Annotated in this window: 104 protein-coding genes, 1 tRNA gene and 2 riboswitches (2 of these 107 cut by a window edge); of the genes, 60 read left to right on the top strand and 45 right to left on the bottom strand. The window is 72.8% G+C overall.

The annotated features are described in order from the left end of the window. The 3 genes in view from AB0Q96_RS08620 to AB0Q96_RS08610 are tightly spaced (each overlapping or abutting the next) and all read right to left on the bottom strand, a layout consistent with a single transcriptional unit that may run on beyond the window. A protein-coding gene (locus AB0Q96_RS08620) for a precorrin-2 C(20)-methyltransferase (RefSeq protein ID WP_365323037.1) crosses the window boundary here: on the bottom strand, nucleotides 1-977 show its 5' portion. Its footprint begins 508 nt before the window's first position; only the first 977 of its 1485 coding nucleotides appear in the window; its start codon is at nucleotides 975-977; its stop codon lies off the left edge, out of view. Beyond that, nucleotides 974-1627, bottom strand: coding sequence for a precorrin-8X methylmutase (locus tag AB0Q96_RS08615; protein WP_365323035.1), 654 nt, complete (start codon nucleotides 1625-1627; stop codon nucleotides 974-976). Before AB0Q96_RS08615 ends, AB0Q96_RS08620 begins: the two co-directional genes overlap by 4 nt. After that, a complete protein-coding gene (locus AB0Q96_RS08610) occupies nucleotides 1624-2868 on the bottom strand; it encodes a cobalamin biosynthesis protein CobG (RefSeq protein WP_365323033.1) in 1245 nt (414 codons plus the stop codon). The genes AB0Q96_RS08615 and AB0Q96_RS08610 overlap by 4 nt, the downstream gene beginning before the upstream one ends. A 333-nt stretch (nucleotides 2869-3201) precedes the next feature. Further along, nucleotides 3202-3336: riboswitch (cobalamin riboswitch) on the top strand. A gap of 40 nt (nucleotides 3337-3376) precedes the next feature. On the opposite strand from AB0Q96_RS08610, the gene cobN reads away from it, so the two are divergent. Beyond that, nucleotides 3377-7021 (top strand): cobaltochelatase subunit CobN, encoded by a 3645-nt coding sequence (gene cobN, locus AB0Q96_RS08605; protein WP_365323031.1) that lies wholly within the window; start codon nucleotides 3377-3379, stop codon nucleotides 7019-7021. Nucleotides 7022-7215: 194 nt separating this feature from the next. Further along, on the top strand, nucleotides 7216-7710 hold the full coding sequence (locus AB0Q96_RS08600; RefSeq protein WP_365323029.1) for a hypothetical protein: 495 nt from the start codon (nucleotides 7216-7218) through the stop codon (nucleotides 7708-7710). On the opposite strand, the gene abc-f is transcribed toward AB0Q96_RS08600, so the two are convergent. The 3 genes from abc-f to AB0Q96_RS08585 form a co-directional block, all read right to left on the bottom strand. Then, nucleotides 7688-9286, bottom strand: coding sequence for a ribosomal protection-like ABC-F family protein (gene abc-f, locus AB0Q96_RS08595; protein ID WP_365323027.1), 1599 nt, complete (start codon nucleotides 9284-9286; stop codon nucleotides 7688-7690). The genes AB0Q96_RS08600 and abc-f overlap by 23 nt on opposite strands. A gap of 185 nt (nucleotides 9287-9471) precedes the next feature. Beyond that, nucleotides 9472-10449 (bottom strand): nucleoside hydrolase, encoded by a 978-nt coding sequence (locus AB0Q96_RS08590; protein ID WP_365323025.1) that lies wholly within the window; start codon nucleotides 10447-10449, stop codon nucleotides 9472-9474. A gap of 65 nt (nucleotides 10450-10514) precedes the next feature. Next, nucleotides 10515-11504 carry a S8 family serine peptidase gene (locus AB0Q96_RS08585; RefSeq protein WP_365323023.1) on the bottom strand — a complete coding sequence of 330 codons (990 nt, stop codon included), beginning with the start codon at nucleotides 11502-11504 and terminating at the stop codon, nucleotides 10515-10517. A gap of 177 nt (nucleotides 11505-11681) precedes the next feature. Here AB0Q96_RS08585 and AB0Q96_RS08580 point away from each other — a divergent pair, with 177 nt between their 5' ends. Further along, on the top strand, nucleotides 11682-12686 hold the full coding sequence (locus tag AB0Q96_RS08580; protein WP_365323021.1) for a DUF1648 domain-containing protein: 1005 nt from the start codon (nucleotides 11682-11684) through the stop codon (nucleotides 12684-12686). Nucleotides 12687-12688: 2 nt separating this feature from the next. Beyond that, the gene (locus AB0Q96_RS08575) at nucleotides 12689-13045 is read left to right on the top strand and encodes a GntR family transcriptional regulator (protein WP_365323019.1); all 357 of its coding nucleotides are present in this window, start codon (nucleotides 12689-12691) and stop codon (nucleotides 13043-13045) included. Nucleotides 13046-13208: 163 nt separating this feature from the next. Here the strand turns inward: AB0Q96_RS08575 and AB0Q96_RS08570 are convergent, their stop codons facing one another. After that, complete coding sequence (locus AB0Q96_RS08570) at nucleotides 13209-13763, bottom strand: histidine phosphatase family protein (RefSeq protein ID WP_365323313.1); 555 nt, start codon at nucleotides 13761-13763, stop codon at nucleotides 13209-13211. 122 nt (nucleotides 13764-13885) lie between these two features. After that, nucleotides 13886-13961: riboswitch (cobalamin riboswitch) on the top strand. 58 nt (nucleotides 13962-14019) lie between these two features. On the opposite strand from AB0Q96_RS08570, the gene AB0Q96_RS08565 reads away from it, so the two are divergent. Further along, nucleotides 14020-14250 (top strand): CbtB-domain containing protein, encoded by a 231-nt coding sequence (locus AB0Q96_RS08565; protein WP_329421978.1) that lies wholly within the window; start codon nucleotides 14020-14022, stop codon nucleotides 14248-14250. A gap of 14 nt (nucleotides 14251-14264) precedes the next feature. After that, entirely contained in the window at nucleotides 14265-15131 is an 867-nt protein-coding gene (locus AB0Q96_RS08560; RefSeq protein ID WP_365323017.1) for a CbtA family protein, read from the top strand. Nucleotides 15132-15249: 118 nt separating this feature from the next. Here AB0Q96_RS08560 and AB0Q96_RS08555 read toward each other — a convergent pair whose 3' ends face one another. After that, complete coding sequence (locus tag AB0Q96_RS08555) at nucleotides 15250-16308, bottom strand: D-2-hydroxyacid dehydrogenase family protein (RefSeq protein WP_365323014.1); 1059 nt, start codon at nucleotides 16306-16308, stop codon at nucleotides 15250-15252. 118 nt (nucleotides 16309-16426) lie between these two features. Here AB0Q96_RS08555 and AB0Q96_RS08550 point away from each other — a divergent pair, with 118 nt between their 5' ends. Continuing rightward, nucleotides 16427-17938: a hypothetical protein gene (locus AB0Q96_RS08550; RefSeq protein WP_365323012.1), complete on the top strand. Its 1512-nt coding sequence runs from the start codon at nucleotides 16427-16429 to the stop codon at nucleotides 17936-17938. On the opposite strand, the gene AB0Q96_RS08545 is transcribed toward AB0Q96_RS08550, so the two are convergent. Both AB0Q96_RS08545 and AB0Q96_RS08540 read right to left on the bottom strand, forming a co-directional pair. Further along, nucleotides 17925-19580 (bottom strand): glycosyltransferase, encoded by a 1656-nt coding sequence (locus AB0Q96_RS08545; protein ID WP_365323008.1) that lies wholly within the window; start codon nucleotides 19578-19580, stop codon nucleotides 17925-17927. The genes AB0Q96_RS08550 and AB0Q96_RS08545 overlap by 14 nt on opposite strands. A gap of 229 nt (nucleotides 19581-19809) precedes the next feature. Further along, a complete protein-coding gene (locus tag AB0Q96_RS08540; RefSeq protein ID WP_365323006.1) occupies nucleotides 19810-21750 on the bottom strand; it encodes a TerD family protein in 1941 nt (646 codons plus the stop codon). Nucleotides 21751-22148: 398 nt separating this feature from the next. Between AB0Q96_RS08540 and AB0Q96_RS08535 the strand changes: the two genes are divergently transcribed. The 5 genes from AB0Q96_RS08535 to AB0Q96_RS08515 all read left to right on the top strand — a co-directional run bounded on the left by AB0Q96_RS08535 (nucleotide 22149) and on the right by AB0Q96_RS08515 (nucleotide 25869). After that, entirely contained in the window at nucleotides 22149-22607 is a 459-nt protein-coding gene (locus AB0Q96_RS08535) for a hypothetical protein (RefSeq protein WP_365323004.1), read from the top strand. Nucleotides 22608-22693: 86 nt separating this feature from the next. Next, complete coding sequence (locus AB0Q96_RS08530; protein ID WP_365323311.1) at nucleotides 22694-23242, top strand: toxin; 549 nt, start codon at nucleotides 22694-22696, stop codon at nucleotides 23240-23242. Nucleotides 23243-23276: 34 nt separating this feature from the next. Then, a complete protein-coding gene (locus AB0Q96_RS08525; RefSeq protein ID WP_365323002.1) occupies nucleotides 23277-24530 on the top strand; it encodes an MAB_1171c family putative transporter in 1254 nt (417 codons plus the stop codon). Further along, on the top strand, nucleotides 24527-25138 hold the full coding sequence (locus AB0Q96_RS08520; RefSeq protein ID WP_365323000.1) for a hypothetical protein: 612 nt from the start codon (nucleotides 24527-24529) through the stop codon (nucleotides 25136-25138). The genes AB0Q96_RS08525 and AB0Q96_RS08520 overlap by 4 nt, the downstream gene beginning before the upstream one ends. Nucleotides 25139-25215: 77 nt before the next feature. Beyond that, nucleotides 25216-25869: a DUF998 domain-containing protein gene (locus tag AB0Q96_RS08515; protein ID WP_365322998.1), complete on the top strand. Its 654-nt coding sequence runs from the start codon at nucleotides 25216-25218 to the stop codon at nucleotides 25867-25869. Between the two features lie 121 nt (nucleotides 25870-25990). Here AB0Q96_RS08515 and merB read toward each other — a convergent pair whose 3' ends face one another. The 3 genes from merB to AB0Q96_RS08500 all read right to left on the bottom strand — a co-directional run bounded on the left by merB (nucleotide 25991) and on the right by AB0Q96_RS08500 (nucleotide 28174). Then, nucleotides 25991-26965: an organomercurial lyase gene (gene merB, locus AB0Q96_RS08510; protein WP_365322996.1), complete on the bottom strand. Its 975-nt coding sequence runs from the start codon at nucleotides 26963-26965 to the stop codon at nucleotides 25991-25993. A gap of 128 nt (nucleotides 26966-27093) precedes the next feature. Beyond that, nucleotides 27094-27822 (bottom strand): DUF6585 family protein, encoded by a 729-nt coding sequence (locus tag AB0Q96_RS08505; RefSeq protein WP_365322994.1) that lies wholly within the window; start codon nucleotides 27820-27822, stop codon nucleotides 27094-27096. Nucleotides 27823-27892: 70 nt separating this feature from the next. Beyond that, nucleotides 27893-28174: a hypothetical protein gene (locus tag AB0Q96_RS08500; RefSeq protein WP_365322992.1), complete on the bottom strand. Its 282-nt coding sequence runs from the start codon at nucleotides 28172-28174 to the stop codon at nucleotides 27893-27895. Between AB0Q96_RS08500 and AB0Q96_RS08495 the strand changes: the two genes are divergently transcribed. After that, nucleotides 28173-30014, top strand: a complete 1842-nt coding sequence (locus tag AB0Q96_RS08495; RefSeq protein ID WP_365322990.1) for an alkyl sulfatase dimerization domain-containing protein — start codon at nucleotides 28173-28175, stop codon at nucleotides 30012-30014. The genes AB0Q96_RS08500 and AB0Q96_RS08495 overlap by 2 nt on opposite strands. Nucleotides 30015-30067: 53 nt before the next feature. Here AB0Q96_RS08495 and AB0Q96_RS08490 read toward each other — a convergent pair whose 3' ends face one another. Next, entirely contained in the window at nucleotides 30068-30889 is an 822-nt protein-coding gene (locus tag AB0Q96_RS08490; RefSeq protein ID WP_365322988.1) for an AraC family transcriptional regulator, read from the bottom strand. 129 nt (nucleotides 30890-31018) lie between these two features. On the opposite strand from AB0Q96_RS08490, the gene AB0Q96_RS08485 reads away from it, so the two are divergent. Both AB0Q96_RS08485 and AB0Q96_RS08480 read left to right on the top strand, forming a co-directional pair. Then, the gene (locus tag AB0Q96_RS08485; RefSeq protein WP_365322986.1) at nucleotides 31019-31381 is read left to right on the top strand and encodes a VOC family protein; all 363 of its coding nucleotides are present in this window, start codon (nucleotides 31019-31021) and stop codon (nucleotides 31379-31381) included. 37 nt (nucleotides 31382-31418) lie between these two features. Then, a complete protein-coding gene (locus AB0Q96_RS08480) occupies nucleotides 31419-31838 on the top strand; it encodes an SRPBCC family protein (RefSeq protein WP_365322984.1) in 420 nt (139 codons plus the stop codon). 284 nt (nucleotides 31839-32122) lie between these two features. Here the strand turns inward: AB0Q96_RS08480 and AB0Q96_RS08475 are convergent, their stop codons facing one another. After that, nucleotides 32123-32344, bottom strand: a complete 222-nt coding sequence (locus AB0Q96_RS08475; protein WP_365322981.1) for a hypothetical protein — start codon at nucleotides 32342-32344, stop codon at nucleotides 32123-32125. 183 nt (nucleotides 32345-32527) lie between these two features. Between AB0Q96_RS08475 and AB0Q96_RS08470 the strand changes: the two genes are divergently transcribed. After that, nucleotides 32528-32698, top strand: a complete 171-nt coding sequence (locus tag AB0Q96_RS08470) for a hypothetical protein (protein ID WP_365322979.1) — start codon at nucleotides 32528-32530, stop codon at nucleotides 32696-32698. Between the two features lie 26 nt (nucleotides 32699-32724). On the opposite strand, the gene AB0Q96_RS08465 is transcribed toward AB0Q96_RS08470, so the two are convergent. From AB0Q96_RS08465 to AB0Q96_RS08440, 6 genes are all read right to left on the bottom strand, one after another. Further along, nucleotides 32725-32997: a hypothetical protein gene (locus AB0Q96_RS08465; RefSeq protein WP_141303074.1), complete on the bottom strand. Its 273-nt coding sequence runs from the start codon at nucleotides 32995-32997 to the stop codon at nucleotides 32725-32727. A gap of 41 nt (nucleotides 32998-33038) precedes the next feature. Then, complete coding sequence (locus tag AB0Q96_RS08460; RefSeq protein ID WP_365322977.1) at nucleotides 33039-33305, bottom strand: hypothetical protein; 267 nt, start codon at nucleotides 33303-33305, stop codon at nucleotides 33039-33041. A gap of 104 nt (nucleotides 33306-33409) precedes the next feature. Then, nucleotides 33410-33619 (bottom strand): hypothetical protein, encoded by a 210-nt coding sequence (locus tag AB0Q96_RS08455; protein WP_365322975.1) that lies wholly within the window; start codon nucleotides 33617-33619, stop codon nucleotides 33410-33412. Nucleotides 33620-33624: 5 nt separating this feature from the next. Next, nucleotides 33625-34179, bottom strand: a complete 555-nt coding sequence (locus tag AB0Q96_RS08450; protein WP_365322973.1) for a DUF5994 family protein — start codon at nucleotides 34177-34179, stop codon at nucleotides 33625-33627. 262 nt (nucleotides 34180-34441) lie between these two features. Further along, nucleotides 34442-35641, bottom strand: a complete 1200-nt coding sequence (locus AB0Q96_RS08445; RefSeq protein WP_365322971.1) for a PP2C family protein-serine/threonine phosphatase — start codon at nucleotides 35639-35641, stop codon at nucleotides 34442-34444. A 229-nt stretch (nucleotides 35642-35870) separates the two neighbouring features. Next, nucleotides 35871-35941: transfer RNA gene (locus tag AB0Q96_RS08440), tRNA-Gly, on the bottom strand. 409 nt (nucleotides 35942-36350) lie between these two features. Here AB0Q96_RS08440 and dcd point away from each other — a divergent pair. Both dcd and AB0Q96_RS08430 read left to right on the top strand, forming a co-directional pair. Further along, nucleotides 36351-36926 carry a dCTP deaminase gene (dcd, locus tag AB0Q96_RS08435; protein WP_365322969.1) on the top strand — a complete coding sequence of 192 codons (576 nt, stop codon included), beginning with the start codon at nucleotides 36351-36353 and terminating at the stop codon, nucleotides 36924-36926. 13 nt (nucleotides 36927-36939) lie between these two features. Next, nucleotides 36940-37437, top strand: a complete 498-nt coding sequence (locus AB0Q96_RS08430; protein ID WP_317596877.1) for a phosphoribosyltransferase — start codon at nucleotides 36940-36942, stop codon at nucleotides 37435-37437. A gap of 78 nt (nucleotides 37438-37515) precedes the next feature. On the opposite strand, the gene AB0Q96_RS08425 is transcribed toward AB0Q96_RS08430, so the two are convergent. The 3 genes from AB0Q96_RS08425 to AB0Q96_RS08415 all read right to left on the bottom strand — a co-directional run bounded on the left by AB0Q96_RS08425 (nucleotide 37516) and on the right by AB0Q96_RS08415 (nucleotide 41443). Then, nucleotides 37516-38358 (bottom strand): Yip1 family protein, encoded by an 843-nt coding sequence (locus AB0Q96_RS08425; RefSeq protein ID WP_365322967.1) that lies wholly within the window; start codon nucleotides 38356-38358, stop codon nucleotides 37516-37518. Nucleotides 38359-38576: 218 nt separating this feature from the next. After that, a complete protein-coding gene (locus AB0Q96_RS08420) occupies nucleotides 38577-40838 on the bottom strand; it encodes a (Fe-S)-binding protein (protein WP_365322965.1) in 2262 nt (753 codons plus the stop codon). Between the two features lie 107 nt (nucleotides 40839-40945). Continuing rightward, nucleotides 40946-41443, bottom strand: a complete 498-nt coding sequence (locus AB0Q96_RS08415; protein ID WP_365322963.1) for a sugar transferase — start codon at nucleotides 41441-41443, stop codon at nucleotides 40946-40948. 227 nt (nucleotides 41444-41670) lie between these two features. On the opposite strand from AB0Q96_RS08415, the gene dnaK reads away from it, so the two are divergent. The 4 genes from dnaK to AB0Q96_RS08395 are packed head-to-tail and all read left to right on the top strand — an operon-like array spanning nucleotide 41671 to nucleotide 45849. Continuing rightward, nucleotides 41671-43515, top strand: a complete 1845-nt coding sequence (gene dnaK, locus AB0Q96_RS08410; protein WP_365322961.1) for a molecular chaperone DnaK — start codon at nucleotides 41671-41673, stop codon at nucleotides 43513-43515. After that, nucleotides 43515-44165 (top strand): nucleotide exchange factor GrpE, encoded by a 651-nt coding sequence (grpE, locus tag AB0Q96_RS08405; protein WP_365322959.1) that lies wholly within the window; start codon nucleotides 43515-43517, stop codon nucleotides 44163-44165. The genes dnaK and grpE overlap by 1 nt, the downstream gene beginning before the upstream one ends. A gap of 30 nt (nucleotides 44166-44195) precedes the next feature. Then, nucleotides 44196-45380: a molecular chaperone DnaJ gene (dnaJ, locus tag AB0Q96_RS08400; protein WP_365322956.1), complete on the top strand. Its 1185-nt coding sequence runs from the start codon at nucleotides 44196-44198 to the stop codon at nucleotides 45378-45380. A gap of 4 nt (nucleotides 45381-45384) precedes the next feature. Beyond that, nucleotides 45385-45849: a helix-turn-helix domain-containing protein gene (locus tag AB0Q96_RS08395; protein ID WP_365322954.1), complete on the top strand. Its 465-nt coding sequence runs from the start codon at nucleotides 45385-45387 to the stop codon at nucleotides 45847-45849. A gap of 133 nt (nucleotides 45850-45982) precedes the next feature. Here AB0Q96_RS08395 and AB0Q96_RS08390 read toward each other — a convergent pair whose 3' ends face one another. Next, on the bottom strand, nucleotides 45983-46987 hold the full coding sequence (locus tag AB0Q96_RS08390; protein ID WP_365323309.1) for a helix-turn-helix transcriptional regulator: 1005 nt from the start codon (nucleotides 46985-46987) through the stop codon (nucleotides 45983-45985). 109 nt (nucleotides 46988-47096) lie between these two features. On the opposite strand from AB0Q96_RS08390, the gene AB0Q96_RS08385 reads away from it, so the two are divergent. Both AB0Q96_RS08385 and AB0Q96_RS08380 read left to right on the top strand, forming a co-directional pair. Then, entirely contained in the window at nucleotides 47097-47318 is a 222-nt protein-coding gene (locus AB0Q96_RS08385) for a hypothetical protein (RefSeq protein WP_365322952.1), read from the top strand. Then, nucleotides 47315-47635: a (2Fe-2S)-binding protein gene (locus AB0Q96_RS08380; RefSeq protein WP_365322950.1), complete on the top strand. Its 321-nt coding sequence runs from the start codon at nucleotides 47315-47317 to the stop codon at nucleotides 47633-47635. The genes AB0Q96_RS08385 and AB0Q96_RS08380 overlap by 4 nt, the downstream gene beginning before the upstream one ends. Before the next feature lie 132 nt (nucleotides 47636-47767). Here the strand turns inward: AB0Q96_RS08380 and AB0Q96_RS08375 are convergent, their stop codons facing one another. Next, a complete protein-coding gene (locus AB0Q96_RS08375; protein WP_365322948.1) occupies nucleotides 47768-48172 on the bottom strand; it encodes a pyridoxamine 5'-phosphate oxidase family protein in 405 nt (134 codons plus the stop codon). A gap of 128 nt (nucleotides 48173-48300) precedes the next feature. Between AB0Q96_RS08375 and clpB the strand changes: the two genes are divergently transcribed. Together clpB and AB0Q96_RS08365 are read left to right on the top strand one after the other, a co-directional pair. After that, on the top strand, nucleotides 48301-50889 hold the full coding sequence (gene clpB, locus AB0Q96_RS08370; protein ID WP_365322946.1) for an ATP-dependent chaperone ClpB: 2589 nt from the start codon (nucleotides 48301-48303) through the stop codon (nucleotides 50887-50889). 123 nt (nucleotides 50890-51012) lie between these two features. Next, nucleotides 51013-51549, top strand: a complete 537-nt coding sequence (locus AB0Q96_RS08365; RefSeq protein WP_365322944.1) for a YbjN domain-containing protein — start codon at nucleotides 51013-51015, stop codon at nucleotides 51547-51549. Between the two features lie 17 nt (nucleotides 51550-51566). Here the strand turns inward: AB0Q96_RS08365 and AB0Q96_RS08360 are convergent, their stop codons facing one another. The 3 genes from AB0Q96_RS08360 to AB0Q96_RS08350 all read right to left on the bottom strand — a co-directional run bounded on the left by AB0Q96_RS08360 (nucleotide 51567) and on the right by AB0Q96_RS08350 (nucleotide 55888). Further along, on the bottom strand, nucleotides 51567-52697 hold the full coding sequence (locus tag AB0Q96_RS08360) for a glycosyltransferase family 39 protein (protein ID WP_365323307.1): 1131 nt from the start codon (nucleotides 52695-52697) through the stop codon (nucleotides 51567-51569). Nucleotides 52698-52847: 150 nt separating this feature from the next. Beyond that, nucleotides 52848-54620 carry an NlpC/P60 family protein gene (locus tag AB0Q96_RS08355; protein WP_365322943.1) on the bottom strand — a complete coding sequence of 591 codons (1773 nt, stop codon included), beginning with the start codon at nucleotides 54618-54620 and terminating at the stop codon, nucleotides 52848-52850. Between the two features lie 83 nt (nucleotides 54621-54703). Continuing rightward, nucleotides 54704-55888: a pyridoxal phosphate-dependent aminotransferase gene (locus AB0Q96_RS08350; protein ID WP_365322941.1), complete on the bottom strand. Its 1185-nt coding sequence runs from the start codon at nucleotides 55886-55888 to the stop codon at nucleotides 54704-54706. Between the two features lie 633 nt (nucleotides 55889-56521). On the opposite strand from AB0Q96_RS08350, the gene AB0Q96_RS08345 reads away from it, so the two are divergent. From AB0Q96_RS08345 to AB0Q96_RS08265, 17 genes are all read left to right on the top strand, one after another. Beyond that, a complete protein-coding gene (locus tag AB0Q96_RS08345) occupies nucleotides 56522-57040 on the top strand; it encodes a DUF2617 family protein (RefSeq protein ID WP_365322939.1) in 519 nt (172 codons plus the stop codon). A gap of 75 nt (nucleotides 57041-57115) precedes the next feature. Further along, nucleotides 57116-58747 (top strand): polyamine aminopropyltransferase, encoded by a 1632-nt coding sequence (locus AB0Q96_RS08340; protein WP_365322937.1) that lies wholly within the window; start codon nucleotides 57116-57118, stop codon nucleotides 58745-58747. 77 nt (nucleotides 58748-58824) lie between these two features. Then, entirely contained in the window at nucleotides 58825-59640 is an 816-nt protein-coding gene (locus AB0Q96_RS08335; RefSeq protein ID WP_365322935.1) for an SRPBCC domain-containing protein, read from the top strand. Nucleotides 59641-59671: 31 nt separating this feature from the next. Next, entirely contained in the window at nucleotides 59672-60463 is a 792-nt protein-coding gene (locus tag AB0Q96_RS08330) for an aldose 1-epimerase (RefSeq protein WP_365322933.1), read from the top strand. Nucleotides 60464-60487: 24 nt separating this feature from the next. Next, nucleotides 60488-61027 (top strand): orotate phosphoribosyltransferase, encoded by a 540-nt coding sequence (gene pyrE, locus AB0Q96_RS08325; protein ID WP_365322931.1) that lies wholly within the window; start codon nucleotides 60488-60490, stop codon nucleotides 61025-61027. Between the two features lie 221 nt (nucleotides 61028-61248). Beyond that, nucleotides 61249-62271, top strand: coding sequence for a class II fructose-bisphosphate aldolase (gene fbaA, locus AB0Q96_RS08320; RefSeq protein ID WP_365322929.1), 1023 nt, complete (start codon nucleotides 61249-61251; stop codon nucleotides 62269-62271). Between the two features lie 93 nt (nucleotides 62272-62364). Further along, the gene (locus AB0Q96_RS08315) at nucleotides 62365-63531 is read left to right on the top strand and encodes a MalY/PatB family protein (protein ID WP_365322927.1); all 1167 of its coding nucleotides are present in this window, start codon (nucleotides 62365-62367) and stop codon (nucleotides 63529-63531) included. Nucleotides 63532-63749: 218 nt separating this feature from the next. Then, nucleotides 63750-65738: a WD40 repeat domain-containing protein gene (locus AB0Q96_RS08310; RefSeq protein WP_365322926.1), complete on the top strand. Its 1989-nt coding sequence runs from the start codon at nucleotides 63750-63752 to the stop codon at nucleotides 65736-65738. Between the two features lie 72 nt (nucleotides 65739-65810). After that, nucleotides 65811-67253: an MFS transporter gene (locus AB0Q96_RS08305; RefSeq protein ID WP_365322924.1), complete on the top strand. Its 1443-nt coding sequence runs from the start codon at nucleotides 65811-65813 to the stop codon at nucleotides 67251-67253. Nucleotides 67254-67483: 230 nt separating this feature from the next. After that, nucleotides 67484-67897: a DUF3151 domain-containing protein gene (locus AB0Q96_RS08300; protein ID WP_365322923.1), complete on the top strand. Its 414-nt coding sequence runs from the start codon at nucleotides 67484-67486 to the stop codon at nucleotides 67895-67897. A 160-nt stretch (nucleotides 67898-68057) separates the two neighbouring features. After that, entirely contained in the window at nucleotides 68058-68891 is an 834-nt protein-coding gene (locus AB0Q96_RS08295; RefSeq protein WP_365322921.1) for a DUF3152 domain-containing protein, read from the top strand. A gap of 117 nt (nucleotides 68892-69008) precedes the next feature. After that, a complete protein-coding gene (locus tag AB0Q96_RS08290; protein ID WP_365322919.1) occupies nucleotides 69009-69869 on the top strand; it encodes a tryptophan 2,3-dioxygenase family protein in 861 nt (286 codons plus the stop codon). Then, nucleotides 69862-71076, top strand: coding sequence for a kynureninase (kynU, locus tag AB0Q96_RS08285; RefSeq protein WP_365322917.1), 1215 nt, complete (start codon nucleotides 69862-69864; stop codon nucleotides 71074-71076). Before AB0Q96_RS08290 ends, kynU begins: the two co-directional genes overlap by 8 nt. A gap of 94 nt (nucleotides 71077-71170) precedes the next feature. Continuing rightward, nucleotides 71171-72040, top strand: coding sequence for an alpha/beta hydrolase (locus AB0Q96_RS08280; protein WP_365322915.1), 870 nt, complete (start codon nucleotides 71171-71173; stop codon nucleotides 72038-72040). 94 nt (nucleotides 72041-72134) lie between these two features. Continuing rightward, nucleotides 72135-73445 carry a histidine kinase gene (locus AB0Q96_RS08275; protein WP_365322913.1) on the top strand — a complete coding sequence of 437 codons (1311 nt, stop codon included), beginning with the start codon at nucleotides 72135-72137 and terminating at the stop codon, nucleotides 73443-73445. Then, nucleotides 73442-74104, top strand: coding sequence for a response regulator transcription factor (locus AB0Q96_RS08270; RefSeq protein WP_365322911.1), 663 nt, complete (start codon nucleotides 73442-73444; stop codon nucleotides 74102-74104). The genes AB0Q96_RS08275 and AB0Q96_RS08270 overlap by 4 nt, the downstream gene beginning before the upstream one ends. A gap of 96 nt (nucleotides 74105-74200) precedes the next feature. Further along, on the top strand, nucleotides 74201-75412 hold the full coding sequence (locus AB0Q96_RS08265; RefSeq protein ID WP_365322909.1) for a cytochrome P450: 1212 nt from the start codon (nucleotides 74201-74203) through the stop codon (nucleotides 75410-75412). Between the two features lie 138 nt (nucleotides 75413-75550). On the opposite strand, the gene AB0Q96_RS08260 is transcribed toward AB0Q96_RS08265, so the two are convergent. Together AB0Q96_RS08260 and AB0Q96_RS08255 are read right to left on the bottom strand one after the other, a co-directional pair. Beyond that, the gene (locus AB0Q96_RS08260; protein WP_365322907.1) at nucleotides 75551-77140 is read right to left on the bottom strand and encodes an ABC transporter permease; all 1590 of its coding nucleotides are present in this window, start codon (nucleotides 77138-77140) and stop codon (nucleotides 75551-75553) included. Then, nucleotides 77137-78084: an ABC transporter ATP-binding protein gene (locus AB0Q96_RS08255; RefSeq protein WP_365322905.1), complete on the bottom strand. Its 948-nt coding sequence runs from the start codon at nucleotides 78082-78084 to the stop codon at nucleotides 77137-77139. The genes AB0Q96_RS08260 and AB0Q96_RS08255 overlap by 4 nt, the downstream gene beginning before the upstream one ends. Before the next feature lie 75 nt (nucleotides 78085-78159). Here AB0Q96_RS08255 and AB0Q96_RS08250 point away from each other — a divergent pair, with 75 nt between their 5' ends. Continuing rightward, a complete protein-coding gene (locus tag AB0Q96_RS08250) occupies nucleotides 78160-78654 on the top strand; it encodes a MarR family transcriptional regulator (protein ID WP_365322903.1) in 495 nt (164 codons plus the stop codon). Here the strand turns inward: AB0Q96_RS08250 and AB0Q96_RS08245 are convergent. Both AB0Q96_RS08245 and AB0Q96_RS08240 read right to left on the bottom strand, forming a co-directional pair. Further along, nucleotides 78624-80057: a hypothetical protein gene (locus AB0Q96_RS08245; protein ID WP_365322901.1), complete on the bottom strand. Its 1434-nt coding sequence runs from the start codon at nucleotides 80055-80057 to the stop codon at nucleotides 78624-78626. The two genes, AB0Q96_RS08250 and AB0Q96_RS08245, sit on opposite strands and share 31 nt — an antisense overlap. A 16-nt stretch (nucleotides 80058-80073) precedes the next feature. Further along, nucleotides 80074-80883: a diacylglycerol kinase gene (locus tag AB0Q96_RS08240; RefSeq protein ID WP_365322899.1), complete on the bottom strand. Its 810-nt coding sequence runs from the start codon at nucleotides 80881-80883 to the stop codon at nucleotides 80074-80076. 143 nt (nucleotides 80884-81026) lie between these two features. On the opposite strand from AB0Q96_RS08240, the gene AB0Q96_RS08235 reads away from it, so the two are divergent. After that, entirely contained in the window at nucleotides 81027-82313 is a 1287-nt protein-coding gene (locus AB0Q96_RS08235; protein ID WP_365322897.1) for an adenylosuccinate synthase, read from the top strand. Between the two features lie 145 nt (nucleotides 82314-82458). Here the strand turns inward: AB0Q96_RS08235 and AB0Q96_RS08230 are convergent, their stop codons facing one another. Beyond that, the gene (locus AB0Q96_RS08230; protein WP_365322895.1) at nucleotides 82459-83292 is read right to left on the bottom strand and encodes an oxidoreductase; all 834 of its coding nucleotides are present in this window, start codon (nucleotides 83290-83292) and stop codon (nucleotides 82459-82461) included. Nucleotides 83293-83402: 110 nt separating this feature from the next. Between AB0Q96_RS08230 and AB0Q96_RS08225 the strand changes: the two genes are divergently transcribed. Further along, a complete protein-coding gene (locus AB0Q96_RS08225) occupies nucleotides 83403-84317 on the top strand; it encodes a LysR family transcriptional regulator (RefSeq protein WP_365322893.1) in 915 nt (304 codons plus the stop codon). 211 nt (nucleotides 84318-84528) lie between these two features. Beyond that, a complete protein-coding gene (locus tag AB0Q96_RS08220; RefSeq protein ID WP_365322891.1) occupies nucleotides 84529-87813 on the top strand; it encodes a FlgD immunoglobulin-like domain containing protein in 3285 nt (1094 codons plus the stop codon). 5 nt (nucleotides 87814-87818) lie between these two features. On the opposite strand, the gene AB0Q96_RS08215 is transcribed toward AB0Q96_RS08220, so the two are convergent. Continuing rightward, entirely contained in the window at nucleotides 87819-89678 is a 1860-nt protein-coding gene (locus tag AB0Q96_RS08215; protein ID WP_365322889.1) for a serine/threonine-protein kinase, read from the bottom strand. 42 nt (nucleotides 89679-89720) lie between these two features. After that, complete coding sequence (locus AB0Q96_RS08210; RefSeq protein WP_365322887.1) at nucleotides 89721-91202, bottom strand: substrate-binding domain-containing protein; 1482 nt, start codon at nucleotides 91200-91202, stop codon at nucleotides 89721-89723. Between the two features lie 174 nt (nucleotides 91203-91376). Here AB0Q96_RS08210 and AB0Q96_RS08205 point away from each other — a divergent pair, with 174 nt between their 5' ends. Beyond that, complete coding sequence (locus tag AB0Q96_RS08205; protein ID WP_365322885.1) at nucleotides 91377-92318, top strand: NADP-dependent oxidoreductase; 942 nt, start codon at nucleotides 91377-91379, stop codon at nucleotides 92316-92318. 39 nt (nucleotides 92319-92357) lie between these two features. Here the strand turns inward: AB0Q96_RS08205 and AB0Q96_RS08200 are convergent, their stop codons facing one another. After that, nucleotides 92358-95768 carry a hypothetical protein gene (locus AB0Q96_RS08200; RefSeq protein WP_365322883.1) on the bottom strand — a complete coding sequence of 1137 codons (3411 nt, stop codon included), beginning with the start codon at nucleotides 95766-95768 and terminating at the stop codon, nucleotides 92358-92360. Between the two features lie 233 nt (nucleotides 95769-96001). On the opposite strand from AB0Q96_RS08200, the gene AB0Q96_RS08195 reads away from it, so the two are divergent. Beyond that, complete coding sequence (locus AB0Q96_RS08195; RefSeq protein ID WP_365322881.1) at nucleotides 96002-96895, top strand: glycoside hydrolase family 19 protein; 894 nt, start codon at nucleotides 96002-96004, stop codon at nucleotides 96893-96895. Here the strand turns inward: AB0Q96_RS08195 and AB0Q96_RS08190 are convergent, their stop codons facing one another. Beyond that, nucleotides 96896-97129, bottom strand: a complete 234-nt coding sequence (locus AB0Q96_RS08190; protein ID WP_365322879.1) for a DUF397 domain-containing protein — start codon at nucleotides 97127-97129, stop codon at nucleotides 96896-96898. Next, nucleotides 97126-97962, bottom strand: a complete 837-nt coding sequence (locus tag AB0Q96_RS08185; RefSeq protein ID WP_365322877.1) for a helix-turn-helix transcriptional regulator — start codon at nucleotides 97960-97962, stop codon at nucleotides 97126-97128. Before AB0Q96_RS08185 ends, AB0Q96_RS08190 begins: the two co-directional genes overlap by 4 nt. Before the next feature lie 156 nt (nucleotides 97963-98118). Between AB0Q96_RS08185 and AB0Q96_RS08180 the strand changes: the two genes are divergently transcribed. Beyond that, entirely contained in the window at nucleotides 98119-98568 is a 450-nt protein-coding gene (locus tag AB0Q96_RS08180; RefSeq protein WP_365322875.1) for a hypothetical protein, read from the top strand. Between the two features lie 24 nt (nucleotides 98569-98592). Then, entirely contained in the window at nucleotides 98593-99384 is a 792-nt protein-coding gene (locus AB0Q96_RS08175; RefSeq protein WP_365322873.1) for a DUF2785 domain-containing protein, read from the top strand. Here AB0Q96_RS08175 and AB0Q96_RS08170 read toward each other — a convergent pair whose 3' ends face one another. Further along, nucleotides 99385-99846 carry a MarR family transcriptional regulator gene (locus AB0Q96_RS08170; RefSeq protein ID WP_365322871.1) on the bottom strand — a complete coding sequence of 154 codons (462 nt, stop codon included), beginning with the start codon at nucleotides 99844-99846 and terminating at the stop codon, nucleotides 99385-99387. Further along, complete coding sequence (locus AB0Q96_RS08165) at nucleotides 99843-100451, bottom strand: DJ-1/PfpI family protein (protein WP_365322870.1); 609 nt, start codon at nucleotides 100449-100451, stop codon at nucleotides 99843-99845. Before AB0Q96_RS08165 ends, AB0Q96_RS08170 begins: the two co-directional genes overlap by 4 nt. A 150-nt stretch (nucleotides 100452-100601) precedes the next feature. Between AB0Q96_RS08165 and AB0Q96_RS08160 the strand changes: the two genes are divergently transcribed. From AB0Q96_RS08160 to AB0Q96_RS08150, 3 genes are all read left to right on the top strand, one after another. Then, nucleotides 100602-101963, top strand: a complete 1362-nt coding sequence (locus AB0Q96_RS08160) for an aspartate aminotransferase family protein (RefSeq protein ID WP_365322868.1) — start codon at nucleotides 100602-100604, stop codon at nucleotides 101961-101963. Nucleotides 101964-102029: 66 nt separating this feature from the next. Then, a complete protein-coding gene (locus tag AB0Q96_RS08155) occupies nucleotides 102030-102743 on the top strand; it encodes a GntR family transcriptional regulator (RefSeq protein WP_365322865.1) in 714 nt (237 codons plus the stop codon). 316 nt (nucleotides 102744-103059) lie between these two features. Beyond that, nucleotides 103060-103713 (top strand): hypothetical protein, encoded by a 654-nt coding sequence (locus AB0Q96_RS08150; protein WP_365322863.1) that lies wholly within the window; start codon nucleotides 103060-103062, stop codon nucleotides 103711-103713. 109 nt (nucleotides 103714-103822) lie between these two features. On the opposite strand, the gene AB0Q96_RS08145 is transcribed toward AB0Q96_RS08150, so the two are convergent. Next, the gene (locus AB0Q96_RS08145; RefSeq protein WP_365323305.1) at nucleotides 103823-104548 is read right to left on the bottom strand and encodes an SLATT domain-containing protein; all 726 of its coding nucleotides are present in this window, start codon (nucleotides 104546-104548) and stop codon (nucleotides 103823-103825) included. A gap of 330 nt (nucleotides 104549-104878) precedes the next feature. Here AB0Q96_RS08145 and AB0Q96_RS08140 point away from each other — a divergent pair, with 330 nt between their 5' ends. The 3 genes from AB0Q96_RS08140 (at nucleotide 104879) to AB0Q96_RS08130 (ending at nucleotide 106629) form a co-directional block, all read left to right on the top strand. Continuing rightward, nucleotides 104879-105214: a YbaB/EbfC family nucleoid-associated protein gene (locus tag AB0Q96_RS08140; RefSeq protein WP_329428382.1), complete on the top strand. Its 336-nt coding sequence runs from the start codon at nucleotides 104879-104881 to the stop codon at nucleotides 105212-105214. Between the two features lie 105 nt (nucleotides 105215-105319). Beyond that, nucleotides 105320-105919 (top strand): recombination mediator RecR, encoded by a 600-nt coding sequence (gene recR / locus AB0Q96_RS08135; RefSeq protein WP_046911841.1) that lies wholly within the window; start codon nucleotides 105320-105322, stop codon nucleotides 105917-105919. A gap of 47 nt (nucleotides 105920-105966) precedes the next feature. After that, nucleotides 105967-106629: a DUF5063 domain-containing protein gene (locus AB0Q96_RS08130; RefSeq protein ID WP_365322860.1), complete on the top strand. Its 663-nt coding sequence runs from the start codon at nucleotides 105967-105969 to the stop codon at nucleotides 106627-106629. A gap of 156 nt (nucleotides 106630-106785) precedes the next feature. Here AB0Q96_RS08130 and AB0Q96_RS08125 read toward each other — a convergent pair whose 3' ends face one another. Genes AB0Q96_RS08125 through AB0Q96_RS08115 form a run of 3 tightly spaced genes read right to left on the bottom strand, consistent with a single transcriptional unit; the run spans nucleotide 106786 to nucleotide 109354 of the window. Next, nucleotides 106786-107583 (bottom strand): amino acid ABC transporter ATP-binding protein, encoded by a 798-nt coding sequence (locus AB0Q96_RS08125; protein ID WP_365322858.1) that lies wholly within the window; start codon nucleotides 107581-107583, stop codon nucleotides 106786-106788. Then, nucleotides 107580-108425, bottom strand: a complete 846-nt coding sequence (locus AB0Q96_RS08120) for an amino acid ABC transporter permease (protein ID WP_365323303.1) — start codon at nucleotides 108423-108425, stop codon at nucleotides 107580-107582. Before AB0Q96_RS08120 ends, AB0Q96_RS08125 begins: the two co-directional genes overlap by 4 nt. A 38-nt stretch (nucleotides 108426-108463) precedes the next feature. Beyond that, nucleotides 108464-109354: an ABC transporter substrate-binding protein gene (locus AB0Q96_RS08115; RefSeq protein WP_365322855.1), complete on the bottom strand. Its 891-nt coding sequence runs from the start codon at nucleotides 109352-109354 to the stop codon at nucleotides 108464-108466. 350 nt (nucleotides 109355-109704) lie between these two features. Here AB0Q96_RS08115 and AB0Q96_RS08110 point away from each other — a divergent pair, with 350 nt between their 5' ends. The 3 genes from AB0Q96_RS08110 to AB0Q96_RS08100 all read left to right on the top strand — a co-directional run. Further along, on the top strand, nucleotides 109705-110985 hold the full coding sequence (locus tag AB0Q96_RS08110; RefSeq protein WP_365322853.1) for an aspartate kinase: 1281 nt from the start codon (nucleotides 109705-109707) through the stop codon (nucleotides 110983-110985). 1 nt (nucleotide 110986) lies between these two features. After that, nucleotides 110987-112081: an aspartate-semialdehyde dehydrogenase gene (locus AB0Q96_RS08105; protein ID WP_365322851.1), complete on the top strand. Its 1095-nt coding sequence runs from the start codon at nucleotides 110987-110989 to the stop codon at nucleotides 112079-112081. A gap of 422 nt (nucleotides 112082-112503) precedes the next feature. After that, nucleotides 112504-112795, top strand: the 5' portion of a protein-coding gene (locus tag AB0Q96_RS08100) for a SigE family RNA polymerase sigma factor (RefSeq protein WP_365323301.1). 293 nt of this gene lie beyond the right edge of the window; the window shows 292 of its 585 coding nt (coding positions 1-292); the start codon lies at nucleotides 112504-112506; its stop codon lies beyond the right edge, outside the window.

The raw sequence follows: 112795 nt of genomic DNA, 5'->3' as shown, positions 1-112795 counted from the left end.
CCGGAGACGACGGCGACGCGCCGCCCGCGCCGGGCCAGGTCGAGGGCGAACTCGGCCCGCTCCGACTCGACCTTGTTGTCCGAGCCGTGCCGGATCTGCCCGGCGCGCAGGACGGGGACGCGGTCGAGGTAGGTGGTGTAGCCGACGAGGACGTCGGCGTTGACGAGCGCGCCCCGCGACTCGGGCGTCAGCCAGGGCGCCCCGGCCGGGCCGGTGCCGACGACGACGACCTCGCCCTTCTCCCGTACCGGCGGCTCCGCGTCGATACGGGAGGGCAGCACGGCCACCGAGAAGTAAGGGACCGAGTCCGGGTCCACCGCGTCGAGGCGTCCGGTGCGCTCGCCCGCCATGAACGCGCGCTCCACGTACCGGGCGTCCTCCAGGCGCCCGGCCCGCTCCAGGGCCCGCCTGACGGTGGGGAAGGTGCGGCCCAGCTTCATCACGACCGCCGAGTCCGTGCCCGCGAGGCGGGCCGTCAGCTCGTCCTCCGGCAGCGTGCCGGGGACGATCGTCAGCACCTCCTCCGCCTCGCACAGCGGCTCCCCGAGGCGGGCCGCGGCGGCGCTGACGGAGGTGACGCCGGGGATGACGGTCGTGTCGTAGCGGTGCGCCAGCCGCTTGTGCATGTGCTGGTACGAGCCGTAGAACAGCGGGTCGCCCTCGGCGAGGACGGCGACCGTGCGGCCCGCGTCGAGGTGGGCGGCGAGCCGGGCCGCGGCCTCCTCGTAGAAGTCGTCGAGCGCGCCCCGGTAGCCGCCCGGGTGGTCGGTGGTCTCGACCGTGAGCGGGTACATCAGCCGCTCCTCGATCTGGTCCTCGCGGAGGTGCTCGGCCGCGATGGAGCGGGCGATGGACCGCCCGTGCCGGGCCGAGTGGTACGCGACGACGTCGGCCCCGGCGATGGCCTTCACCGCGGCCACCGTCATCAGGTCCGGGTCCCCGGGGCCGAGCCCGACCCCGTACAGCTTTCCGGTCACTGCTGGATCTCCGCTTCGTGCGCGAGGGCGTTGAGCGCCGCCGCGGTCATGGCGCTGCCGCCCCGCCTGCCCCGTACGACCAGGTACTCCAGGCCGAGTTCGTTGGCGGCCAGCGCGTCCTTGGACTCGGCGGCGCCGATGAAGCCGACCGGGATGCCGAGCACGGCGGCGGGCCGGCCCGCGCCCTTCGCGATCATCTCCAGGAGGTGGAAGAGAGCGGTCGGCGCGTTGCCGATCGCGACGACCGAGCCCTCCAGGCGGTCCCGCCACAGCTCCATCGCGGCGGCCGACCTGGTGGTGCCCAGCTCGGCGGCGAGCGCGGGCACCGACGGGTCGGACAGGGTGCAGACCACGTCGTTGCCGGCCGGCAGCCGCTTGCGGGTGACGCCGCTGGCGACCATCTGGGCGTCGCACAGGATCGGGGCGCCCGCGCGCAGGGCGGCGCGTGCCGAGGCCACGACGCCGGGGGAGTGGGCGATGTCCCGCACGAGGTCGGTCATGCCGCACGCGTGGATCATGCGTACGGCGACCGTGGCGACGTCGGCGGGCAGGCCCGCGAGGTCCGCCTCGGTGCGGATCGTGGCAAAGGAGCGGCGGTAGATCTCCGCGCCGTCCTTCTCGTACTCGAACATCCTGTTGCTCTCGCTCATCTCGTGGGGGTCGCCGGGCCGCGGGCCGCCGCGACCGCTTCGGACAGGGAGGTACGGGGGGTGGGGACGCCGTCGACCAGATAGCCGCCGTCCTCGGTGGCGAGGACGTCGACCCAGGCGCCGTGCGGGTGCCCGCAGCGGCGGGCGCACCCCGAGAGGTGGACGGGCAGCCGTCCGTGCGGGGCGAGGGCCGCGTCCCGCCGCACGTCGGCGAGGGACTTGGCGCAGCCGGGCCGCCCGGTGCAGGCGCTCACGCCGGTGCCGGGGGCGTCGGGCCGGGTGATCAGGCCGTACGCGGCCGGCTCGGCGAGCCCGCCGGGCGGCCCGACGACCACCGCGCCGCGCCAGGGCGTGAACCGCACCTCGCGGGCCGGCAGCAGCGCCCGCAACTGCGCGGCGGTCAGCCGGCCCAGCGGCGCGAGCACGTACCGGGCGTCGTCGCCCAGCGGCCCCGGGGCGGGCGGGTCCCCTTGGGGCAGCGGCGGTACGGGATGGGGGACGGGCTCCGCGGCGAGCCCGGCGCGCGCCAGGGCCGCCGCCAGGTCCGGCGCGCACCCCTCGGGCAGCTCCCGCACCCGCCAGGCGCCGGTCCCGGCGGCCTCGGCGGCCCGCAGGAACGCGTCGGCGGCGGCGAGCGCGGCGCGCGGGGCGTCGGCCGCGGCGACCCGGACGGCCTGCGGGCCGAGGCGCACCTGGGCGCGGACCTCCCCGCCGCCGGGGGGCCCTTCTGCGAGCAAGGTCACATCGCCGCCGAGCCCCGCGACGTCGCCCCGCCCGTCGTCCAGGACGAACAGGAACCGTCCCGAGAGCGCCGCCGTCCACGCCTCCGCGCACAGCAGCGCGTCCAGCTCACGCGCCCACAACTGCGGCTCGGCGCCGCCGAGTCCGTCCAGGCCGGCGGCCGGCGAGACGACGATGTTGCGGATCCGTTCGTGGCGCGGCGAGGGCAGCAGCCCGGCCCGGTCGAGCAGCGCGGCCAGCTCGGCGCCGCAGCCCTCGCCGAGCCCGCGCAGCTCCGCGTTGCCGCGCGAGGTGATGCTGACGCCACCGTCCCCGAGGGACTCGGCCGCCTCGGCCAACGCGAGGACCTGAGACTCCGTCAAACGCCCGCCGGGCAGCCGGAGTCGGGCGAGCCGCCCGTCGTCCGCCGCGTGCAGTCGCAGCGCACCCGGACAGGCGTCGCCGCGGTCCCGTATGAGAGGTTCGCCCGGTTCGGGCGAGGTACGTGGGGTGGCCGACATGGCGGCGAGCATACCCACGGCACGATCCCCTCCCACCTGCCGCGAACCGGCCACGGGAGGGGCCGGGGGCCGCCTCGGGCGGGGCCTGGGCGGGCAACGGGCGGGGCCTGGGCGGCCACGGGCGGGGCCTGGTCCGGCCACGACTCGGGCCCGAACCCGCCACGACCCGGCCCCGAACCCGCCACGACTCGGGCCCGAACCCGCCACGACCCGGCCCCGAACCCGCCATGACCCGGGCCACGACCCGCTCCTGACCGCCGCCCCCGCCGCCCCCCGCCCCAGGTGTGATCCGCCCGACCCCCCGGCTCTCCCCCGCCGCGCCCGCTCACGATCTAGGATGCAAGCGGCATGGGGTCCCAGGACCCCGGGGAGGAAGCCCGGTGAGAATCCGGCGCGGTCCCGCCACTGTGAGCCGGTCCGGAGGTTTCGGGGCGGTGAGTCAGGAACTCCCGCCGTCCATACGACCACCCGGGGCGCGGACAACCCCGAGGAAGGGCCTGAGCTCGCCATGCTCCTGCTGCTGTCGCACTCCGACACCGACCTGCTCAGTGCCCGAGCGGCGAACGCCGCCGCCGGGGAAGGCCCGGTGGAGTACCGGTACGCCAACCCGGCCCGGCTGCCGCTGGCCGACCTCCCCGCGCTCCTCGACGGCGTCGAGCTCGTCGTCGTCCGTCTCCTCGGCGGTCTGCGGTCCTGGGACGAGGGCCTGGACACGGTCCTGGCCGCCGGGAAGCCCGTGGTGGTGCTGAGCGGCGAACAGGCCCCCGACGCGCAGCTGATGGAGACCTCGACCGTCCCGGTCGGCGTGGCCACCGAGGCGCACGCGTACCTGGCGCACGGCGGCCCGGGCAACCTCGGGCAGCTGGCCCGCTTCCTCTCCGACACGGTGCTGCTGACAGGCCACGGCTTCGAGCCGCCGGCCCCCGCGCCGACCTGGGGCCCCCTGGAGCGGATCCCGGGCGCCACGCCCGAGGGCGCCCTCACGGTCGCCGTGCTCTACTACCGCGCCCACCACATGAGCGGCAACACCGCCTTCGTGGGCACCCTCTGCGACGCGATCGAGCAGAAGGGCGCCCGGGCGAAGGCCCTGTACGTGGCCTCCCTGCGGGCCCCGGAGCCGGAGCTCCTCGACGAGCTGCGCGGCGCCGACGCGATCGTCACGACGGTCCTCGCGGCGGGCGGCACCAAGCCGGCCGAGGCGCAGGCCGGCGGCGACGAGGAGGCCTGGGACGCGGGCGCGCTCGCCGCCCTGGACGTGCCGATCCTCCAGGCGCTGTGCCTGACGGGCTCGCGCGCCGCGTGGGAGGAGAACGACGAGGGCCTGTCGCCGCTGGACGCGGCCAGCCAGGTCGCCGTCCCGGAGTTCGACGGCCGGCTCATCACCGTCCCGTTCTCCTTCAAGGAGATCGACGAGGACGGGCTGCCCGCGTACGTGGCGGACGCCGAGCGCTCCGCCCGCGTCGCCGGCATCGCCGTCCGGCACGCCCGCCTGCGGCACATCGCGAACGGCGAGAAGAGGCTGGCGCTCGTCCTCTCCGCGTACCCGACGAAGCACTCCCGCATCGGCAACGCGGTCGGCCTGGACACCCCGGCCTCCGCCGTGGCGCTGCTGCGCCGGCTGATCGCCGAGGGCTACGACTTCGGCCCGGTCGAGGACATCCCCGGTCTGGTCTCCGGCGACGGCGACGAGCTGATCTACGCCCTGATCGAGGCCGGCGGCCACGACCAGGACTGGCTCACCGAGGAGCAGCTGGCCCGCAACCCGGTCCGCATCCCGGCCGCCGACTACCGGCGCTGGTACGCCGAGCTCCCGGCGGAGCTGCGCGAGCGGGTCGAGGAGCACTGGGGTCCGGCGCCGGGCGAGATGTTCCTGGACCGCTCCCGCAACCCCGAGGGCGACATCGTGCTCGCCGCGCTGCGCCGCGGGAACCTGCTGGTCCTCATCCAGCCGCCGCGCGGCTTCGGAGAGAACCCGATCGCGATCTACCACGACCCGGACCTGCCGCCCTCACACCACTACCTGGCGGCCTACCGCTGGATCGCCGCCCGCGCCGAGGACGGGGGTTTCGGCGCGGACGCGATGGTGCACCTGGGCAAGCACGGCAATCTGGAGTGGCTGCCCGGCAAGAACGCCGGCCTGTCCGCCGCCTGCGGCCCGGACGCCGCGCTCGGCGACCTGCCGCTCGTCTACCCGTTCCTGGTGAACGACCCGGGCGAGGGCACCCAGGCCAAGCGGCGCGTGCACGCCACGCTCGTCGACCACCTGGTGCCGCCGATGGCCCGCGCCGACTCGTACGGCGACATCGCGCGCCTGGAGCAGCTGCTCGACGAGTACGCGCAGATCAGCAGCATGGACCCGGCGAAGCTGCCGGCGATCCGCGCGCAGATCTGGACGCTGATCCAGGCGGCGAAGCTGGACCACGACCTGGGCATGGCGGACCGCCCGGAGGACGACGGCTTCGACGACTTCCTGCTGCACGTCGACGGCTGGCTGTGCGAGGTCAAGGACGCGCAGATCCGGGACGGTCTGCACGTCCTGGGCGGCGCCCCGGCCGGTGAGGCCCGGGTGAACCTGGTCCTGTCGATCCTGCGCGCCCGGCAGATCTGGGGTGGCACGCAGGCGCTGCCGGGCCTGCGCGAGGCGCTCGGTCTGGACGAGTCGGCGGCGACCCGCACCACCGCCGACGAGGCGGAGGCGAAGGCCCGCGAGCTGGTCGAGGGCATGGAGGCGGCGGACTGGTCCGTGGACGCGATCGGCTCGGTGGCCGCCGCGTACGGCGCCGAGGTGCACGCGGTGCTGCGCTTCGCCTGTGAGCAGGTCGTCCCGCGGCTGGCCGCCACCACCGACGAACTCACGCACGCCGTCCACGCGTTGAACGGCGGCTTCGTCCCGGCCGGGCCCTCGGGCTCGCCGCTGCGCGGCCTGGTCAACGTGCTGCCGACCGGCCGCAACTTCTACTCGGTCGACCCGAAGGCCGTGCCGTCCCGCCTCGCGTGGGAGACCGGCCAGGCGCTCGCCGACTCGCTCCTGGAGCGCTACCGCACGGACAACGGCGGGTGGCCGACCTCGGTGGGCCTCTCCCTGTGGGGCACGAGCGCGATGCGCACCGCGGGCGACGACGTCGCCGAGGCGCTCGCCCTGCTGGGCGTCCGCCCGACCTGGGACGACGCCTCCCGGCGCGTGAACGGCCTGGAGCCGATCCCGCTCGCCGAGCTGGGCCGTCCCCGCATCGATGTGACGCTGCGCATCTCCGGCTTCTTCCGGGACGCGTTCCCGCACGTCATCGGGCTGCTCGACGACGCCGTACGGCTGGTCGCGGGCCTCGACGAGGGCGCCGAGGACAACTACGTACGGGCGCACGCCCAGGCGGACCTCGCGGAGCACGGCGACGAGCGGCGCGCCACCACCCGTATCTTCGGCTCCCGGCCGGGCACGTACGGGGCGGGTCTGCTCCAGCTGATCGACTCGCGCGACTGGCGCACCGACGCCGACCTGGCCGAGGTGTACACGGTGTGGGGCGGTTACGCGTACGGCCGCGGTCTCGAAGGGCGCCCGGCGCGGGCCGAGATGGAGACGGCGTACAAGCGGATCGCGGTCGCGGCGAAGAACACGGACACGCGCGAGCACGACATCGCGGACTCCGACGACTACTTCCAGTACCACGGCGGCATGGTGGCGACCGTCCGCGCGCTGAAGGGCACGGCGCCCGAGGCGTACATCGGCGACTCCACCCGCCCGGAGACGGTCCGCACCCGCACGCTGGTCGAGGAGACCTCCCGGGTGTTCCGCGCCCGGGTGGTCAACCCGCGCTGGATCGAGGCGATGCGCCGGCACGGCTACAAGGGCGCGTTCGAGCTGGCGGCGACGGTCGACTACCTCTTCGGCTACGACGCCACGACGGGCGTGGTCGCCGACTGGATGTACGACAAGCTGACCGAGGCGTACGTCCTCGACCCGGAGAACCAGGCCTTTCTGAAGGAGGCCAACCCCTGGGCGCTGCACGGCATCGCCGAGCGTCTCCTGGAGGCCGAGTCCCGCGGCATGTGGGAGAAGCCGGACCCGGAGACGCTGGCCGCGCTGCGGCAGGTCTTCCTGGAGACCGAGGGCGACCTGGAGGGCGCGGCGGACCCGGCGGACACCGACGGGCACTGATGGGCACTGATGGGCACTGATGGGCACCGGGACGGGCCCTGACGGACACCGACGGCCGCCGGGACGGGCCCTGACGGCCGCCGGGACGGGTACCGGCGGGCGGTGACGTCCGGCGGGGAGTGCTGGGTTACGCTCCCGGTCCGCGCGCGTCGTGCGTGCGGATCGGGACGGTGACCTGGGGTGGGGTGGTGGGCGTGCGTGCCCGCGGAGCGGTGACGACGGCGCTGGTGCTGGGTCTGGGCCTGGCCTTGGGCGCGTGCTCGGGCGGGGGTGACGGGGACGGCGGGGGTACGTCTCCGAAGCCGAAGGCCCCGAGGTCGGCGCACCCCACCACGACGGCGCCCCCGGCGCCTTCGGCGACCCCGTCCGGGGACCCGGACGCGGAGCCGGGCGGGGACCCGACGTCGGATCCGGCGGCGAGCGCGACCCCGTCGAAGGTCCGGATCACCCCGGGGACCGGCGGGCGGTCGGCGAAGCCGTACCGGCCCGGGACCTCCGGCGGGGTGAAGAAGAAGACGGCGGCGGAGCCGCAGCACCCGTACGCGGGCCCGAACCCGCCCCCGGCGCCGGACCGTCCGGCGCCGCCGCCCTACACGCCGCCGCCGGGGTACCGGCCGGGCGATCCCGTCACCGTGGTCCCGGTCCCCACCTTCGAGCAGACCCCGTTCACACCGGACACGGTGCGCTGACCCACGGTTCCAGCTCCACCCGCCGTCCCCGGAAGCCGTGCCGCAGCCGCCGGTCGTGGCTGACGACCACCAGCGTGCCCGGGTAGTGGGCGAGGGCGGCTTCCAGCTCCTCGACCAGGCCGGGGGAGAGGTGGTTGGTCGGCTCGTCGAGGAGGAGCAGGTCGGCCGGGGTGGTGACCAGGCGGGCGAGTTCCAGGCGGCGCCGCTGCCCGGCGGACAGGTCCCGGACCGGGGTGCCGAGGTCGGCCGGGGCGAACAGGCCGAGCCCGAGCAGTTCCGCCTCCCGGCCCTCGCCGAACGCGGCGGCCAGGGTGCGCGGGTCGTGCGCGGCCGTGGGGTCGCCGGCGGTGTCCTGGCGGAGCAGGCCGGCCCGGGCCGGGGCGCTCACCGTGCCCGCGTCGGGGGCGAGTTCGCCCGCGAGGACCCGCAGCAGGGTGCTCTTCCCGGCGCCGTTCGGGCCGGTGACCAGGAGCCGTTCGCCCGGTTCGAGGCGTAGGGCGTCCAGTCGCAGCCGGCCGTCGACCCGGATGCCCGTCAGGTCGACCGCCGCCGCCGTGCCCTCGATCCGGGCGGCGAACCGCAGCGGGTCGGGGGGTCGGGGCACCGGGTTCTCGGCGAGCCTGCGCTGCGCCTCGCGGGCGGCCCGGATCCTGCTCATCGCGCCGTGCGCCCGTGACCGGGCCCGGAACGCGCCCGCGCCGCTGAAGGCGGCGGGTGCCTTGCGGGGGATCGCGGAGAAGCGGTCGATGGTGCTGTCGGCGCGCGCGGAGTGCCGGGCCCATTCGGCCCGCCATTCCTCGTACTCCCGTTCCCTGCGGGCCCGTTCGGCGGCCCGGCCGGTCAGGTAGCCGCCGTAGCCGTTGCCGTGGCGCCGTACCGTGCGGGTCTCGTGGTCCACCTCCAGGACGGCGGTGGTGACCCGGTCGAGGAAGGCCCGGTCGTGGGTGACGGCGACGACCGGGCCGCGGTGGGTGCGCAGCCGTTCCTCCAGCCAGTCGACGGCCTCGTCGTCGAGGTCGTTGGTCGGCTCGTCGAGCAGCAGGAGTTCGGGGTCGGAGGCGAGGGTCGCGGCGAGCGCGAGCCGGGAGCGGCGTCCGCCGGAGAGGGTGCCGAGCCGCCGTTCGCGGTCGAGCGGCTCGCGCTCGCCGAGCCGCCGCAGCACGCTCTCCACCCGCCGGTCGGCGTCGGCTCCGCCGCGGGCCTCGTAGGCGGCGAGCAGGGCGGCGTATCCGGCGAGGTCGCCGGTGCGGCCGAGGGCGGACTCGGCGGTACGGATGGCCCGTTCCAGGGCCCGTACGTCGGCGAGGGCGAGGTCGATCGCCGCGCCGACGCTCGCGGTGCCGGGCAGGTCCAGGGTCTGGGCGAGGTGGCCGAGGCCGCCGGGCGCCTCGACGGTGACGGTGCCGTTGTCGGCGCTCTCCCGGCCGGCGAGCAGCCGCAGGAGCGTGGACTTGCCGGAGCCGTTGTCGCCGACGACGCCGATCCGTTCGCCGGAGCGGACGGAGAGGGAGACCCGGTCGAGGACGAGCCGGGTGTCGTAGCGCTTGGTGACGTCGGTGAGATGGACACGGAACAAGGGCGGCCTCCCGGGGCTGGACGACAGGGACGGATCTCGCGGGACGAGCCGGACGAGCCGGGGATCGGCGCGGCCCACTCAGGATCTCATCGAGACGAGACGGTTCGTCTCGTGATCTCGACGTGCCTACCGTACGTCTTGATGCCCGTTCAGGCAAGACGTTGCGTCTCGTCAGGTGGTGGGTGTCAGTGCGGGGGCGTCGCCCCGGCCCGCTCCCCCAGCACCCGCACCGCGTCCACGATCAGGTCCCAGAAGCGGTCCGGGTCCGCCTCGATGCCGACCTCGGCGTTGGCCGGCAGGCCGGTCACCCCGTCCAGGTCGACCACCGTCGCCCCGCGCGTGTACGTGCCGGCGAGCTCGACCGCCACCGGCGCCCGCACCAGGCTGACCAGCGCGGGGTCGATCAGATGGGCCACGGTCAGCGGGTCGTGCAGCGGCGGCGCGTCGAAGCCGTACACCTCGCGGTAGGTCCCCGCGAAGTACGTCAGGAGCTCGACGCACAGCAGCCCGAGCGGGGTCCCGAGCCCGGCGAGCCGCGAGAGCACCTCGGGGGTGGCCCGGACCTGATGGGTGACGTTCAGGCCGAACATGGTCAGCGGGATCCCGCTGCGGAAGACGAGGTCCGCCGCCTCCGGGTCGCAGTGGATGTTGAACTCGGCCGCCGGCGTGGTGTTGCCCCGCCCCGTCGACCCGCCCATCAGCACGATCCGCTCGATCCGGGCGGCCAGTTCGGGGTGGGCGAGCAGCAGCGCGGCCACGTTGGTCAGCGGCCCGGTCGGCACGAGGGTCACGGGCGCCGGGTGGGCGAGCAGGATGTCCCGGGTCAGCGCGAGGGCGTCGCGCGGGTCCTGCGGCACGGGCGGCTCGCCCTCGCCGAAGCCGGGCCCGTCGAGCCCCGAGTCGCCGTGGATGTGCTCGGCGACGCGCGGCGCGCCGTACGGCCCGGCGTGCAGCGGGCGGTCCCGGCCGGCCGCGATCGGGACGCCGTGGATCCCGGCCACGGAGCACACCCGGCGCGCGTTGAGCGTGGTCTTCTCCACCGTCTGATTGCCCGCCACGGTGGTGATGGCGAGCAGGTCGACAGCCGGATGGGCGGCGGCGAGCAGGATGTTGAAGGCGTCGTCGTGTCCGGGATCGCAGTCGAGGATCACGGGTACCGGCATGCGCCCACCGTCCCACATCGCCGCCCGTACGTCACGGTCCCGGGCCCCTCGTCCGTTCCCGTGCCCTAGGGGTTCTTCGCGTCGTGCGCCGCCTTGACCGCCGCCGCCGCGTCCACGTTGCCGAGTCCCAGTTTCACCAGGTTCCGCGGGTTGCCGGCGGTCTGCTGGATGGTCCGGCGGACGGCGGCCGGGTCCAGGCCCTGCCGGTGCAGCAGGGCGGCCACGGCGGAGACGTACGGGGAGGCCATCGAGGTGCCGGAGAGCTCGCCGTACCCGGAGGGGTTCTTGAGGCTCTCCTTCGTCGGGTACGTCGGCAGTGTGGACAGGATGTCGACGCCGGGCGCGGAGACGGCGTTCTGGGCGCCGAAGTTGGTGAAGGAGGCGGGGGCGCCGTCCTCGTCGGCGGCGTTGACCACGAGCACCGGGGTGTCGAGGGCGTACGGCTGGAGGACCGTGGAGTCGTTGCCGGCGGCGGCGACCACGACGGCGCCCTTGGCGTCGGCGACGGAGATGGCCTGGTTGAGGACGCCGCCCTTGAGCAGCCGGGCCATCAGGCCGGACTCGCCGAGGGAGAGGTTGATGACGTCGGCGCCGTGCTGGGCGGCCCAGACGATGCCCTTGGTGATGTTCTCGTCGCTGCCGCTGCCGTCCGCGCCGAGGACCCGCACCGGCATGATCTTCGCGCCGGGCGCGCCGCCCGAGACGCCGACCCCGTTGTCGGTGTGGGCGGCGGCGATGCCGGCGACGTGGGTGCCGTGGCCGTTGAGGTCCTTGGGCTCGGTGTCGTTGTCGACGAAGTCGTAGCCGTCGACCAGTCGCCCCTTCAGGTCCGGGTGGTCGAGGTCGACGCCGGTGTCGACGACCGCGATGACGGTGTCGTCGCCCCGGTCGGTGGACCAGGCGTCGGGCATCTTCAGGGCGTCGAGGGCCCACTGGTCGCCGCGCAGGGGGTCGGGTGCGGCGTCGTCGCTGCCGCACCCGGTGGTCACGGCGGCGGTGAGGACGGTCAGGGCCGTGAGGGCGACGAGGGTGGCGCGGGCGGGCCGACGACGCATGCAGTTCTCCCCATTCACACGTATTCGTACGGGTTTAGGCCAGTCAGCGGTCAGTCAACAGGGAGCGGGGGAGTTCCGCATCCGGAGCACGGCGGCCACCCCGACCCCTACTTGTTCTAGTAGAGTGCGAACAAGTAGAACCGCCCATGGGAGCCATGGGAGCCAGGGGAGGATCCTGTGAACCGTGCCACCACCCGGCTGCGGCTGCTCGCCGCACTGCCGTTCCTGCTCGCCCTCGCCGTCGGCCCGCTGCTGTTCGCGCTCTGGCGCGACCGGCTGCCCGACCGCCTCGCCACCCACTTCGACCTCGACGGACGCGCCGACGGCTTCACCGCCGCCGCCGGGTACCTCGTCATCGGCTCGGCCCTGCTGCTCGCCCTCGGCGTCGGCTGGACCCTCTTCGTCCGGCGCCGGGCTCTGTGGGGCGCCTGGGCCACCGCCGGGTTCACCGGCGGACTGCTCGCCCTGCAACTCCGCGCCAACCTGGACGTGACCGACCCGGCCGAGGCCCGCCTGCGGATCGCCGTACTGACCGTGGCCCTGGCGATCGGCGCCCTGGCCGGCGCCGTCGGATGGGCCCTCGCCCGGCTCGTCCCCGCGGAACCCGCCCGGGAGGTGTCCGTGCCCGCCGACGCGCCCCGCCTCGACCTCGCCGCCGGTGAACGCGCGGGCTGGGCGCGGACCGCGGGCTCGCTCCCGATGACCCTGCTCGGCGCCGCCTTCCTGCTCGCCGTGCCCGTCGTCCCCTTCTTCGCCCCCTGGCCGTACGCGCTGATCCCGCTGGCCGTCGGCCTGCCCGGCACCGCGCTGAGCCGGGTCCGGGTCACCGCCGACCGGCGCGGCCTGACCGTCCGCCCCGCCCTGGTGGCCCGGCCCCGGCTGCGGGTGCCGCTCGACGACCTCACCGGCGCGACGACCCGGGACGTCGACCCGATCGCCGAGTTCGGCGGCTGGGGCTACCGGGTCCGGCCCGGTTCGTCCGGCGTGATCCTGCGCTCGGGCCGCGCGCTCGCCGTACGGCGCCGTGACGGGCGGGAGTTCGTCGTGACCGTCGACGACGCCACGACGGCCGCGGGCCTGCTCAACGCGCTCGTGGAGCGCGCGGGACCCGGACCCGGCACGAGCACCCCCGGCACCTCCGCCCCCGGCGCCCCCGGCGCCCCGGCCCCCCGGAAGGACTGACCGTGCTCTTTCGGGTGGATCCCGCCTCCTCCGTCCCCCTCGGCGACCAGATCGCCGGCTGCGTCCGGGGCGCCCTCGCCGACGGCAGCGCCCTGCCCGGCGAGCGACTGCCCGCCGCGCGGGAGCTCGCCGACTCCCTCGGGGTCAACGTGCACACCGTGCTGCGCGGCTACCAACGGCTCCGCGAGGAGGGCCTGATCGAGCTCCGCCGCGGCCGCGGGGCCGTCATCGTCCCGGGTGCGGCGGCACCGGGACGCGCCCAACTCATCGACCGGCTACGGGAACTGGCCGCTGAGGCGCGGCAACTGGGGCTTACGGATGATGAGTTCCTGGAGCTGGCGCGCGCGTCTCTTGGGTGAGGGGTGAGGGGGGCGGATTCCAGCGGGCAGCGGGCAGCGGGCAGCGGTCGGCGGTCGGCTGGTGCGGCGGCCGGTTGGCGGCGGGGCCTCAGCCGGCTGCCGGGCCGCCGGGCCGCCGGGCCGCCGGGGCGGCGGGGCGGCGGGGCGCCGGGCCGGCGGGTCCTCAGCCGACCGCCGCCCCCAGCCGCACGTTCCACCGCCCCGACCGCCCCGACAGCTCCACCGCGTGCAGCGGGCGCACGTCGAGGCGCCAGAAGGTGGAGTCGGGCGCGCCGAGCGCGTGGCTGACGGCCGCGCGGACGACGTCCGGTTCGGCGAAGGCGTGGACGGGGCCCGGCTCCAGGGCGTCCAGCCAGCCGGCGACCCGGGCGCGCAGCTCCCGCAGGGACTCGCCGCCGTGCGGGGCGGCGGCGGGGTCGGCGAGCCAGGCGGCCACCGACTCCGGTTCCTCGCCGGTCAGTTCGTCCAGGCGGCGCCCCCGCCACCGGCCCATCGCGCAGCCCGCGAGGGCGGGCTCGTCCCGTACCGAGGCCGGGTCGAGGCCCAGGGCCTCGGCGGTCGCCCGGCACCGCCCGGACGGCGAGGAGACCACCCGTACCCCCGCCGGAAGCGCCAAGGGGCCCGAGGTGACGGCCTCGACCGGCCCGCCGTCGTCGAACCGGGCCTCGCGCAGGGCGGCCGTCATCGCCGGGGAGACCAGCGTGAGCCGTACGGACAAGGGGCGCACGGGCATGGGTGATTCATCCCTCAATTCATCGGCCGTCTCCCGGGCGCCCTTGGCGCGGAGTGACGGGCGCGGTACGGTCAGGCGTCAATTCCACAGAACGACGACGGCGAGACGGAAGTCCGGTGCAAGTCCGGCACGGTCGCGCCACTGTGAGCCCGCCCCGGTGTTCCCGGGAGGGGTGAGTCAGACCCGACGACCGTCGTCGCGCACCACCGTATGGGACGCGAGTTCCCGAGGAGGTTCCACCATGGCCGAGGCCATCGCGTCGCCCGCCGTCACGTCCACCCCGTCCATCGCCGTTCCGGTTTCCCTGCCGGTCCGCGCGGTGCTCCCGTGGGCGGCGTTCGCCGGGATCCTGATGCTCGTAGCGCTCTACTTCGTCGGTGCCGAGCAGGGCGCCACGTCCCTGTTCGCGGGCAGCGACGTGCACGAGTGGGTGCACGACGGGCGTCACCTGCTCGGCTTCCCCTGCCACTGAGGGGCACCGCGCACATGTCACCCACCGCTCCATCCACCGCTCCGTCCCCGGCTCAGTCCCCCGCCGCCCCCACGGGTTCGCTCGTGGGGCGGCTCCTGGTCCGCGGCATGCTCGCGGGCCTGATCGCCGGACTCTTCGCCTTCGGCGTCGCCTACGTCGCGGGTGAACCGTCCGTCAACGCCTCGATCGCCGTCGAGGAGGCCGCCGCCAAGGCGGAGCACGCGGCAGCCCACAGCCATGGCGCGGGCCATGGGCAGGCCGCGGCTCCCGCCGAGGAGGAGGAAGAGATCGTCAGCCGGGACCTCCAGTCCACGGCGGGTCTCGCCACCGGCGTCCTCGTCTACGGCGTCGCCCTCGGCGGCATCGCGTCGCTGGCGTTCTGCTTCGTCCTGGGCCGGGTGGGCCGTTTCAGCCCGAAGGCGACCGCGGCGCTCGTCGCGGCGGCCGCCTTCACCACGGTCTATCTGGTGCCGTTCCTGAAGTACCCGGCGACCCCGCCGGCCGTCGGCAACCCGGACACCATCGGGCAGCGCACCACCCTGTTCTTCCTGATGATCCTGCTGAGCGTGCTGCTCGGCGTCGCGGCGATCGTCGCGGGCCGCCGGCTCGCCCCGCGCCTCGGCAACTGGAACGCGACCGTCGTGGCGGGCGCGGGCTTCGTCGCGGCGATCACGGTCGCGTGCCTGTTCCTCCCCGGGAACGGGGACTCGGTACAGGCGTCCTTCCCGGCCGCCGTGCTGTGGGAGTTCCGCCTCGCGACCCTGGGCATCCAGGCCGGTCTGTGGGTGGTCTTCGGACTCGCCTTCGGCCTGCTCGCGGAGCGGCTCCTCGCCCCGCGTCCGGCCCCGGCACAGGTGGCACAGCCGGCCCCGGCCGCCTGAGCCACGCCCGTACGCCTCGTACGGCGCGTACGGCGCGTACACCTCGTACGCGGTCATCGGCCCCGTACCCCTTCCGTGGGGGTACGGGGCCGACGCGTGTCGTACCTTTCCTGTGAGGTCAGTCCAGCTCGCGGACCGGCGCCCCCGCCAGGAACGCCTCGATGTCCTCGACGGCCTGCCCGAAGTAGCGCGCGTAGTTGGCCTCGGTGACGTACCCGAGGTGCGGCAGCGCGAGGACGTTCGGCAGGGTCCGCAGCGGGTCGTCGGCGGGCAGCGGCTCCGTCTCGTACACGTCGAGCCCGGCCCCCGCGATCCGGCCCTCGCGCAGCGCGCCGAGCAGCGCCGCCCCGTCGACCAGGCCCGCGCGGGAGGTGTTGACCAGGTACGCGCCGGGCCGCATCGCCCGCAGTTCCGCCTCCCCGAGCAGGCCGCGGGTGCGGTCGGAGAGCACCATGTGCAGGGAGACGACGTCGCTGCCGGCCAGCAGATCGGGCAGGCTCTCCGCCCGCCGCACCCCGTGCTCGGCGGCCCGCTCCTCGGTCAGGTGCGGGCTCCAGGCGACCACGTCCATGCCGAACGCGAGGCCGATCCGCGCCACCCGGCCGCCGATCTTGCCGAGGCCCACGAGCCCCAGGGTGCGCCCGGACAGGTCGAGGCCGAGCGTCGACTGCCACGGCCCGCCCTCGCGCATCGCCCGGCTCTCCGTGTGCACCTGCCGGGCCAGTCCCAGGATCAGCGCCCAGGTCAGCTCGGTCGGCGGTTCGGAGCCGCTGGCGGTGCCGCAGACCGTGACGCCGCGGGCGCGGGCGGCGGCGACGTCGATCGAGACGTTGCGCAGGCCCGAGGTGACGATCAGCCGCAGCCGGGGCAGCCGGTCCAGGAGGGCGGCGTCGAGCGGGGTCCGCTCGCGCATCACCACGAGGATCTCGCAGTCCTCGACGGCGGCGACCAGCGCGTCGCGGTCGGCGAGGTGTTCCCGCAGGACGCGGACCTCGACCCGGTCGTCGAGCGGGCTCCAGTCGGCACAGGACAGGGCGACGCCCTGGAAGTCGTCGAGGACCGCGCAGCGCAGCTTCGCGGCGGGCGCGGCGGACGCGGCGGGCCCGGAGGAGGCGGCGGACGCGGTCGAGAGATTCGGCGTACTCGGCATGGACGGCGTACTCGGCGTGGACGGCATGGAGCGCATGATCCCAAATGGCCCCGCTCGAAGCGACAGACGTTCGCTCACCGCACACAATCGGGGTGATCGGGCCCGGCGTCCCGCCGTGCGACGCCGGACGGACTCCGGAGGCGGTATGACGACCGGTGGTGACGACGAACTCTCCGTGCTGCGGGCCCGGGTGGCCGCTCTGGAGGCGGAGGCGGTGGCCCGCCCACCGGCCCCGGCCCACCACCGGGTACGCGCGTTCTTCTCGGCGCTCCTCATCGTCATCGGCTGCGTCCTGGCCCCGCTGAGCCTGGTCGCCGCCTGGACGGCGGACCTGCTCGGCAACACCGACCGGTACGTGTCCACGGTGGCCCCGCTCGCGAAGGACGCCGACGTCCAGGCGGCCGTCGCGACCCGCGTCACCAACGTGGTGATGGAGCACATCGACCTCACCGACCTCCTCGAAGGCGTGGCGCCCGCGCAGCGCCCGGTCCTGGAGAAGGCCCTGGGCAAGCTGGGCAACTCGCTGGAGGGCGCGGTCGGCAGCTTCGTCCACGAGAAGACGCAGGACGTCGTGGCCTCCGGCACCTTCCAGAACATCTGGAACGAGGCCAACCGGGCCGTCCACACCTCCCTCGACCGGGCCCTCACGGGCAGCGACGAGGGTGCCGTGAAGATCGAGCAGAACACGGTGACGCTGGACCTCGCGCCCGTCGTCGACCAGGTCAAACAGCGGCTGGTGGACTCCGGGCTGACCGTGGCGGGCAAGATCCCCGAGGTCCACACCGACTTCACCCTCGTGCAGTCCGACGACATCGGGAAGGTGAAGACCGGCTTCGCGCTCCTGCAGAAGATGGGCTTCTGGCTGCCGGTGATCGCCGTCGTGCTCATCGCGGGAGGCGTCCTGCTCGCCGCCCACCGGCGCCGCAGCCTGGTCGCCGGGGCCCTCGGCGTCGTGGCCGGGGCGCTGGTGCTCGGCGTCGGCCTGACCGTCTTCCGCACGGTCTATCTCAACGCCCTGCCCAACGGCGTCTCCCCGGCCGCCGCCGGCTCCGTCTACGACATCCTGATCCGCTACCTGCGCACCTCGGTGCGGATGGTCGCGGTGCTCGGCGTGGTCGTCGCGCTCGCCGCCTGGCTCTCCGGCTCGGGGAAGTACGCCACGCTGGTACGGGGCGTGTGGCACTCGGGCATCGGCGCGGCCCGCACGACCGCCGACCACGCGGGCTTCCGCACCGGCCCGGTGGGCCCGTTCGTCGGCCGCTACCGCCGGTGGATCGTCTGGGTGCTGGTGGCGGCGGCCGTGCTGACGTACGTGCTGTGGTCGTACCCCACAGGCTGGGTGGTCGTCGGCCTGGCGCTGGCCCTGCTCTTCGCCTTCGCGGTGACGGAGTTCCTGGCGGAGGAGCCGGCGGCCCCGAAGAACGGACGGGACCCGGCGGGCGGACCGGGCCCGACGGGCGGACCGGGCGGCGGCGCGACCGGCGGCCCGGACGACAAGGGCACGGGATCGGGATCGGGACCGGCCACGGGACCGGGCGGCGGCGCGACCGGCGGCCCGGACGACAAGGGCACGGGATCGGGATCGGGACCGGCCACGGGACCGGGAACGGGCACCGGCACCGGCACCGGCACGGGACCCTCCCTCACCTCCAATTGATCCGCGTCCGTACGGCCCGCGCCGCCTTCCACCCGAAGCTGACGGCGTACGCGGAGACGGCGGAGTGCGCGGGCCGCAGGCGCAGCAGCAGTTCGCCGTCGCTGGGCCCGACCCGTACGGTGTGCAGCCGCTTGGCCGTGCCGGGCAGCGCGACGGCGTGCTCGTCGGCCCGCTTGCTGACCTTGCCGCCCAGGGCGTTGCCGAGGGCGCCGCGGGCGGTCAGGCCGTGGGCGGTGCAGCGCAGCGAGAGCTGCCAGTCGCCCTTGGGGAGCGGGCCGCCGCCGTCGGCGCGGGTCAGGTCGAGGGAGGCGCGGAAGCAGGCCCGCCCGTAGTCGTACGTCTCCTTGCCGCGGCTCACCGTGAGGTGCGGCGAGGGGGTCTGTTCGGCGGTGACGGCGAGCTCGCGCCCGCTGGCGGTGTGCCGCAGGACGAGTTCGGTGACGAGGTCGTCGGTGTCGACCTGGTCGAGGTAGGCGTACCCGGAGAGTTCGAGCACGGTGCCGTGCCAGGCGAGCCGGTCGACCCGGCGGCGCGGGCTGGCGCCGAGCGTCTGGCCGGTGATGTCGCACAGTTCCCCGTACGCGGGGGAGCCGGCCGGCGGGTAGGGCGGGGCGGCGTACATCCGCCCGTCCCGGACGAGCGCCTTGCCGGGCCGGCCGGCGAGCTGCCAGCGGACGACGGCGGCGAGCTCGTCGACGAGTCCTTCGCGCAGGCAGTGCGCGATCAGCTTCTCGTGGACGGGCATCCGGGCGAGGACGCCGGGCCCGATCCACTCCCGGGCGTGGGGCCGGGCGAGTTCGACGAGCAGTTTGCGCTCGTCGGCGTCGGCGTCGAGGAAGCCCTGGTCGAAGCGGCGGATCATCTCGACGTTGACGTGCCGGCCGACGAGGTGGTCGCGCAGCGGCCCGGGCCCGGTCATCCCCTTCACGAGCTCGACCATCTCGGCGGCCTGCCGGAGGGCGGTGCCGAACTCGATGCCGTCGGCGGTGATGTTGCCGTCGTCGCCGCGTTTGACGACGTAGTAGCAGTCGTAGTCGCCGACGATGGAGATGACCTTGCTGTGCAGGTAGGCGCGGGCGACGAAGTGCTGGTCCTCGCTGATCCGCATGTGCTCGGGGAAGCGGAGGCCGTGCTTCTCGATGACCTCGCGGCGGAACAGCTTGAACGGCATGAGGGTGTAGTAGACGTCGCCCTTGGACAGGTCGGCCCGGTCGACGTTCTTCGCGAACACCTGCTTGGGCACCCGGCGTCCGACCCCGACGAGTCTGGCGAGGACGGTGTCGGAGCCGTTCCGCTCGGCCATGGCGACGAGCCGCTCCAGCGCCTCGGGGCCGAGGCAGTCGTCGCCGTCCACGAAGAACACGTAGCGGCCGGTGGCATGGTCGAGCCCGACGTTCCGCGGCCGGCTCGGACCGCCGGAGGCGGCCTGGTGCACGACCTTCACCCGCCCCGGATGCCGCGCGGCCCACTCGTCGAGCACCTCGCCGCTCCCGTCGGTGCTGCCGTCGTTCACGGCGACGACCTCCAGGGCGTCGAGCCCGACGGTCTGCTGCTCGATCGAATGGAGCGTCAGCCGCAGGTAGGGCATCGCGTTGTAGACGGGCAGCACAACGGAGACCGTTGGCTGAGCCGGGACCTTCATCGTTCGCCCCCAGGTGTGCGGATCCTGTGAACCATCCGGCCGTTAAACGAGCGAGGTCCGCCTTGTGTCACTCTGACGGCGGACGTCGGACTTCTTCCCCGTGGGGGAGACGGGGGAAGGGGCGGCCGGGTTCCATGGGGTTCCGCCCTTTTGTGCGGGACATCCGGAATGATCATGCTGGGCGGGGGTGCCGACAGGGGCTGGCGTCGGTGCCGGGCCGGCCCGGGGATCAGGGGACGTCGACGCCGTATCCGCGGACGAGTGTCTCCAGGTCGTGGTCGTAACCCTGCCCGACGGCGCGGAAGCGCCAGATGGGGCCGCGGCGGTAGATCTCGCCGAGGAGCAGGGTGCGTTCGCTGGTGGCGGCGTCAAGGGCGGCCTGTGCGGTGACCGGGGCGTCGACACCCGGTGCGAGGGTGACCTGGACGGCGCCGATGTCGCCGAAGGTGGCCGTGCCGTCGATGGCGGCGGCGATCGCGATTCGGCGGACGGCGGGGGGCAGTGCGGTGAGGTCGACGGCCACGGACTGCTCGGTGGGTCCGTCGCACAGCAGCCTGGTGGCACCGTCTGGGCTCTCCGGCGCACCGTAGAAGACGAAGTCGCCGTCGCTGGAGACCTGTTCGTCCTCGTCGAGGACGAAGGCGACGACGTCGATCTCGCCCCGGGTCTGACGGGCCCAGGACGCGCTCACGTGCCAGCCGCCGGCGGAGGGCAGGTCGATGACTCCGCCGCGCGGCAGCACTCGCCCCGCCGTCCCGGGACGGCCCGGGCCGTCCCCGGGCTCGATGGCGGGCGCACCGAGCCACTCCGGGCCATGGACCGGCAGTCCCATCGACGTGACGCGGGGCATGCGGCGGTCCCGTTCCCCGTCGGCGAGGACCACGACGTCGGTGACGCTCGCCGAGAGGTAGATCGCGGCGGCTCCGCCCAGCTCGACGACCCGGCCCCGCGCGGCGGACGCCTCCTCGTGCGAACCACCCAGGACCAGGACCCGGCGCCGCCCGAAGGGCTTGGCGGCAGGGGCGGGTTCGGGCTGCCGGGGTGCGGGGACTGCGACGGGAGCGGCGGCTACCGGCGGGAGCGGTACGGGCGGCGTGGCCGGCGCGGACGATACGGGAGCCACGGCCGGCGCGGACACCACGGGAGCCACGGGCGGTACGGGAGGAGTCGTCGCCGTGGCAGCCGCCTGCGCGGTGGCGGGCATCGCCGGCGCGGCCGGCTGCTCGTTCCGTCCGTGCTTCTCGTGGGGCGTTCCCGGGCGTACGTCCGCCAGCAGCGCAAGGAACGTGTCCTCGTCGACGACCGGGACGCCCTCGGCGATCGCGCGCCGGGCCTTCGCCGAGTCCGAGGCGGCGTCGTTGGTGACCAGCAGGCTGGTGTGGCGGCTGACGGAGGACATGACGTTGAGACCGGCGGCCACGGACCGGACCGTCAACTCGGCCCGGGAGAGCGCCGTCTCCCCCGTGACGGCGACCTTCATGCCCTGGACGAGAGGTCCGCCCGGACCGAGCCGCCCGGGGTTCCGGAAGGCGCACGCGGTCTTCGGCGGCTTCGGCGCGAACCGGGGGTCCTGCCGGGGCGGGCAGGGCACCAGGGGCAGCGGGAGGTCCAGCCGTACGGCCTCGGCCAGGGAGGCGCGGAAGATGCCCGCGAGGACGCGGGTGTCGTCCACCGCGTCGTGGGCCCTGGTCTGCGCCACTCCGTAGTGCGCGGCCAGCGACGCCAGAGTGAGGTCGTCGGTGGGCGGTTCCACGCGCCGGTTCAGGGCCAGGGTGCACAGACGCCGTGCGACGGGCAGGGCGAGCCCTGCGCGGGCGAACTCGTGGGCCAGGAAGTCGTAGTCGAACTGCGCGTTGTGGGCCACCATGACGCGGTCCCGCAGCAGTGCGCCGATTCGTTCCGCGACCTCCGCGAAGGCCGGTGCGCCGCGCAGCCGTTCGACGGTGAGACCGTGGATGTGGACCGGGCCCGGATCGCAGCCGGGGCCGGGGTCGACCAGGGTGCTGAACTCCTCGGTCGGCGTGCCGTCCGGGCCGAGGGTCACCACCGCGACCGAGAGGATCCGGTCCCGGCGTGCGACCAGCCCGGAGGTCTCGACGTCGACGAGTGCCCAGTCGTGCGCGTAGTCGGGGAGGTGGGACACGTCGAGAGCGGTGGCTGCGGAAGGCATGTCGGCAGGATGATCCCGGCCCGCGTACGACTTCAACCTGAATGTCGATTTCTCCCGGAATGTCGCCACCGAGAGAAGCGTCACGGTTCTATGGTTTTCGGCAGCGGCGCCCTGTGGAGCGCCCCCCGAGCGGCTGGCATACTGCACGCGTAGCCCTTCGCGCATCCCCCGTCGCGAAGGGCTACACCCTTTGGGCGGGCCGGGTGGGCCGGACGTGGTGGGTTCGGGCAGGCGGCGTGGGTGGGGGTGTGCGGGTGGGGGCGCGCGTGGGTGTGGTGCACGGCCAGGGCACTCCCCTGTGGTGCCCCGGCCGTGTTTTTTGCAGTTAACAGTGACGTAGAGTGTTTACGCAAGCCCGGTACTTGCGCCGGTGCAGGATGCGAACGTAGGTAACCGGGATGGACATCGGCGACGAACACGTGCCTGAGCTGCAGTCGTTGCGGCAGAAGGTCGAGTACATGCTGGAGAAGACCTTCCCCGGCCAGAAGGTGTCCGGACGGACCTTCGCCGAGCTGGTCAAGGAGCGCGGCGGCTCCCTCTCCCACAGCTACTTCTCCAACATCCTGGCCGGGAAGGTCACCCAGCCCTCCGAGGAGATCCTCAAGGCGCTCGGACTGGGCTTCGGCGTGGACTGGCGCTTCTTCAAGGAGGAGTCCGAGGTCGTCGGCGACGTCGTCGCCGGGCTCCGGTTCCTCGCCAAGCGGCGTACCGGCGAGATCAGCGGCGTCGCGGGCCGCGGCGTCGACGACGACGGACTCCCCGCCGAGCTCCTGGAGTTCGCCCTCTCCCTGCTCGCGGACACCAAGGCCGAACAGCCCCCGGACCCCGCCGCCGAGGACGGGATCCGAGGGAGTTAGCGCACGCGCCTCCTGGCCGGCACCCCGCGTTGGCTAAACTCGCCGACCGCATGTCACACACGCGTGACGACGACCAAGAGGCCCCCATGTCCCTGCGTGAACTGCGCAAAGAGTGCGAAGCCGGGCTGGCTGACCTTCCCATCCCCGCCCCCTTCACCATCGAGGGCCTGGTGGCGAACATGGAGGCGGCCCGCGGCCGGACCATCGTCCTCCAGGAGCTGCCCGAACGACTGGCACGCGTCAACGCGGCCTGCGGCCTGCGCCTGAAGTCCGGCACCACCAGCTACGTGCTCTACCGCCGCCGCCCCACCGCGTACCAGACCCAGCACGTGATCCTGCACGAGCTGTGCCACGAGTGGTTCGACCACGGCACGAGCCTGGACGCCGACCGGCTGCGCCAACTGCTGCCGGTCTTCGACACCTCCCTCATCAAACGGGTCCTCGACTCCGACACGGTCCAGGCCCGCGCGCAGTACGACACCCACGACGAGCGGATCGCCGAGTTCGGCGCCTCCCTCATCCCCCGCATGGCCCGCGACGTGACCAGCGACGACATGGTCGGCCGCCTCGCCAACTCCCTCTCCCGACCGGTCGCCCACCGCCGGCGCGGCTTCTTCCGCCGCTCCTCCCCGTGACGCGCCCCCACCCCCCACCACCCGAGGAACCCACGTGACCGCGCTCGACCTCGCCGGCTACCTCATCGCCGGTCTGATGACTGCCGTCGCCCTGTGGCGCATGCCGGCCGCCCTCTGGGGCGACGAGGAGGACAAGCGCCGCCGCGCCCTGTGGGGCTGCTACGCGGGCTTCGCCGCCGCGCTGTGGACCAAGACCCAGGTCGTCCGAATAGGGCTCAACAACAGCCCCGTCGTGGACCTCGCGGTGCTCATCAAGCACTACACGTCCACCATCGCCATCCTCGCCATCCTCAGCTACATCGTCGCCATCTACGGGCACTTCCCCGAGGGCGGCCCGGTCCCCCGCCACGTGCGCTTCGCCCGCCTCATCCAGCAGGTGGCCACCAAGGCGTCCGTGGTCACCCTCGTCCTCCTCACCGTGCTCTTCTTCACGGTGGTGGACCGCTCGGTCCCCGCGGACCGCTTCGTCGCCGAACACGCCGGACAGTGGGGCGCCACGCTCTACATGAGCGTCTTCTACCTGTACTTGGGCGCCGCGTCCGCCGTCTGCGCCTACCAGTGGGCCCTCGCCACCGCCGACGCCAAGCTGCTCCACCTCCGGGTCGGCCTCGGCATGATGACCTTCGCGATGTTCATCGGCGTCGGCTACACCCTCAGCCGCACCCTCTTCCTCTGGATCAGCGTCGTCGACCGGCCCAGCGAGAGCTTCGCGCTCGCCTTCGACGAGGCCACCGAGGCCGCCCAGCTGGTCCTCTTCACCTTCTTCGCGCTGGGCGCCTCCCTCCCCGCCTTCAGCAAGGGCTGGCGCCGCGCCCGGCTCTGGCGGGCCCAGGTCAACCTGCACCCCCTGTGGCGCGAGCTCATGACCGCCTTCCCCGACCAGCCCTTCGCCCCGCCGGCCTCGCTCGGCCGCGAGCTGACCCGCTTCGACACCCCCGCGGACCTCCGCGTCGACCGCTGGGCCGCCGACATCGCCGACGCGGTCGAGAAGCTGCGCCACTACGTCCCCGACAGCCTGCTGACCGCCGCCAAGGACGCCGCGGCGGGGGAGGTCACGGCCCCCGCGAAGGCCGACGCGCTCGCCGACGCCTACTGGATCAAGGCGGCCCTCGTCGCCAAGGCCGAGGGCACGCCCGCCGGGAAGGCCGCCGCGTTCGAGACGAAGCACGCCACCGACCAGGACGGCGAGGTCGCCTGGCTGGTACGGGTGGCCGCCGCGTACAAGTCCATCCCGGACCAGCGCAGCCGCGGGGTCCTCGAGGCCGCCGGTCAGGAGGCCCACGCGTGACCCGCACCGACCACCCCCGGGCCGACTCCACGGGTACGTCCCTGACCGCCACGGCCCGCGTCGTCACCGACGTCCTCCAGCCCCGCAACGTCCTCCTCGCGGGCATGCTCGGCCTCGGCCTCGCCGCCGCCGGCCAGTGGACCGGCCTGCTGTGGGGCCTCCTCGGCGCCCTGTGCGCCGGACTGATCCCGGCCGGCTACATCGAGTGGGAGCGCAAACGCGGCACCTGGGGCGACCGCCACGTCGTCGACCGCACCCAGCGCGCGCCGATCTTCTTCGTCATCCTCGGCTCCATCGGCACCGGTTCGCTGGTCATGCTCCTCGGCGGGGCGCCGACGCCCATCCTGGTCGCGATGCTCGCCCTGTGGGTGATGACGATCGGCCTCCTCGCGGTGAACACCGTCTGGAAGATCTCGGTGGACTCCGCCGTGGCCTCGGCGGTGGTGGCCCTGCTGGCCGCCGTCCACTCCCCGTGGTGGCTGCTCGCCTCCACGCTGACGATCGGCGTCTGCTGGTCCCGCGTGGCCCTGGCGTACCACACGGTCGCCCAGACGATCGCGGGCGCGACCCTGGGCGCGATCACCGCAACGGCCTTCCTCTTCACCTGACTTCGCCCCGCCCCCACCGATGACTTCCCGCCCCGGGCCCGGTCCTACCTGCGACGGATCCGAACGAGGAGGCCACCATGTCCGAAACCCTCACCACCCACCCCGACACCGCCCGCGACACCGCCCCCGTCCCCGCCCGCGTCCCCGCCCTCGCCCTCGGCGCGGTCGTCGCGGGCCCCCTCTTCCTCGCGCTGGGCGTCGTACAGGGCCTCACCCGGGACGGCTTCGACTTCACGCGCAACGCGATCAGCCAGCTCGCGCTCGGCGACGGGGGCTGGGTCCAGACGCTGAACTTCCTGCTGACCGGAGCCCTGTTGCTCGCCGGGGCGGCCGGCCTGCGCCGGGCGACGGGCGGTACGTGGGGACCGGCCCTGGTCGGCGCCTTCGCCCTCTCCTTCTGGGCCGCCGCGGCCTTCCCGGCCGACGCGGGGGCGGGCTTCCCGGCCGGCGCCCCGGACGCGACGCCGATGAGCGGCCACGGCGCCGCCCACATGGCCGCGGGGACGCTCGGCTACCTCGCCCTGTGCGCCGCGTTCCTCGTCCTGGCCCGCCCGCTCGCCGCCCGCGGCCACCGCACCTGGGCCCTCGCCTCCCGCCTCGCCCCGGCCGCCGTGCTCGCCGGCTTCCTGGCCTCCGCCGCCTCCGTCCTGGCCTTCACCCTCGCGGCGGGCCTCGGCCTGTGCTTCCTGGCAGCGACGACGGCCAGACTGACCACGCCGTCGGCGCCGTGACCCATGCGTCGGCCCCGTGACGCACACGACGGCCCTGGGACTCACACTCTGGCTACGGGGCTCACACCCTGGCTACGGGACTCACCCCCCGCCCGGGCACCATCCTTCCCGTAGCTCGCCCTCAGCGGCAGCAGGAGGGGTCGGTGCCCGCCGGGCCCAGCAGCGGGCCGAACGTCCCGCGTCCCAGTTCCTCGGCGCGCGCCTGCCCGACGATGTCCCCGGGCACCTCAGGATGGGCCTTCGACCAGGCGGTGGCCGAGGCGTGGCCGGTGAAGAAGTTCAGCGCGTCGCAGCACACCGCCTCGGCGGGACCGGCGAAGGGCCGGCGGCCGACGAAGACCACGGCCGTCTCCGGCTCCCAGACCGTCGTCCCGTCCGTCGAGGTGACGGTGACAGGCGCGCCGGTGACCGGGTCGACGGAGGAGACCACCGTGTCCCGGCCGAGCATCGCCGCGATGCCGAGGGCGTCGACGGCGCACATCGAGAACACGTCCGTACCGCCGCCGATCCGCACCCGGTGCGGGGTCGGTACGGCGGAGAAGGGGTACGCCGCCCGGATCCGCCCGCCGTCGTCCAGGGTCAGGAAGTCCTCCCGGGCCAGCTCTTCCAGTACGTCCCGTACGGTCCGCCCGGAACCGGCCGCCGCGGTCTCCAGCTCCTCCGCGCCGGGCCCCCGGCCGGTCTCCGCGAAGTGCCGCAGTACGGCTTGCTGGACGGCCCGCAGCCCGCGCTCGGCCGGTGCCAGCCGCCCGCGACCCCCGCGACCGATCGGGTCGGTGTCGCGGGGCTCCTCGGGAAGGCCGGCGGCGGCCAGGGCCGTACGCAGGGCGGCCACGCCGGGCGCCCCGTCGACGCCCGCGTCGTCACGGTAGATGCGGCACGACACGCTGGGTGCCGTGCCCGCCACCGCGAAGGGGTCCACGCCGTCGACGAGGACGGTGGGCGAGCCCGTCATCCCCCACCGGGCCGCGTCCTCCTCCCCGTACACCTCGACGCGCTCGACCTCGACGGCCCTCCCGCTCAGGGCGGCGGCGATCCGCTCCTCCACGACCGGGCCGTTCGGGCAGCCGGGAACCGTCAGAACAGTGATCCGCATGAGTCGTCCTTCCCGTTCCTTCCCGTCCTCCCCGTCCTCCCCGTCGTCCCCGTCCTCCCCGTCCTCCCCGTCCGTCACGTCCACACCCGACGGTAGCCCTTCCGCGACGCGGGGGTGCCGAAGGCTCCTCAGGACTCGTGCTGCCGCCGCAGCGCGTCGGTGAGGGTCAGGAAGACGGTCAGGTTGGGGAAGCCGGGAGCCGGGAGCGTCAGCCACGGCTTGCGGTCGCCGCGACGGCGGATCTCCACGCGGCCCTGCTTCACGTCGATCCGTTCCACCTCCGGCCAGCCGATGCGGCGGTCGCCCTGTCCGATGCCGGAGATGTCGATGTCGACCACGCCGAAGCCGATCCGTTCGCCGGCTTCCAGCCGGGCGGCGTCCCGCGGCACCCGTGCGCGGCTGAACGCGTCGCCGAGGCCCTCGGCGAACGGGACCATCCCGCTGTACTCGTCCCCCAGCACGATCTCGGGGCCTTGCTCGGGCCGGATGGTCAGCCGGTGCGTGGTGGCGCTGGTGACCCCGTTGGTCACCTGGATGTCCTGCCGGGTGACCGAGGCGATCTCGTCCCAGGTGTACGCCTGCGTGTCCCCGCGGTCGATGTGCCGGAGGGCGCCGTGCTCGTGCCAGGCCACCCAGGTCTGGGGCGGCCGGGGACGGAACAGCCAGGTGAAGAGGAAGTACCCGACGAACCCCAGCGGGATCGCCGCGAGAACGAGCAGCGGAAGCGAGTAGTACCAGGCGCCTTCCTCCCGCTGGTCCTCGATCGCGTACGACAGGGCCAGCCACCCCAGGAACACGCCGAGCGCGCCGATGGACAGCACGCCACCCCACGGGAAGCGCTTCGGCTCGTTCTGCACCAACCCCTTGCGGGCCCCCAGCCCGTGCTCCTGCGCCGCGGCACGTAACGCGTGCGGGACCCGTGCGGTACTACGCTCCGGCGACACCCAAGCCTCCCCCACCCGGAAACCAGGGCCCCAGTATGAAGGTCCGGCGTTCGCGTGCGGTAGATCCGCCGTCGGTCTTCCAACGCGCGGCCGGAGGCGCACAGTTGGTCGGTTGCGCGACGACCGGGGCGATGACCGGGGCGGCGGCGAGGGCATCGGCGGGCACCTCGGCGGCCGTCAGAGGTCCGATATGCGATGGTTCGCGGCTGGTGTTCAGATGGACCGACAGGTGGAACGCGCGTGCGGAACGGAGCTTCAGGTACATGACCGAGACCCTGCCCTCCTTCGAGGACACGACCGACTTCGACAACGCCGACCGGGGCTTCCTCGGCGCCCTCGTCCCGGGTGTCGTGAAGGCCGACGACGGCCGGGTGATCTGGGACAACGACGCCTACGCCTTCCTGAGGGCCGACTGCCCGGACACGGCCCACCCCAGTCTGTGGCGGCAGGGCCGGCTCTCCTCCCGTCAGGGCCTGTACGAGGTCACGGAGGGCGTCTACCAGGTGCGCGGTCTGGATCTCTCCAACATGACGCTCGTCGAGGGCGAGCGCGGAGTGATCGTCATCGACCCGCTGATCTCCGTCGAGACCGCGGCGGCCGCCCTCGCCCTCTACAAGGTGCACCGCGGCGACCGCCCGGTCACCGGGGTGATCTACACCCACTCGCACGGCGACCACTTCGGCGGCGTCCGCGGCGTCCTCCCGCACGGCACCGAGGACGGCGTCCCGGTCCTGGCCCCCGCCGGCTTCCTGGAGCACGCGGTCAGCGAGAACGTGTACGCGGGCAACGCGATGGGCCGCCGCGCCAGTTACATGTACGGCGTCGGCCTCCCCGTGGCCCCCGACGGGCAGATCGGCGTGGGGCTCGGCCAGGGCACCTCCACCGGCACCATCAGCCTGATCCCGCCGACCGTGGACATCACGGAGACCGGCCAGGAGGAGACGGTCGACGGGGTGCGGATCGTCTTCCAGCTCACCCCGGGCACCGAGGCGCCCGCCGAGATGAACTTCCTCTTCCCCGACCACCGCGCGCTCTGTCTGGCCGAGAACGCCACCCACAACATGCACAACGTGCTCACCCTGCGCGGTGCCGTCGTCCGCGACAGCCGCATCTGGGCGCACTACCTCGACGAGGCCATCGAGTACTTCCACGGGAAGTACGACGTCGGCTTCGCCTCCCACCACTGGCCCACCTGGGGCCACGACAACGTGGTGGCGTTCCTCGCCGAGCAGCGCGACCTCTACGCCTACCTGCACGACCAGACCCTCCGGCTCCTCAACGAGGGGTACACCGGCGTCGAGATCGCCGAGCGGATCGAGCTGCCGCCCGCCCTGCGCAAGGCGTGGCACGCCCGTGGCTACTACGGCTCGCTCAGCCACAACACCAAGGCCGTCTACCAGCGCTACCTCGGCTGGTACGACGGCAACCCCGCCCACCTGTGGGAGCACCCGCCCACCGAACTGGCCCGCCGCTACGTGGAGGCGGTCGGCGGCCGGGCCGACGCCCTCGCGAAGGCCCGCGCCTACGCCGAGGACGGCGACCTCCGCTTCGCCGCCACCCTGCTCAACCACCTCGTCTTCACCGACCCGGACGACCGGGAGGCGAAGGACACGCTCGCCGGGGTGTACCAGCGGCTCGGGTACGGCGCCGAGAACGCCACCTGGCGCAACTTCTACCTGCGCGGCGCCCAGGAGCTCCGCCAGGGCGTCACCGGAGAGGTCGTCGACCTGGCCAACCCCGAGATGGTGATGGCCCTCACCGTCCCCATGCTGATCGACTCGATCGCCATCGCGATCGACGGCCCGCGCGCCTGGGACGACGAGCTCGTCGTCGACCTGGTCCTCACGGACGGCCCCACGGGCGCCGGCACCCGGTACCGGCTCACCCTCCACAACGGCGCCCTCACCCACCGCGAGGCCACGGCCCCGCCCCGTACCCCCGCCGGCCTCACCCTCACCCTCGGCAAGGCCCAGCTCCTCGGCCTGCTCGCCGGGAAGGGCGTCGACGAGCTCGGCATCGGGACCGAGGGCGACCCGGCCCTCGTCACCCGGCTCCTCGCCTATCGCTCGAAGCCCGACCGGAACTTCCCGATCGTCACCCCCTGACGGTCCCCGAGCACCTCACCCGCCGGGTCGGCGACACCTGCCGCTCCTGGGCCTCAGGGTGCCCCAGGGGCGAGGAGCCGCCGCAGTGCCGTCGGTGTGTGGCCGAGGTACTGGCGCATGGTCCGGGTGAGGTGGGCCTGGTCGGAGAAGCCCAGGTCGGCGGCGAGGGCGGCGAGCTTGTCCTCGCCCGCGTCCAGCCGGTCGAGGGCCCGGCCGACACGGACCCGGTTGCGGTAGCGGGTCAGCGAGACTCCCAGCTCGCTGGTGAAGGCGCGGCTCAGACGGTAGGGCGAGACGCCGAGGAGCTGCGCGAGCGGCAGAAGCCCCTCGGCGGCGGGATGGGCCTCGCCGATCGCGAGCCGGGCCGCGGCGACGAGCCTCGCGTCGTCCCGGCCGGGACGGACGCCGGCGGGCAGGGCTCCGTCGACGGCCTGGCCGAGGGTGGCGGAGAGCAGCCCGAGGAGTTCCTCCGTCACCGCGTGGTCCACGTCGCCGGTGCGGGCGGACGCGAGGACGCGGCGGTGGGCCAGGTCGAGGCGGGCGTCCACGTACACGCTCTGCCGGGCCGGGCGGGCGTCCTCACCGGCCACGGCCCGCCACAGCGGGGGCGTCAGGCTGATCGAGGTGCACTCGTCGCCCCCGGCGGCCGGGTGCGCGAAACGCTCCTCCTCGCCCGGCACGCCGAGATAGGCCGTCGTCGGGTCGACCTCGGCCGGGGCGCCGGCCACCTGCCTGCGGAACCGGCCGCGCCGCACGAGCACCACCCGGTAGTCCTCGCGCACCTCCGTCCGCGACCAGCGGGTGTGGTCGTCCCGGCAGCTCACCGCGGTGATGCGGAAGTCGGGCCGGGCGGCGAGGACGGTGGCGGTGAGCACGCTTCGACGCTACGCCGGGGGTCTGACATCGGCCCCGCCGCAAGGATGTTCAAGACGGGGACGTGGTGGGGCGAGCAACCTGGGCGGAGTTCGTCCTCCATCCCGTACCGCGCTCGAGGAGTTCCCGTCATGTCCGTTCTCGCACAGATCAGCACCGTAGTCATCGACTGTGGCGACCCGGTTCGGCTCGCCGACTTCTACAGCGGGGTCACCGGCTGGGAGATCATCCACAGCGGCGAGGACTACGCCTCCCTGGCAGGCGGGGAGCAGCCCGGCCTGGCGTTCGTACGCGTCGAGGGGTACGAGGCCCCGGGCTGGCCCGGCGATGCCCAGCACGCCCACCTCGACTTCACGGTCGCCGACCTGGAGGAGGCGGCCGGCCGGATCCTCGCCCTCGGAGCGTCGAGGCCCGCGTTCCAGCCCGGCAAGGAGCAGTGGGTCGTCCTCACCGATCCCGAGGGGCACCCGTTCTGCCTCACCACCGGCGCCTGACACGTCACTGACACGTCACCCGACAGGAGAAGGGCACATGGCTCACATCAACAAGGAATTCCTGATCGACAACTCCCCGGAGAAGGTCTGGGAGGCCCTGCGCGAGGTCGGAGCCGTGCACCAGCGCCTGGTGCCGGGCTTCGTCACGGACACCCGCATGGAGGCGGACACCAGGATCGTGACCTTCGCGAACGGTGTGGTCGTCCACGAGCTGATCGTCGACGTCGACGACGCGGCCCGCCGGGTGGCCTACGCGGTGGTCGGCGGCTCGATGAAGCCGAGGCACCATCACGCCTCGATGCAGGTCCTCGCCGACACCGCGGGGCGCAGCCGTTTCGTCTGGACGATCGACGTCACGCCGGACGAACTCGCCGCCCCCATCGACGAGATGGCCGAGCAGGGCGTGCGCGTCATGCGGGAGACGCTGAAGGCCGCCCCGGGCCCGGCGGGCAGGTAGGAACCTCGGGGCGAGTGGTCCAGAGGTTCACTGCCTGAAGGGCACGGCCGGGGCACGCCGCCGGAGCCGGACGCCTACGCGTCCTCGTCGAGCGGGAAGGTTTCGACCTCTCCGAAGTCGGGCGCCTGGAAGGGGTCCGTGGTGGGATGCGGCGATGCTGCCGCGGCGGTGCCGGGGGGCGCCCCTTCCGGGGCGGAGAACGGCGAGGTCAGGTCGATGAGAGGGGTCCTCTTCGGTGCGGGGCCAGGAACGGGTCCGGTGTGCCGTGACCGGGCACGGCGGTCCTACAGCTTGGTCATCTTGGCGTACGGACTCAGGATCCGTTCCTGCACCGAGCCGAAATCCACGACCGCCGCGATCCCGTCCTCGATGCCGACGACCCGGCCGAGGCCGTGCACGTCGTGGGTGACCTGGTCGCCGACGGCGAACTGCTTCGGAGGCGGCGCGACCGGGGCTTTGAAGGGGCTGGTGGGCAAAAAGCGCTTCGGTGCACTGGGCTTTGTCATTGCTGCCAGTATGCGCCCACGCGTCTCCGCCACGCCCGTTCCGTCCGCGGTACGCGGCAGCCGAGAAGCGTTCGCCGAGGACCGCCCCGCCGAAAAGCAACAGCCCCAGGCCGCTGACCTGGGGCTGCTCAGAAGAGCGGATGACGGGAATCGATCCTGGGGTACCTGCGGCACGCCCGGGACGTGCTCGCAGATGATCTCGGCGTCCCCGCCGTCCTGGACATGCTGGCCACCGTGGTGACGCGCGCCGACGTACCGGCCGGTGCCAAGTTCGAGACGTTCGCCCTGCTCGACCGTGTCCTCGGACTGGACCTCGCGCGCGAGGTGGGTCACCGGCACCGGGCGGCGCCATGACGTCGGGAGCCCGTGGGCGGTCCGGCTCAGCCGCGTTCTTCCTCTTCGGCCTCCATGCGGCGGATTCCCTGGTGGGTCAGGGAGACCATCGCGGGGGTGTTGCCCGGTTCCCAGTCGACGGTGATCAGGTCCTCGCCGGCGAGGTACGTACAGGCGGCGGCCAGGTCCTCCTCCGGGATGCGCAGGTCGTTCCGCAGCTTCCGCCCCGGGACTCCGAGGAGACGGTTGCCTTCGGTGGCTTCGTAGAGCGCGGTGAGGACCCGTTCGCGGTAGACCTGTCGCTCGCGGAGTGTCGCCATGACCGAGTCCTTTCCTGAGGGTGGGGAACGGCCGACACTCCTCACACCTCGTCGATGTGGGTGTCGGTGCGACAGGACGGTCTGCTGGTGGTGAGCCAGGAGAGGGCGGGTTCCGCGGCGGATGCGGTGTCGACGGTGAGGTGGAGCCGTGTGCCGCCTTCGGGCGCGGGATAGCTGCGCTGTTCCGCCCCGGCGAAGGAGCATCGGATGACCTGGGCGACCGCGCGGGCGGCTTCGGGGGTGGCGGCGACGATGCGGATCTCGGCGTGTCCGGCCGAGGGCAGGGCCGCGGTGTCGGTGGGGTACAAGGTGCGTGGTCCCTTCGGAGGGCGAGCGAGAGGCCGGCGGGTGGGTTGTCCCGGGTGTCGGGTGCCCCACCCGCGGCCTTCGGCCGGAGGAATGGTCCGGGCGGTCAGGGCCAGGTGCCCGTCACCTCGCGGCGGGCGGCCTGCTCCGTCGGGGTGGGGTGGTTGTGGCCGGGTGGCCGACGGATGGCCGGGAAGGGTTCGCCGAAGTGATGGTCGGCGATGCGTTCGTCGTGCTGGGCGTTGAGCCGGTGGATCAGGCGCGTGCCGAGCGCGATCAGCAGGGCGATGACGGCGATCGTGATCAGGGTCTCCATGGGGGTCACCTCCGCAGGTGCCTCGGCATGGGGATCATCCGCGCGCCGATGAGTGGGTGTCGCAGGGGCGCCGGGGCGGCCCCGCCGTCGGTCTCCCAGGCGTCCTCGCTGCTGCGGGCGTCCCGCATACGGAGGCCGGTCGCGGCTTCGTCGGACATCAGGGCACCGGCGGCCAGGACGCTGCCGGGGAGGGCGGCGGCCGTCATGAGCCGGGCGGCGGCGGATGGTTCGGTCTCGGGTGGGATCACCAGGAGATCGCAGCGGCCGACGGTGTAGGAGAGCAGGATCATCTTGTCGGGATCCTGTTCGGTGAACCAGCCGACGTGCACGGTGTGCCCGGTGACGGCGACCTTGTGCGGGACGACGGGCCAACGGGTGGGGTTCACCGCGACGCGCGTGATGCGTCCGAAGTGCTCCTCCAGCGCGTCGACCAGAGGCGGAAGTTCGACGGCCAGATCATGTGAACGAGGCCACCAGGCGCCGTCCAAGAGGCCGGCGAGTGTGGTCTTCGGTGTCAGCGAAAGGCGCGCCGAAAGCGTGGGTGCCAGAGTGGTGGTCATGACCGCGGACCCGTCTCCGGGCCGCCCTGCAGGGCGGCCCAGTGCCTTGATCGCCGGAAACGACGTCCGCGTGGGAGCGGGTGTTCGAGTTACTCCCGGTACCTTCAGCGTACTCCGCGCCGGGGCCTGACGAGCGGTGTCCGCCCGGCCGATCTCCGACCGGGAACGCCCGCCGGCCGGTGGTCGCGGGAGTCACCGCGGGCACGCGGGTTCCGCAAGAACCACGGCGGTGAGGCACAGCCCTTCGATCGGCATCGTGCCGTCATCCGCGCCACTCGAACAGGACGAGCGTCGCGTCGTCCGAGGTGGTTTCGTCGCGTGCCCGCTTCAGGGTGTGTGACAGGTCCCGGGCCACCGTGCGGACCCCATGGTCAGCCTGCTCCAGCTGGTTCACCCAGTCGATCAGCTGCTCCTCTCCGAACTGTTCCTGTCCGCTTTCGTGTTCTTCGATCAGCCCGTCGGTGAAGCAGAGGATGCGATCGCCCGGCTCCAGCGCCGCCGTGCTGATCTGCGGCTGGGCACCTCCGAAGCCGACCGGGAGGGTCGTGGGGCTGTCCAGGCGGCGTACGACTCGGTGCGCGCGGATCAGCATCGGCGCGGGATGCCCCGCGTTGACCCACTGGAGGCGCCCCGTTCCCGTGTCCAGGCGCATCATCTGGGCGGTCACGAAGTGGTCCAGGTCGAACTGTTCGGCGATGGCCCGGTCCATGAAGAGGTAGATCTCGGACAGTTCGATGCTGATCCGGCGGGCGTGGCGGTACGCGCCGATGGCCACCGTGGCCATCGTGGCCGCGTCCAGGCCGTGCCCCATGGCGTCGATCATGGCGAGGTGCAGGACGTCGCCGTTCAAGGCGTAGTCGAAGCTGTCCCCCGCCACGGCGTAGGCGGGCTCCAGGACTCCGGCGACCGCGACGCGCGGCATCACCATCGACAGCGGGGGCAGCAGGGACCACTGGATCTCCGCGGCGACGCTCATCGGTTCGCTGCGACGGGTGCGGAAGAAGAGATCGGTGTGGCCGTTCTTGGTCTGCATCATGTCGGCGATCAGCCCGGCGATCCTGCGCAGCAGGCGGCGGTCGTCGTCGTCGACGGCGTCCAGCGTGACGGCCAGAACGCCCGCCTGGTCGCCCCCGTCCAGCAAGGGCAGCAAGACCCGTACGCCGTCGGGCTGTACGAGTTCGACCAGGCGCGAGGTGAGGAAGCACCGGCCGGCGTCGGAGCCGTCGATGACCTGCGGTTCGCCGCCCGCCAGCCCTTCGCCCGGCAGGGGGACCAGCCTCTGTTGCCCGTAGTCCTGGAGCAGGATCTGCGGATCCCGTCCCCCCAGCCGTGCCACGGTGTCGGCGAGGACCGCCCCGACCAGATGCGGCGGCAGCTCGTGGGCCCGGTCCAGGAGCCCGCCCAGCAGCCCCTCCCCGAAGCTCTCCGAGCGATCGGGATCCCGGGGCGATCCGACTGTCATCCCGCTCCCTTCCGCAGGGCGGCGGACGGGCCGCGCAGCGCCCGCGCCACGGCCCGGCGGGCAGGGGAGCCGGGCCCGTACCGGAGATCTCGCCACCAGGATGCGCCTCGACGGCAGGGCACGCCACACGGATGCCACGGCACGACCCCGGCTTCGGGGGTGAGGCACCGGACGTCCCCTCCGGGCAACGACGAAGCCCCAGGTCGCTGACCTGGGGCTTCGTAAGAAGAGCGGATGACGGGAATCGAACCCGCGCTATAAGCTTGGGAAGCTCATGTTCTACCATTAAACTACATCCGCGAAAGTCGCCCCGAAGATCGGTGCGCCATCGTCGCACACTGTACCCCATGCGCCACTTGAGGCGAAGTTCATGCCTTTCCGGTGTGCGGAGTGCCGTCTGGAGCGGCGTCCTGTTGATCCCCTAATGTGGCTGTCTCGTCCACCACTTGCCTGCCGGGGAAGGGACTTGATCGGGTTGATCGAGCGCACCGTCGTCCGTTGTGCCGAGGGGCACGTCTTCAGCACCTCCACGTTCCCGTTGCAGCATCTCGACGCGGGGCGGCTCGGGCCCGGGCGGCTTGTCCGGTGTCCTCGGTGTGCGCGGCTGCGGCATGCGGTGCCCGTGGAGATCGGGCACCGCTGATCTGTCCGGAGGGTGCGGGTGCTTCCCGATTGGGGGAGCTCCGCACCCTCTGCGTATCGTGGGAGCGTGCTTCTCTCAGACAAGGACATCCGGGCCGAGATCGATGCCGGACGGGTGCGTATCGACCCGTACGACGAATCCATGGTGCAGCCCTCGAGCATCGACGTGAGGCTTGACCGCTTCTTCCGGGTGTTCGAGAACCACCGCCACCCCCACATCGACCCCGCCATCGAGCAGCTGGACCTGACGCGCGAGGTCGAGCCGGAGGGGGACGAGGCGTTCATCCTGCACCCCGGCGAGTTCGTGCTCGCCTCGACCTACGAGGTCATCACCCTGCCGGACGACATCGCGTCCCGCCTGGAGGGGAAGAGTTCCCTGGGGCGGCTCGGGCTCGTCACGCACTCGACCGCCGGGTTCATCGACCCCGGTTTCTCGGGGCACGTGACCCTGGAGCTGTCGAACCTGGCGACCCTGCCGATCAAGCTCTGGCCGGGGATGAAGATCGGGCAGCTCTGCATGTTCCGGCTGAGCTCGCCCGCCGAGTTCCCGTACGGCAGCGAGCGCTACGGCTCCCGGTACCAGGGGCAGCGGGGGCCGACGGCCTCCCGTTCCTACTTGAACTTCCATCGGACCCAGGTGTGAGGCGGTCGCAGGCATGAGTGAAGTACGCGAGAACCTGACGTACGAGGGCTTCGGCACCGCCGTCCGCGAGCTGGCGCAGACCATCGCCGACGACGGCTACGAGCCCGACATCGTGCTCTCCATCGCCCGCGGCGGCGTCTTCGTCGCCGGCGGTCTGGCCTACGCGCTGGACTGCAAGAACATCCACCTGGTGAACGTCGAGTTCTACACCGGGGTCGGCACCACCTTGGAGATGCCGGTCATGCTGGCGCCCGTGCCGGACGCGATCGACTTCAGCGACAAGAAGGTGCTCATCACCGACGACGTCGCCGACACCGGCAAGACGCTCAAGCTGGTCCACGACTTCTGTGTCGACCACGTCGCCGAGGTCCGTTCGGCCGTCATCTACGAGAAGTCGCACTCCCTCGTGAAGTGCGAGTACGTGTGGAAGAAGACCGACGAGTGGATCAACTTCCCGTGGAGCGTCGAGCCGCCCGTCGTGCGGCGTGAGGGCCAGGTCCTCGACGCCTGAGGTTTCGATGGTGTGCAAGGGAAGGCCCCCACCGGCTGTTCGCGCGGTGGGGGCCTTCTCGTGTCCGTGCGGGTGCCGCTACAGCGTGCCCAGCTTGATCAGGCTCAGCAGCGCCACCAGCTGGATCGCCGACGCGCCCAGCGCCTTGGGCCACGGGAGGTCGTGCGAGCGGCTCACCATCACCGTGAACAGCGCGCCGGCCGCCAGCCAGGTTGCCCAGCCGAGGACCTGCACCAGGCCGTTGTCGCCGCCGAGGAAGGCCGCGAAGAGCAGGCGGGGCGTGTCCGTGATCGACATGATCAGCATCGACAGGCCGACCGTCGGTTGCCAGGCCCCGTCGCCGCCCAGCTGGCGCGCGAGCGTGTGGGTCACCGTGCCCAGGATCAGGCCGCCGACCACGAAGGCGAGGGCCGTGATCAGGGCGGCCGAGACCGTCGGGTCGACCGTCTCGTTGCCGGTCTTCTCGAAGCCGAAGATCGCGAGGAGTCCGTAGAGGAACGTGACGATCAGCGCCGGGCCCCACACGGCGTGGTCCCGCATCTGCAGGAACGTGTCCGCGGGGCGGAGCACGATGCCGCTCAGGAGCTGCTTCCAGTGGAGCCGGGGGCCCGTCGGTACGGGGGCGGGCGCCGGCCCGCCCTGCGCGTACGGGTCGTCGATGCTGAACATCTGGGTGTGGCCCGGGTTGTTCGCCGCCGCGTACTGCTGCTGGTGCTGCTGCGGGTGCGGGTCGCCGAAGTACTCGGGCTCGCCGTACGCCTGCTGCTGGTGCTGCTGCGGGTACTGCTGCTGCGGGTACGACGGAGGTGCCGCGTCGTACCCGTACGGCGCCGGCTGCTGCGGGCGTTGCGGGCGATGCGGTTGTTGCGGTTGCTGCGGGGGGCCACCGGCCCGGCCGCGTCCGTTCCTGAATCCAGCCACGTCCATGAACGTACCCGGTCCCGCGGCGGGTTCGCTCATCGGAGCCGGAGTGCGGCAAAGCTGTGACATCCCCTAGGGGTCGGGCGGGGAGGCCGGGGGAGGCCGGTGGGAGGCCCGGGGGAGGCCGCTGGGAGGGGCGGAACGGCGGAGGGCCGCCTCCCGCTGCTGGAGCGGGGGGCGGCCCTCGTGCGTGGCGCGTGCGCGCGTACGGTCCGGTGTTACGCGGCCGGTTCGGGCTCCGGCTCCGGCTCGGGGGCCGGTTCCGGGTCCGCCGGGGTCTTCACCGAGTCGAGGAGCAGCTGGGCCACGTCCACGACCTGGAGGCTCTCCTTGGCCTTGCCGTCGTTCTTCTTGCCGTTGACGGAGTCCGTCAGCATGACCAGGCAGAACGGGCAGGCGGTGGAGACGATGTCCGGGTTGAGGGACAGCGCCTCGTCGACGCGCTCGGTGTTGATGCGCTTGCCGATGCGCTCCTCCATCCACATCCGGGCACCGCCGGCGCCGCAGCAGAAGCCGCGCTCCTTGTGGCGGTGCATCTCCTGCTGGCGCAGGCCGGGGACGGCGGACATGATCTCGCGCGGCGGCGTGTAGACCTTGTTGTGACGGCCCAGGTAGCACGGGTCGTGGTAGGTGATCAGGCCGTCGACCGGGGTCACCGGGACCAGCTTGCCCTCGTCGATGAGGTGCTGGAGCAGCTGGGTGTGGTGGATGACCTCGTACTCGCCGCCGAGCTGCGGGTACTCGTTGGCGAGGGTGTTGAAGCAGTGCGGGCAGGTCGAGACGATCTTCTTCGCCGACTTCGGCTTCTTCGTCTCCGGGTCGTCGTCGTCCTCGCCGAACGCCATGTTCAGCATGGCGACGTTCTCCTGGGCGAGCTGCTGGAACAGCGGCTCGTTGCCCAGGCGGCGGGGGGAGTCACCGGTGCACTTCTCGTCGCCGCCCATGATCGCGAACTTGACGCCCGCGATGTTCAGCAGCTCCGCGAAGGCCTTCGTGGTCTTCTTGGCCCGGTCCTCCAGGGCGCCGGCGCAGCCGACCCAGTAGAGGTAGTCGAACTCGGAGAGGTCCTCCGCGTCCTTCCCGACGATCGGGACCTCGAAGTCGACCTCCTTGGTCCACTCGACGCGCGCCTTCTTGGCGAGACCCCAGGGGTTGCCCTTCTTCTCCAGGTTCTTGAGCATCGTGCCCGCCTCGGACGGGAACGCGGACTCGATCATCACCTGGTAGCGGCGCATGTCGACGATGTGGTCGATGTGCTCGATGTCGACCGGGCACTGCTCGACGCAGGCGCCGCAGGTGGTGCAGGACCACAGGACGTCGGGGTCGATGACGCCGTTCTCCTCGGCGGTGCCGATGAGGGGGCGCTCGGCCTCGGCCAGGGCGGCGGCGGGGACGTCCTTGAGCTGCTCCGCCGTGGCCTTCTCGTTGCCCTCCATGTCCTTGCCGCCGCCCGCGAGCAGGTACGGCGCCTTGGCGTGCGCGTGGTCGCGCAGCGACATGATGAGGAGCTTGGGGGAGAGCGGCTTGCCGGTGTTCCAGGCGGGGCACTGCGACTGGCAGCGGCCGCACTCGGTGCAGGTGGAGAAGTCGAGGAGGCCCTTCCAGGAGAACTGCTCGACCTGGGAGACGCCGAAGACGGCGTCCTCGGCCGGGTCCTCCCAGTCGATCTCCTTGCCGGCGGTGGTCATCGGCTGGAGCGCGCCGAGGGCGGTGGAGCCGTCGGCGTTGCGCTTGAACCAGATGTTCGGGAAGCCGAGGAAGCGGTGCCAGGCGACACCCATGTTGGTGTTGAGCGAGACCGTGATCATCCAGGTGAAGGACGTCACGATCTTGAGGCAGGCGAAGAAGTACGTGAGGTACTGGATCGTGCCGAGGTCCAGGCCGTCGAGGAGCGCGATCAGCGGGTACGAGGCGAAGAAGCCGGGCTCCCAGCTCGTCACGTGGTGCTGGACGCCCTCGAGGGCGCGGAGCGTCATGATGCAGACGCCGACGATCAGGATGACGGCCTCGACGAAGTACGCCTGGCCGGTCTTTGAGCCGGCGAAGCGGGACTTGCGGCCCGCCTTGGTCGGCTTGCTCAGCTGGCGGATGACGATCAGGGTCACGATGCCGAGGACCGTCATCAGGCCGAGGAACTCGGTGAAGATCTCGTACGGCAGCCAGTCGCCGATGATCGGGATGAGCCAGTCGGCCTGGAAGAGCTGGCCGAAGGCGTTCACGATCGTGAGGAGCAGCGAGAAGAAGCCCACCGCGACGAACCAGTGCGCGAAGCCGACGATGCCCCAGCGGTTCATGCGCGTGTGGCCGAGGAACTCCTTGACCAGCGTGATGGTGCGCTGTGTGGGGTCGCCGGTGCGCGTGCCGGCGGGGACCGGCTGACCGAGCCGCACGAAGCGGTAGATCTGCACGGTGGCGCGGCCGAACAGCGCGACGGCCACCACCGTGATGGCGATCGACACGATGATCGCGGCGAGTTGCATGACGGGCTCCTCGGGCGGGCCTACTAAGCGGTAACTTATTCAGTCCGAGCAGACGTTACCCGTTCGCGGCGCCGCACTGTAGCGGAGCTCACGGTGATCTGTGTCGCTCAGGCAACCCTTGCCGCCGGTTCCGCGTGGCGGCGGCGTCGGACTGCAGGAAGCGTACGCGCAAGGATCACCAGGTCCATGCCCAGCCAGTGGTGGTCCACGTAGTGGAGATCGAGCAGCTCGCGCTCCTCCCAGGGCAGCTCCGAGCGCCCGCTGATCTGCCAGAGGCCCGTCATCCCCGGACGTACGGAGAGCCGGCGCCGCCCGTCACCGGTGGACTCCCGGTGCCCGGGCGCCAGCGGACACGGCCCCACCAGCGACATCTCGCCCCGTACGACGTGCAGCAGCAGCGGCAGGGTGGCCAGCGGGCTCTTCGTGCGGAAGGTCAGCATCGTGAAGGTCTGCCCGCCCCGGCCCGCGACCGGGCGGCGCCGCAGCACCCCGTGCGGGCTGCTGGTCCCGACCGCGACGGAGAGGGCGACGAGGGCGATCAGCGGGGAGAGAACGGCCAGCAGGGCCAGCCCGCCGGCCACGTCGACCGCGCGTTTCGCCGTCATGTACTCACACCTTCCGGCGAGAATCATGGGATATGTCCGGACCCTCTCACGCCGCACCGGTCCTTATCGGGGAATGACGCGCCCTCTGCGACGCTTTGAGGAAGAGCTTTGAGCGCGGGGGAGGGTGAAGAGTTGAGTCCGACCCGCTCAAGTCTGTTGACTTGGGTCGGACCCTCATGCATCCTTGAGTCAGATCCACTCAAGTCAGTCAGTTGGAGGAATCGAAAATGGCACGTGCGGTCGGCATCGACCTGGGTACGACCAACTCCGTCGTCAGCGTTCTGGAAGGCGGCGAGCCCACCGTCATCACCAACGCCGAAGGCGCCAGGACCACGCCGTCCGTCGTCGCCTTCGCGAAGAACGGTGAGGTGCTGGTCGGCGAGGTCGCCAAGCGTCAGGCGGTCACCAACGTCGACCGGACCATCCGGTCCGTGAAGCGCCACATGGGCACCGACTGGAAGATCGAGCTGGACGGGAAGAACTTCAACCCGCAGCAGATGTCCGCCTTCATCCTCCAGAAGCTGAAGCGCGACGCCGAGGCGTACCTGGGCGAGAAGGTGACCGACGCGGTCATCACCGTCCCGGCGTACTTCAACGACTCGGAGCGCCAGGCCACCAAGGAGGCCGGTGAGATCGCGGGCCTCAACGTCCTGCGCATCGTCAACGAGCCGACCGCGGCCGCCCTGGCCTACGGCCTCGACAAGGACGACCAGACGATCCTCGTCTTCGACCTCGGTGGCGGCACCTTCGACGTGTCCCTCCTGGAGATCGGCGACGGCGTCGTCGAGGTGAAGGCCACCAACGGTGACAACCACCTCGGTGGCGACGACTGGGACCAGCGCGTCGTCGACTACCTGGTGAAGCAGTTCGCCAACGGGCACGGCGTGGACCTGTCCAAGGACAAGATGGCCCTCCAGCGTCTGCGCGAGGCCGCCGAGAAGGCCAAGATCGAGCTGTCCTCCTCCACGGAGACCACGATCAACCTGCCCTACATCACGGCCTCCGCCGAGGGCCCGCTGCACCTGGACGAGAAGCTCACGCGCGCCCAGTTCCAGCAGCTGACCGCGGACCTCCTGGACCGCTGCAAGACCCCGTTCCACAACGTCATCAAGGACGCCGGCATCGCGCTGTCCGAGATCGACCACGTGGTCCTCGTCGGCGGCTCGACCCGCATGCCGGCCGTCGCGGAGCTCGTCAAGGAGCTGACCGGCGGCAACGAGGCCAACAAGGGCGTGAACCCGGACGAGGTCGTCGCCATCGGCGCCGTCCTGCAGGCCGGTGTCCTCAAGGGCGAGGTCAAGGACGTCCTGCTCCTCGACGTGACCCCGCTGTCCCTCGGCATCGAGACCAAGGGCGGCATCATGACGAAGCTCATCGAGCGCAACACCACGATCCCGACCAAGCGGTCCGAGATCTTCACGACGGCCGAGGACAACCAGCCGTCCGTGCAGATCCAGGTCTACCAGGGCGAGCGCGAGATCGCGGCGTACAACAAGAAGCTCGGCATGTTCGAGCTGACCGGCCTCCCGCCGGCCCCGCGCGGCGTCCCGCAGATCGAGGTCGCCTTCGACATCGACGCCAACGGCATCATGCACGTGACCGCGAAGGACCTGGGCACGGGCAAGGAGCAGAAGATGACCGTCACCGGCGGCTCCTCGCTGCCGAAGGACGAGGTCAACCGGATGCGTGAGGAGGCCGAGCAGTACGCGGAGGAGGACCACCGCCGCCGCGAGGCCGCCGAGACCCGCAACCAGGGCGAGCAGCTCGTCTACCAGACGGAGAAGTTCCTCAAGGACAACGAGGACAAGGTCCCCGCCGAGGTGAAGACCGAGGTCGAGGCCGCCGTCGCCGAGCTGAAGGAGAAGCTCAAGGGCGAGGACACCGCCGAGATCCGCACCGCCACCGAGAAGGTCGCGGCCGTCTCCCAGAAGCTGGGCCAGGCGATGTACGCCGACGCGCAGGCCGCCCAGGGTGCCGCCGGCGCCGAGGGTGCCCAGCAGGCCAAGGCCGACGACGACGTCGTCGACGCCGAGATCGTCGACGACGAGAAGCCGAAGGGCGGCGCTGCCTGATGTCGGAGGAGACCCCGGGCTTCGACGAGAAGCCCGAAGTCCCCGCCGAGGGCACGCCCGAGGAGCCCGAGACCGACGCCGCCGCCGCTTCCGCCGACAAGGCGGAGGGGGCGGCCCCGGCCGGGGACGCGAGTGACGTGGCGCTGCTGGCGCAGCTGGACCAGGCCCGTACGGCGCTCAGCGAGCGCACGGCGGACCTCCAGCGGCTGCAGGCCGAGTACCAGAACTACCGCCGCCGGGTCGAGCGGGACCGGGTGACGGTCAAGGAGATCGCCGTGGCGAGCCTCCTGACCGAGCTGCTGCCCGTGCTCGACGACATCGGCCGGGCCCGGGAGCACGGCGAGCTCGTGGGCGGCTTCAAGTCGGTCGCCGAGTCGCTGGAGACCGTCGCCGCCAAGATGGGCCTCCAGCAGTTCGGCAAGGAGGGCGAGCCCTTCGACCCGACGATCCACGAGGCCCTGATGCACTCGTACGCGCCGGACGTCACCGAGACGACGTGCGTGGCGATCCTGCAGCCGGGGTACCGGATCGGCGAGCGGACCATCCGGCCCGCCCGCGTGGCCGTCGCCGAGCCCCAGCCGGGCGCGGCCCCGGCCGGCAAGGAAGAGTCGAAGGCCGACGAGGAGAGCGGTGCCCCCGAAGAGGGGTGACGCAGTGACCGTCCGGAAGGAGGGACGTCGATGAGTACGAAGGACTTCGTCGAGAAGGACTACTACAAGGTTCTCGGCGTCCCCAAGGACGCCACCGACGCCGAGATCAAGAAGGCGTACCGGAAGCTGGCCCGCGAGAACCACCCGGACGCCAACAAGGGCGACACCGGCGCGGAGGAGCGCTTCAAGGAGATCTCCGAGGCGAACGACATCCTCGGCGACCCCAAGAAGCGCAAGGAGTACGACGACGCGCGTGCCCTGTTCGGCAACGGCGGCTTCCGCGCCGGACCCGGCGGGGCGGGCGGTTCGTTCAACTTCGACCTGGGCGACCTCTTCGGCGGCGCCCAGGGCCCCGGCGGAGCCGGTGGCTTCGGGGGCGGCGGCGGCCTCGGGGACGTCTTCGGCGGCCTGTTCAACCGGGGCGCCGGCGGTGCGGGCACCCGTACGCAGCCGCGCCGCGGCCAGGACATCGAGTCCGAGGTGACGCTCAGCTTCACCGAGGCGATCGAGGGCGCGACCGTGCCCCTGCGGATGTCCAGCCAGCAGCCCTGCAAGGCGTGTTCGGGCACCGGCGACAAGAACGGCACCCCCCGGGTGTGCCCGACCTGCGTCGGCACCGGGCAGGTCTCGCGCGGCAGCGGCGGCGGCTTCTCGCTGACCGACCCGTGCGTGGACTGCAAGGGCCGCGGCCTGATCGCCGAGAACCCGTGCGAGGTCTGCAAGGGCAGCGGCCGGGCCAAGTCCTCGCGCACCATGCAGGTCCGCATCCCGGCGGGCGTCAGCGACAACCAGAAGATCCGGCTGCGCGGCAAGGGCGCCCCGGGCGAGCGCGGCGGGCAGAACGGCGACTTGTACGTCGTCGTGCACGTCGACGCGCACCCGGTGTTCGGCCGCAGGGAGGACAACCTCACCGTCACCGTGCCCGTCACCTTCGACGAGGCGGCGCTCGGCGGCGAGGTCAGGGTGCCGACGCTGGGCGGCCCCCCGGTCACCCTGAAGCTGCCCGCGGGCACGCCCAACGGACGCACGATGCGCGCCCGTGGCAAGGGCGCGGTCCGCAAGGACGGCACGCGCGGCGACCTCCTGGTGACCGTGGAGATCGCGGTGCCGAAGGACCTGGGCGACAAGGCCCGCGAGGCCCTGGAGACCTACCGCGAGGCCACCGCGGACGAGGACCCCAGAGCAGAGCTGTTCCAGGCCGCGAAGGGAGCTTGAGGACATGGACCGCCGCCGACAGCCCGGATTCGGGAACAGGGCGTACGAACTGACCGACGAGACGCCGGTATACGTCATCTCGGTGGCGGCCCAGCTCTCCGGCCTGCACCCGCAGACCCTGCGCCAGTACGACCGCCTGGGCCTGGTCTCCCCGGACCGCACCGCGGGCCGGGGGCGCCGCTACTCGGCCCGCGACATCGAGCTGCTCCGTCAGGTGCAGCAGCTGTCGCAGGACGAGGGCATCAACCTGGCCGGCATCAAGCGCATCATCGAGCTGGAGAACCAGGTCGCCGCGCTGCAGAGCCGGATCGCCGAGCTGTCGACCGCGGTCGAGGGCGCGGCGGCGGCGATGCGCCAGCGCGAGGCCCAGGTGCACGCCTCGTACCGGCGTGACCTGGTGCCGTACACGGACGTCCAGCAGGCGAGCGCCCTGGTGGTCTGGCGTCCGGGCCACAAGCGCGGCGAGTAGGTCCCCTCAGGTTCCCCCTCAGGGTTCCCCCCAGGGTTCCCCTCCAGGTCCCCCGGGTCCCCCTCAGGACGCCCCAGAGGCCCCCTCCGTTCCGGCGGAGGGGGCCTCTGGCGTTCCCGCGTGGGCGAGCGCGTCAGTCGTTCTGCTCCGGGCCCGGTTCGGGGTCGTCGAGGATGCCGGACTGGGCGATGAGGAAGCCCAGTTGGGCGCGGCTGCCGCTGCCGAGGGTGGCGGCGAGTTTGGCGATGTGGGCGCGGCAGGTGCGTACGTTCATGCCGAGGCGGCGGGCGATGGCCTCGTCGACGTGCCCCTCGACGAGGAGTTTGGCGATGGAGTGCTGGACGCCGCTGATGCCGTCCCTGCGCTGCGCGTTGGGGACCTGTTCGCCGAAGGGGGTGGCGCGGGCCCAGGACTGCTCGAAGACGGTCGCCAGGTACTCCACGAGGCCGGGGTGGCGCAGTTCCAGGGCGACCTGGCGGTCCTGGCGGGCGGGGATGAGGGCGATGGAGCGGTCGATGATGATGAGCCGCTCGATGCTCTCCTCCAGGGTGCGGACCTGGAGCCGGTTCATGCCGGCCTGTTCCAGGTAGACCTGCATGCCGGGGCTGTGGCGGACGGTGTGCTGGTAGAGGGTGCGGACCCGGACGCCGCGGTCCAGGAGCGGCTGGACGCGGTTGAGGGCGGTGTTGAGGGTGTGTTCGCTGCGTCCGCCGCCGGGCTGGACCGTGAGGAGTTCCTGGGAGCACTCGGCGGTGGCGCGGCCGAGGACGGCGTCGATGCGGTGGATGCCTTCGAGCACGGTGATGGCGTGGGTGGTCGAGGGGTCCTGGGCGCTGATCGCCATGAACGGCTCGAAGGTGCTGGAGAGGCCCATGGCCAGGGCGCGCCGGTCCTGGATCTCGCGCTCCAGCGGCTGGACGAGCCGGGCGAGCGCGGCGGACGGCGGGACGGGCCGGAGCCAGGACGGATCGTCCGGATCCGGATGCAACAGGTCGAGGTCCATGAGGCAGGGTGCGGCTTCTGCCTCACTCCTGGTTATTCGCCCGATCCGCAACGCACTTGCGTACAAGTCCGTTCCGGCTGCACAGAGGTCGACATGCCCGTGAGGATGTGTCGGTTCTGTGAGTTTCTGCGGCATATGCACACCCCCCAGGATCCTGTATTTCAGGAACATGATGCATTGCCCAGGTGGTGCCAGCGCAAAGACTGAGCCATCGTCTTGTACGCGGGGGAGAGGAAACCATCAAGTGAGGTCGAAGCCGCTCATGTCCACGAAACTGCTTCGCTCGATACTTGCTTCCGTCTTCATTGGGGCGGCGGCAGTAGGAGCGCTGGCCGTCAGCGACCCGGTGTGGGACAGCACGCCCGCCACGGTCGTCGCGGCACCGATTGACCCCGTCTGGGACTTCGCCCCGGCCGGTCAGCTCGACCCGGTATGGGACTCCAGCCCGGCGGACGCGGACGCATGACCGTGCCCCCGGACGACCGGACCTTCCGGCGGGAGATGGCTTCGGCCTACCGGTCCGGGTGGCACTTCGTCGATCTCGTCACGGCCATCCCCCACCGTGGCGACTCGCTGATGGTCACCCTCTTCGGAGAACCGATCGTGGTCGCCAGGGAGCAGGACGAGGACGTCCGTGCCTACCGGTGTCTGCGCCGGCCCCGTGGCGCTCCGAAGCCCGTCCGCTGTGCCATCCGGTACGGCATGATCTTCGTCAATCTCGACCAGCGGGACCACCAGCTGGTCGAACCCGAGACCATCACCGCCACCCCCCGCAGTGCCTGAGCGGTTCCCCCGTCGTTGTAGATCGCTCAGGTACTTCCCCCACACAGCGGCGCCATCGCGGACCTGAAACGCGATGGCGCCGTTGTGCATCCCCGGCCGGGCGGAACGCCGCCCGGCCGTGCCGGGCCCGTTCTAGGCCCGGCCCATCGCGCGGGTCAGCGTGATCTCGATGACCACCCGGTCCGGGTTCGGGGCCGGGGTCCGGCCGTAGCGCTCCGCGTAGCGGTCCACCGCGTCCGCGACGACCTCCGCCTCGGTGCGGATCCTGGCGATGCCCTCCAGGGTGGCCCAGCGCCCCTTGTCGACCTGGCAGACGGCCACCCGCGCGCCCTCCGCGCCCGCCGCCAGGACGTTCGCGACCTTGCGGCTGTGCTTGTTGGTGATCACCCGCGCCAGCCCGTTCTCGGGGTCGTACGTGACGCCGACCGCCACGACGTGCGGGGTGCCGTTCGGCCGGGGGGTGGTCAGGGTGCTCATGTGGTACTCGCGCCAGAAGCTGAGATACGAGTCGCCGGGGTTCCTCGGGTCAGTCGCCATGCCCGGAAACTACCGCCGCGCGACCCCCCGCCGATACCTTGAGCGGAATAGACTCAACTTTATGTACGCTGTATGAGTCATACGGGTACGAGGAGTACGAGTCGAGCTCAACGGAGGAGACCCCGCACGTGGACGCCGAACTGACCAACAGGAGCCGGGACGCGCTGAACGCGGCGAGCAGCCGCGCCGTGTCCCAGGGGCACGCCGATCTGACCCCCGCGCATCTGCTGCTCGCACTGCTCGCGGGTCAGGACAACGAGAACATCACCGACCTGCTCGCCGCCGTCGAGGCCGACCAGGCCGCCGTGCGCTCCGGTACGGAGCGGCTGCTCGCCGCCCTGCCCAGCGTCACCGGGTCCACGGTCGCGCCCCCGCAGCCCAACCGTGAGCTCCTCACGGTGATCGCCGACGCCGCCGAGCGCGCGAGGAAGCTGGGCGACGACTTCGTCTCCACCGAGCACCTGCTCGTCGCGACCGCCGCCAAGGGCGGGCAGACCGGCCAGGTCCTCGACCGGCAGGGCGCCACCGCCGCGCGGCTCCAGGACGCCTTCGAGAAGAGCCGGGGCACCCGCCGGGTGACCACCGCCGACCCCGAGGGCTCGTACAAGGCCCTGGAGAAGTTCGGCACCGACTTCACCGCCGCCGCCCGCGAGGGCAAGCTGGACCCGGTCATCGGCCGCGACCACGAGATCCGGCGCGTCGTGCAGGTCCTCTCCCGCCGCACCAAGAACAACCCGGTCCTCATCGGCGAGCCCGGCGTCGGCAAGACCGCCGTCGTCGAGGGCCTCGCCCAGCGGATCGTGAAGGGCGACGTGCCCGAGTCGCTGCGCGGCAAGCGGCTGGTCTCGCTCGACCTCGGCGCCATGGTCGCGGGCGCGAAGTACCGCGGCGAGTTCGAGGAGCGGCTGAAGACCGTCCTCTCCGAGATCAAGGAGAGCGACGGCCAGATCATCACCTTCATCGACGAGCTGCACACCGTCGTCGGCGCGGGCGCCGGCGGCGACTCCGCCATGGACGCCGGCAACATGCTGAAGCCGATGCTGGCCCGCGGCGAGCTGCGCATGGTCGGCGCCACCACCCTCGACGAGTACCGCGAGCGGATCGAGAAGGACCCCGCCCTGGAGCGCCGCTTCCAGCAGGTCCTGGTCGCCGAGCCCAGCGTCGAGGACACCGTCGCCATCCTGCGCGGGCTCAAGGGGCGCTACGAGGCCCACCACAAGGTGCAGATCAACGACTCCGCGCTGGTGGCCGCCGCGACCCTCTCCGACCGGTACATCACCTCCCGCTTCCTGCCCGACAAGGCCATCGACCTCGTCGACGAGGCCGCCAGCCGGCTCCGCATGGAGATCGACTCCTCGCCCGTCGAGATCGACGAGCTCCAGCGCTCCGTCGACCGGCTGCGGATGGAGGAGCTCGCCCTCTCCAAGGAGACCGACGCCGCCAGCCTCCAGCGCCTGGAGAAGCTGCGCCGCGACCTCGCCGACCGCGAGGAGGAGCTGCGCGGCCTGACCGCCCGCTGGGAGAAGGAGAAGCAGTCCCTCAACCGCGTCGGCGAGCTGAAGGAGCGCCTCGACGAGCTCCGCGGCCTGGCCGAGCGCGCCCAGCGCGACGGCGACTTCGACTCCGCCTCCAAGCTGCTGTACGGGGAGATCCCCACCCTGGAGCGCGAGCTGGCCGAGGCCACCGAGGCCGAGCGGGAGGCCGCCAAGGACACCATGGTCAAGGAGGAGGTCGGCCCCGACGACATCGCCGACGTCGTCGGCGCCTGGACCGGGATCCCCGCCGGACGCCTCCTGGAGGGCGAGACGCAGAAGCTGCTGCGCATGGAGGACGAGCTCGGCCGGCGCCTGATCGGCCAGGGCGAGGCCGTCCGGGCCGTCTCCGACGCCGTGCGCCGCACCCGAGCCGGCATCGCCGACCCCGACCGGCCCACCGGCTCCTTCCTCTTCCTCGGCCCGACCGGCGTCGGCAAGACCGAGCTGGCGAAGGCCCTCGCCGACTTCCTCTTCGACGACGAGCGGGCCATGGTCCGCATCGACATGTCGGAGTACGGCGAGAAGCACTCCGTCGCCCGCCTCGTCGGCGCGCCCCCCGGCTACGTCGGCTACGAGGAGGGCGGCCAGCTCACCGAGGCCGTGCGCCGCCGCCCGTACAGCGTGGTCCTCCTGGACGAGGTGGAGAAGGCCCACCCGGAGGTCTTCGACGTCCTGCTCCAGGTCCTCGACGACGGGCGCCTCACCGACGGCCAGGGCCGCACGGTCGACTTCCGCAACACGATCCTGATCCTCACCTCGAACCTGGGCAGCCAGTACCTGGTGGACCAGGGCACGGGCGCGGACGAGAAGCGGGAGCGGGTCCTGGACGTGGTGCGGGCCAGCTTCAAGCCCGAGTTCCTGAACCGGCTGGACGAGATCGTGGTCTTCTCCGCCCTGGAGCGGGACGAGCTGGCCCGGATCGCCCGGCTCCAGATCGACCGCCTCGCCCGCCGCCTCGCGGACCGCAGGCTCGGCCTGGAGGTCACCCCCGAGGCGCTGGCCTGGCTGGCCGAGGAGGGCAACGACCCGGCCTACGGCGCCCGGCCGCTGCGCCGCCTGATCCAGTCGGCGATCGGCGACCGCCTCGCCCGGGAGATCCTGGCCGGGGAGGTCCGCGACGGCGACACCGTCCGGGTGGACCGCTCCGGGGACGGTCTGAGCGTGGGGCGGGCGACGGCCTGAGCCGCCCGTTCCGGGCGTTCCGCGCGGCGCGGATCAGCTTGCAGCGGATCCGCGCCGTGGGGGCTTGCCACCCCCCGCCCGGCATGAGGGAGGATGGCCACATCCGTACGAAGGGAAATCCCGGTGAGCATCGACCCGTCCTCGATTCCGAATTTCGGGGGACAGCCCCAGCCTCAGGCCGCAGGACCGGCGGGCCCCGTCGTTCCCGACCAGGACCTGGTGAAGCAGCTCCTCGACCAGATGGAGCTGAAGTACGTCGTCGACGACGAGGGTGACCTCGCGGCGCCGTGGGAGGAATTCCGCACGTACTTCATGTTCCGCGGCGAGGACGACCAGCAGGTCTTCTCGGTCCGCACGTTCTACGACCGTCCGCACTCGGCGGACGACCGCGCCAAGGTCCTCGACGCGATCGACGACTGGAACCGGCGCACCCTGTGGCCCAAGGTCTACACCCACCTGCACGAGGAGGAGGACGGCTCCGCCACCCTCCGTCTCATCGGTGAGGCCCAGATGCTGATCGGCACCGGCGTGTCGCTGGAGCACTTCGTGTCCTCCACCGTCAGCTGGGTCCGCGCGTCGATCGAGTTCGACAAGTGGATCGTCGAGCAGTTCGGTCTGGAGACCCCGGAGGAGAAGGAGTCCGGCGAGTCCGGCGAGTGAAGCGCCGCTCCTGACTCCTACAGGGCCATGCGTGCCAGCGTGAGCACGTACACCCCGTAGCCGAACGAGAGCCCGGCCAGGGCCGCGATCACCACGATCGCGGCGCGTGGCCGGGCTCTCGTCAGTGCCAGGGCCGCCGGCAGCAGCAGCGGGAAGGCCGGCAGCAGGAACCGCGGCTTCGACTCGAAGAAGCCCGAACCGCCCACGGTGATCAGCACCAGCACGCCCGTGTAGACGAGCACCGGCAGCGGCGGCCGCTCCACGAGCACCAGCAGCGCGAAGAGCAGCACCCCGACCGCCGTGATCACCAGCGCCATCACGAAGCCGAACTGGGTCGGGCCCTTCGCCACCATGTCCCGGACGAAGCGCAGCGCGCCCCGGCCGAAGTCGAAGCGCGAGGTCCAGCCGTCCTGCACGGCGAAGTAGCCGCCCAGCAGGTCGCCCCGCCGGGCCCCCACCCACAGCACGTACGACAGCCAGCCGGCCGGCGCGAGGGCCGCCGCCGCCCAGGGCCGCCACCCGGCCCGGCCGCGCCGCCGCCACAGCTCCACGGCGACCGCCGCGAGGACGGCGGCGGCCACGGCCACCCCGTTGGGCCGGGAGAGCCCGGCGAGCCCGGCCAGGGCGCCCGCGAGGAGCCAGCGACGGGTCAGCAGGGCGTACAGCGCCCAGGCGGCGAGCGCGGTCATCAGGGGCTCGGTGTACGCCATGGTCAGCACGACCGAGTGCGGCAGCAGCGCCCACAGCAGCACCAGCACCACGGCCGCCGGCCGGCCCGCCACGCGCTCCGTGACCAGGTAGATCCCCCAGGCCGCCGCCCCGGCCGCCAGCCAGGACAGCAGCAGCCCCGCCGTCCCGTACGCCACCGGCAGCACGCTCGCGAGGGCCCGCACGAGCCCCGGGTACAGCGGGAAGAACGCCAGGTCGGACTGGGCGCCCCCGTCCGGCCAGAACAGGGTGCGCCCATACCCGTGCGCGGCGATCCGGGTGTACCAGTCCGAGTCCCAGGACTTCGCGAGCAGCGCCCGCGGCGACCGCCCCACGTGCCAGGCCCACAGCGCGAGCACCAGCGTCCCGGTCAGCCGGGCGGCGGCGAACAGCCCGAGCGCGGGCGCCGCCCGCCGCAGCGCGGCCCGCCAGCGGGGCACCCGCCGGGCGGCCGGGACGGCGAGGGGGGCGGACGCCGGGCGGTCGAGGGTCTCGGCGGACAGGGGGCACCTCCGTGCGCGCGGGAATCCGGTCTTACCCGACAAATCGGTTTACCGGACGAATGCCGCCGCACGGAGGGGGCGCGCGGGTCAGAAGCGGCGGATCACCCGGAGTTTGTCGGTGTACGTCTCGCCCGACAGGCCGTTGAGGACCGACCGGCCGCCGACATCGGCGAGCGTCGGGCCGTTGGGCGTCTTGCGGCTGGAGAAGAAGCGCCGGTAGCCGTGGTGGTCCTCGCCCACGTAGATGCCGATGTGCCCGCCCGCCTCGGGGTCCGTGTCGGGGTCGAAGAAGACCGTGTCGCCGATGCGCAGCCCGGCGAGCGACGGCGGCCCGTCGCCGCGCTCGGCGACGATGACGCCGGGGCCGTCCTTCGCCTGCTCCGTCGAGGTGCGCGGCAGGCTGCGGTGGTCGTACGGCGCCTTCGACCTGAGCATCGGGAGGCCCATGTGGAAGCCGTAGACCATCCGGACGAAGCCGGAGCAGTCGAGGGCGCCGCGGAACTGCTCGTCCGCGTCCTGCGTGCCGGTGGGGAACGGCCAGGAGATCCCCATGTACTCGTGGAAGTCGGCGCCGATCTTGCGCTCGCCGGTCACCGGGTCCGGCTTGCTGTACAGGGACGCGCCCAGCACCTGCACCGTGCGCTCGACCCCGGCGGCGTCCTTCACCACGCGGGTGACCGCGGGCGCGTTCGGCAGGAACATGGCCGCGTACGCCAGCGCGTCCGGCGACAGGTCGCCCGCCCACGCGCGCACCTGCTGCTCCACGGCGGGCGTCCAGCCGCCGTCGAAGGGCTGCGGGAGCACCCGTACCCAGGTGTCGTGGCTGATGACGGGCGGGTCGGTCCAGGCGGCCTCCTCGACGAGGAAGTCGTAGACCCGGGCCTCCACCCCGGTGGCCGCGCCGGTGGCCGCGTGGGCCCGGACGCCGACGGTTCCGGCGCCGAGGGCGGTGTCCGGGTCGGGGTCGCGCAGGCCGAAGCGCCAGTCGGGGACGGCCGCGCCGTTCTTCCAGGCGCGGGCGCGCAGCACGTCGCCGGCCTTCTCGACCTGCACCCACCAGTGGTCGAAGGCGGCGAAGCCGGTGCCGATCGTGACGGCCGGGGCGAGGACGGTCACCGTGTCGTCGAGGGCCTTCTCCAGGGTGAGCTGGACGTCCCCGGCCGGGGTGACGATCAGTCGGGCCCGGTAGTGGGTGGCGAGGGCCGACAGGGAGAAGGTGAGGGCGAGCGAGAGGGGCGCGCCGGCGGGCTTCTTGTCGAACGAGAAGCGGGCGCGGGCGCGCACGTCGCCGAGGTTCTTGTCGGAGAGGACCGAGTGGCGGCTCGAACCGGTCGCGTTCAGGACGATGACGCCCCGGCCGTCCTCCACCTTGTAGTCCCCGACGTTGGCGTCGTCCTTGCTGTTGGGGGACCAGGAGCCGCCGTCCGGGGACTGCCCCCAGCCGGTGACGCCCGTGGTCAGGCTCCGGTCGAAGGCGTCCGTGACGGTGCGCTTCTGCTCGGTGAACCAGCGCTTCGGGCCGCGCACGGTCACCGTGCTCGCCCCCGTGGTGAGGGTCGCGAGCAGGCCCTTGGCGTCCGAGACCTCCAGGCCGCCGGCGATCGCGCGGGTGGTCAGCGCCCCGGCCGGGTGCGGGGCGAAGTGCCAGGGGTCGGTGGGGTCGATCAGCATCGGCAGCCGGGCGCCGGGCGCCGGCGCGGGGCCGGTCAGCGGCGACGGCACCAGCGGCGGCTCGGCCGACGGGACCGGGCCGGCCGCGGCCGGTGCCGCCGCGGCGAGCGGCAGGGCGCCGCCCGCCGCGACTCCGGCGAAGGCGAACAGCGTCGCTCTGCGGCTGGGTGAGGACTTGGGTGCGGACATGCGCGGGTACCCCCCGTGGTCGTGTCGCCCTGATCGTTTCGACCAGGGCGAGGGGGACCCTATCCGGGCCGTACGAGCACCCCTCAGGCGCCTGCCAGCCGCTTCAGCCGGTCCACCGCGTCCTGGAGCACCTCGACGCGCTTGCAGAACGCGAAGCGGACGAAGGGCGCGCCCTCCTCGCGGTGGTCGTAGAAGACCGCGTTGGGGATGGCGACGACGCCCGCGCGTTCGGGCAGCGCCCGGCAGAAGGCGAAGCCGTCGGTCTCGCCGAGCGGGCGGATGTCGGTGGTGACGAAGTAGGTGCCGGCCGGCCGGTGGACGCCGAAGCCCGCGGCGGCGAGGCCCTCGGTCAGCAGGTCCCGCTTGGCCTGGAGTTCGGCGCGCAGCCCGTCGGTGAAGGAGTCGGGCAGCCGCAGCGCCTCGGCGACCGCGTACTGGAAGGGCCCGGAGGAGACGTACGTGAGGAACTGCTTGGCGGAGCGGACGGCGCTCGTCAGCTCGGGGGTGGCGGTGATCCAGCCGACCTTCCAGCCGGTGAAGGAGTACGTCTTGCCGGCGGAGCCGATGGTGACGGTCCGCTCCCGCATGCCGGGCAGCGAGGCGATCGGCACGTGCGCGGCGCCGTCGAAGACCAGGTGCTCGTAGACCTCGTCGGCGACGACGAGCAGGTCGCGCTCCTGGGCGAGTTCGGCGATCGCGGTGAGCTCGGCGCGGCTGAGGACGGTGCCGGTGGGGTTGTGCGGGGTGTTGAGGAGGATCAGCCGGGTCCGGTCGGTGACCGCGGCCCGCAGCTCGTCCAGGTCGAGGGTGAAGACGCCGTCGTGCGGGCGGAGGGTGACCGGCACGCGGGTGCCGCCGGCCATCGCGATGCAGGCGGCGTACGAGTCGTAGTACGGCTCCAGGGCGATCACCTCGTCGCCCGGCTCGACCAGGGCGAGCAGCGCGGCGGCGATCGCCTCGGTGGCCCCGGCGGTGACCAGGACCTCGCCGTCCGGGTCGTACTCCAGGCCGTAGTGGTGCAGCTGGTGCGCGGCGATCGCCGCGCGCAGCTCCGGGACGCCGGGGCCGGGCGGGTACTGGTTGCCGTGGCCCGCGCGCAGGGCCCGGACCGCGGCCTCGCGGATCTCCTCGGGGCCGTCGGTGTCGGGGAAGCCCTGGCCCAGGTTGATCGAGCCGGTGCGGGTGGCGAGCGCGGACATCTCGGCGAAGATCGTCGTGCCGAACTCCGCGAGCCGGCGGTTGAGCAGCGGTCGTGTCATGGGCGTCATCCTCGGGTGAAGCTCTGGACTTGCTCAAGTGCGCTTTGGGCGCGGCGCGGGCCGGGAATCCCCCTCGCACGCCGGGAATCGGCGCGACGGAACGGAACACCGGAACGGCATACAGGAGTACGGGGGGAACGAAATGGAATTCTTCATCATCCTGGCTTTCGCGATCGTGGTGATCGGCTTCACCTCGGCGGTGAGGGGCGGCGGGTCGAGCAAGCGGCGCCGGCGGCGGCGTAGCGGCTGGTCGGGCGGCGGCAGCGGCGGCTCGGGGGGCTGCGGGACCTCCTCGTCGTGCGGGTCGTCCTCCTCCTGCGGGTCGTCCTGCGGGGGCGGCGGCTGCGGCTCCAGCTGACCTCCGCAACGGGCTTCGTACGTGCTTCCGTTGGGCATGTGTGGGAACCACGCGATCGAATCCGACTGAACAGTTGAACCGTGGGGCCCCCGAGGGGATGGAAACCACGTCAAGTTGGGTAAAAACGCTGTGAGCTGCCCGCGGTTCATGATTCCCTCGCTGTTGAGAACATCCAGCCCTCGGACCGTGTGTGGACCCGAGCCGGCGATCCCCACTCCCGGTCGGAGCCCCTTCGCCGGGACGCCCCCGGCCCACCCGTCAAACCGTGTTTGCGGAGCCGACCCATGCTCACGACCCTGAAGACCTCCTACACCGACACCCGCGCGGCCGACCTGGCCTGGGCGCTGGGGCGCGATCCGCTGCCCGCGCTCGCGGTGCTCGACCTCGAACTATCCGGAGCCAAGCTCCAGTTGCGGCTGCTCGGCGCCTCCCACCAGGTGCTCCTGGAGGAGGCCGAACGCAGCTGCTCGGAGACCGTCGCCTGTATGCCCGGCAGCAGTACGCCGCTGCCGCTGGGCGTGTCCAAGCGGGTGGGCGAGTGGGAGTACGAGTTCGCGGCGCGCGTCGAGACCCTGACCCAGGGCTCGTTCGCGGGCCGCGCGCAGGAGTTGCTCGCGCTCGTCGCCGACCATCCGCACGGCCTCGCCGGGACCTTCCCCGGCTCGCCGCACGCCTTCACGGCGATGCTGGCGCAGCGCCACGAGGGCCAGGTGCGCTGGCGCACCTGGCACGCGTACCCGCAGGAAGGGCAGTTGGTGGTGACCAGAACCCGGATCGGCGCCCGTATGCCCGCGACACTCTGATGCGCCGCCCGTTCGCCCCAGATGCACTCGTGTGGGTGACAAGGGGCAACGGATGTGTGACGTAGCGTTACGGGCATGATCGACCCGACCCTGACCGCGCCCCCGCCATCCAAGCGGGCGGTGCGGTTGCCGCCGGAACGGGCGCGCGCGGTGCGGTATCCGGTCCTGGCGGTGGTGTTCGTGTGCGCCGCCTGCGGTCTGGTCTACGAGCTGGAACTGGTGGCGCTCGCCTCCTACTTGATCGGCGACTCGGTCACCCAGGCGTCCGTCGTGCTCTCCGTCATGGTCTTCGCGATGGGCGTCGGCTCGCTGCTCGCCAAGCGGCTGCGCTGCCGTGCGGCGGTCGGCTTCGGCCTGGTCGAGTGCGGACTCGCGCTGATCGGCGGCTGCTCGGCGATGGTGCTGTACGCGGCCTTCGCCTGGCTCGGCGAGGCGCGGTACGTGCTGGTCGCGTTCTCGCTGGCCATCGGCGTGCTGATCGGGGCCGAGATCCCGCTCCTGATGTCGCTGATCCAGCGCGGCGGGCGGCGCGAGCAGGACCCCGCCGACGCCGCCGGCACCGTCGCCGACCTGTTCGCCGCGGACTACGTCGGCGCCCTCGTCGGCGGCCTCGCCTTCCCGTTCCTGCTGCTGCCCTGGCTCGGGCAGCTCACCGGCGCGCTCGTCACCGGCGCGGTCAACGCGGTGGCCGGCGGCGCCCTCGTGCTCTGGCTGTTCCGCCGGGACCTGACGCGCCGCTCCCGGTGGCTGCTGGTCGGCGCCAACCTCGCCGTGCTCGGCGCCCTCGCCACCGCGACCGCCCTCGCCGACGACTTCGAACAGGCCGCGCGCCGGGCCGTCTACGGCGCCGACGTACGGGTCGCCGTCCGCACCTCGCTCCAGGAGGTGGTGGTGACCGGCAGCCGCGGCGGCCCGCCCGACCTGTTCCTCGACGGGCGGCTGCGGGTCGGCGGCCGGGACGAGTTCCGCTACCACGAGGCCCTGGTCCACCCCGCGATGAACGGGCGCCGCGCCCGCGTGCTGATCCTCGGCGGCGGCGACGGACTGGCCGCCCGCGAGGTGCTGCGCTACCCCGACGTCCGCGCGGTCACCGTCGTCGAACTCGACCCCGGCGTGGTCCGCCTGGTCCGCACCGACCCCGAGCTCGCCGCCCTCAACGGGCAGGCCTTCCGCGACCCCCGCGTCACCGTCGCGTACGGCGACGCCTTCCGCTGGCTGCGCACCGCCCGGCCCGTGCAGGAACGGTACGACGTGGTGATCTCCGACCTGCCCGACCCCGGAACCACCGCCGGCGCCAAGCTGTACTCGGAGGAGTTCTACGGACTCGTCGCCGGCGTCCTGGCCGACGGCGGCCGGCTCGTCGTGCACGCCGGCTCGGCGAGCGCCCGCCCCCACGCGTACTGGACGGTCGACGCCACCCTCCGCGCCGCGGGCTTCGCCACCCGCCCCTACGGCGCGCCCGGCGCCCCCACCACGGCCCCCACCCGGGCCGCCCGCTCGGCCCCCGAGCGGACCCCCGGCCCGTGGGGCTTCCTCCTCGCCGCCCCGGCCCCCCGGCGGCCCGCCCTCGGCCTGGCCCCGGCCGCGCCCCCGCTGCGCTCCCTCACTCCCCGCTCCCTGACCACGGCGGAGGCCCGCATCGAACGCGGCCGCACCCCGGAGGCGACCGGACTGCCGCCGTCCACCCTCGTGCACCCCCGCTACTGAGCACGGCAGGTCCCCCCCGGCCCCGGGGGGACGCAAACAGGCGACGGGCGGCCCGGGCCTGAGTAGGCTCGGCTCCCATGGAGCATGAGGTGTTCGTCCCGGTCCCGGCCGAGGTCCTGCGCGCCACCCTGACGGACCCGGCGCGGGTCGCGCGCTGCGTCCCCGGCCTCCAGCAGGACGCCGAACCGGACGCGGACCCGCTCGCCGGACGGCTGAAGATCCGGGTCGGCGGCAACACCATCACCTACCGCGGCGCCCTGCGGCTCGGCGAACGCAACGGCGCCTTCACCGTCGAGGGCGAGGGCAGCGAGGTGCGCGGCAAGGGCTCCGCGGCGCTGGACCTGACGCTCACCCTCACCCCGGTGGCCGAGGGCACCACGCTCACCTTCACCGGCCGCGTGAAGGCCGCCGGCCGGCTCGCCGAGGCCGGACCCGAGGCCCGAGGCGCCGCCGGCGCCCGGCTGCTCGACCGCTTCGCCGAGGCACTGGTGGCCGTGTCCGACGTGGAGGCCGAACTGGCCGCCGAGCTGGCGGCCGGGACGGACACCGACGACGACGGCGTGGACGACGGCGTGGAGGAGCCGCCCCGCACGCCGGCGGACGCCCTCGACGGGCCGCCGGCCGCCGGGGACGCCACCGCGCCCGTCAACGGCACCGACCCCCTCGACCCGCTCGCCGCCCGCCCGCCCGCCGAAGCCGCCCACGCGCGCCGCACGATGATCGGGCGCAGCGCCGAGGAGGTCGACCACGCCCCGCCGCGCGGCCGGTACGCCCCGGTCCCGGCCCCCGAGACCTCCAGCGCCACCGCCCACCTGCGCTGGATCGCCCCCGCCGCCGCGCTGGCCATCGCCTCCGCGGTCGTCGTCGGCCGGGCCCTGCGACGGCGCCGCTGACGAGGCGTCGGGCAGGCCATAAGGTCGTGGCGTGAGCACTCTGACGCGACTGACGGCCGGCGACGCCGAGTTGACCATCGACCCCGAGCACGGCTGCCGTATCGACGGCCTGCGCATCGGAGGCACCGAACTCCTCCTCCAGGGAGCGCGGTACGGCGCCTTCGTGATGGCACCCTGGGCGGGCCGCACCGAGAACGGGCGGTTCCGCAACGGCGGCACCGTCCACCAGCTCCCCGTCAGCGAGCACGCCGCCCCGCACGCCCTGCACGGCACCGTCCGCGACGTCCCGTGGAAGACCGCCGAGGTCACCGACACCACCGCCGCCTTCACCACCGACCTGGCCGCCCCGTGGCCGTACCCCGGCCGGGTCACCCAGACCTTCGAGCTGACCGAGGACTCCCTCACGCTCCAGCTCGGCATCGAGGCGACGGACGCCTCCTTCCCGGCCCAGGCCGGCTGGCACCCCTGGTTCCACCGCAACCTCGGCGGCCAGGACGTCGAGCTCGCCTTCACGCCCGGCTGGCAGGAGGAGCGGGGCGACGACCACCTCCCCACCGGCCGGCGCGTCGAGCCGACCCCCCGCCCCTGGGACGACTGCTTCGGGATGCCCGGGGGCGTCGACATCACCCTCACCTGGCCGGGGCAGCTGGAGCTGCGCCTGACCAGCCGGGCCGAGTGGCTGGTGATCTACGACGAGCCGGCGGACGCGGTCTGCGTCGAGCCGCAGTCCGGCCCCCCGAACGGCCTCAACACCCTCCCGCGCCTGGTCACCCCGATCGACCCGCTGGAGGTCGCGACGACCTGGCGCTGGCGTCGCCTCTGAGCGGGCGGCTTTAAGCTCGTCGACATGACTGACGTACGCGCTGAGCTGCTCCAGCAGATCAAGGACAAGGCCGTGGTGCACGGCAAGGTGACCCTCTCCTCGGGTCGTGAGGCCGACTACTACATCGACCTGCGCCGGATCACCCTGGACGGCGAGGCCGCGCCGCTGGTGGGCCAGGTCATGCTGGACCTGACCGCCGACCTCGACTTCGACTGCGTGGGCGGTCTGACGCTGGGCGCCGACCCGGTCGCGACCTCGATGCTGCACGCCTCGGCCGCGCGCGGTGCGCGGCTGGACGCCTTCGTGGTCCGGAAGGCCCAGAAGGCCCACGGCATGCAGCGCCGCATCGAGGGCACCGACGTGAAGGGCCGGCGCTGCCTCGTCGTGGAGGACACCTCCACCACCGGCGGCTCGCCGCTGACCGCCGTCGAGGCGGTCCGCGAGGCGGGCGGCGAGGTCGTCGCCGTGGCGACCATCGTCGACCGGGGCGCGGCCGACGCGATCGACGGGGCGGGTCTGCGCTACCTCACCGGCTACCAGCTCTCGGATCTCGGACTGGCGTAACCGCCGTCAAGTCGTGACTTAGGTCCCGGGACCCCCGTGAATACGGTCCTGACCTGCGTTTTTGCTCAAAGGCGGGGTGTTTCACGTGAAACACCCCGCCTTTGTGTACGTATGGCCCGTGGGAGCCCGTACAGGAGTCTGGAAAGATGGGCGGTGACGATGACGTCGCCTCTAGGTCAGGGCCTAGCACCACACACCCGCACATCACAAGGAGCGGACGAATGCCCATCGCAACCCCCGAGGTCTACAACGAGATGCTCGACCGGGCGAAGGCAGGCAAGTTCGCCTACCCGGCGATCAACGTGACCTCGTCCCAGACCCTCCACGCCGCGCTGCGCGGTTTCGCGGAGGCCGAGAGCGACGGCATCATCCAGATCTCGACCGGCGGTGCCGAGTTCCTGGGCGGCCAGTACAAGAAGGACATGGTCACGGGCGCCGTCGCCCTGGCCGAGTTCGCGCACATCGTCGCCGCGAAGTACGACATCACGGTCGCGCTGCACACCGACCACTGCCCCAAGGACAAGCTGGACGGCTACGTCCGCCCGCTGCTCGACGTCTCCGCCGAGCGCGTGGCCCGCGGCGAGAACCCGCTGTTCCAGTCCCACATGTGGGACGGCTCCGCCGAGACCCTCGCCGACAACCTGGCCATCGGCCAGGAGCTGCTGGCCAAGGCCGTCGCCGCCAAGATCATCCTTGAGGTCGAGATCACCCCGACCGGTGGCGAGGAGGACGGCGTCAGCCACGAGATCAACGACGAGCTGTACACCACCGTCGACGACGCCATCCGCACCGCCGAGGCCCTCGGCCTGGGCGAGAAGGGCCGCTACCTGCTGGCCGCCTCCTTCGGCAACGTGCACGGCGTCTACAAGCCGGGCAACGTCGTGCTCCGCCCCGAGCTGCTCAAGGACCTGCAGGCGGGCGTCGCCGAGAAGTTCGGCAAGACCTCCCCGTTCGACTTCGTCTTCCACGGCGGCTCCGGCTCCACCGCCGAGGAGATCGCCACCGCGCTCGAGAACGGCGTGGTCAAGATGAACCTCGACACCGACACCCAGTACGCCTTCACCCGCCCGGTCGTGGACCACGTGTTCCGCAACTACGACGGCGTCCTGAAGGTCGACGGCGAGGTCGGCACGAAGTCCACCTACGACCCGCGCACCTGGGGCAAGCTGGCCGAGGCCGGCATGGCCGCCCGCGTCGGCGAGGCCTGTGTCGCGCTGCGCTCGGCCGGCACCAAGCTGAAGTAAGCACCACGCCGTAGCAGTCAGGCAGTCCACGAGGGCCCGGCACCGTTCCGACGGGGCCGGGCCCCTCGTCGTATCCGGAAGTGAGAAGACAGGGTGTCCGAGTTCGACTTCGACCGGGAGACCGACCGGCGCGGGACCTGGTCCGTGCAGTGGGACGGCATAGCCGACCGCTTCGGCGACCCCGACCTGCTGCCCTTCACCATCTCCGACATGGACTTCACCTCCCCGCCGGCCGTCCTCGACGCGCTGCGCGAGCGGGTCGCCCACGGCGTCTTCGGCTACACCGACTGGCGGCTCGGCGAGTTCCGCGAGGCCGTCCGGGACTGGTACGCGGACCGGTACGGCACCGCCGTCGACCCGGAGTCCATGGTCTACGCGCCCTCCGTGCTCAGCCAGCTCTCCCAGCTGCTGCGGATGTGGACCGAACCCGGTGACGGCGTCGTCGTCCACACCCCCACCTACGACGGCTTCCGCAAGGCCGTCACCGGCCTCGGGCGCGAACTGCGCGGGGTGCCGCTCGACGACCCGGAGGCCCTGGAGCGCGAGCTGGCCCGGCCCGACAGCCGGATGCTGCTGCTCTGCTCCCCGCACAACCCCACCGGCCGGGTGTGGCGGGCGGACGAGCTGAAGGAGTTCGCGCGGCTCGCCGAGCGGTACGGCGTCGCCGTCGTCAGCGACGAGATCCACGCCGACCTGACCGCCGACGGCCACCGCCACACCCCGTGGGCGGCCGTCGCCGAGGCCGGCCGGGGCCGCCGCTGGGCGATGGTCACCTCCGGCACGAAACCCTTCAACTTCCCCTCCCTCACGGGCTCCTACGGCTTCCTCGGCGACCCCGACGAGCGGGTCGCGTTCGTCCGGCGCATGGAGACCGGCGAGGGCCTGGCCTCCCCCGCGGTGCTCTCGCTCACCGCGCACATCGCCGCCTACCGGCACGGCGCGCCCTGGCTGGACGCGCTGCGCGGCTACGTCGCCGGCACCATGCGCCTGGTCGAGGAGCGGATCGCCGACGGCCTCCCGGGCGTCGTCTGGACCCCGCCGCAGGCCGGCTACCTCGCCTGGATCGACCTGCGCCCGCTGGGCATCGACGAGTCCGCGCTCCAGGAGGAGCTCGTCACCGCCGAGCGGGTCGCGATCATGCCGGGCGGGGTGTACGGCACCCCCGGCTTCGTCCGCCTCAACGTCGGCTGCCCGCGCGCCAAGGCCGAACGGGGCGTCGACGCGCTGGTGCGGGCGGCGACACGGCTGCGGCGGGGCTGAGCGGGGCGAGGGGAGCGAGGGGGGCGAACGGGTTGAGTGGCGAGTGGGTCGAGCGGGCTGAGCGGCGCGAGTGGCGAGTGGGTCGAGAAGTCGACTTTTTTCGTGGTTGAGTGTTTGACGGATACCGGGAGGCGCGCTGTCCGAGGGGTGATCTAGGCTGCGGATCACCGTGCCCCGTATCTGGGGGCCGGAGACCATTTTTGGGGGGTCTCTTCATCGTGCGTAAGCGCACTCTCTCGGCCGCGACATCCCTCGCGGTCCTCTTCAGCTCCGCGGCACTCGTCGCGGGTACGGCGGGATCGGCCTCTGCTGACAGCAGCGTCCTCCTGCCGGTGTCGTCCGTGGGCGACGTCGTGGTGGACGGTGTCCACCAGAAGATCTTCATCAGCGACCCGAACCTCGGCAAGGTCGTCGCGACCGACTACGCGGGCCGGGTCCTCGGGACCACCACGGGTCTGCAGGGCGTCACCGGCCTCGCGCTCTCCGCCGACTCGTCGAGCCTGTACGCCGCCGTTCCGGGTGCCGACTCCGTCGTCGCCCTGGAGACCGCGACGGGCACCGAGACGGCCCGCTATGCGACCGGCGACGGCACCGATCCGCAGTTCCTCGCCCTCGCCGGCGGCAAGATCTGGTTCGGCTACGGGACCGGCGACCACGGCGACATCGGCTCGCTCGACATCACCGGCACCGAGCCGGTGGTGGCGCTGGCCCAGGACGCCGAGACGAACTACTCGGGCGCCCCGCGGCTCGCCGCCTCGCCGGCCAACCCGAACACGATCGCCGCGGCCTCCTCGTACTACCACCGCTTCAAGCTGGCCGAGTACGACGTGACCACGGGCACGGCGAACCGCACCGCGCGCAACGACAGCACGCTGTCCGGTGTCACCAACGACCTGGCGTTCACGCCGGACGGCACCCGTCTCATCACCGCCAACGCCGGCAACGTGCACCACGTGTGGCAGAGCTCGGACCTCGCCGAGGTCGCCACCCTGCCGAGCGACTACCACGGCGCCGCCGTGGCGATCGCCCCGGACGGCACCGTCGCGGCCGGCTCCGACTCCTCGTACGGCCAGGACGTCTTCGTCTACAAGCCGGCCGCCAAGACCGCGGTCCGCACCTACGACTTCCCGTCCACCGGCACCAGCAGCGGCGGGGACGACCTCGCCGACGGCGGTCTCGCCTGGGAGCCCGGCGGCAGCCGCCTCTTCGCCGTCACGAGCAACTACAACGGCTCCGTCCGGCTGCACGTCCTCGACGAGCCGACCACGTCCGTCCCGGTCCTCGCCGTGAAGGCCCCGGCCACCGCGCCGGTCCTCAAGGCGCTGACCGTCAGCGGCTCGCTCACGGCCACCGTGCCGCTGCCCGCCGGGACGCCGCTCGCCGTCACCCGCTTCGACGTCGAGAACCCGAACGGCCGCTCCCTCGGCAACAAGCCGCTCGGGGCCAACGGCGCGTTCTCCTTCGCCGACACGCCGACCGCCGCCGGCAACGTCACCTACAAGGTGGCGTACGCGGGCGACGCGCAGCGCTCGCCGGCGACCGGCACGGCGCTGGTCAAGGTCTCGCACAACAAGACCGCGATCACGCTCGACAAGAACAAGAGCACGTACAACTACGCGACCACCGTCACGTACACGGCCACCCTCGGCCCGACGTACAAGAACCGGGTCGTGGAGATCTGGGCCGACCCGTGGGGCTACGAGCCCAAGCGGCTCCTCAAGCGCGGCACGGTCAACGCGCAGGGCAAGCTCTCCGCGTCCATGTGGATGTCCCGCGACACCACGGTGACCGCCGTCTTCGCCGGTGACGCGCGCAACGGCTGGGCACAGGCCGTGTCGGGCGTGTACACCCGCGCCGGTGTCAGCACCTCGCTCTCGCGCCACTACAAGTGGACGAAGATCGGCAACGTCAACTACCAGACGTTCCGCACGTCCAACTACGTGCTGATCACCAACTGGCACAACGCGTACCCGAACCGCAGCGCCCGTGCCGACGCCCAGATGTTCTACGCGGGTGCCTGGCGCGACCTCGGCTCGCAGTACGTCGAGCTGGACCGGAACGGCAAGGTGTACCTGAAGTTCCAGGGCGACCCCGTGTTCGCCGGCTACAAGTTCCGCACGCGCTCCGCGTACATCGACGGCGCCTCCGGCGACAACGTGAACAGCACGGTCTACGGACCCTGGAAGTACTTCAACTTCACCCGCTGAGACACGTAGCGTGACGAGCCCCGTCCACCGTTCCGGTGGGCGGGGCTCCCCCGTTCGCGGGACCATGCAGGCATGGACATCCGGCTCGCCTCGCGGACGGGGCGCTGGATCGTGTTCACCACGGTCCTCGGCTCCGGCATGGCGCTGCTCGACTCCACCGTCGTCAACGTCGCCCTGCCCCACATCGGCGAGGACCTCGGCGCCGACGTCGCCGACCTCCAGTGGACCGTCAACGCCTACATGCTGACCCTCGCCGGGCTGATCCTGCTCGGCGGCTCCCTCGGCGACCGGTACGGGCGGCGCCGGGTCTTCGTGATCGGCGTCGTCTGGTTCGCGGTGGCCTCACTGCTCTGCGGGCTCGCCCCGAACGCGGGCGTCCTGGTCGCCGCGCGGGCCCTCCAAGGCGTCGGCGGGGCGCTGCTCACCCCCGGCTCGCTGGCGCTGATCCAAGCCAGTTTCCACGAGGACGACCGGGCCAAGGCGGTCGGCCTGTGGTCCGGCTTCGGCGGCGTCGGAGCGGCCGTCGGGCCCTTCGTCGGCGGCTGGCTGGTCGACGGGCCCGGCTGGCGCTGGGTCTTCTTCCTGAACGTGCCGCTCGCCCTGCTCTGCGTGCCGGTGGCGCTGCGGCACGTGCCCGAGTCCCGCGACGAGACCGCCCGCGGGCGCTTCGACGTGCTCGGCGCCGCCCTGGGCGCCTCGGCGCTCGCGCTCGTGACCTACGCGCTGATCGCCCGGACCTGGTGGGCCGGCGTGGCCGGGGCGCTCCTCGGCGCCGCCTTCGTGGCCGTGGAGCGGCGGCGCGGCGAGGACGCGATGGCCCCGCCCTCGGTGTTCCGGTCCCGGCTCTTCACCTCGGTCAACCTGGTCACCCTGTGCGTGTACGGGGCGTTCGGCGGGTTCTTCTTCCTGGCCGCGCTCCAGCTCCAGGTCGTGTCCGGCTACTCGGCGCTCGCCGCCGGGACGGCCATGCTGCCGACGACGATCCTGATGCTGCTCGGCTCCGCCAAGTCCGGCGAGCTCGGCGAGCGCACCGGACCGCGGCTCCCGCTCACCGTCGGGCCGCTGCTCTGCGCCGCCGGGATGCTGCTGATGCTGCGGGTCGGGGCCGACGCCTCCTACCTGACGGACGTGCTGCCCGCCATGGTCGTGCTGGGCCTGGGCATGACGACCCTGGTCGCCCCGCTCACCGCCACGGTGCTGGCCTCGGTGCCGGTGACCCGGGCCGGCCTGGCGAGCGGCATCAACAACGCCGCGGCCCGGGCCGCGGGCCTCCTCGCGGTGGCCGCGCTGCCCGCCCTGACGGGGATGGGCCCGGAGGCGTACCGCTCGGCCGTGGAGTTCGACGCCACCTTCCGCAAGGCGATGCCGCTGTGCGCGGGGCTCCTGGTCCTCGGCGCCGTCCTGGCCTGGACGATCGTCCGCCCGCCTGCCCCGCTGACCTGCCACCCGGAGTGCCGCTACCACTGCGGGGTGGCTTCGCCGCCGCTGGATCCGGGGGCCGAGCGGGCGGCCTGAGGGGGCTCTGGGGGCTCTGTGGGGTCCGTGGGGTGTGTGGGGTGGCTGTGGCGGCTTAGACCCGTGGGTCGTGCGGGGGCCGGGGCGGGGGTGGGGGTGTCCGGACTGCGACCTTCACTTCGCTTCGCTCGTTACGGGCGCCGCCACGTCCGGACACCCCCACCCCCGCCCCGGCCCCCTCCTCGCCGTCGTCGGCGGGGGCTTCGTGGTTCCTGAGGCAGACTGGGGCCATGGCCATCCACGAGAACCTCCTGGGGGGACCGGCCCCCACCCTTCTGCCCGACGACCCGGAGCCGCGTGAGCTGCTGGCGGGCGGGACCGCGCCGGCGGACGTCGCCGCGAAGTACCCGACCTCCTCGCTCGCCTGGGCGCAGCTCGCCGACGACGCGTACGAGCGCGGCAACGTCGTCGAGTCGTACGCCTACGCCCGTACCGGCTACCACCGCGGCCTCGACGCCCTGCGCCGCAACGGCTGGAAGGGCCACGGCCCGGTGCCGTGGGAGCACGAGCCGAACCGCGGCTTCCTGCGCGCCCTGCACTCCCTGGCCCGCGCGGCCGGCGACATCGGCGAGAAGGACGAGTACGAGCGCTGCTCCACCTTCCTGCGGGACTCCTCGCAGACTGCGGCCGACACCCTGGGCTGACGCCCCGCGCCGGGGACGGGGAATTCCGGACAGTCTTCTTGAGCTGTTCGGGGGTGTTCGAGGGGGCCGGTACGATCCTGCGGGACCGAGCAGTACCGAGTGGCCGGTACAGAGGTCCCCCCACATCCCTCTCCCCGGCCCGGCAGGGGAGAAGTCTGTCTTGGGTAAACGGGCCGTGCCGCGGGGGCGGAGTCGACAGGGCCGGGGAATCCTCCTTCCGCTGCTCGCGCTGGTCGTGTTCGCACTGGGCGCGGGTGCCGCGTTCGCGCACTATCGCGGCGGAGGGGCCTCGGACGCCGCCCCGCTCCCTACGACCGCCCCGCCCAGCCCCCGGGCCACCACGGCGAAGCCGGTGACCCCGGCGCCGAAGGCCCCGCCGCGACCCGCCCCGAAACCCGGCGCGAAGAAGCCGCCGAAGGGCGGCGTGCCCGGCTCCGGGGCCGGCACCTTCACCACCGCCCGGGCCACCGGCGCACCCGTCGGTAGCGGGGGCGCGCTGCGCCGCTACCGGGTACAGGTCGAGGACGGCGTCGACGTCTCCGCGCCCGAGGCCGCCGCCGAGATCCAGCGCATCCTGGCGCACCCGCGCGGCTGGGCGGCACATGGCCGTGGCCGGTTCCAACTGGTCTCCGGGAAGGCCGACTTCGTCATCCGGATCGCCACCCCGGCGACCGCCGACAAGCTGTGCCTGGAGGCCGGCCTGGACACCCACGGCGAACTGAACTGCGAGACCACGGCGGGCGTCGTGGTCAACCTGCGGCGCTGGCTGCTCGGCTCCCCGACCTTCGCCGGCGCCCCCGCCGAGTACCGGCACCTGATCATCAACCACGAGGTCGGCCACGAGATCGGCCTCCGCGAGCACCTGGGCTGCCCGGGTCCGGGCAGGACCGCGCCCGTGATGATGCAGCAGATCAAGGGCCTGAACGGCTGTCGTTCGAATGCGTATCCGTATGACGAAGACGGGATCTACATCACCGGCCCGGTCGTGTCATGATGCGCGTGGGAGCCCGTGCGACGAGGCACGGCTCCTGAGGGGACCGGGGCTCCCGTGCCGGACGGCACGCGGAAAGGAGCGGACCGCTACCTGGAAGTACGTATCGAGGAGACAGAAATGTCGACCTTCCAAGGTTCTCCCGATGCCTCCGGAGCCGGTTCGGTCACGCATGACCCGAACCTCGACTTCGCGGGCACCACGCCGTACGAGGACTACGTCCAGGCGGACGTCCTCACCCACCTCCAGCACCTGCGCTCCGACGACCCGGGCGAGATGGTCTTCCTGGTCACCACCCAGGTCATGGAGCTGTGGTTCACCGTGATCGTCCACGAGTGGGAGACCGCGAGCCGCGCCCTCCGCCAGGACGACCTGGCCGTCGCCCGGGACGCGCTCAAGCGCTCCGTGCGCGAGCTGGAGGCCCTCAACCACTCCTGGCGGCCGCTCGCCCAGCTCACCCCCGCCCAGTTCAACGCCTACCGCGGCGCCCTCGGTGAGGGCTCCGGCTTCCAGTCGGCGATGTACCGGCGGATGGAGTTCCTGCTCGGCGAGAAGTCCGCGTCCATGCTGGTGCCGCACCGCGGCGCCCCCCGCGTCCACGCGGAGCTGGAGAAGGCCCTCCAGGAGCCCAGCCTGTACGACGAGGCGCTGCGGCTGCTCGCCCGGCGCGGCCTGCCCGTCCCGGCCGAGGTCCTCGACCGCGACCTGGCGCTGCGCTACGAGCCGCACCCCGAGGTCGAGCGGGTCTGGGCCGGCGTCTACGCCGACGCCGACCAGAACGCCGAGCTCGTCCGGCTCGGCGAGGCCCTGAGCGACGTCGCCGAGCTGGTGTGGCGCTGGCGCAACGACCACCTGGTCGCGACCCGCCGCGCCATGGGCGCCAAGACCGGCACCGGCGGCTCCGCCGGTGTCGCCTGGCTGGAGAAGCGCGCCCAGAAGAACGTGTTCCCCGAGCTGTGGACGGCGCGCAGCCATGTCTGACCTCCCGAACCGGGCCCTGGAGCTCGACCAGGCCGACGGACTCGCCGCGCACCGCGCGAAGTTCGCCCTCGACGCCGACACCGTCTACCTCGACGGCAACTCGCTCGGCGCGCTGCCCGCCCACGTCCCCGCCCGGATGGCCGACGTCCTCACCCGCGAGTGGGGCGAGCTGCGCATCCGCTCCTGGGACGAGTCCGGCTGGTGGACCGCGCCCGAGCGGATCGGCGACCGGATCGCGCCGATCGTCGGCGCCGCCCCCGGGCAGATCGTGGTCGGCGACTCGACGAGCGTCAACGTCTTCAAGGCGGTCGTCGCCGCGGCCCGCCTGAACGGCGACGACCGGGACCAGATCCTCGTCGACGCGACGACCTTTCCCACGGACGGGTACATCGCGCGGTCGGCGGCCCGGATGACCGGCCACGAGCTCGTGCCCTGCGACCCGGCCGACCTGCCGGCCGCGGTGAGCGGCCGCACGGCCGCCGCGCTCGTCAACCACGTCGACTACCGCACCGGCCGGCTCCAGGACCTGCCCGGGATCACCGCCGCGCTCCACGCGGCGGGTGCGCTGGCCGTCTGGGACCTGTGCCACAGCGCGGGCGCGCTGCCCGTCGGCCTGGACGCCCACGGGGTCGACCTGGCCGTCGGCTGCACCTACAAGTACCTGAACGGCGGCCCCGGTTCGCCCGCGTACCTGTACGTCGCCGAGCGCCACCAGGCCGGCTTCGACTCGCCGCTGCCCGGCTGGAACTCGCACGCCGACCCCTTCGGGATGACCCCCGGCTACGAGCCCGCCGACGGCGCGCTCCGGGGCCGGGTCGGCACCCCCGACATCCTGTCGACGCTCGCCCTGGAATCGGCGCTCGACGTCTGGGACGGGGTCCGGATCGAGGACGTACGGGCCAAGTCCCTCGCCCTCACCGACTTCTTCCTGGAGTGCGTCCAGGCGTACGCCCCCGAGGGCCGCGTCGTCTCCGTGACGCCCGGGGCCCACGCGGAGCGGGGCAGCCAGGTCGCGCTGCGCTGCGCCGAGGCGCCGGCGGTGATGGCCGAGCTCGTCCGGCGCGGAGTCGTCGGCGACCTGCGCCGCCCGGACATCCTCCGCTTCGGCTTCACCCCGCTGTACGTCGGCTTCGCGGACGCGGAGCGGGCCGCGCGGGTGCTCGCGGACGTCCTCACGGACCTCCCCGCGCAGCTGCCCGCGGCATAGTCGGATGATCGCCTGATCTGTGGGTGCCGGACTCCTGGTACCGTCCCCGCAGGTCAGGCCAATTCGGCCCCGTATCCGAGAGGTTGGAAGCAGCATGCCGGACCCCGCCGCGCGCGACGCCGCCGAAGAGGCCTCGGTCCTCTCGCACCCGGCCGTCCCCCCGGACGCCTCCGCCGCGTACGGCGCCCACCCCGACCAGGTCGTCGACTTCTACGCCCCGCGCGACGGACGCCCGAACGCCCCGCTCGTGGTCGCCCTGCACGGCGGCGCCTGGCGCGCCCCGTACGACCGGCAGCACCTCACCCCCTTCGTGGACTTCCTGGCCCGGCACGGCTACGCCGTGGCCAACGTCGAGTACCGGCGCGGCGGCGACATCCCCCGGCAGGGCGGCACCGCCCCGGTCGCCGGACGCTGGCCCGAGACCTTCGACGACGTGGCCGCCGCCCTCGACGCCCTCCCCGACCTGGCGGCCCGGCACCTCCCGGCCGCCGACCCGCGCCGGATCGTCCTCACCGGCCACTCCGCCGGCGGCCACCTCGCCCTGTGGGCCGCGGCCCGCCACGTCCTGCCCGCCGGCTCCCCCTGGCGCCTGCCCGCCCCGCCCGCCCTGCGCGGCGTGGTCGCGCTCGCCCCCATCGCGCACTTCGCGCGGGCCGTCGAGCTCGACGTGTGCGGCGGCGCGGTGACTCAACTCCTCGGCGACACCACCCAGTCGGACGCCCGCTCGCCCCACGCCGACCCGTCGCTGCTGCTCCCGACCGGCATCGCCACCACCGTCGTCCAGGGCCGCGAGGACACCGTCGTCCCGCCCGCCGTCGCCGAGGCGTACATCGACGCGGCGGCCAAGGCGGGCGAGACCGTCGGCTTCACCCTCCTGGAGGACGCCGGCCACTTCCCCCTCATCGACCCGGCCGCGGACGCCTGCGCGGTGGTCGCGGAGGAGATCGCCCAGCTCGCCTGGTAGGCGCCGGGGCCCGGCCGTAGTCCTCAAGGCGGACCCCGGAGGATCCGTATCCAGCGGGACGACCGGCGTCCCGGCCCGCCCGTACCGTGGTGGAGTGACTTCGACGACCCAGACCTCCGAAACGAGCGGCAGCCCCGAGCTCCGCCTGACGATGAAGGCGCTCGGCGGGCTGCGGGCGGACCTCTTCGACGACGCCGGCGCCTACCGGCCGCTGCCCCACATGAACACGGACCGGGGCCTGGTCCGCTTCCTCCCGGCGCGGATACGGGTCCACGCCGGCCTGCTGCCGCACGCTCTGGTCATCGGCTTCGCCGCGATCGTGTTCGGCATCGGCTTCACCACCGGCGGCCAGTACGGGCTGCGCGGGCTGCTCTTCGCGGGCTTCCCCGCCGCGACGGTGCTGCTCACCCTCGTCCGGCCGGTGTTCGCCTTCTGGGTGTCGCTGGCCTCGACCCCGTTCCTCGCGTACGTGGGGTTCTCGGGCATGTGGCCCTGGGAGCCGAACTCCCTCGCCGGCCATCTGGTCGTCCTCACCATCGTGGCCCTGCGCACCCGGCCGCGTACGGCCGCCTGGATGTGGCTGATCACCGCCGGCTACGCCTTCTTCGCCAGCTTCCTGTTCGGCCTGGGACGCAGCAACGACGCCCCCCAGCTGCTGTTCTTCTCCGCGCTGATCCTGCTCGTCGTCACCGTCCGCCAGGTCCGCCGGGAGGCCGCCCGCGAGGTCACCGCCCAGCAGTCGGTGACCGCCGTCGAGCGGTCGAAGCGCACGCTCCTGGAGGAGCGCACCACCATCGCCCGCGAGCTGCACGACGTCGTCGCCCACCACATGTCGGTGGTCGCGATCCAGGCCGAGGCCGCCCCGTACCGGGTCGAGAACCCGCCGCCGGAGCTGGAGCAGGCCTTCGTGACCATCCGCGAGAACGCCGTGGCCGCCCTGACCGAGCTGCGCCGGGTCCTCGGCGTCGTCCGCGCGGAGGACTACGAGGCGCCGGACGCCCCGCAGCCCACCCTCGCCGACCTCGACCACCTCGTCGGCAACGTCGGCGAGGCCGGTCTGGACGTGCGGCTGACGGTCACCGGCGCGGTGCGGGAGCTCCCCCAGGGCGTGGAGCTCTCGGCGTACCGGATCGTGCAGGAGGCCCTGTCGAACGTGCTGCGGCACGCGCCCGGCGCCGGCGCGAAGGTCGAGGTCAGCCACGTCCTCGGCGGCCTCGGGCTGCGCGTCGTCAACGGTCCCGCGCGGGGTCTCGTGAAGCCCTCCCCGGGTGCCGGGCACGGCATCACCGGCATGCGCGAGCGGGTCGCCATGCTCAACGGCGAGATGACCGCCGAGCCGACCGACGACGGCGGCTACGCCGTCACCGCGTACATCCCCGTCCCCCGTGAGGAGGTCGTCGAATGACGATCCGGGTCCTGATCGTCGACGACCAGGCGATGGTCCGCGAGGGTTTCTCCGTGCTGCTCGGCGCCATGCCGGACATCGAGGTGGTCGGCGAGGCCGTCAACGGCCGCGAGGCCGTCACCCAGGTCGCGGCGCTCCGCCCCGACGTGGTCCTCATGGACATCCGCATGCCGGAACTGAACGGCATCGACGCCACCCGCGAGATCGTCGCCGCCGACGCCGACGCGAAGGTGCTGGTCCTCACCACCTTCGACCTCGACGAGTACGTGTACCAGGCGCTGCGCGCCGGGGCCTCCGGCTTCCTCCTGAAGGACGCCTCGGCCCGGCAGCTCGCCGACGGCGTCCGGGTCGTCGCGGCCGGCGAGGCGCTGCTCGCGCCGACCGTCACCAAGCGCCTGATCACCGAGTTCGCCCGCTCCGCGGTCTCCCCGCGCCCGCCCGCCATGGCGCAGATCGGCGAGCTGACCGAGCGCGAGACGGAGGTCCTGGTGCTGATCGCGCAGGGACTGTCGAACGTGGAGATCGCCGACCACCTGGTGGTCGCCGAGTCCACGATCAAGACGCACGTCAGCCGCATCCTCGTGAAGCTGGGCCTGCGCGACCGGACCCAGGCGGCGGTCTTCGCGTACGAGGCACGCCTGGTGCAGGTCGGCGGATAGCTCCCCCCAGGCCGCCCTCGGGCTGCCCCCCGGCCGCCGTCGGCGGCCGGCGTTCGCCGACGGGACCGGGACCGCCGGCGGGGGTAGCGTCCGGTCATGGACGCTGTCTTCGACCCCTGGTCCCCGGAGTTCGTCGCCGATCCCTACCCCGCGTACGCGGAGCTGCGCGCCGCCGGTCGTGCCCACTGGTACGCGCCGACCCGCCAGTGGCTGATCCCGCACTACGCGGACGTGTCGGCGCTGCTGCGGGACCGCCGCCTCGGGCGTACGTACACGCACCGCTTCAGCCACCAGGAGTTCGGGCGCGAGGCGCCGGACGCCGCTCACGAGCCCTTCCACACGCTCAACGACCACGGGCTGCTCGACCTGGAGGGCGCCGACCACGCCCGGATCCGGCGGCTCGTCTCCAAGGCGTTCACGCCCCGGACCGTGGCGGACCTGGCGCCGACGGTGCGGCGGCTGGCCGGCGAGCTGGTGGGGGAGCTGGTCGCGAACGGCGGCGGCGACCTGCTCGCGACCGTCGCCGAACCGCTCCCCGTGGCGGTGATCGCCGAGATGCTCGGCATCCCGGAGAGCGACGAGGAGCGGGGGCGGCTGCGCCCCTGGTCCGCCGACATCTGCGGCATGTTCGAGCTGAACCCCTCGGCGGAGACGGCCCGCCGCGCGGTCCGCGCCTCCCTCGAGTTCTCCGACTACCTGCGGGAGCTGATCGCCCGCCGCCGCGAGGAACCGGGCGACGACCTGATCTCGGCCCTGATCGGCGTGGCGGAGCTGTCCGAGCAGGAGATGATCTCCACCTGCGTGCTGCTCCTCAACGCCGGCCACGAGGCCACCGTGAACACCACGGTCAACGGCTGGTGGACGCTGCTGTCGCACGGCGTCCGGCCGGAGCTCGGCAGCGGCCCGGAGCCCGATCCCGAAAAGTTGTCCACAGCTGTGGACGAACTTCTGCGCTACGACACCCCGCTCCAGATGTTCGAGCGCTGGGTCCTCGACGACATCGAGATCGGCGGCCAGGTCATCCCGCGCGGCTCCGAGGTCGCCCTGCTCTTCGGCTCCGCCAACCGCGACCCGGCCCGCTTCGGCCCCACCGCCGACCGGCTCGACCTCACCCGCGCCGACAACCCGCACCTCACCTTCGGCGCCGGCATCCACTACTGCCTCGGCGCCCCGCTCGCCCGCCTGGAGCTGACCGCCGTCTTCGGCGAACTCCTCCGCCGCGCGCCGGGCCTCCGGCTCGCCGCGCCGCCGGTGTGGAAGCCGGGGTACGTCATCCGGGGCTTCGAGGAGCTGCTGGTGGAGGTGTGAGGGGGCGTCAGGCCGACGGGAGGCCCGGGGAGCGGGCGAGGGGGCGCGGGCGGCAGGTCCGGGCGGGCCGCCCGGGCACACGCGTCGGCCCCGGTCCCGCCCACCCTCGTGGGTACGGGACCGGGGCCGCGCCCTCTGTCAGCTGGTCATGTCCCGGCGCCGCAGCCCCGCGAGACCGCCCGCCACCAGGACCGCCGCGAGGGCCGTGAGGGCGAGCAGCGGGGTCCAGGCGACGTCGTGGCCGGGCAGCTTCGGCAGGTGCGCGAAGGGCGAGAGGTCCAGGACGGCCTGCGGCAGGTCGAGCGCCGGGCCGATCCAGCCGAGCGCCAGGCACACCCCGGCCACGCCCCAGGCGCCGGCGGCGGCCTTCGGGGCGGCGCCCCAGAGCAGTACCGCGAGCCCGGCCAGGGTCCACACGGCGGGCAGCTGGGCGAGCGAGGCGCCCACCACCGGGCCGAAGCCGTGCCCGTACGAGAGGGCCAGGCCCACCCCGCTGAGCAGCAGGATCAGAGCCGACCCGGCGAACGCCACCACCAGGTGCCCGGCCGCCCAGCGCAGCCGGCCGACGGGGGCGGCCAGCAGCGGTTCGGCGCGCTGCGAGGTCTCCTCGCCGTGCAGCCGCAGCACCGAGCCGACCGCGAACAGGGCGGCCACCATGCCGAACAGACCGCCCATGGTGGCGAGGAAGGCGTCGGTGAGGGCGCTCTGTCCGCCCATCCGCTCGAAGATCTCCCGGGCCTGCGCGTTGTCGCCGACGATCTCGGCCGCGCCCTCGGCCATGCCGCCGAAGACCAGGCCGCCGAGCAGGAAGCCGAGCGACCAGCCGAGCAGCGTGCCGCGCTGGAGCCGCCAGGCGAGGGCGCCGGCCGTCGCGAGCCGCCCGGCGGCGGGGCCGGGGCGGGTGGGCAGGAAGCTCATCCCGACGTCGCGGCGGGCGGTCAGCGCGTACGCGGCGCAGGTCTGGACACCGATGGCCGCGGCGGTCAGGAGCAGCACCCACCAGCGCTCGCCGGCGAAGGCCCGGACCTGCTCGGTCCAGCCGACGGGGGAGAGCCAGGTGAGCGCCGACCCACCGTCCGCCGCGCCCGCGTCGCCCGCCGCGCGGAGCACGAAGGCGAGGCCGAGGAGACCGGCCGTCAGGCCCTTGGCGAGCCGGGCGCTCTCGGTGAGCTGGGCGACGATCGCGGTGAGGGTCGCGAAGACCATGCCCGTCCCGCCGATCGCGAGGCCGAGGGCCAGCGCCCCGGCGGCGCCCTGTCCGGCGAGCCCGGCGGTGACGACGAGGGCGACCGCCGTGTTGGCGGTGAGCGCGGCGAGCAGGGCGGCGGTCAGCGGGGCCCGACGGCCCACCGCGGCGGCCGACAGCATCTCCTGACGGCCCGTCTCCTCCTCCTCGCGGGTGTGCCGTACGACGATGATCAGGCTCATCACGGCGGCGAGCACGGCGGCGAAGGTGCCGAACCGCCAGGCGACGAGCCCGCCGAGCGAGTCGTCGAAGACCGGGCCGTACAGGGAGCGCATCGAGCTGTTGGCGCTCATGGACGCGGCGAGCTCGGCGCGTTGGGCGGCGGTGCCGTAGAGGCTTTCGAGGGATCCGGAGCCGCTGGCGACCATGCCGCCGGTGACCAGGGCCCAGACCGGCAGCATGAGCCGGTCGCGGCGCAGGGCGAGCCGGGTGAGGGAACCGGTGCCGGTGAGCGGGGAGGCGGTGAGGGCGGCGGTACTCATCGCGCGACCGTCCCCGCGACCGTGCCCGCCGCCGGGGCTGCGTCCCCGTCGGCCCCGTCGGCCTCGTCTTCGTAGTGGCGCAGGAAGAGCTCCTCCAGGGTGGGCGGGCTGGAGGTGAGGCTGCGGATCCCGGCGTCGGTGAGGGCGCGGAGCACCGCGTCCAGCTTGTCGGTGTCGACCTGGAGCGACACCCGTGGGCCCCGCACGTCCAGGCCGTGGACGCCGGGCAGCCGGTCCAGCCCGGCGGGCGGCGCGGCGAGTTCGGCGACGACGCTGGTCCGGGTGAGGTGGCGCAGTTCGGCGAGGGAGCCGGTCTCGACGGTGCGGCCCTTGCGGATGATGCTGACCCGGTCGCAGAGGGTCTCGACCTCGCTGAGGATGTGGCTGGACAGCAGCACGGTCGCGCCGCGCTCGCGCGCCTCGCCGACGCACTGCTGGAAGACCTCCTCCATCAGCGGGTCGAGGCCGCTGGTGGGCTCGTCGAGGACGAAGAGCTCCGCGTCGGAGGCGAAGGCGGCGACCAGGGCGACCTTCTGCCGGTTGCCCTTGGAGTAGGTCCGGCCCTTCTTGGTCGGGTCGAGCTCGAACCGCTCGACGAGCCGGGCCCGCCGCGCCGGGTCGAGGCCGCCGCGCAGCCGTCCGTACAGGTCGATGACCTCGCCGCCGGAGAGGTTGCGCCAGAGGGTGACGTCGCCGGGGACGTAGGCGATCCGGCGGTGCAGGGCGACGGCGTCGGCCCAGGGGTCGCCGCCGAGCAGCCGCACCTGCCCGGAGTCGGCGCGGAGCAGGCCGAGCAGGACCCGGATGGTGGTGGACTTTCCGGCGCCGTTCGGGCCGAGGAAGCCGTGGACCTCGCCGGCCGTGACATCGAGGTCGAGGCCGTCCAGTGCGTGGGTGCGGCCGAACGCCTTGTGGAGCCCGGCCACCGTGATTGCCTTCGTCATGCTTCAGAACGTACGCTACTTTCACAAACTTGTGAAGTTAAGGAAGCGTAGAAAGTTGGTGAGATAGTGGAAGGCATGACGACGACCAACGAAGAGGCGGTCTCCCGCTTCGTCGAGCGCTTCGCCGCCGAGCTCACGGAGGCCGGCATGCAGCGCATGGCCGCCCGCGTCTTCGCGGCGCTGCTGGCCTCCGAGACGGCCTCGATGACCTCGGCCGAACTCGCCGAACGGCTCCAGATCAGTCCCGCCGCCGTCTCCGGCGCGATCCGCTACCTCAGCCAGGTCAGCATGGTCACCCGGGAACGCGACCCCGGCACCCGCCGGGACCGCTACGTCCTGCACAACGAGCTCTGGTACGAGACCTTCACCCGCCGCGACCAGGTCCTCACCCGCTGGGAGAAGGTCCTCACGGACGGCTCCGAGGCCCTCGGCCCCGACACGGCGGCGGGCGCGCGGACGGCCGAGACGGCCGAGTTCTTCGCGTTCCTCCAGGAGGAGATGCTCGGCCTGATGGACCGCTGGCGGGCCCGCAAGGAGACTCAGGGAGCCGGGACCCCCGGCACCCCCTGAGGCGGCGCGAGCCGCGCCAGGTACTCCCGCGCCGCCGGATCGCCCGGCGCCAGCTCCTCGAAGGGGCCGCAGGGCCACAGCGGACGCCCCTCGATCCAGGGCACGACCACCGGAGCGCCGTGACCGGGGCCGGTGGCCCCGTCCGGCCCGCCCCGCAGCTCGACCGGGCCGGACGGGGCCGCCGGCAGCCCCTTGCGGGGCTCCTTCGGCGTGCCCGGCGCGTACAGCCGGAGCACCGCCTCGGGCAGGTCCTCCGGCCCGCCGCCGTACGGGAAGAGCACCAGCACCGGGGCGCCGCCGAGCGGGTCGAACAGCAGGACGTACCGCTTCGGTACGGGCTCGGGCGCCCGCGCGGCCCGGGCGAGCGCCGAGGCGGTGCCGCGGCCGGAGGCGAAGAAGCCCCGGCCCGAGTACAGGACGACGCCCACGCCGAGCGCGACGATGGCGTACGCCACGACGGCCGGGTAGTCCTCCGGACGGCCCGTCATCAGCAGCCCGGTCACGACGACGACCGGCGAGACCAGCAGCCTCGACAGCCCCGACAACCGCCGCAGCGACCGCACCCGCCACCACGACACCACCCGCACGTCCGCCTCACGCCGCGGCCCCCGGCCACCGGCGGGCAGGGCCTGACGCTGGGCGGCGGCGGAGAGGGCCGCGTAGGTCGGGAGGTGCCGGCCGCGAGGCGACCGGGTTTCCGACGGCTGGGTTTCCGGGGCCTGGGCCTCCGGCGACCGGGATTCCGACGGCTCGGTTTCCGACGCCACCGCCTCCGGCGTCACCGTCCCCCACCCCCGGACGGCCTCCGGCCCGACCGCCGCCGGGCGGTCGAAGAGGCCCGCGGCGGCCGCGAGTCCCACCGTCCGGTTGCGGGTGTGGTGGCCGCGTACGGGCCGGGCCCAGACCAGTTCCTCGCCGCCGGGCGGGGCGAGCACGCCGCCGCGGTCGGGGTCGCCGCACCACCACAGGACGCCGTCGGGGCCCGGCAGGACCCGCTCGTACCGCTGCTTCGTCGCCGCGAGGACGAACGCCCAGGCCCGCCCGCCGGCGGGGTCGCCCAGGACGAGCGACGGGGGCACCATGCCGCCGCGGACGACCGCCACGGCCGGGTGGGCCGACCAGGAGCCGGCCGCCAGGACCCGCCGCATCCGCACGGCGCCCCGCAGGGCGCTGAGCGCCACGCCGAGCGCGATCAGGCCGGCGACGCCGAGGCCGGCCGCCGCGTCCGTCGCCCAGGAGGCCCCGATCGGCAGCAGGAGGAGGACGAGGGCGAGGACCACGAGGGCCGCCCCCGCCCAGGTGCCCCGCTCCGCCTGCCGCCGGTAGCGGCCGAGACCCCGCCGGGTCGCCTCCCGGTCCAGCGCGCACTCCACCACGAACCCCCCGTTGTGCCGTGTGATCACGTACCCCTCGGGGAGGCTAGACCGCGCCGGTCTCCCGGGGAAGTGTCAGCCCCCACGCCCCGGCCCGCACCGTCCACTCCCGCCGCCGCACCGGCCCCGACACCGTGGCGTCGGCGCGGTAGCGGAAGTCGGGTCCGGTGACCGTGAGGGTCTGGGCGGTGGCGTGCACGGGCGGGGCGCCGGCCGGGGCGAGGGTCAGGGCGGCCGAGCCGCCGAGGGCGCGCACGGTCAGGCCCTCCAGCGGGGTGTCCACGTCGCTGAGCAGCACCCCGTCCGCCTCCACCCGCAGCCGGTGGGCGCGCGCCAGGACGGGCGCGGGCGCCGGGCGGACCAGGGTGCGGACCAGGGAGCGGCAGGTGTCCCAGACGGTGGGCGGCGCGGCGGCGAGCAGCCGGCCGGCCGGGACGTCCAGGCGGTGCAGGACGACCCCGCCGCTGTCGTCCACGAGCAGGTCCAGGCGGCGCGCCACGCCGTCCAGGACGGTCCTGGCCGCCGCCACGGTGCCCGGCGGCACGCCGAGCGCGCGGGCGACCTGGAGCCGGTCCGGAGCGCCGATCGGGACGAGCGCGAGGGGCGCTCCGGAGGGCTCCCGGTCGCGGTGGAGCAGGGTCACCGCACGGAGCAGCGCGCGGTCGTCGCCGAGGACGACGGGGCGCCGGGAGCCGCGCCGGGACAGGAGCCTGGCGAATTCCTCCGGACCGTCCGGCAGGCAGATCTTCGCTTCCGCGCCGGCGGACAGCACATCCTTCGCGATGCGCACGGACTCGCCGTCCATTCGGCGGGCGACCGGGTCGATGATGACCAGCAGCTGGTCGTGATCCGACACCTCGGTCCTTCCTCGGGTAGCATCTTTGTGCAAGAGCCCCTTGCGCTATTGCGCCAGGGGCTTCGTCTATTCCGGGGCACACCGGTGAGGCGGCGTACGCCCCCTGACCTTGGACATGCCCCACCCGGAAGGGGTGTACGCCTGTGCCCGCACTTGTGCTGCTCGGTGCTCAGTGGGGTGACGAGGGCAAGGGAAAGGCCACCGACCTCCTCGGTGGATCCGTTGACTATGTGGTGCGCTACCAGGGCGGCAACAACGCCGGCCACACGGTCGTCGTAGGCGACCAGAAGTACGCGCTGCATCTTCTCCCTTCCGGAATCCTCTCCCCGGGGTGCACCCCGGTGATCGGAAACGGTGTCGTCGTCGACCCGGCGGTCCTGCTCTCCGAGCTGAGCGGACTGAACGAGCGCGGCGTGGACACGTCGAAGCTCCTGATCAGCGGCAATGCCCACCTGATCACCCCGTACAACGTCACGCTCGACAAGGTGACGGAACGGTTCCTCGGAAAGCGCAAGATCGGTACCACCGGTCGCGGCATCGGTCCGACCTACGCCGACAAGATCAACCGCGTCGGCATCCGGGTCCAGGACCTGTACGACGAGTCGATCCTCTCCCAGAAGGTCGAGGCGGCGCTGGAGGGCAAGAACCAGCTGCTCGCCAAGCTGTACAACCGCCGCGCGATCGAGGCGGAGCAGATCGTGGAGGAGATGCTCCAGTACGCGGAGCAGATCAAGCCGTTCGTCGCGGACACCACGCTGATCCTCAACAAGGCGCTCGACGACGACAAGGTCGTGCTCTTCGAGGGCGGCCAGGGCACCCTGCTCGACGTCGACCACGGCACGTACCCCTTCGTCACCTCCTCGAACCCGACCGCCGGCGGTGCCTGCACGGGTGCGGGCGTGGGCCCGACGAAGATCAGCCGCGTCATCGGCATCCTCAAGGCGTACACGACCCGCGTCGGCGCCGGCCCGTTCCCGACGGAGCTCTTCGACGCGGACGGCGAGGCCCTGCGCCGCATCGGCGGCGAGCGCGGTGTCACCACCGGCCGTGACCGTCGCTGCGGCTGGTTCGACGCGGTCATCGCCCGCTACGCGACCCGCGTGAACGGCCTGACCGACTTCTTCCTCACCAAGCTGGACGTGCTGACCGGCTGGGAGCAGATCCCGGTCTGCGTCGCGTACGAGATCGACGGCAAGCGCGTCGAGGAGCTGCCCTACTCGCAGACCGACTTCCACCACGCGAAGCCGATCTACGAGATGCTGCCGGGCTGGTCCGAGGACATCACCAAGGCCAAGACCTTCGCCGACCTGCCGAAGAACGCGCAGGCGTACGTGAAGGCCCTGGAGGAGATGTCCGGCGCCCCGATCTCCGCGATCGGCGTGGGCCCGGGCCGCACCGAGACGATCGAGATCAACTCGTTCCTCTCCTAGCGGTCCCAGCGGTCCCAGCGGTCCCAGCGGTCCCAGCGGTAACAGGCGGTACGCCCGAGGGCCCGCACCCCGTCGTGAGGACGGGGTGCGGGCCCTCGGCGCGTGCGGGCGTCCGCCGGATGCCGGATGCCGGACGCCCGCCGGCTCACGCCTCGTCGAAGCCGGTCTCCCGCCCGACCTTCTCCCAGGCCACCAGGTCGCCCCGCACCTGCTCCAGGTGCCCGTGGATCGTGTCGATCGAGTCGGAGCCGAGGGCCAGCCGCAGCGGCGGCTCCTCGGCGTCGAGGGCCGCGAGGACGGCCGCCGCGGCCTTCGCCGGGTCGCCGGCCTGGCCGCCGTCGCCGCCCTCGACGAAGGCGCGGGTGGCGCCGACCGTGTCGGCGTAGTCGGCGATGGTGTCGGTGCTGAGGCTGCCGTTGCCGAAGAGGGAGGTGCGGAAGGCGCCGGGCTCCACGATGAGGACGCGGATGCCGAGCGGGTTCACCTCGGCGGCGAGCGCCTCGGACAGGCCCTCCAGGGCGAACTTGGTGGCGCTGTAGGCGCCGAAGCCGGCCATCGACATCTGCCCGCCGACGCTGCTGAGCTGCACGATCGCACCGGACCTGCGGGCCCGCATGTGCGGCAGGACGGCCCGGGTCAGCGCGGCCGGCCCGAAGACGTGCACGTCGAAGAGCGAGCGCAACTCGGCGTCGTCCGTCTCCTCCACCGAACCGACGTGGGTCCGGCCCGCGTTGTTGACCAGCACGTCGATGCGCCCGTGGCGCTCGGCGACCCCGGCGACCACCCGGTCGACGGCGGCGTGGTCGGTGACGTCCAGGGCGACCGCCTCGACCTGGTCGGGATGGGCGGCGACCAGGTCGTCCAGGGTGCCCGCACGGCGGGCGGCGGCGACCACGACGTCGCCGGCGCCGATCGCGGCCTGCGCGAAGGCGCGCCCGAAGCCGCTGTTGGCTCCGGTGATCAGCCAGACCTTGCTCATGGTGTTCCGTTCCCCTCGTAGCCCGATCTTTGTCAACAAGACTGCGCGCGAAGGGCGTTGCCCGTCCAAGATCCTTCGTGATAGCCAGAGGGCATGACGAGGAAGAGGACATGACGACGCCCATCGACGTGCACGGCAGGGACCTGCGCTACTTCCTCGCCGTGGCCGAGGAGCTCCACTTCACCCGCGCCGCCGAACGCCTCTACGTCTCCCAGCCCGCCCTCAGCAAACAGATCCGCGCCCTGGAACGGCAGCTCGGCACCGCCCTGTTCGACCGCGACCGGCGCACCGTACGCCTCACCGACGCCGGTACGGCCCTGCTGCCGCACGCCCGGGCGGTGCTCGCCGCCTGGGCGGAGGGCGAGAGCGCGCTGCGGGAGGCGAAGGCGGCCCGGCAGGCCACGCTCGTCATCGGCATGTCCACCAGCCCCGGCCGCGGCGGCCTGCTCCCCGCGATCCGCTCCCGCTTCACCGAACGGCACCCGGAGGCCCGGCTCCGGCTGCGCCAGGTCGGCTGGGAGGACCCCACGGCCGGCCTCGCCGACGGCACCAGCGACGTGGCCTTCGTCTGGCTGCCGCTCGCCGACGCCGAGCGCTACCGCTGGGTCGTCGTCGCGACCGAACCCCGCCTGGTCGCCCTCCCAGGGACCCACCCGCTCGCCGCCCGCGCCCGCGTCCCCTTCGCCGAACTCCTCGACGAGCCCTTCCTCGCGCTCCCCGAGGACAGCCCCGAACTGCGCGACCACTGGCTCGCCGTCGACGCCCGCGGCGGCCGTCCGCCCCGCATCGGCGCCGAGATCGCCTCCGCCGACGAGACGTACGAGGCCCTCGTCGACGGCCGCGGCATCTGCCTGGTCGCCACCGGCAACGCCCCCCTCCTCGCCCGCGACGGCGTCGTCACCCGCCCCGTCGACGGCATCTCGGAATGCCGCTTCGCCCTCGCCTGGCGCGCCGACGACCCCCGCCCGGCCGTCCACGACTACGCGCGGGCGGCGGGGCTGGTGACAGGTGCAAACACCCGCTGACCAGTCTGTTAGTGTCACCGCACTTTGGGTGGGGAACCCGTGGGAAGCGTTCCGGGGAGGGACCGCGTTGCGTCATGCGTGGACGAGGGCTGGTATCGGCACGGCTCTGTTGTGGGGTCTGGCCGCGGGGCCGGGAGTGCTCGGGGGAACGGCGGCGGCAGCCGAACCCACCCCCGTGCGGGGGGAGACGGTCTTCCAGTCGGACCGGTACATGCCCCTGGAGACCACCTTGCTGGGAGCGGGCCGCTCCGGCGCCCTCTACCGGCAGGAGGGCTCCGGCGGCTACCTGTGGACCGGCTGGGACGGCCGCACCAGGGCCGTCGACCTCGGTACGACCAAGCTGAGGGGCGACAAGTACACCGACCCGGGGCCCTCCTGGCTCCCCGGCGGCACGGACATCCTCGTCCACGCGGCCGGCCCGGGCGTCTGGGCGCGCGAGGACCTCGGCACGGGCGAACGGGTCACGTTCACCCTGCCGCAGGGGCACGACTCGGTGTGGGCGGCCGGCGGCACCGTCCTGACCCGGACGGGCTACGTGGGCTCCTGGGCGTACCACCTGTTCACGGTCGGCGCGGACGGCGTTCCGGTCGCGGTGTCCGACGTCGTCGTCCCCGCGACCGCTTCCCTCCGCCGTCAACTGGCCGCCGACGCCCGGACGCTCGTGGTCGAATACCCGAGGAGCGACGGGTCCGGCGGGCTCGGCCTGATCGACCTCGCGACGGGAGCGTTCACCGAAGGCCCGCGGGTCGGATCCAAGACCCGCTGGCAGGTCGTCCTGACGCCCGACCGGATCGCGTGGACCGACGGCCGGACGGTCGGCTGGGTACCGAGGGACGATCCCGCCGCCCCCGCGGCCGTGCTGGACGTCCCGCTCTTCGCCAACGAGTCGCTCTCCCTCGCGGCCGCGGGCGACGACCTGCTGGTCGGCGGCTACGCGGTCGCCGAACCGGACAACATGGTGAACCTGTCGGGCTACCCCGTCCGGCGCGTCGGCTTCGACGGCGCGTCGCCGGTGACGCTCCAGCGCCACGCCGCCTCGGCGATGGTGACCGCCGCCGACGGCGGCGCGGTCTTCGCGGGCGGAGCCGACTCCTCGCACTGGGCACTGCGGAAGAGCCCCGCGAACGGCGGGGAGAACGAGATCGCCGCGGTCGCACCGGTGGCCGCGCAGGTCAACCGGCTCTCGCTGGCCAACGGCCGGCTGGCGACCTGGGAGAACGACGGCAGCTTCTTCGACGCGTTCTTCGCCCGCACCGTCACCCAGGACGGTGCGTCCTACCGGGTCGGCGAACGGACCTACGGGAAATGGGCCCACGGCGAAGGCCCGCTGAGCACCGGGGACGGCCGGGTCATCCGCGTCGAGACCTCGCCGAGCGAGGCGTACGTGCAGTCCGTCGACGCGCAGGACGACGCCGGTTCCTTCTACACGAAGTCGTCCAAGGGCACCGTCCTCGACGCCACCGGCCGCTATGTCGTCGTCAACGGCACCGAGCCGGCCCGCCAGTACGTCGGCGACATCGGGGTGCACACCGACCTCCAGCCGATCCGCAGCCGCCCCGTCACCGCCGCCTCCGTCTGGGGGTACACGTACTGGACCCAGTCTGCGACCGCGGGCCAGGTCGTCGGCGAGGACCTGCGCACCGGTACGAAGACGACCCTCGCCACGGGCTCCGGCTGCGTCGCCAAGGAGCTCCAGGCCGTGGGCCGCTGGCTCTACTGGTCCTGCGGCCCGACCGGTCCTGCCGGGGTCTACGACCGCACGGCCAAGAAGAAGATCGCCGTACCGTCCGGCGAGGCGCTCGTCGGCGACGGCTATCTCGTCCGCCATGACAAGTCCGCCGGTCAGCTGCTCCTCACGGACTTCCGGAACGGGTCCGGAACCCGGGCCGTCGGCGAGCTGCCGGCGACCGCGGCGAACCGGCGCGGCGTGACCTGGTCCGTCGACAAGTTCGGCGGCCCCCTCGCCTACATCGCCGCCGACCGGCGGATCCACCTCGTGCCGAGCGGCGTGCCCACCGAGCCCTTCTCCCTCGCGCAGGCCACGGTCCCCACCTACCAGCGCGTGCTGCACGGGCAGACCTGGCAGCCCCGCTGGGTCCCCTCCAAGCCCGCCGCGTCCTGGCGGCTGACGCTGCGCGACGCACGCACCGGGGCAGCGGTCCGCACCCTGGACGGGCGGGGCGACGGGCCGACGGGCGGCGCGGTCTCGGCCTCCTGGGACGGCCGGGACGACCGCGGCCTGGGCGTCGCGTCCGGTGTGTACCGCTGGTCCCTGAGCGCGGTCGCGGCCGACGGCTCGGGCGGCTCGATCCAGCAGTCCGGCACGCTGGAGCTGTACGACAGCGCGGTGACCACCGTGCCGGGCACGTACGAGCCGCTGACGCCGACCCGTACGCTCGACACCCGCACCGGACTCGGTGCCGCCAAGGCCAAGGCCGGCGCGGGCAAGGCCGTCTCGCTGAAGGTCGCGGGCGTCGCCGGGGTGCCGGCGAGCGGCGTCACGGCGGTCGTGCTCAACGTGACGGCGACGAACGCCACGACCGCGACCCATGTGAGCGTCTACCCGCCGGGGCGGACCCCTCCCGGCACCTCCAACCTGAACGTCCCGGCCGGGCGGACCGTCGCCAACGCGGTCGTCGTCCCGGTCGTCGACGGAAAGGTGAACTTCCTCAACAACGCCGGTTCGGTCGACCTGCTGGCCGATGTGGCCGGGTACTACACCGAGGGCTCCGGGGGCTCCGCCTACCGGGAGACGGCCCCCGCGCGCCTGATGGACACCCGCGCGGCCGTCGGCGTCCCGAAGGCCAAGGTAGGGGCGAAGGGCACGGTGACCCTCCAGGTGGCGGGCCGGGGCGGCGTCCCCGCGTCCGGAGCGACCGCCGTCGTGCTGAACGTGACCGCCACCGCGCCGACCCTGTCGACCTATGTGACGGCGTACCCCTCGGGCACCGCACGCACCAGCGCGTCCAGCCTGAACGTCACCGCCGGGCGGACCGTGTCGAACCTGGTCACCGTCCCGCTCGTGGATGGCAAGGTGACCTTCTACAACCACGCCGGCTCGGTGGACCTGCTGGCCGACGTCGCCGGCTACTTCACCGACGCCCCGGCCACCGAGGGCGGAACGTACACCGGGGTCGGGCCCGTGCGGGTGCTGGACTCTCGCGGCTACTCCGACTGGACGCAGGGCAAGATCGGCTCCGGCCGGACCGTCACGGTCCCCGTGGACGCGATCCCCGGGGTGCCCGCGCAGGGGACCCGTGCCGTGGTCCTCAACGTCACCGCGACGGGGCCCACCGCGCCCGGATACCTGTCCGTCTACCCGTCCGGCGCGGCGCGCCCGAGCGTGTCCAGCGTCAACTTCGCCGCCGGGCAGACGGTGTCGAACCTCGTGGTGGTGCCCGTCGGCCAGGACGGGAAGATCACCTTCTACAACCACTCCGGTTCGGTCGACCTGGTCGTCGACGCCGTCGGCTACTTCGGAGCCGCCGCCCGCTGACCCCGCTAACCCCGCTGGTACTCGCCCGGCTCCCCGTCCGCGGACATCCCGTAGACGAGGAGCCGGTCCTTGCCCTGGTGGCGGACGATGCGCAGGTTGGTGGAGACGTCCTCGACGCAGTCCGGGTCCCAGACGTCCGGGTCGCGGGTCTGGGGGCCGACGACGAGGAGGGGGCCGGCGCCGCCGACGACGGCGGTGGCCGTGCAGTTGATGGTCTCCGGGGTGTTGTTGCCGTCGGCGTCGGTGCGCGGGTACGACTGCTCGACGCGGACCAGGGCGGCGCCCACCGGGCCCTGGGAGACGGTCAGGCGGTTGACCCAGCGGTCGGCGTCGGGCGGCGAGATCCCGCCGAGCGGCACCAGTTTCCAGGTGCCGAGCAGGGCGGCGGGGACGACGGCGGCGCCGGTCCTGGCCCGCTGGAAGGTGCTCCTGGCGACGCCGGAGCGCCATTCGACGACGTCGTTGGCGCGCAGCCGGAGGGTCTGCCGGGCGGCCGGTGTGCAGCGCTGCGCGGGGACGCTCGCGGTGATCTCGGCCTCGCCGATGACGAGTTCGGAGTCGGTGGCGGAGATCAGCGCGGCCCGCCCGATGCACAGGCGTTCCCCGGTGACATGGGTGTAGACGGCGCTCCGGCTGCCCGCCGCGCCCTGGGTGATCTCGATCCGGCTGGTCTCGTACGGGGCGTCCGCCGAGCCCCGCAGGACACCTTCCCAGGCGCCGAGGAAGGCCGCCGGGACGATCCCGGCGGGCCGTGCCGAGCTCGCGCCGCCGGCGCCGCGCGCCGTGCCGTCCGGCCCGCCGCTCCGGCCGCTCCCGCTCGGCCAGGCGGTGTACGCGAGGACGGCGCCGCCCGCGACGGCGAGGGCGGTGAGGGCGGCGGTCAGGCCGCGGCGCCGCCGCCGGGGGTTCGGGGCTGTGGGATCCGGGTCCGGGGTGGGTGGCGCGGCGCGGGGCGCGGGCGGCGCGGTGCTGTCCTCGGCCTCGGTCTCCAGGAGCAGGGCCGCGTGCCGGCCGAGCCGGGCCAGCAGGTCGGCGGGCAGCCAGGGCTCGGTGACCCGGAGGGTGTCGGCGAGCTCGGTCGCGGTGGGCCGTCCGGCGGCGTCCTTGGTGAGGCAGGCCCGGATGAGCCCGCTGAGTTCGGGCGCCAGGTCCGTCAGGTCGGGCTCGTCGTGCGCGATGCGGAACATGGTGGCGTGTACGCCGCTGTCCGCCCCGCCGAACGGGGTCCGCCCGGTCGCCGCGTACGCGAGGACGGAGCCCAGGCAGAACACGTCGGAGGCGGGGGTCAGCTTCTCGCCCCGCACCTGTTCGGGGGACATGTAGCCGGGGGAGCCGACGACCGCGCCGGTGCTGGTCAGGCCGCCGTCGGTGACGGTGTCGACGGCCCGCGCGATGCCGAAGTCGATGATCTTCGGGCCGTCGACGGTCAGCAGCACGTTCGAGGGCTTCAGATCGCGGTGGACGAGCCCCGCCGCGTGCACGTGGACGAGGGCGCGGGCGAGCCCGGCGGCCAGGGTGCGGACGCTGTCCGGGGGCAGCGGCCCGTACGTGTCGCCGACGACGGTCCGCAGCGAGGGCCCCGGCACGTATCCGACGGCGACCCAGGGCAGTTCGGCCCCGGTGTCCGAGCCGAGCACGGGCGCGGTGCCGGTGCCGCCGACCCGTTCCAGGGCGGCGACCTCGCGGGCGAACCGGCGCCGGAACTCGTCCTGCGCGGCGAGCTCCGCGTGCACGACCTTCACGGCGACCGTGCGCCCGCCGGCCGAGCGGGCCAGGAACACCCGGCCCATGCCGCCCACGCCGAGCCGGCCGATCAGCCGGAACGGCCCTATGGTGACCGGGTCTTCCGCGTTCAAGGGATCCACGTCGACAGAGAATGCCAGACGGGGCGGCGGCCGGGGTCGCGCTCAGCCCTCGCCGCAGATCTTGAGCCCCTTCGGGGTGGCGCACGGCAGGTGCCCGTGGGTGCTGATGACGGCCTGCCCGCCGCCCCGGCTGAGGAAGGTGAGGAAGCTGGAGGTCAGCGAGTCCGCGGGCGGCACGCCCCAGGTGTAGGCGTACTCGATCTCCCGGTACGGGTAGGGCGAGGAGCCGATCTCGTCCACGTTCGGGTGGCGTCCGTCGATGCCGGTCCGGTGCAGGCCCTTCAGGCCGCTGCCGGAGCGCAGCTCGCTGTAGCCGATGGCGCCGGGGAGCGTCGCGACGGTCGACAGGACCTGGTCGGTGCTGTCGAGCTCGCAGCGCACGACCCGGGCCTCGGGATCGTCCTTGTGGGTGCAGTCGCGGGAGGAGTTGGCGGGCTCGTTGCGGCCGAGGACCCGCCGCTGGAAGACCTCGCGGGTGCCGGAGTTGGCGTCGCGGCTGACCAGCCGGACGGGCAGGTCGGGGCCGTCGAGCTGCTTCCAGTTGACGATGTCCCCGCGGTAGAGGCGCCGGACGGAGTCCAGGGACAGGTCGCGCAGCGGGACGTCGTCGTTGACGACGAGGGTGAAGAGGGAGACGGCGATCATGTTCTCGCGCAGCTGTGGGTAGCCGTCGGGTTTGCGCCCGTCGGAGAGCGCGATGAGCGCGGGGGCGCCCTTGGCGGTCTTGGCGCCCTGCTCGGCCAGCTCCCGTATCCCGGCGGTGGAGCCGTGCACGTCGACGAGGACGGTGGCGCCCTCGCAGTCCTCCTCGTACTGCCGGGCCAGGTCGCGCATGACGGGCGCGAAGGCGGTGGAGCCGGTGACGGTGAGGGTGCCGTGGGCGCAGCCCATGGGCGGCGGGGCGTCGTCGCGGAGCACGATGATCGCGGCGAGGACGATGACGCAGGCGGTGAGGACGATCGTGACGGCCCGGGCGGCGCGGCCGAAGGTGGGCGGGGTGACGTCCATGGTGATGCTGTGGTTGGTGTGGATGTCGCCGTCGCGGATGCCGCCGGAGATCGTGACGGGGGTGTCGACGGGCCCGCCGGTGAGCAGGGCGAGCAGCTTGAAGTACTGGCCCCGGTTGAGCGGCACCTTGGGGAGCCGGACCTGGCTGCCGCCGTGGCTCAGGGCGGCGGCGGTGAACGGCGCCTCGGTCGCGGCGACCGCCCGGACCCGCCGCGGGCCGAACTCCACCGTCAGCCCGTGCTCCTCCAGCTGGTAGTCCTCTCGGCCGATGGAGACGGCGCCGTCGTTCTCGATCCGCAGCAGGACGAGGGTGGCGTCCGCCATGTCCGGCTGCCCGTGGAAGAGCCCCACGTCGGGGTTGTCCCGCTCACCCACGGGAGTGTCCAGTTGCACGCGGTAGCCGATCCGCTTGCGGCGCGGCACCCGCCGCTCGATGACGAGGACGCCGAAGGTCACCACGACGCCGAGCAGCGCGGTGACGACGGCGATGACGTTCTCGGGGCTGACCCAGTCCACGGGCGTCACGGTACGGACGGGCGTACGAGCGGAGGGGGCGGCCGAGGATCCCGCCACCCGGTGTTCGTCCTTCCGTCACGTCCGGGGGTCCCCCGCATCCCCCACACCTGTTGCCGGGGCTGCCGGGCGTGGGTGTAATGGCCACGAGGGGGCTGCCGCAGGAGGAGAAACCCCATGCGTGTCGTCGAAGTCACCGCCTACGGCGGACCCGAGGTCCTGAGCATGGCCCGCCGCCCGGAACCCGAGGCCGGGGACGTGCCGGGCAAGGTACGGGTACGGCTCAAGGCGGCCGGTGTGACCGTGGCGGACCTGAGGATCAGGTCCGGAATGTACGTCGACGCGATCGGCGGCCTGCGGCCCCCCTTCGTCCTCGGCACGGACTTCGCGGGCCGGCTCCTCGACCCGGCGGGCGACCTGCCGGCCGGCGCCCGGGTGGCGGGCTTCATGCCCTGGTTCGACGAGCTGACGGGCGAGGGCACGTACGCGGAGGTCGTCCGCGTCGACCCGGCGTGGCTGGCGCCGCTCCCGGAGGACGTCGACTTCACGGTCGCCGCGTCCGTTCCGCTGGCCGCGATCACCGCCCGCCAGGGCCTCGCGAAACTGGCCCTTCCCGAGGGCTCCACCCTCCTCGTCACCGGCGCCAGCGGTGTCGTCGGCCGCTTCGCCGTCCAGCTGGCCGCGGCGGCCGGACTGCGCGTGGTGGGCGTCTCCTACGAGGGCGACGAGCACGAGCTGAAGGTCCTCGGCGCCCAGCACGTCGTGCCGCGCGGCGACCCGGCCAAGGTCCTCGCCGACGTCCTGGCGTACGCCCCCGAGCGCGTCGACGGCGTCTTCGACGGCGCCCTCCTCGGCACCCCGGTGCTGGCCGCCCTGAAGGACGGCGGCCGCTTCGTCTCCCTCGCCGCCGACCGCACCCCGACGGCCGAACGCGACATCGAGGTCCACACGGTCGTCGGCCGCCCCGACGCGGCGGCCCTGACCGGCATCCTGGAACAGGTCGCGGCCCGCGAACTGATCACCCGAGTGGCCGACGTGATGCCCCTGGAGGAGGCCGCCGAGGCCCACCGCCGGGCGGAGTCGGGGCACCGGCCGGGCCGGATCGTCCTGATGATCTGACCCGCCCCGGGCCGGTGCGCCCGCCGCCGTCCGTACCGGCTACTCGGCGAAGTAGCCCTGCACGTCGGCGACGAGGTCGGTCGTACCGGCGTGGTTGTAGAGCACGACCTTGCCGTCCCTGACGGGAACGACGACGAGGTTGGACACGGTCGCCCCCTTCGGGACGTTGAGGTTCGACGCGGACGTGCGGGTCGTGCCGTACGGGTAGGCCGTGACGTACGTGTTCGCCGTGGTGTTCGTGGCGGTCACGTTGAGGACGACGGCCGACGCGCCCGTCGCCGGGATGCCGTTCTTGCCGGCCACCGTCAGGGTGACCGTGCCCCCCGCGCCCAGCTTCGCCTTGGCGACGCCGGTGCCCGCGCGGGTGTCCATGAGGCGCTGCGGGTACAGCGACGAGTAGAGGGAGCCCACCCGGTCGCTGGTGTAGTAGCCGGCCACGTCGGCGATCAGGTCGACAGAGCCGGCGTGGTTGTACAGGTCGACGCCGCCGTCCTTGACGGGCACGATCACCAGGTTGGAACGGGTCTCGCCCGCCCCGGGGTTGAGGTGCGAGCCGACGACCGCCGCGCCCTTGGGGAGGGCGGTGACGAAGGTGCCGGCGGAGACGTTGGTGGCGGTCATGTTGAGGACGACCGCCGTGACGCCGGGGGCGTCGAGCTCGGTGCCCTTGAAGGACAGGTGGGCCCGCGAGCCGCCCGCGATCTTCGCCTTGGGCGTGCCGAGCCCGCTGCGGGTGTCGAGCGCCCGCCAGGGGGTCATCGGCCGGTACAGCGCGTTCGCGTCGCCGGCCGTGTTGGCCCCGGCGAGGTCCGCGACGAGGTCGACGGTGCCCGCGTGGTTGTAGAAGGTCACCTTGCCGTGGTCGAGGTTGGCGACGACCAGGTTGGAGACCGTCTTGCCGGCCGCCACGTTGAGGTTGGAAGCGGCGGAGCGGCCGATGGAGCCGTCGTACGCGGAGACGAAGGTCCCGGTGGTGGCGTTGGTCGCGGTGACGTGCAGCGCCACGGACGTGGTCGTGTTCTTGTCGACGCCCGGCACGCCGGACAGGTCGAGGGTGATGGTGCGGCCGGCGCCGACCTTGCCCTGGGCGACTCCGGTGCCGTTGCGGGTGTCGAGGACCCGGCGCGGCGGCAGGCCGGCGAAGCTGGAGTCCGCGGGGGACGTGCCGCCGCGCAGCACGACGTCGCCGCTCACGGTGGTCGGCGCGCCCGTGGCGCCGTCGGGGCGGGCGGTCAGCGTCCAGGTGTACTGGCCGTTCGCCATGAGCGCGCCGGCCTGGTCCTTGCCGTTCCAGCTGGGGCGCAGCGCCCGCCCGTCCGTGCCGGAGGCCAGCGTGGTGACCTTGCCGGTGGTGTGGTGGCGGGCCGTCAGGGTCCAGTCGCCGAAGGGCCGGGAGGGCATCAGGGCGGTGAGGACGGTCGGGGTCTCCGGCTTGCGGCCGTCGACGAGCGCGCCCGGCGTGTCCTCGCGGGTGAGCAGCGTCAGCGGCTGGCGCGCGATGCCGCTGGGCACCACGTGCACCTGCCCCTGGGGGTCGGCGTACGCGAGGTGGCCACCGAACTTGTCGACGGTCCAGGTGGTCCGCCGCTGGGAGCGGCCCGTGTCGGGGAGGCTGCCGACGACGCGGGAGGCGGCGGACGCCTCGGCGCCGGTGAGGACGAGCTTCCCGGCGGCCTTGTCGTGCGTGACGACGTAGCCGTCGCCGAGCAGCGCCTCGTCCGACGGCACGGTCCGGTTCGCCTTCTCCGTACGGTCGTAGACGCCGGCGGGGCCGCTCGCGCCACAGGACCAGTAGAGCCAGCGTCCGACGGCCTGGAGCTCCTCGGGCACGCACGGCGCGCCGGTGTTGAGGGTCTCGACGGTCTTGCCGGTCTTCAGGTCCTTCGCGCTCACCGCGCCCTTGTCGGCGCCCGCGCTCCACAGCCAGGAGCCCCACAGGGCGGACGCCACGGGCGTGCGCTCCTCCAGGACCTGGGTCTTCTCGTGGTCGAGCTCCATCAGCAGCACGCGCTGCTTGGTGGTCGTGTCCTTCTTGCTGTCCACGACGACGTAGGGACCGCTGAGGTCGCGGACGCGCGCCTCGCCGCCGGGGAAGGCGGTGCGGAAGATGCCCTTCTCCCAGCCCTGGACGGTGAGGTAGCCGTCGCTGCCGCCGATGTGGGTGAGGAAGCCGCCGTCGCCGGTGGGCCAGTACTCCTCGCACGCGGTGTCGCCGGCCGGGCAGGGGTCCACCCACAGGCTCTCGGTGCCGCGCCGGCCGGCGGTGAGGGCGCCGCCGGTGCTCAGACCGCGGGTCCAGGCCCGGCCGTTGGCCGAGGAGTCGTCGCTGCGGTCGATGACGGCGAGCTGTCCCTGGGCGAGCGCGAGGCGTTCGACGGGGACGGCCTTGCCGGGGACCTTCTTCAGGACCGAGATCGCGGGCCTGCCGTCGGGGCCGGCGGTGATGCGGCGGACGGCCCAGTCGGAGTTGTCGGGGCCGCCGACGAGGACCGCGCTGTCGGCGCCCTGGCCGAGGCCGCCCCAGGTCTGGCCGGTGAGCAGGTCGACGGGCGCGCCGCCCTTGAGCGGGACGGCCTGGACCTTGCCGTACGGGTTGTGCACGACCCAGTCGCCGACGAGGGCGACCTCGTTGCCGTACACGGCGAGGGGGACCTCGACGAGCGGGGCCGTCGGGTCGGTACGGGTGCCGACGAGGACCTTGCCGGTGCGGTAGTCGCCGTAGAACAGGACGTACTTCGACGAGATCCGGGCCCGCGAGTATCCCGCGGGGACGGCCGGGAAGCGGCCCTGTGCCTTGCCGGTGGCGGCGTCGACCAGCGTGTGGGTGCGGTGGCCGCTCAGGTCGGGGCCCTGGAGCAGGATCGAGGTGGCGTCGCCCGCGACGGCGGGCCCGTACTCGACGCCGTCCGGCTCCTCGACGAGCAGGTCGGCGGTGCCGCCGTCGGGCGTCGCGGAGAGGATGTGGGTGCGGCCCTGGGCGTCGTCGCCGACCGCCCGGAGGCCGTAGACGTTCGGGTCATTGAGTCCGGCGGGCAGGGCGAGGCTCTCCACCCGGCCGTCGGCGTGCCGCAGTTCGGCCTTGTCGGCCGTCACGTAGGCGAGCGCGTCCGTGCCGGTGCCGCGTGCGGAGCCGGTCGCGGAGGCGATGCCGGGGATGTCGAAGGTCCGGCCGTCGGAGTAGCGCGTCCAGACCGGCTGGTTGCGCCCGTCCTCGCGGACGAACACGCCCTCGGCGCCGACGCTGTCGGCGTCGCCGTACTCGGCCTGTCCGGCCTGGTAGACCCGCTCCCAGAGCGGGTTGTTCTTGACGGCTGCCGGGATGACCAGCTCCTGCGGCACCTCCGGCGTGTCCGCGACGGCCGGAGCGGCGAGCGGTATCAGGCCACCTGCGGCGACCGAGAGTCCGAGCGCGGTGAGGGAAGCCTTCCGCGCGAGGGTATGACGAACCACCTGGTGTTCTCCCCGTGTTCCCCTGGGGCGGCCGGTTCGGTTCCCGACCCCCCGCTGTTGCTTGTGTGGCCTGTGGTGCCCCAGTCGCGTTCACGCGTTCCCCCGGGCAGGCCGAAAAGGAGCCTAACAGCGCGTGTTGCCCCGCCCCCGTGCCTTTTACATTTGGTCTAGACCTTGACGGGTCCAGACCAATCACGCTTCGCTGGCCCTTCCCCCACCGGAAGGAAGAGCGCGTGTTGCGACGTCTTCTCACCGTTCTCGCCGCGATCTGTACGGTCGTCGGCCTCGCCGTACTCCTCCCCGCCACCTCCGCCGCCGCCGCGCCCGCCTGCGCCGCGGCCTGGAGCTCAGGCGCCGTCTACACCGGCGGCATGACCGCCTCGCACAACGGCCACAACTGGCAGGCCAAATGGTGGACCCAGAACGAGACCCCCGGCACGACCGGCCAATGGGGTGTCTGGGCCGACCAGGGCGTCTGCGGCGACGGCGGCGGCAACCCGGACCCGTCCGGATTCGTCGTCTCCGAAGCCCAGTTCAACCAGATGTTCCCGAACCGGAACCCCTTCTACACGTACGCCGGACTCGTCGACGCCCTCAAGTCGTACCCGGCCTTCGCCACCACCGGCGGCGACACCGTGAAGAAGCAGGAGGCCGCGGCCTTCCTCGCCAACGTCAGCCACGAGACCGGCGGGCTCTACTACATCGTCGAGCAGAACACCGCCAACTACCCCCACTACTGCGACACGACCCAGTCCTACGGCTGCCCCGCCGGCCAGGCCGCCTACTACGGGCGCGGCCCCATCCAGCTCTCCTGGAACTTCAACTACAAGGCCGCGGGCGACGCCCTCGGCATCGACCTGCTCAACAACCCCTGGCGCGTCGAGCGCGAGCCGGCCATCGCCATGGCCACCGGCCTCTGGTACTGGAACACCCAGAAGGGCCCCGGCACCATGACCGCCCACAACGCCATGGTCAACGGCGCGGGCTTCGGCCAGACCATCTGGGCGATCAACGGCAGCCTGGAGTGCAACGGCGGCAACCCGGCCCAGGTGCAGAGCCGGGTCACCAAGTACCAGCAGTTCACCCAGATCCTGGGCGTCCCGGCCGGGTCGAACCTGTCCTGCTGATCACGCCCACGCGAGGAACGTGCTCCACACGGACGGCTCGACCGCGAAGGTCGGGCCGTCCGTCACCTTGGAGTCACGGAGGTGGACGGAGTGGGGGCAGGTGGCGACCTCTACGCAGTTGCCACCGCCGTCGTCGCTGTAGGAGGACTTGTGCCAGTCGAAGGCGACTTCGACGCACTCGCCGCCACCGCTGTCGCTGTAGCTCGACTTGAACCAGGTGAGGGTGACGCTCATCTCTGTACTCCCGCCAACCGTTCGATGAGACCCAGTGACTCGCGCGGGTCCAGGGCCTGTGCCCGGATTTTTGCATACCGCTGCGTGAGCGTGCTGACCTTGGCCCGGTCGGTGACGAGCACGCTCTCACCCTGGATCTCCAGGTAGGAAACGTGGGCGTGTTCCGCGGTTTCGATGATCGTCAGGTTGCCTCGGTCGGCCGCGTACTCCCCGCCCGACCCCGCGTCCAGCGGCAGCACCTGAAGGTTCACGTTCCTCCTGCGGGCGCACTCCGCCAGGTAAAGCAACTGCTCCCGCATGATCTCCACGCTCCCGATCGGCCGTCGCAGCACCGACTCGTCCAGCACCAGCTCGATCTCGCAGGTCGGTGTCCGGTCGAACAGTGCCTTACGGGCCATCCGGCCGATGACCAGCTCCTCGACCCGTTCCGGGGTCGGCTCCGGATACCCGCCCGCGATGAGCGCCCGCATGTACGCCTCGGTCTGGAACAACCCGTGGACGACATGGTTCGCGTACAGCCACAGGGCGTAGGCCTTCTGCTCGATCTGCGAGTAGTTGCGGAACTGCTCCGGCAGCTTCTCCAGGCTCACCGGTACGCGCAGCTCCTCGAAGATGCCGAGGCCGTCACCCACCACCCGCTCCAGCTGCACCAGCATCTCGTCGCTGACCGGATGCACGAAGCGTTCCATCGCGCTGATCGCCGCTCCGGTGTATCCCATGAGCGCCCCCTCTCGCTCCTGAGTGAGCCCCTTTCGCAACCGGATCTTTTTGGCCAATGTCGCGGCCATTCGGGCCATCGGACCGACGGTTTCCCGGATTTCTTCACGTGCCATCCACGTTCCCCAATCGAACTCAACCGGACTCAACCGGTCTCAACCGCTCCCCGCCGAATTCGACTGCCGACAAGGCACGTTGACGCAGGTCAAGCGTTTGCCGACGCGCCCTCGCAGTCGTGGAAAACGGTAGCGTCGAGGCGTCACCATGTCCCTGTGAATGATTCGAAGAGTGAGCGAAACTCCGGGCCATGTGATTGGATTCCGCTTTCCGGATTCCACCTCCGCAAGGCGGGGGTGCAATTCGACGCCGTGCGCGTCGACGGAGACGACGGCCGGAGCCTCGCCGACTGGATGGAGTCCCTTACGGGGGGCGATCCGGGGCCGGTCGTGATGGAGGCGAACGGCCGGCGCGGGGTGTATTTCCTGGTGCCGCCGGGGTCGACCTCGCACCGTTCGTGGCCGCGAGGGGTGACCCGGTTCAACTCGGGTCCCGCCCATGTGAGTTACGTACCGGTGCCGGCGTTGACGGGGAAGACCTGGCCGCTGTCGTGGCGGTTCCCGCCGACGGAGCCGGGGCGGTTGGTGCATCCGTTGCTTCTGAAGAGCGCGGTGACGGAGCTCTTAGCGGGCCGGTACGTGGAAGGTAATTCCCGGCGCGACTAGCGGCTGTCCGATTATCGTGCGGGCGTGACCGACTGGAACAGCGTCGTAGACGCCGATTACGCCGTGCCCGCAGACCGCGATCTGGGCGAACTGGTGCGGGAGCTCTCCCGTGCCCTCGCCGACCGGGACCCCGAGGTCCGGGACGGCGCGCCCTACGGGGTCCTGGACACCTGGCTCCGGCGCGGTGTGATCGACGGGCGTCAGCGGCTGGAGCTGGGCGACGAGATGGCGGCCCGGTTCGGGGATCCGGAGGTCCAGGCCCGTACGTTCGCGCCGCTCGTGCTCGGCATGATCGTGGAGGCGGGAGGCTTCCGCGCGGAGTGGGTGGACGCGTTCGCGCGCTGGTACCCGGCCGAGGAGGATCTGCGCGGGTACGACGAGGAGTTGGGCTGGCTGCACGCGGTCGCGCACGGCGCCGATCTGCTGGACCGGTTCGGGCGGCACGCCGAGGTGGACCCGGCGCGGATGCTGGAACTGGCCGCCGCGCGGCTGACGGCGCCGACCGGCCATGTCCTGGACCAGTTGGAGGACGACCGGCTGGCGCGGGCGGTCGCGCACGTGCTCACCCGGACGGACCTGAGCGAGCGGGACGCGACGGGCTGGCTGGACGCGGTCGACGCGGCGTTCGGCGCGGACCGGATCGTCACGCCGGTGCCCGCCCACGTCTCCAACTGCCTGCGCACGCTCCGGCTGCTGTACGTCCTGGCCGACCGGGGCGTACGGGCGGACCAGGAGTCGGACCCGGAGCCCCTGCACCACCGCGAGGCCGTGAAGACCCGCCTCGCCGAGGTCCTGGACCGCATCGTCAAGCGCTGATCAGGCGCCGGGCGGGTCCGCCTCGATCGCGTCCATCGCCCCGATCAGCCGCTCCAGTACCCGTACCGTCTCGTCGAACGCCTCCTGGCCGCCCAGCTCCCGCATCAGCCGCTCGGCCAGTTCCGCGTGGCCGGGGTCGATGCGCCGGACGGCGGCGCGGCCGGTGTCGGTGGGGGCGAGGAGCTTGGCGCGGCGGTGCGCCGGGTTCGGCGCGTAGGCGGCGAGGCCCTCCTCGACCAGGAGGTCCGCGATCCGCTGGACGCTCTGGCGGGTGATGCCCATGGCGCGGGCGATCCCGGAGACGGGGAGCGGCTCGGGCAGCACGGCGCCGAGGACCTGCCACCAGGCGGCGGTGAGGCCGGCCGGTCCGGCGAGGCGTTCCGACACGGCGAGGAACTGGCCGTTGAGCCGGAAGACGCCGAGGGCCGTGCGGGACAGGGCGTCCTGCCGGCGGCGGCTCACGCGTTCAGCTCAGCGAAGGCGGCCGGGTCCGAGTCGTGGAACAGGCGGAACCAGGCGTCGCGCTTCCCCTCGTACGCGCCGAGGCGGGCGAAGATCTCGCGGGCGAACGCCACCGGCTCGGTCGGACCGGCGGTGATGAGGTCGCCGGCGGTGACGGCGTCGGCCTCCACGTAGTGCGCGGCGCCCCGGTAGCCGGTGGCGGCGAGGTAGAAGGAGGCCGCGCTGGTGTGGGGGAGGGAGTCGAGCAGTCCCGCGCGGGCGAGGCCGGCGGTGGCGCCGCAGATCGCGGCGACCGGGACGCCCGCGTCGAGGAAGGCGCGGGCCTTGGCGGTGAAGGGGGCGAGCTCGTCGCCCTCGTCGTACTTCTCGGCGCCCGGGAGGATCAGCAGGGCGCTGTCGGCGGGGTCGAGCGCGTCGAGCGGGAGGTCGGGGAGGATCCGCGTCCCGGCGAGGGTGGTGACCGGCTCTCCGGCGGCCGGGCCGACCGTGCGGACGGTGAAGCCGGCCCGGGCGAGCCAGGCGGTGGCGTGGCCCGTCTCCCAGTCGGCGAGCGTGTCGTAGACGGCGAGATGGACGGTCTTCTGGGGCTCGGGGCTGTTCGTCATCGCATCCATGACAGCAGACTGTCGTGATGACAGTCTGCTGTCAATTAGGGTCCGTGCGCGGAGCCGTCCGGCACTCTGTCTCGTCCGTCCCGGTCTCGGTGGACAAGATGGCCATGGCCCGCCCCACCTGCGGTTCCTTACCCTCGACCCATGACCCCTCATGTCGAGCCCGACCCCCAGGCCGGTGCGGCCGTCAAGGCCGCCGACCGCGCGCACGTGTTCCACTCATGGTCCGCCCAGGGCCTGATCGACCCGCTCGCCGTCGCCGGCGCCGAGGGTTCGTACTTCTGGGACTACGAAGGAAACCGCTACCTCGACTTCACCAGCGGTCTCGTCTACACCAACATCGGCTACCAGCACCCCAAGGTCGTCGCCGCGATCCAGGAGCAGGCCGGGAAGCTGGCGACCTTCGCGCCCGCCTTCGCCGTGGACGTCCGCTCCGAGGCCGCGCGCCTCATCGCCGAGCGCACCCCGGGCGACCTGGACAAGATCTTCTTCACCAACGGCGGCGCCGAGGCCGTCGAGAACGCCGTCCGCATGGCCCGTCTGCACACGGGCCGGACGAAGCTGCTCTCGGCCTACCGCTCGTACCACGGCGCCACCTCCACCGCGATCAACCTGACCGGTGACCCGCGCCGCTGGGCCTCCGACACGGCCTCCGCCGGTGTGAAGCACTTCTGGGCGCCGTTCCTCTACCGCTCGCCGTTCTACTCGGCGAACGAGGCCGAGGAGAGCGCCCGCGCCCTCCAGCACCTTGAGGACACCATCGCGTTCGAGGGCCCGCAGACGGTCGCCGCGATCATCCTGGAGTCCGTGCCGGGCACCGCCGGCATCATGACCCCGCCGCCCGGCTACCTGACCGGCGTGCGCGAGATCTGCGACAAGTACGGCATCGTCCTCATCCTCGACGAGGTCATGTCCGGCTTCGGCCGCACCGGCAAGTGGTTCGCCGCCGAGCACTACGGCGTCGTCCCCGACCTGCTGACCTTCGCCAAGGGCGTGAACTCCGGCTACGTGCCGCTCGGCGGCGTCGCCATCAGCGAGAAGATCGCCGCGACCTTCGACAAGCGGCCCTACCCGGGCGGTCTGACCTACTCCGGTCACCCGCTGGCCTGCGCCGCCGCCGTCGCGACGATCAACGTCATGGAGGACGAGAAGGTCGTCGAGCACGCCGCCCGCATCGGCGAGACGGTCCTCGGCCCCGGCCTGCGCGAGCTCGCCGAGCGCCACCCGTCCGTCGGCGAGGTGCGCGGCCTGGGCGTCTTCTGGGCCCTCGACCTGGTCAAGAACCGCGAGACCCGCGAGCCGCTCGTCCCGTACAACGCGGCCGGCGCGGACTTCGCCCCCATGGCGGCCTTCGCCGCCGAGGCGAAGAAGAACGGCCTGTGGCCCTTCGTCAACATGAACCGCACCCACGCCGTCCCCGCCTGCAACGTCTCCGAGGCGGAGGCCAAGGAGGGTCTGGCGGCCCTCGACGCGGCCCTGACCGTGGCGGACCAGCACACCGTGTGACGAGAGCGGCCCCCTCCGTGCCCTGGACTAGGGTGTCCGGGAGCCGGACGGAGGGGGCCGACCACCATGCCCGCGAGCGGAGCTGTCACCCGCAACACCTTGCGGCAGCAGATCGCGGACGCGCTGCGTGACGAAGTCCTCGCGGGGCGTCTCGCGCCCGGTGAGGAATTCACCGTCAAACAGATCGCCGAGCAGTACGGGGTGTCCGCGACCCCCGTCCGCGAAGCCCTCGTCGACCTGTGCGCCCAGGGCCTCCTCGACTCCGACCAGCACCGCGGCTTCCGCGTGCACCAGTTCTCGGTCGCCGACTACCGGGGCATGGTCGAGGCCCGGATGCTCGTCGTGGACGGCATCTTCCGCCGCGCCCCCACCGCCCCGCCCGCCGAGCCCGACCTGTCGTACGGCGTCACGCTCGTCTCGATACGCCGCCGAGGCGAGGCCGCCGCCCGCGCGGCCCGCGCCGGCGAGCTGGAAGTCCTCATCGGCTACGACATCCGCTACTGGCGCGAACTGGGCCGGCTGATCTCCGCCAACGACCACATCGCCGGCTTCCTGCACCGGCTGCGCGTCCAGGCCTGGGTCTTCTCGGTGCCCCGGCTCCGCGCCGACCGCGACTGCACCCGCTGGCTGTGGAGCGGCCACGTGGAACTCGTCGACGCGATCACCCGCGGCGACGCGGAGTGCGCCATCGAGGTCGTACGGGAGTACAACGCCGGCTCGCTGGAGTGGGCGGACTTCCTGGAGCGCACGGAGCGCACGGAGCGCACGGAGCGGCGGTGACGCGGGGGGCGGCGGCCGGGACCGGAGCGACTGGAGCTCAGGCTGTGACCGGAGTGACTGGAGCTCAGGCTGTGACCGGAGTGACTGGAGCTCAGGCTGTGACCGGAGTGACTGGAGCTCAGGCTGTGACCGGAGCGCCCCGAGCGGTGGTGGCGGCCCGAGGGCCGTCCCGGCGCGGGCGTGCCGGGGCGGGTTGAGGCGGTTCCTCCGGGGGCAGTTCCCCGGCGGGGTGTGCGGGGCCGGAGGGCCCGACTACCCTGGCCGTCCCTGCATACCGCCCGTACCGACCCCGCAACTGACGGAGAGCGAGCCTCCCTTGGCCTGTGACCTGTGGCTGGTCCCCCTCGTCGACGTGCTGTGCCACAGCGCCGACAACCCCTTCGCCGAAGAGATCGCCGCCTACGACCACGCCCTCACCACGGCCGGCCTGCCGACCGTGCCCGTCTACGCGTACATGCCGGGACTCTCCGGGGACGTCGCCCCGGTCGCCGGCTTCGACTACGAGGCCCTGCACTTCCTGCGCCGGGCCTACCTGCTCCAGATGTGCGGACTGCCCGTCGAACCCGTCGGCGAGCTCGGCGGCGACTACGAGCAGCTCCTGGAGATGTTCGAGGCGACCGCCCAGCAGTCCCACCTGGTCTGGCACTACGACCACGCGGGCGCCTACGTGCCGGTCGACTTCCCCGTACCGCTCTCGAACGACGAGCTCCTGGAGGGCGGCGGCCCGCTGGGCTCCTCGCACGGTCTGCTGCGCGAGCTGCAGTTCGTCGCGCCCGCGATCGGCATCGACCCGGCCAACCCGCCCGCCGCACCCCAGGCCCCGGAGCGCCCCACCGCCCTGGAGGAGCCCGCCGCCCCCGTCCCGTACCAGGACGACAACCCCTTCGCCCGCGAGCGGCACGTCTGGCTCGGCCTCCACGCGGCGGCCACCCGCAGCCTGGCCCAGGGCTCGATGATCGTCCTGAGCTGACGGCCCCGAGCCACCCGCATCACCGCGCCACCCGCATCACCGCGCCCCCCGCCGGGCAGAGATCAGGCCAGGGGGACGCCGTACCCGTACGGGCCGCCCCGTAAGGGCCTCAGCGCGGCTCCGGCGGGCGCTGCCTCGGCATGTTCGGGCGGGTGCCCGGAGGCAGCGGGAAGCGGCCCGAGGGGTGTCCGCTCTCGGGGCGGGGCGCCGAGGTGCCGACCGACTGGAGGGCCAGCGGGGCCGGGCCCGAGCGGAACTCGACCATCCAGTCCGCCGTCTCCGCCCGGACCAGCTCCGTCACGTCCTCCGAGAAGCGGCGCAGCACGCCCAGGCAGCGCTCGGCGGCCTCGCTGGCCGTGCCCTCGGTCGGGCCGAGCACCTCGCGGACGCTCTCCGACGCCCAGTCGAACTGGAGCGCCTGGAGGCGCCGCTGCACCGCCTGCGCGGTCGCCACGTCCCTCATCCAGCCCGAGGTGAGCCCGAAGTACCGGTCGCAGGCCAGGCAGGCCGCGCCCAGCAGCAGCGACAGGTAGCCCCAGCCGGCGGTGCCCTCGGCGGCCTTGGTCAGGTCGAGCAGCGGCAGCGCGGCGCCCGCGATCACCCCGAGGGCCGTACCCACCCGCAGCGCGCGGGCGCAGCGGCGCTTGCGGACGCGGTCGGACAGGTACCACTCGGCGGTGCGCAGCGCGTTCGCCTCGACCCAGCGGTAGAGCTCGTCGAGGCGTTCGGCGGGCTCGCCCCAGTCGCCGAGGGGGAAGGGCGCCCCGGTCAGGTCGCGGTCCGCCGGACCCTCGCCCTTGCCCGGGCCTTCGGGATTCCCCGGCTGCGGCTGCATGTCCGGCTGCTGGCTCACCGGGGAACTCCTCTGTTCAGCTCAGCGCTCGTGTCCTTTTGTGACGTGCGGTGCACGTGGTGCCTGCCCTTCCTACCGCCGAATGGTGGGCTGTGGGCGCGGAATCCGGGGATCTGCGCCCGCAAGAGGGTCTTGATCAGGTAGAGGAGCCCGCAGTTTCTCACTCGAAAGTGTTGTGTCGGCAGGCCGGTCGGCGACCACGTAGGCTCGGTTCACCGGCATGTGCATCCGTCGTACCCGCATCTGCCGAACCCGTATTCGTATGCGTATCCGCGGACCCGCGGACGCGCAGACCCGCAGGAGTGAGTGACCGTGATCCCCGGTGGTGGCCAGCCCAACATGCAGCAGCTCCTCCAGCAGGCGCAGAAGATGCAGCAGGACCTCGCCCGTGCCCAGGAGGAGCTCGGGCGCACCGAGGTCGAGGGCCAGGCGGGCGGTGGCCTTGTGAAGGCGACCGTGACCGGCTCCGGCGAGCTGCGCGGCCTGGTCATCGACCCGAAGGCGGTCGACCCGGAGGACACCGAGACGCTGGCCGACCTGATCGTGGCCGCCGTGCAGGCCGCCAACGACAACGCGCAGCAGCTCCAGCAGGCCAAGCTGGGCCCGCTGGCGCAGGGCCTGGGCGGCATGCCGGGCCTGGGTTTCTGACCCGTACGGCCGGGGCGGCGGCGCGGCCGGCTTCCCCGTACACCTTCTAAGGCCGGTTTCCAGCCACTACCGTAAGAATCAAGCACTCCGGAGAAGGGCGTTCCGTTGTACGAAGGCGTGGTTCAGGACCTCATCGACGAGCTGGGCAGGCTGCCCGGCGTCGGTCCCAAGAGCGCGCAGCGGATCGCCTTCCACATCCTCCAGGCCGAGCCGACCGATGTGCGGCGGCTCGCGCAGGCCCTCCTGGAGGTCAAGGAGAAGGTCCGGTTCTGCGCGGTCTGCGGCAACGTGGCGCAGCAGGAGCAGTGCAACATCTGCCGCGACCCGCGCCGCGACCTGACGGTCATCTGCGTGGTCGAGGAGCCGAAGGACGTCGTGGCGATCGAGCGGACCCGCGAGTTCCGCGGCCGCTACCACGTGCTCGGCGGCGCGATCAGCCCCATCGAGGGCGTCGGCCCGGACGACCTGCGGATCCGTGAGCTGCTCGCGCGGCTGGCGGACGGCGCGGTCACCGAGCTGATCCTGGCGACCGATCCCAACCTGGAGGGCGAGGCCACCGCGACGTACCTGGCGCGGATGATCAAGCCCATGGGCCTCAAGGTGACGCGTCTGGCGAGCGGGCTGCCGGTCGGCGGCGACCTCGAATACGCGGACGAGGTCACCCTGGGGCGTGCCTTCGAGGGGCGGCGGCTGCTAGATGTATGACGACCGGGTCCGTGCGCACGACGGCGCACTCTCAGGGAGGCTCCTCGATGTCTGACGCCACACTGCACTCCGTCACGCAGGATCCGGACGACTTCGCCGTCCAGATCGCGGACTCGATCGAGAGCTTCATCGTCGCGACGACCGAGGTCGCCAAGGGCGACGAGCCGGACAGCGCGGTGCCCTTCCTGCTCCTGGAGGTCTCCCAGCTGCTGCTGGCCGGCGGGCGGCTCGGCGCGCACGAGGACATCGTCCCGGACGAGCGGTACGAGCCGGACACGGGCCCTGACCTGGACGTGGACGAGCTGCGGATGCGGTTCGCGCTGCTCCTGGAGCCGGTGGACGTGTTCTCGGAGGTCTTCGACCCGTACGAGCCGCGCAAGGCCCCGGTCCCGGCCCGGATCTCCGACAACCTCGCCGACATCGTCACGGACCTGCGGCACGGTCTGGCCCACTACCGGGCGGGCCGGACCAGCGAGGCGCTGTGGTGGTGGCAGTTCTCGTACTTCTCGAACTGGGGCCCCACCGCCTCCGCCACCCTGCGCGCCCTTCAGTCCCTGGTCGCCCACGTCCGCCTGGACCAGCCGCTCGCCGCGCTGGACGGCCTCGACACGGACGAGGACCTGACCGAGGACGACCTCGCCGAGGAGGCGGGCCGTGTGATGGCCGAGGAGATCGCGGGGCCGCTGGGACTGGGACGCCCGAAGGGCTGACCGGGCACGGCGGGTGCTTTGGGGAGTGGCGCTGTCCATGACGCGCTGACCGGCCCCCGGCCGACCCGCCGCCGACCCGCTGGCCAGCCCCCGGCCAACGCGCTGACCCGCCCCCCGGGGCGGCTCCAGGAGCCGCCCCTCCGCCGTCCGCCGCCCCTACAGCCGTCCCGCCTCCACGATCCGCTTCAGGAAGCGCTGGGTCCGCTCGTGCGAGGGCGCGCCGAAGACCTCCGCGGGGGTGCCGCGCTCCAGGACGACGCCGTCGGCCAGGAAGCAGACCTGGTCGGCGACCTCCCGGGCGAAGCCCATCTCGTGGGTGGCGATGACCATCGTCATGCCCTCCTCCTTGAGGTCCCGCACCACGTTCAGGACCTCGCCCACCAGCTCCGGGTCGAGCGCCGCCGTCACCTCGTCGAGGAGCAGCAGGCGCGGGCGGCTCGCGAGGGCGCGGGCGATGGCCACGCGCTGCTGCTGCCCGCCGCTGAGCCGGTCCGGGTACTCGCCCGCCTTGTCGCCGAGGCCGAGCCGGACGAGCAGCTCGCGGGCCCGCTCCTCGGCCTCGCGCCGGTCGGTCTTGTGGACGCGGCGCGGGGCGAGCGTGATGTTGTCGAGCACGCTCATGTGCGGGAAGAGGTTGTACGCCTGGAAGACCACGCCGATGCGGCGCCGTACGGCGTCGGCGTCGACGCGCGGGTCGGTGATCTCCTCGCCGTCCAGGAAGATCGCGCCGTCGTCGATCTCCTCCAGGAGGTTGGCGCAGCGCAGCAGGGTCGACTTGCCGGAGCCGGAGGCGCCGATGAGCACGGTGACCGTGTGCTGCGGGACCTCCAGGTCCACCTCGCGCAGGACGGGATGCCCGCCGTACGTCTTGCGGACGGCCTCCAGGCGGAGGACGGGGGTTTCGGGGCCGGCCGGTCCGCCCGGCCCGGCCGTGCTGTCGGCGCTGTCCGTCATACGGTGCCTCCCTGCGACTGGCGCCGGTTCATGCGTGCCGTGACCCAGTCGGTGAAGCGGGTCATGGGGATGGTGAGCACGACGAACACGAGGCCCGCGACGACGTACGGGGTGTAGTTGAAGGTCTTGCTGGCGAGGATCTGCGCCGCGTACACGGCGTCGACCGCGCCCGCGATGGAGACCAGGCCGGTGTCCTTCTGGAGCGACACCATGTCGTTGAGGAGCGGCGGCACGACCCTGCGGACGGCCTGCGGCAGGACCACGAAGCGCATGGTCTGCGCGGTGGAGAGGCCGAGCGAGCGGGCGGCGGCCCGCTGGCTGGGGTGGACGCTCTCGATGCCGGCCCGGAAGACCTCCGCCATGTACGCCGAGTAGGTGAGCACGAGGGCGGTGCCGCCGAGCACGACGGGGTCGGTCGGGACGCCCTGGAGCCGCAGCGCGGGCACGCCGAAGATCACGGCGAGCAGGCAGATGATGAGCGGCAGCCCGCGGAAGAAGTCGACGTACGCGGTGGCCAGCGCGCGCAGCGGGAAGAACGCCGGGCCGCGCAGGGTGCGGGCGACGGCGAGCAGCAGGCCCAGGATCAGGGTGACGGTGCCGCAGACGAGGAGGAGGCGCAGGTTGAGCCAGAGGCCGTCGAGGACCAGCGGCAGGGCCTGGCGCGCGTACTCCGGGTCGAAGAAGGTCTCCTTCGTGCGCTGCCAGCCGGGGGAGCCGGTGATGACGAAGAAGAGCACCGTCAGGGTGAGGACGGAGCTCAGGGTGGCGACCGCCGTCGCGCGGCGGGTGCGGGAGCGCTTGTAGCGCTCGCGCTCGATCCGCCGCCGCGACGGCCGGTACATGTGGCCGGGGGCGTCCTCCCCGGTCTTCTCCGTGAGGGTCACTTGAGCACCGGGGCGCCCGCGGCGTCGGCGAGCCACTGCTTCTCCAGGGCGGCGAGGGTGCCGTCCGCGCGCAGCGCGTCGACGGCCTTCGAGACGCAGGAGGTGAGCGCGCTGTCCTTGTCGAGGACGAGGCCGAACTGCTCCTTGGCGGCGCCGGCCGGGGTCTCGAACTGGCCGACGACCTTGGCCTCGGTGACCTCGGCGCCGGTGATGTAGAACGCGGTGGGCAGGTCGACGACGATCGCGTCGACCTGGCCGTTCTTGAGGGCGGCCTTGGCGAGGTCGTTCTTCTGGAAGACGGACGGCTGCTGGTCCGGCTTGATCAGGTCGTTGATGACGTCGAGGCTGGTGGTGCCGACCTGGGCGCCCAGCTTGGCGCCCTTGAGTTCGGCGAGGCTGGTCGCCTTGGCGACCTTGGAGCCCTTCAGCGCGATGAGCGTCTGGCGGACGTCGTAGTAGCCGGAGGACAGGTCCACGGCCTTGCGCCGGTCCTGGCTGATCGACACCTGGTTGACGTCGAAGTCGAAGGTCTTGGCCCCCGGGGCGAAGGCGTTGTTGAAGGCGACCTTCTGCCAGACGACGTCGCCCTTGGCGAAGCCCAGCTTCTGCGCGACGGCGTACGCGACGGCGGACTCGTAGCCCTTGCCGTTGGCCGGGTCGTCGTCCTGGAACCAGGGGGCGTACGCGGGCGTGTCGGTGCCGACGGTCAGCTTCCCCTTGGCCTTGGTGGCGAGCGCGTCCGCCGTGCAGGCGCCGCCGGGCTTGGCGGCGGAGGCCGTGCCGGAGGTGCCCGAGGCGCTCCCGGCCGTCTGCTGGGGCGCGCAGCCGGCGGCTGCGAGGGCGGCGAGGACGGAGGCCGCGGCTATGGCGGCGAAGCGAGAGCGCATGGCGGGAGAGTGGCAGTCGTTCGGGAATGTGTCCAGGTCACACCGCTTCCGTCTCGGATGCCGGAACGTTTGTGAAAGGGGTGTTGCCAAGCGCTATGCGCCGCTCCGGAAGGTGGCGTGGCGCTCACTCCGCGTCGACGCCCACCGGGGCGCGCCCGCCCGCCCGCCGCCCGGGGCGCCTCCCTCCGGGACCGGCCCTCGGCGATTTCCCGGCCTCCCCCGACCATTTCCCTGATCATTCTCTGAGCACGTCGTCTCACCATGCGATATCAGGTCGGCGTTTTCCGGTCCCTCGTTAGACTGAGCCGACCGCAGCGTGTGCTGCGGCGAGGACTGAGCGAGGAGCGCACGTGGGCCTTGTCGTGCAGAAGTACGGAGGCTCCTCCGTTGCCGATGCCGAGGGCATCAAGCGCGTCGCCAAGCGAATCGTGGAAGCCAAGAAGAACGGCCACCAGGTGGTGGTCGTGGTCTCCGCGATGGGCGACACGACGGACGAGTTGATCGATCTCGCCGAGCAGGTATCCCCGATGCCGGCCGGACGCGAGTTCGACATGCTGCTGACCGCCGGAGAGCGGATCTCCATGGCCCTGCTGGCCATGGCGATCAAAAACCTGGGCCACGAGGCCCAGTCGTTCACGGGCAGTCAGGCCGGTGTCATCACCGACTCGGTCCACAACAAAGCGCGCATCATCGATGTCACGCCGGGCCGTATCCGCACCGCGCTGGACGAGGGCAACATCGCCATCGTCGCCGGCTTCCAGGGCGTGTCCGCGGACAAGAAGGACATCACCACCCTCGGCCGCGGCGGCTCCGACACGACCGCCGTCGCCCTGGCCGCCGCGCTCGACGCCGAGGTCTGCGAGATCTACACGGACGTCGACGGCGTCTTCACCGCCGACCCGCGCGTGGTGAAGAAGGCGCAGAAGATCGACTGGATCTCCTTCGAGGACATGCTGGAGCTCGCCGCGTCCGGCTCCAAGGTGCTGCTGCACCGCTGCGTCGAATACGCGCGCCGCTACAACATCCCGATCCACGTCCGCTCGTCCTTCTCCGGACTGCAGGGCACCTGGGTCAGCAACGCACGACCCGTCGAGCAAGGAGCCGAGCAGGTGGAGCAGGCCATCATCTCCGGTGTCGCCCACGACACCTCCGAGGCGAAGATCACCGTCGTCGGCGTCCCGGACAAGCCGGGCGAGGCCGCCGCGATCTTCCGCGCGGTCGCGGACGCCGAGATCAACATCGACATGATCGTGCAGAACGTGTCCGCGGCCTCGACCGGCCTCACGGACATCTCCTTCACGCTCCCCAAGGCCGAGGGCCGCAAGGCCATCGACGCCCTGGAGAAGACGAAGTCCGTGATCGGCTTCGACTCGCTGCGCTACGACGACCAGATCGGCAAGATCTCCCTCGTCGGCGCCGGCATGAAGACCAACCCCGGGGTCACCGCGGACTTCTTCAAGGCGCTCTCCGACGCGGGCGTGAACATCGAGCTGATCTCCACCTCGGAGATCCGCATCTCGGTGGTCACCCGCGCCGACGACGTCAACGAGGCCGTGCGCGCCGTCCACACCGCCTTCGGCCTGGACAGCGACTCGGACGAGGCCGTCGTCTACGGCGGCACCGGCCGGTGACGTGACCCCGCTGGACGACGCGGAGGCGCGGGAGGGCACGGAGGCACGGGGCACCGCCCGGCCGACGCTCGCGGTCGTGGGAGCGACCGGGGCCGTCGGGGCGGTGCTCCTCCAGATGCTCACCCACCACGCGGACGTCTGGGGCGAGATACGCCTCCTCGCCTCCCCCCGTTCCCACGGCCGCAAGCTGGCCGTACGGGGGGAGGAGTGCGAGGTCCTGGCCCTGAGCGAGGAAGCCCTGGAGGGCGTCGACCTCGCTCTCTTCCTCGTGCCCGAGGCCGTCGCCGCCCGCTGGGCACCGATCGCCGCCGCCAAGGGCGTGGTGGTCGTGGACACCTCCACCGCCTTCCGGGCCGACCCGGACGTGCCGCTGGTGGTCCCGGAGCTCAACGCCCCCGCCGCCGCCGTACGGCCCCGGGGCATCGTCGCGAGCCCCGGCTGCTCCACCCTGGCGCTGATCGTCTCGGTGGGCGCCCTGCACGCCGAGTTCGGCCTCGCCGAACTGGTCGTCACCGCCCAGCAGGCCGCGAGCGGCGCCGGCCGCGCGGGCACCGCCGCGCTCCGCCACCAGCTGGCCCTGGTCACCGGCAGCGAGCTCGGCAACCATCCCGGAGACGTACGGCGTGCCGTCGGCGACCACACCGGCCCCTTCGCCGGGCCGCTCGCCCTCAACGTGCTGCCCTGGTCCGGGGAGCTCGCCGCCGACGGCTGGTCCTCCGAGGAGCTGGCCGTCCGCGAGGAGACCCGCAAGATCCTGGGCCTGCCGGCGCTGCGCGTCGCGGCCACCTGCCTCCGGGTCCCCGTCGTGACCGGGCACGCCGTCTCGGTGCACGCCCGCTTCGAACGGCCCGTCACCGTCGCCCGCGCCCACGAGATCCTGGCCACCTCGCCCGGCGTGGTGCTCTACGACGACCCCGCCGTCGGCGACTACCCCACGCCCGCCGACGTCGTCGGCACCGACCCGGCCTGGGTCGGGCGGGTCCGGCGGTCGATGGACGACGAGCGGGCCCTGGAGCTCTTCGTGTGCGCGGACAACCTGCGCAAGGGGGCCGCGCTGAACGCGCTGCAGATCGCCGAATCGATCATCGGCGCCTGACGCCCGCCTGCCCGCGAGCGTTCGGAAATCGGCATCGCGTCACCGCTCAACTTTGTAGGATCTGTGAAGCCCTTGTGAGCAATTCGGCTTCGGATGCCTCTTGAACAGGTCAGATGTCCTGGACGACGATGCTGTTCCCTCCCCTCCGCAACCGGCGGTCGGGCAGGCGGCGTCTTCGCGTGCACCCATCACTAGGTGGCCGTCCGGACAGCGCGAGGCAGACCGTGAAAGCGGGGCATCGGGGGAGAACGGGTACGCATGAGGACAAACGACGCATCGTCAAAAACGGTGCCGTACGCGTACAACCCTGACGGGGGGAAGCGTGTCCAACAGGCGTGGCAGAGGTACTCGACATCGCTGCGGTCATCCCGCTGCGCGGCACCGTGGTGCGCCCGCTCCGGCGGCCGCGCCCGGCCGGCGGCATGCCGGTGATCGCCCCCATGCCCATCAGGACCCGACCGACCGTGAACGGCGTCCCCTCGCCCCGCGAGGGCGCTGACGACGCGATGGCCGCCGGCACCACCGTCGACCACCTGACCGAGACCTACCGCGCGCACTACCGCTCGCTGCTCGGGCTCGCCGCGCTGCTCCTCGACGACACCGCCTCCTGCGAGGACGTCGTGCAGGAGGCGTTCATCCGGGTCCACTCGGCGCGCAGCCGGGTCCGCGACCCCGAGAAGACCCTGGCCTACCTGCGCCAGACCGTCGTCAACC

The sequence above is a fragment of the Streptomyces sp. NPDC093111 genome, assembly GCF_040683955.1.
GTDB lineage: Bacteria > Actinomycetota > Actinomycetes > Streptomycetales > Streptomycetaceae > Streptomyces.
Note: the sequence above shows the minus strand (reverse complement) of the source record. Positions and strands in the feature narration are given on the sequence as shown.

What these genes read in the sequence shown, in the direction of transcription:
- AB0Q96_RS08615 (WP_365323035.1), bottom strand. Translation starts at nt 1,627, where the DNA reads ATGAGCGAGAGCAACAGGATGTTCGAGTACGAGAAGGACGGCGCGGAG.
- AB0Q96_RS08610 (WP_365323033.1), bottom strand. Translation starts at nt 2,868, where the DNA reads ATGTCGGCCACCCCACGTACCTCGCCCGAACCGGGCGAACCTCTCATA.
- cobN (WP_365323031.1), top strand. Translation starts at nt 3,377, where the DNA reads ATGCTCCTGCTGCTGTCGCACTCCGACACCGACCTGCTCAGTGCCCGA.
- AB0Q96_RS08590 (WP_365323025.1), bottom strand. Translation starts at nt 10,449, where the DNA reads ATGCCGGTACCCGTGATCCTCGACTGCGATCCCGGACACGACGACGCC.
- AB0Q96_RS08585 (WP_365323023.1), bottom strand. Translation starts at nt 11,504, where the DNA reads ATGCGTCGTCGGCCCGCCCGCGCCACCCTCGTCGCCCTCACGGCCCTG.
- AB0Q96_RS08565 (WP_329421978.1), top strand. Translation starts at nt 14,020, where the DNA reads ATGGCCGAGGCCATCGCGTCGCCCGCCGTCACGTCCACCCCGTCCATC.
- AB0Q96_RS08560 (WP_365323017.1), top strand. Translation starts at nt 14,265, where the DNA reads ATGTCACCCACCGCTCCATCCACCGCTCCGTCCCCGGCTCAGTCCCCC.
- AB0Q96_RS08555 (WP_365323014.1), bottom strand. Translation starts at nt 16,308, where the DNA reads ATGCCGTCCACGCCGAGTACGCCGTCCATGCCGAGTACGCCGAATCTC.
- AB0Q96_RS08550 (WP_365323012.1), top strand. Translation starts at nt 16,427, where the DNA reads ATGACGACCGGTGGTGACGACGAACTCTCCGTGCTGCGGGCCCGGGTG.
- AB0Q96_RS08545 (WP_365323008.1), bottom strand. Translation starts at nt 19,580, where the DNA reads ATGAAGGTCCCGGCTCAGCCAACGGTCTCCGTTGTGCTGCCCGTCTAC.
- AB0Q96_RS08540 (WP_365323006.1), bottom strand. Translation starts at nt 21,750, where the DNA reads ATGCCTTCCGCAGCCACCGCTCTCGACGTGTCCCACCTCCCCGACTAC.
- AB0Q96_RS08535 (WP_365323004.1), top strand. Translation starts at nt 22,149, where the DNA reads ATGGACATCGGCGACGAACACGTGCCTGAGCTGCAGTCGTTGCGGCAG.
- AB0Q96_RS08530 (WP_365323311.1), top strand. Translation starts at nt 22,694, where the DNA reads ATGTCCCTGCGTGAACTGCGCAAAGAGTGCGAAGCCGGGCTGGCTGAC.
- AB0Q96_RS08515 (WP_365322998.1), top strand. Translation starts at nt 25,216, where the DNA reads ATGTCCGAAACCCTCACCACCCACCCCGACACCGCCCGCGACACCGCC.
- merB (WP_365322996.1), bottom strand. Translation starts at nt 26,965, where the DNA reads ATGCGGATCACTGTTCTGACGGTTCCCGGCTGCCCGAACGGCCCGGTC.
- AB0Q96_RS08495 (WP_365322990.1), top strand. Translation starts at nt 28,173, where the DNA reads ATGACCGAGACCCTGCCCTCCTTCGAGGACACGACCGACTTCGACAAC.
- AB0Q96_RS08500 (WP_365322992.1), bottom strand. Translation starts at nt 28,174, where the DNA reads ATGTACCTGAAGCTCCGTTCCGCACGCGCGTTCCACCTGTCGGTCCAT.
- AB0Q96_RS08485 (WP_365322986.1), top strand. Translation starts at nt 31,019, where the DNA reads ATGTCCGTTCTCGCACAGATCAGCACCGTAGTCATCGACTGTGGCGAC.
- AB0Q96_RS08480 (WP_365322984.1), top strand. Translation starts at nt 31,419, where the DNA reads ATGGCTCACATCAACAAGGAATTCCTGATCGACAACTCCCCGGAGAAG.
- AB0Q96_RS08475 (WP_365322981.1), bottom strand. Translation starts at nt 32,344, where the DNA reads ATGACAAAGCCCAGTGCACCGAAGCGCTTTTTGCCCACCAGCCCCTTC.
- AB0Q96_RS08465 (WP_141303074.1), bottom strand. Translation starts at nt 32,997, where the DNA reads ATGGCGACACTCCGCGAGCGACAGGTCTACCGCGAACGGGTCCTCACC.
- AB0Q96_RS08455 (WP_365322975.1), bottom strand. Translation starts at nt 33,619, where the DNA reads ATGGAGACCCTGATCACGATCGCCGTCATCGCCCTGCTGATCGCGCTC.
- AB0Q96_RS08450 (WP_365322973.1), bottom strand. Translation starts at nt 34,179, where the DNA reads ATGACCACCACTCTGGCACCCACGCTTTCGGCGCGCCTTTCGCTGACA.
- AB0Q96_RS08445 (WP_365322971.1), bottom strand. Translation starts at nt 35,641, where the DNA reads ATGACAGTCGGATCGCCCCGGGATCCCGATCGCTCGGAGAGCTTCGGG.
- AB0Q96_RS08430 (WP_317596877.1), top strand. Translation starts at nt 36,940, where the DNA reads ATGAGTGAAGTACGCGAGAACCTGACGTACGAGGGCTTCGGCACCGCC.
- AB0Q96_RS08420 (WP_365322965.1), bottom strand. Translation starts at nt 40,838, where the DNA reads ATGCAACTCGCCGCGATCATCGTGTCGATCGCCATCACGGTGGTGGCC.
- AB0Q96_RS08415 (WP_365322963.1), bottom strand. Translation starts at nt 41,443, where the DNA reads ATGACGGCGAAACGCGCGGTCGACGTGGCCGGCGGGCTGGCCCTGCTG.
- dnaK (WP_365322961.1), top strand. Translation starts at nt 41,671, where the DNA reads ATGGCACGTGCGGTCGGCATCGACCTGGGTACGACCAACTCCGTCGTC.
- grpE (WP_365322959.1), top strand. Translation starts at nt 43,515, where the DNA reads ATGTCGGAGGAGACCCCGGGCTTCGACGAGAAGCCCGAAGTCCCCGCC.
- dnaJ (WP_365322956.1), top strand. Translation starts at nt 44,196, where the DNA reads ATGAGTACGAAGGACTTCGTCGAGAAGGACTACTACAAGGTTCTCGGC.
- AB0Q96_RS08395 (WP_365322954.1), top strand. Translation starts at nt 45,385, where the DNA reads ATGGACCGCCGCCGACAGCCCGGATTCGGGAACAGGGCGTACGAACTG.
- AB0Q96_RS08390 (WP_365323309.1), bottom strand. Translation starts at nt 46,987, where the DNA reads ATGCCGCAGAAACTCACAGAACCGACACATCCTCACGGGCATGTCGAC.
- AB0Q96_RS08380 (WP_365322950.1), top strand. Translation starts at nt 47,315, where the DNA reads ATGACCGTGCCCCCGGACGACCGGACCTTCCGGCGGGAGATGGCTTCG.
- AB0Q96_RS08375 (WP_365322948.1), bottom strand. Translation starts at nt 48,172, where the DNA reads ATGGCGACTGACCCGAGGAACCCCGGCGACTCGTATCTCAGCTTCTGG.
- AB0Q96_RS08355 (WP_365322943.1), bottom strand. Translation starts at nt 54,620, where the DNA reads ATGTCCGCACCCAAGTCCTCACCCAGCCGCAGAGCGACGCTGTTCGCC.
- AB0Q96_RS08350 (WP_365322941.1), bottom strand. Translation starts at nt 55,888, where the DNA reads ATGACGCCCATGACACGACCGCTGCTCAACCGCCGGCTCGCGGAGTTC.
- AB0Q96_RS08345 (WP_365322939.1), top strand. Translation starts at nt 56,522, where the DNA reads ATGCTCACGACCCTGAAGACCTCCTACACCGACACCCGCGCGGCCGAC.
- AB0Q96_RS08340 (WP_365322937.1), top strand. Translation starts at nt 57,116, where the DNA reads ATGATCGACCCGACCCTGACCGCGCCCCCGCCATCCAAGCGGGCGGTG.
- AB0Q96_RS08335 (WP_365322935.1), top strand. Translation starts at nt 58,825, where the DNA reads ATGGAGCATGAGGTGTTCGTCCCGGTCCCGGCCGAGGTCCTGCGCGCC.
- pyrE (WP_365322931.1), top strand. Translation starts at nt 60,488, where the DNA reads ATGACTGACGTACGCGCTGAGCTGCTCCAGCAGATCAAGGACAAGGCC.
- fbaA (WP_365322929.1), top strand. Translation starts at nt 61,249, where the DNA reads ATGCCCATCGCAACCCCCGAGGTCTACAACGAGATGCTCGACCGGGCG.
- AB0Q96_RS08305 (WP_365322924.1), top strand. Translation starts at nt 65,811, where the DNA reads ATGGACATCCGGCTCGCCTCGCGGACGGGGCGCTGGATCGTGTTCACC.
- AB0Q96_RS08300 (WP_365322923.1), top strand. Translation starts at nt 67,484, where the DNA reads ATGGCCATCCACGAGAACCTCCTGGGGGGACCGGCCCCCACCCTTCTG.
- AB0Q96_RS08290 (WP_365322919.1), top strand. Translation starts at nt 69,009, where the DNA reads ATGTCGACCTTCCAAGGTTCTCCCGATGCCTCCGGAGCCGGTTCGGTC.
- kynU (WP_365322917.1), top strand. Translation starts at nt 69,862, where the DNA reads ATGTCTGACCTCCCGAACCGGGCCCTGGAGCTCGACCAGGCCGACGGA.
- AB0Q96_RS08280 (WP_365322915.1), top strand. Translation starts at nt 71,171, where the DNA reads ATGCCGGACCCCGCCGCGCGCGACGCCGCCGAAGAGGCCTCGGTCCTC.
- AB0Q96_RS08270 (WP_365322911.1), top strand. Translation starts at nt 73,442, where the DNA reads ATGACGATCCGGGTCCTGATCGTCGACGACCAGGCGATGGTCCGCGAG.
- AB0Q96_RS08265 (WP_365322909.1), top strand. Translation starts at nt 74,201, where the DNA reads ATGGACGCTGTCTTCGACCCCTGGTCCCCGGAGTTCGTCGCCGATCCC.
- AB0Q96_RS08260 (WP_365322907.1), bottom strand. Translation starts at nt 77,140, where the DNA reads ATGAGTACCGCCGCCCTCACCGCCTCCCCGCTCACCGGCACCGGTTCC.
- AB0Q96_RS08255 (WP_365322905.1), bottom strand. Translation starts at nt 78,084, where the DNA reads ATGACGAAGGCAATCACGGTGGCCGGGCTCCACAAGGCGTTCGGCCGC.
- AB0Q96_RS08250 (WP_365322903.1), top strand. Translation starts at nt 78,160, where the DNA reads ATGACGACGACCAACGAAGAGGCGGTCTCCCGCTTCGTCGAGCGCTTC.
- AB0Q96_RS08230 (WP_365322895.1), bottom strand. Translation starts at nt 83,292, where the DNA reads ATGAGCAAGGTCTGGCTGATCACCGGAGCCAACAGCGGCTTCGGGCGC.
- AB0Q96_RS08225 (WP_365322893.1), top strand. Translation starts at nt 83,403, where the DNA reads ATGACGACGCCCATCGACGTGCACGGCAGGGACCTGCGCTACTTCCTC.
- AB0Q96_RS08220 (WP_365322891.1), top strand. Translation starts at nt 84,529, where the DNA reads ATGCCCCTGGAGACCACCTTGCTGGGAGCGGGCCGCTCCGGCGCCCTC.
- AB0Q96_RS08205 (WP_365322885.1), top strand. Translation starts at nt 91,377, where the DNA reads ATGCGTGTCGTCGAAGTCACCGCCTACGGCGGACCCGAGGTCCTGAGC.
- AB0Q96_RS08190 (WP_365322879.1), bottom strand. Translation starts at nt 97,129, where the DNA reads ATGAGCGTCACCCTCACCTGGTTCAAGTCGAGCTACAGCGACAGCGGT.
- AB0Q96_RS08185 (WP_365322877.1), bottom strand. Translation starts at nt 97,962, where the DNA reads ATGGCACGTGAAGAAATCCGGGAAACCGTCGGTCCGATGGCCCGAATG.
- AB0Q96_RS08165 (WP_365322870.1), bottom strand. Translation starts at nt 100,451, where the DNA reads ATGACGAACAGCCCCGAGCCCCAGAAGACCGTCCATCTCGCCGTCTAC.
- AB0Q96_RS08160 (WP_365322868.1), top strand. Translation starts at nt 100,602, where the DNA reads ATGACCCCTCATGTCGAGCCCGACCCCCAGGCCGGTGCGGCCGTCAAG.
- AB0Q96_RS08155 (WP_365322865.1), top strand. Translation starts at nt 102,030, where the DNA reads ATGCCCGCGAGCGGAGCTGTCACCCGCAACACCTTGCGGCAGCAGATC.
- AB0Q96_RS08145 (WP_365323305.1), bottom strand. Translation starts at nt 104,548, where the DNA reads ATGCAGCCGCAGCCGGGGAATCCCGAAGGCCCGGGCAAGGGCGAGGGT.
- AB0Q96_RS08130 (WP_365322860.1), top strand. Translation starts at nt 105,967, where the DNA reads ATGTCTGACGCCACACTGCACTCCGTCACGCAGGATCCGGACGACTTC.
- AB0Q96_RS08125 (WP_365322858.1), bottom strand. Translation starts at nt 107,583, where the DNA reads ATGACGGACAGCGCCGACAGCACGGCCGGGCCGGGCGGACCGGCCGGC.
- AB0Q96_RS08120 (WP_365323303.1), bottom strand. Translation starts at nt 108,425, where the DNA reads ATGTACCGGCCGTCGCGGCGGCGGATCGAGCGCGAGCGCTACAAGCGC.
- AB0Q96_RS08115 (WP_365322855.1), bottom strand. Translation starts at nt 109,354, where the DNA reads ATGCGCTCTCGCTTCGCCGCCATAGCCGCGGCCTCCGTCCTCGCCGCC.